Here is a 113270-nt window from a genome sequence, read left to right as displayed (position 1 = left end):
TCGTCGCAGAGGCGGCCACCGAACACCGCCTTGACCTGCACCTCGGCGGCATCGCCGATCCGCCGCTCCAGCGGCTCCGGCACCAACGGTGCAAGCCGGTCGGCCGCGAGCGGCACACCGAACAGGATGACCGTGACGATGGACACCGCCGCAGCCAGCGACCAGCCGACGATCTTTGCGACGCCGCGGCGGCTCGCCCGGTGCTCGTCGAGCCGCAGGCAACGCGCGGTGATCGCGCGGCTAAGGGCCGCGTCGCGCAACTCGAGCCGCGCCAGAGGCGGCGCCGTGGTGCAGGACAGGCGCAAAACGCCGGGCGGACTGTCGGCGCGGCGGATGTCGGCATAGGCCCAGCGCGTCGGCGCTTCGCCCTGTTCACGGATTTCGAGCTGGTCGTCGAGCCCGAGCGTAACCTTGCGGCGGCGGCTCGAGATGCCGTCGAAATAGACGGCCGGCGAACCGGCTTCGTGCGCAACCTCGAGCTGTCCGGACAATTCGCTCACGACCTAGAAGCCCGCAACGTCCAGCCCGTCGGCAAAGCCCTCGCCCAGCGCGCTGGCGAGTTCGCCACTGGCCTTGACGTTCGCAGCCGCCTCGATGTCATGCACATGCGTCGTCTCGAGCACTTTCACCCAGAGGTCCCGCTGGAGATAGACGCGCATCACGACGTTGAATGCAAGCGCCGTGGCAAGATAGCCGACCGCCATCAACACGAGCAGCGGAATGCTCGTGCCTGCCTTGGGCCCGAACAGCTGCTCGATCGACTTGTCCGTGAGCCTCATGACGAGCGCGGTGCATCCGGCGATCCAGGATCCAAGCAGCGTGAACAGCAGCAGGGACCAGCCGACCACTTTCCAGTAGAGGCCGTAGAACGCGTCATGCGGCAGCTTCGAGGAGAGGCTCACGCCACCGATGCGGATGCCCGCCAGCCACCAGCGCCATTCACGCGCCTTGAACTCGGCATAGAAGAAAGGTGCGAGCAGCGGGACGACAATCGCCAGTGGCGTCAGCAGCCACAGCCACCAACCGCGCTTGAAGAACTCCCAGCCGGTCGCTTCGAAATCGCCGGAAAGGTCGCCGTAATGGGAATGCCGCATCTTGTAGCGTTCGAGCGAGGCCTCGCGCCACGGCAAGGCAAGGCCGAGCGTCAGGAACACGAGCAGGCCCCAGAGCATGGCGCGGAGCGAATAAGCCCAGCCCGATCCGTCCATCCAGAAGCGCACGCCGCGCCACACCGTGCGCGTGAGGCGATAGCGCCGTGCGCGAAAGATCGCGAACTGACCGAAGGCGTAGAAGGCGATGAACAGCGGCGTCGAGGCAAATCCCTGCCAGCGTTCGGCCTCGATGCCGACGAGGAAATAGCCGAGATAGATCGGCACCAGGATCGCCAGCGCAAACAGGAAGCCGATCAGGAGCTCCTTGCCCCGCCCGGTATATTCGGCGGCATCGCCGTCGACCGAGGTATTCGACCAGAGATGCCGGCGAATGTCGGTAACGAGCCAGAAGCGGTAGAAGCCGAAGGTGACGAGCTCGAGCGCTGCGCCCCTGGTGACCATCCGGCGAAACTCGCCGCGGTCGCCGGTGAAGTCGATCTGCGCCGGCGGCAATGGCGGCGGCGAAACCGGGCTGGGCGGGCCGATCGGAGCCCACTGCAAGTCATTCATAAATCAACCTTTGAGTGCGAACCCGATTAGAGCAAACTATCGACGGTTGGTCGATCCCGGGCACGAGCCGGTTCGACTCGGGGCCCCCGTTGCGGCGATTTCTCCAGCAATTTCCGTTTCCTCAGCGTGCTCCAGATCAACTCGCGCGAGCAGACTTGCGCGCTCACAAATTCGGATGTGGCAAAACTCGCCCTTGCCCCGACGCACGCAACGGGTTGTAATTGCGGGACAAATACCGCAGCGCAGAATTCAACAAAAACGCGCGTTGCCGCAAGGGAGAGCTGGTCATGCATGGGACCATCGAGAGCACAGTCACGCGCGAAAGCTTGCATGAGCGGGCCGCGTCGCTGCCGCTGGAGCAGTTCGATCCTGGCCATCCCGAACTGTTCAGGACCGATACGTTCTGGCCCTATTTCGACCGCCTGCGCCGCGAAGACCCCGTACACTATTGCAAGGATTCGATGTTCGGCCCGTACTGGTCGGTGACCCGGTACAACGACATCATGGAGATCGAGACCAACCATTCGGTGTTCTCCTCCGCCGCTTCGCTCGGCGGCATCACCATCCGCGACATCGATCCCGACCTCCGCCGCGAGAGCTTCATTGCCATGGACCCGCCGCGTCATGCAGCCCAGCGCAAGACCGTGGCGCCGATGTTCACGCCGACCCATCTGGACGAGCTCGCGCTCAACATCCGCAAGCGCTCGGCCGAATGCCTGGACGATCTGCCACGCGGTGAGCAGTTCGACTGGGTCGACCGCGTCTCGATCGAGCTCACCACGCAGATGCTCGCGGTGCTCTTCGACTTCCCGTGGGAAGACCGCCGCAAGCTGACGCGCTGGTCGGATGTCGCGACCACCATTCCCGGCTCCGGCGGTCTCGTCGCCACCGAGGACCAGCGGCAGGCCGAGCTCCTGGAATGCGCGACTTACTTTTCGCGGCTGTGGAAGGAGCGCATCGCGCAGCCGCCGAAGAGCGATCTGCTCTCGATGCTGGCGCATGGCGCGGCCACGCGCGACATGGACGCCAAGAATTTTCTTGGCAACCTGATCCTGCTGATCGTCGGCGGCAACGACACCACTCGCAACACCATGTCGGGCTCGATCTACGCGCTCAGCCAGCATCCGGAGCAGTACCGCAAGCTGCGCGAAAATCCCGCGCTGCTCGACAGTTTCGTCCCTGAAGTGATCCGCTGGCAGACGCCGCTCGCCCATATGCGCCGCACGGCGCTTGCCGATTTCGAGTTTCGCGGCAAGCAAATCAAGAAGGGTGACAAGGTCGTGATGTGGTACGTCTCGGGCAACCGTGACGAGGAGGCGATCGAGAAGCCCTACGAATTCATCATTGACCGCGCCCGGCCGCGCACGCATCTCTCCTTCGGCTTCGGGATCCACCGCTGCGTGGGCCTCAGGCTCGCGGAGCTGCAATTGAAGATCATCTGGGAAGAGATTTTGAAGCGCTTCGATCATATCGACGTGGTCGGCGAACCCAAGCGGGTATATTCGAGTTTCGTCAAGGGTTACGAGACGTTGCCGGTCAGGATTGCGGCGTGAAGCGCGAAAACTGGAGTAAGCCCCCATGAACATCCAAACTCCGGTCAGGACCGACAAGGCCGAACGCATGCGCCGGGCGCGCGAGGAGGCCTATGCGACGCCGTTGAAGGATTACCATCCGGGTGCGCCACGGCTGTTCCAGGACGATACGCTGTGGCCCTGGTTCGAACGGCTGCGCAAGGAAGAGCCGGTGCATTATTGCACCAACGCGCCGATCGAGCCCTACTGGTCGGTCGTGAAATACAACGACATCATGCATGTAGACACCAATCACGGCATCTTCTCTTCCGACTCGACGCTCGGCGGCATCTCGATCCGCGACGTGCCGGCCGGTTACGACTGGCCGAGCTTCATCGCGATGGACCAGCCCACGCACTCGGCGCAGCGCAAGACGGTGTCGCCGATGTTCACGCCGACGCATCTCGACGAGCTGGCAAAGCTGATCCGCCAGCGCTCGCAGACGGTGCTGGACAACATGCCGCGCAACGAGACCTTCAATTTCGTCGAGCGCGTCTCGATCGAGCTGACGACACAGATGCTGGCGACGCTGTTCGATTTCCCCTGGGAGGAGCGGCGCAAGCTGACGCGCTGGTCGGACGTCTCAACCGCTCTGCCCAAGAGCGGGATCGTCGCATCCGCCGAGGAGCGGAGAAAGGAGATGGACGAGTGCTACGCCTACATGTCGAAGCTCTGGAACGAGCGCGTCAATTCCGCGCCGCGCAACGACCTGCTGTCGCTGATGGCCCATAACGACGCCACGCGCTACATGGACCCCGACAACCTCATGGGCAACATCATCCTGCTCATCGTCGGCGGCAACGACACCACGCGCAACACCATGACCGGCTCGGTGCTGGCGCTGAACGAGAACCCCGAGCAGTACGACAAGGTGCGGAACAATCCGGCGCTGATCGATTCCATGGTGCCGGAGGTGATCCGCTGGCAGACCCCGCTCGCGCACATGCGGCGCACCGCGCTTCAGGATACCGAGATCGGCGGCAAGCACATCAAGAAGGGCGACCGCATCGTCATGTGGTACGTCTCCGGCAACCGCGACGAGGAGATGTTCGAGAAGCCGAACGACTTCATCATCGACCGGCCTCGGCCGCGCACGCATCTGTCCTTCGGCTTCGGCATCCACCGCTGCGTGGGCATGCGGCTTGCAGAGCTCCAGCTCAGGATCGTCTGGGAGGAGATGCTGAAGCGTTTCGACCGCATCGAGGTGGTCGGCGAGCCCCGACGGATCTACTCCAGCTTCATCAAGGGCTACGAGACGCTGCCGGTGCGGATTCCGGGGTAGCGTGCGCGAGGAGTGGCAAGCGCTTAGCAGAATCCCCGCTGCCATGCCCCGCGAAGGCGGGGCATCCAGTACGCTGCGGCCTTTCCGTATTCTTCACCGCCTCTGGAATACTGGATCACCCGCCTTCGCGGGTGATGACGGCGGATGATGAGGCGGCAAAGCGCGTCGCCCCTAGCGCTCGGCACGCGCGACGCTGGCCCAGCTATAAAATCTCGGCATGACAGGTCGCAAAAGATGCGAAGTGAGGACCACGCGCTTCCGTTCTAAATCCTCATGAGATTTCGGACGGAGCGATCGGCGTGCTCCCCACCCGCGGGGAGCGCGAACGGTCAGCTCAACTTGATGTCCCACACGCCGTCCTTGCGGCAGGCTGCCACTTCCTCGCGCAGGAGCGCGGTGACGGCAACGGTGGCCGTCGACGGCGGACGGTCGATCGGAGAGGCAACAATGAGCTCGCGCGTCATCGGCTTCGAGACGACAGCGGTTTCCAGCCGCCCTTCGGCGACCTCACCGTGTACCGACGAGAGCGGCAGCAGGGCGAAGCCGAGGCCCTCCTCGACGAGGCTCGTCAGCACGCGGAACGAATCCGCCTCGAGCTGGACGTTGAGCTTGATCTTGCGCTGTGCGGCCGCATGCTCGATCAGCGCCCTGAGCCCGTGCGAATGACTGGGCAGCACCAGGCGCTGCCGCAACAGCCAGCCGATCTCGACGCTCTTCTTGCGGGCGAGCCCGCAGCCGCGCGGCCCGACCGCGACGATGTTGTCGCGCCCCAGGCTCTGCACGGTGAGGTGCAGATCAGCCGAGCGGCCGTAGAGGATCGCAAGGTCCATCTCGCCGCGATGCAGCCATTCGACAAGATGGCCGCTATAGCTCTCGACGATACGCAGCGTGATGCCCGGATAGGTCTCGACGCAGCGGCGGGCGAAGCGCGCCGACAGCACGCAGCTCACGGTCGGAACCAGGCCCAACACGACGTGGCCCGAGAGCGGGCCCTGCGCCGACTGGATGTCGTCGCGGATCTGGTCGATCTGGCGGACGATACCGGAGGTGCGCGCGAGCAGCACGCGGCCGGCCTCGGTCAGCACCATGCCGCGACCATTGCGCGTGAACAAATCGGTACGCAGTTCGTGCTCCAGAAGCTTGATCTGTCGGCTCAGCGCCGGCTGCGCGACCCGCAGCGTGTCGCTCGCCTTGGAGAGGCTGCCGAGCTCGGCCACGCAACTGAAGGTCCTGAGCTGACGGAAATCCATACTTGCCAATCTTTGAACGCTACTCCATACGCTATAGCAAATGAGCATAGGGGGTTGGCGTTGTCCAGACAACGCCGGAGGATCGTCCTGCGTTATCCTCTCGAACGAACCCAACGGGAAACGCCATGACCCAACAAGACCAACACACCGACGATAACGCTGATATTCGCGAAGCCGTCGCAAAACTCTGCGCGCAGTTTCCCGGCGAATACTGGCGCAAGCTCGATCGCGAGATGGCCTATCCAAAAGCCTTCGTCGATGCGCTCACCGAGGCCGGCTACCTCTCGGTGCTGATCCCCGAGGAATATGGCGGCGCAGGGCTGAAGCTGTCGGCGGCGGCGGCGATCCTCGAGGAGATCCAGCGCGCCGGCTGCAACGGCGGCGGCTGCCACGCCCAGATGTACACCATGGGCACGGTGCTCCGGCACGGCAATGACGCGCAGAAGGCGAAATACCTGCCTAAGGTCGCGACCGGCGAGTTGCGGCTGCAAGCCTTCGGCGTCACCGAGCCGACCAGCGGCACCGATACCTCATCGCTCAAGACGTTTGCGCGTCGCGAGGGCGACCATTATGTCGTCAACGGCCAGAAGATCTGGACCAGCCGCGCCGAGCATTCCGACCTGATGATCCTGCTTGCGCGCACCACGCCGAAGGAGAAGGCCAAGAAGCGCACCGACGGACTCTCGGTCTTCATCGTCGACATGCGCGAGGCCAGGGGCAACGGCCTGGAGATCCGCCCGATCCGCACCATGATGAACCACGCCACCACCGAAGTGTTTTTTACGGACATGAAGGTGCCCGCGGAAAACCTGATCGGCGAGGAAGGCAAGGGTTTCCGCTACATCCTGTCCGGCATGAATGCCGAGCGCATCCTGATCGCCGCGGAGTGCGTGGGCGATGCGAAGTGGTTCATCGCCAAGGCCTCCACTTACGCCAAGGACCGCGCCGTGTTCGGCCGGCCGATCGGCCAGAACCAGGGCATCCAGTTCCCGATCGCAAAGGCCTACGCCTCGATGCGCGCGGCGGAATTGATGGTGAAGGAGGCAACGCGCAAATACGAGGCCGGGCTCGACTGCGGCGCGGAGGCCAACATGGCGAAAATGCTGGCGGCGGATGCGTCCTGGGAAGCGGCGAACGCCTGCATCCAGACCCATGGCGGCTTCGGCTTCGCCGAGGAATACGACGTCGAGCGAAAATTCCGCGAGACGCGGCTCTATCAGGTGGCGCCGATCTCGACCAATCTGGTGCTGTCCTTCATCGCCGAGCACGTGCTCGGCATGCCCCGCTCATACTGAGGTCGCGCCATGGGAGCACTTGACGGGATCAGGGTAATTGCAGTCGAGCAGGCGGTCGCGGCGCCGTTCTGCTCGTCGCGCCTGGCGGACGCCGGCGCCGAAGTGATCAAGATCGAGCGGCCGGAGGGCGATTTCGCCCGCGGCTATGACGCGGCGGCCAGGGGCCAGAGCAGCTACTTCGTCTGGCTCAACCGCGGCAAGCAATCGGCGGTGGTCGATCTCGCGACCAAGGAGGGCCGCGCCGAGCTTGAAGAGCTGATCGCGAGCGCCGACGTGCTCATTCAAAACCTCAAGCCCGGCTCGATGGACAAGCTCGGCTTTTCCCGTGAGCGTCTGCTGAAAGATTATCCGAAGCTGATCTGCTGCACCATCACCGGCTACGGCGACGAGGGCCCCTACGCGCATCGCAAGGCCTATGATCTCCTGATCCAGGCCGAGAGCGGGCTCGCCTCGATCACCGGCAATCCCGACGGCGCCTCGCGCGTCGGCATGTCCATCGTCGACGTCGCGACCGGCGCGACCGCGCATGCGGCAATCCTGGAAGCGTTGATTGCGCGGGGACGTACGGGCAGAGGAGCCGACATCCGCATCTCCATGTTCGACGTCATGGCGGACTGGTGCACCGTGCCGCTGCTCAACTCCGAGGCCGGCAATCCGCCCAAGCGCATGGGCCTGCGCCATCCCTCGATCGCGCCCTATGGCGTCTTCACCTCCCGGGACGGCAAGGACATCCTGATCTCGATTCAGAGCGAGCGCGAATGGAAAACGCTGTGCGCGGAGGTGCTGGACCAGCCGAACCTGCCCGCCGATCCGCGCGTCGCCAACATGGTCGAGCGCGTCCGCAACCGCGACTTCACCGACAAGACGGTTGCAGACAGCTTCGCGAGGATGACGCGCGATGAGCTGTTGAAGCGGCTGTCGGATGCCGACATCGCCTTCGCCGAGGTCAACACCATGGCTGATCTGGCGACCCATCCGCATCTGCGCCGCATCGAGGTCGATACGCCGAACGGCCGTGTCAGCTATCCGGCACCGGCGCCGATCATCGTCGGCGAGACGCGCACTTACGGCGCCGTGCCCGCCATCGGCGAACGGCCCGGCCAGACGAAGTAACAAGAGCGAGGCGTCATGACCGAGAAGCTCGACATCGATCACTTAAGGCAGTGGATCGGCCGCACCCAGGAAGCGACCGACGTCGTCACCGCGCAACTCGTCAAGGGCCTGCGCGCGACGCTGTTCCAGGAGGTCGGCGAGCCCAAAACGGGCGACGCGGCGCCGTTCACGGTGCATTGGTGCCTCGCCCAGCCGGTGTTTCCGATGTCGATGCTCGGCGCCGACGGCCACCCGACCCGCGGCGGCTTCCTGCCGCCGGTGCCGCTGCCGCGCCGAATGTGGGCCGGCGGCGAGATCGAGTTCATCCAGTCCTTGCGTGTCGGCGATGAAACGACGCGGACCTCGGGTATTGCCGACGTCACGGTGAAGACCGGCTCGACCGGCACGCTGTGCTTCGTCGCGGTCGAACACACGATCACCTCGCCCCGCGGCGCCGCCATCCGCGAACGGCAGGACATCGTCTATCGCGAGATGACGAGCAGCCAACCCGCGACGGCGAAGGCGCCTGCGCCGCCAAAAGCGCAGCACCGCGAGACGCACATCTCTGATCCCGTACTGCTGTTCCGCTACTCCGCACTGACCTTCAACGGCCACCGCATCCACTACGACCGCGATTACGTCACCAAGGTCGAGGGCTATCCGGGCCTGGTCTTCCACGGCCCGTTGCAGGCGGCGCTGATGATCGAAATGGCGGCGAAGCTGCGGGGCGGCAAGGCGCCGAAGAAGTTCAGCTATCGGGGCGTGCAGCCGCTGTTCGAGGGAACGGAGTTTTCCGTCAACGCGAACGAGACCGACGCCGGCCTTGAGCTGTGGACGGCGAACGCGGAAGGGCAGCCGACCATGAAGGGTACGGCGGTGTGGCGATAGATTGTAGACCCTCACCCTGAGGAGCGCGCCCTTCGCGCGCGTCTCGAAGGGCGAGGCTACCAGCCGGGCCTTCATCCTTCGAGACGCGCGTTCCGCGCTCCTCAGGATGAGGAACGAGAAGGGGACGGAAACAGTGGCAAAGAACGGAAAAGCCGGCAGCAAGTCCGTCTCCGTCAAGCAGGCAACGCTCGACCTGCTGCGTGGCTTCGGCATCAAGCGTGTGTTCGGCAATCCCGGATCGACGGAGCTGCCGTTCCTGAGCGACTGGCCCGACGACATCGACTATGTGCTGGCGCTTCAGGAAGCTTCCGCCGTCGGCATGGCGGACGGCTATGCGCAGGCAACGCGCAACGCCGGCTTCGTCAATCTGCATTCGGCGGCCGGCGTCGGCAACGCGCTCGGCAACATCTATACCGCGCATCGCAACCAGACGCCGCTCGTCATCACCGCGGGCCAGCAAGCGCGTTCGATCCTGCCGTTGCAGGCGTTCCTCTATGCCGAGCGTGCGTCCGAATTCCCGCGGCCCTACGTCAAATACAGCGTCGAGCCGGCGCGCGCCGAGGATGTGCCGGCCGCGATCGCGCGCGCCTATCACACGGCGATGCAGCCGCCCTGCGGGCCGACCTTCGTCTCGATCCCGATCGACGACTGGACCCATGCGACCGCGCCCGTCGAGGCCCGCAAGATCAGCCGCGAGCTCGGGCCCGAGCCCGAGGCGATGAAGACGTTGGTCGCTGCGCTCAATGCGAGCAAGCACCCTGTCCTCGTCGTCGGCCCCGGCGTCGACCGCGCCGGCGCGGTCGATCTCATGGTGCGCGTCGCGGAGAAGGCGAAGGCGAGTGTCTGGGTCAGCCCATTCTCGGCACGCTGCTCCTTTCCGGAGCGCCATCCGCAATTCGCAGGCTTCCTGCACGCCTCACCCGGCCAACTCTCGGATGCGCTCTGCACGCACGATCTCGTCGTCGTAATCGGCGCGCCGGTGTTCACCTTCCACGTCGAAGGTCATGCATCGATCTTCGACGGCGGCACGGCCATCTTCCAGATCACCGACGATCCGGATGCCGCCGCAGTGACGCCGGTCGGCGCCAGCATCGTCGCGACCATGAAGCCGGCATTGAGTGCGCTGCTCGACATGCTGCCGGCGAGCAAGCGCGCGACGCCAAAGGGTCGCACGCTGCCGCCCGCGCCGAAAGCGGTCGATCCGCTGCCGGTCGAATTCCTGCTGCATTCGCTGTCCGAGGCGATGCCGGAGGGTGCTTCGCTGGTTGAGGAAGTGCCTTCGCACCGGCCGGCGATGCAAAAGTTCATGCCGATGCGCGGCCAGGACAGTTTTTATACGATGTCGAGCGGCGGCCTCGGCTACTCGCTGCCAGCCGCGGTCGGCATGGCGCTGGGCAAGCCGAACAGCCGCACGGTGTGCCTGATCGGCGACGGATCGGCGATGTATTCGTTCCAGGCGCTGTGGACCGCCGCGCAGCGCAAGCTGCCGCTCACCGTCGTCGTCATCAACAATTCAGGCTACGGGGCGATGCGCTCCTTCAGCCAGGTCATGCAGGTGCGCAACGTGCCGGGGCTGGAATTGCCGGGCATCGATTTCGTCAAGCTCGCCGAAGGCATGGGCTGCGAAGCGGTGCGGGTGACGAAGGCGGCGGAGCTCAGTGAAGCGTTGAAGCGAGGACTGAGCGCAAGGGGCGCGAGCCTGATCGAGGTCGTCGTAGATTCCGCGGTGCCGCTGCTCTACGCGCAGAAGAATTAGGGAAGCCCGTCGTTGCGAGGAGCGAAGCGACGAAGCAACCCACAATGCCGCCGCGGAGGCAATCTGGATTGCTTCGCTGCGCTCGCAATGACGAGATTGCTAAAGCCGCCAGCTACACTCTCGGTGTCATCGCCCGCGGAAAGCGGGCGATCCAGTATTCCAGAGACAGCGCGGGGATACGGAGAAGCCGCGGCGTACTGGATGCCCCGGTCAGGCCGGGGCATGACGACTTCAAATGTGGCGGCGGCTACGCCTACTTCCCGAATTCCTCGCGCATCTTGGCCTGGATCTTGGCCATGCCGCCGATCCAGCGGTCGTAGTTCTCGGTCTTCTTGCGCATGTAGCCGAGCACCTGCGCGTGGGGCAGGATCAGGAACGTCTCCTGCTCGATGCCGGCGAGCGCGTCCTTTGCCACCTGCTCGGGCGACAAATCGCCGTCGCCGCTTTGCGGACCCTTGGGGATCGAGCGCAGCATGTTGGTGTCGACGCCCTGCGGGCAGAGGATAGAGACGCGGATGTTGTGGGCCTTGTGCGAGATCGCGAGGTTTTCTGCAAAGCCGACCGCGGCGTGCTTCGTCGTCGAATAAGCGGGGCTGCCGACCTGGGAGAGCAGGCCCGCAGCGGAGATCGTGTTGAGGAAATAGCCGCCGCCGCGCGCCTTCATGCGCGGCACAAGGTGCCGCGCCGCATAGACATGGGCCATGACGTGGATCGCCCAGCTCCGCTGCCAGGGCTCGTCCGACGAGCCGCCGGCGTTCGCCGACATGGGATCGAAGCCGCCGCCGATGCCGGCATTGGAGCAGAACAGTTCGATCGGGCCGAACTGTCGCTCCGTTTCCTCGATGACGTGCGCGATGTCTTTTTCCTGGGCGACGTCGCATTTGAAGGCGGCGCCGTTCACGGTCGCCGCCACCGCTCTCGCGCCAGCGGCCTCCATATCCGCGACCACGACCTTGGCCGCGCCCGCCTGATGAAACACCTCGCACAGCGCCTTGCCGATGCCGTTGGCGCCGCCGGTGACGACCACAACTTTGCCGGTCACCTGCATCCGACGTCTCCTCTTATGCCGCGTTTGTTAGTGCTCAGCTCAGGACGAGATCGAGCACCGCGGTATAATGGCACGCCGCGCCGGCCAAGACAAAGCCGTGCCAGATTGCATTCTGGAAACGCAGGCGCCGCCAGGCATGGAAGATCACCCCGAAGGAGTAGAGTGCGCCACCCGCGATCACGAACCACAGCGCCATGGTCGGCAGCGCCTTGACCACGGCGTCGTAGAGCATCAGGCCGCTCCAGCCCATGGCGAGGTAAATACCGACGGCGACGCGATCGAAGCGCCCGGGCCAGCCGAGCTTCAGCACGATGCCGAAGATCGCCACGCACCAGACACCGACGAGGAGCGCCAGCGCGAAGGTGCTGTCCTTCAGTTCCAGGATGAACGGCGTGTAGGTCGCAGCGATCAGGAGATAGATCGCGGCGTGGTCGAAACGCCGCAATATCCATTTGGCCGGCGATACCGGCCAGAGATTATAGGTCGCCGACAGCACCAGCATCGAGAGCAGGCCGGCGGCGTAGATCGAGACGCCGACGATGTCGACGGCGCTGGCATAGAGCACGGTCAGCACCACCAGAACGGTCGCCGCGACGATGCCCAAGAGCACGCCGATGGCGTGGATGACGGCGTCGGCGATCAGCTCGGCGCGGTCATAGTCCCAGCCGATGGCATCGGCAGCGGCTTGGACGGAGGTGGAAGCAAGTTGTTTCAATCTGAAAACTGTCATGGCAGTTCGAAGGCGACGCTGTGGCACTCTGATGTGGGTCTTACGGGGTCGGCGAGACGTTCAAGGGCTGGTTCGCCCGAAAACGCGGTGGAAGTATGAAGCTTGATTTTCGTCAGGCAGTTGCCACCTTTGTGACTAGTCCAATTTGCGTATTCCGCCGGCAAGAAAGCCAGCACGAGATCCCTCGCCCTCCCCCATGGCATTCAGCTTCCAGGATATGGTCGAAGAGGCGCGCCTATCGGCCCGGGCGCTCCTCGACTATGGCGAGCATTTCTTCAATCCCACCGTCCGACTCGGCGTCACAGGCCTGTCGCGGGCCGGTAAAACCGTGTTCATCACCGCGCTGATCCATGGACTGACGCGCGGCGGCCGCTTTCCGGTGTTCGAGGCCTTTGCCTCCGGCCGCATCGCACGTGCAAAACTCGCGCCGCAGCCCGACGATGCCGTGCCGCGCTTCGACTATGAGAACCATCTGCGCGCGCTGACCGCGGACCGGCGCTGGCCGAACTCCACCGTCGACATCAGCGAGCTTCGCCTCGTCATCGACTACCAGCGCCAGAGCGGTGCCGACCGCACGCTGACGCTCGACATCGTCGACTATCCCGGCGAATGGTTGCTCGACCTGCCGCTGCTGCTAAAGAGCTACGAGCAATGGTCGGCGGAAAGTTTGGCGCTGTCGCGCGCAGCGCCCCGGGCGCATCTGGCGGCCGACTGGCACGCGCATCTGGCAACGCTCAAGCCCGAGGCGGCCGAGGACGAGCAGGCGACGCTGACCTCGGCAAGGCTGTTCACCGAATACCTGCGCGCCTGTCGCGACGAGCGCTTTGCCATGAGCCTGCTGCCGCCCGGCCGCTTCCTGATGCCCGGCGGTCTCGCCGGCTCGCCGGCACTGACCTTTGCGCCGCTCGATGTGCCCATCGATGGACAGGCGCCGGAGGGATCGCTCTGGGCGATGATGGTGCGCCGTTACGACGCCTACAAGGACGTCGTGGTGCGCCCCTTCTTCCGCGACCACTTTGCCCGGCTCGACCGGCAGATCGTGCTGGCCGATGCGCTCGCCGCGTTCAACTCCGGCCCCGAGGCGCTGCATGACCTCGAAGCCGCCCTCGCCGGCATTCTGGATTGTTTCCGGATCGGACGTAGCACCTTCATCTCCAGCCTGTTCCGCCCGCGCATCGACCGCATCCTGTTCGCGGCGACCAAGGCCGATCATTTGCATCATTCCAGCCACGACCGGCTCGAGGCCGTGTTGCGGCGCGCGGTCGCGCGGGCCGTGGCGCGTGCTGAAAGCACTGGCGCTGAGATCGACGTGGTGGCGCTCGCCGCCGTCCGCGCGACGCGCGAGGCGCAGGTCGCGCGCGGCCGCGACAGACTGCCGTCGATCCTTGGCACGCCCGCGGCCGGCGAGAGCGCCGGCGGCGAGTTTTTTGACGGCAATACGGAAGTGGCGACCTTTCCCGGCGATCTGCCTGCCGACCCTGAAGCGCTTTTCAACGGCGCCGATACCTTCCGCGGGCTTTCGACCGCCGCCGAGACGAGCGACTTCCGCTTCCTGCGCTTCCGTCCGCCAAAACTCGAGCGGGAGGGATCCGAGGAGCCGGCGCTGCCTCACATCCGCCTTGACCGTGCCTTGCAGTTCCTGATCGGAGACAGGTTGGAATGAACGAGCGACACCAGCAGCGGCGGCCCGCGACGTTCCGGCTGGATGACCCCGGCGTCGTCGTGACGGAAGCCGATGAGCACGCACGGCTCAGTCGTGGCGCGATCCAGATCACGCCCGAGCCCGATCCTTTGGCGCTGCCCGTGCCGGTCGAGACGCCGGTCGTGGTGCGGCGCGGCTTCCCCTGGGGCACGCTGTTCTGGTCCGGCCTCGCCGGCCTGACACTGCTCGGGGTCGGGCTGGGCGTCGTCCATCTGATCGAGGATCTCTTCGCGCGCAGCGAGAGCCTCGGCATCGTCGGTCTCGCGCTGGCATTCGTGACTACACTCGCGCTCGCGGTCGTGGTCGGACGCGAGGCCTTCGGCCTCGCCCGGCTCGCGACCATCGAGAAGCTGCACCAGCGCGCAGCCAGCGTGCTGGCCAGCGACAACCGCGCCGAGAGCCGCGTCATCGTACAGGATCTCCTGCGTATCGCGCATCAAAACCCGCAGCTCGCACGCGCCCGCGCGACGCTGCAAAACCACGCCGGCGAGATCATCGACGGTGCCGACATGATCCGCCTCGCCGAGCGCGAATTGATGACGCCGCTGGATGCGGAAGCGCGGCGGCTGGTGTCATCTGCAGCGCAGCGGGTCTCGATCGTCACCGCGGTGAGCCCTCGGGCGCTGATCGACGTGCTGTTCGTGTTCGTGGCCTCGCTGCGCCTGATCCGCCAGCTCGCGCGGCTCTATGGCGGCCGCCCCGGTGCGCTCGGCATGATCCGACTCTTGCGCCACGTCATCGCCCATCTCGCGATCACCGGCGGCATGGCCGCGAGCGACAGCCTGGTGCAGCAGATGCTCGGCCACGGGATTGCAGCAAAACTGTCGCAGCGGCTGGGCGAAGGCGTGCTCAATGGATTGCTGACGGCGCGGCTCGGGCTCGCCGCCATCGACGTCACGCGTCCGCTGCCGTTCGCAGCATTGCCGCGGCCGAAGCTGTCAGATCTCGCGACTGATCTGCTGCGTAAGAAGGACGACGAGGAGTAGCCGTTCGCGCCACTCGGACACTGCACCCTCTCCCCTTGTGGTGGCTTTGCGAAGCAAAGCCGGGTGAGGGGTTCTCTCCGCGAGTGAACCTCTTGCATTGGTATTCGCGGAGACAACCCCTCATCCGGCGCTTCGCGCCACCTTTTCCCACAAGGGGAGAAGGGAAGAGGCAGGAATCCGCGGCCGCTACGCGACAGCGCGCATCTCGCGATCTCCCGCAAGCACACGCCACTGGAACAGCGGCGAGTCCTTTGGCGGCGAGAGCTCCGGGGTCCAGCCGGTGAGCTTTTCCAGCGCATAGGTATCCATCACGAGGCCGCGCCAGCTTCGGTCGACCTGTTCGAGCAGCTCGCGCGTGACCGGCAATGAATTCCACAGCGGCAGACGATTGTCGGGCTCGCGTCCGACATAGAGGCCGGCATGGCCGGCGATCCGGTCGATGCCGGGATCGCGAAAGTCCTGGAAGCGGCCGCGCTCGTTGATCTCGATGACCGGCACGCGGCCGCGAAGCAGCCAGCGCAGCATGGCGTAGGTGCGATAGTCCGTCGTCGCGATCCAGGTCGCACCGGTCTCGGCGAGCTGCGCTTGCGCGCGCGCCGCGACCTCGTCATAGCCGGCTTCGGCGCCGATCGGATCGATCTTGCCGAGGAAATTCCAGGGCGCGACCATGTAGTAGAGAAACACCGCGACGACGAAAGCGATGCCGGTCGTGACGGCCGTGTTGGCCCAGAAGTTCGCCGACCTCGTCATCCGCTCGGACCAGCCCTCGCGCGGCAGCGTCACGAGGTTGATGGCCGCGGCGGCAAACCCGACCGGCCACATGAACATCGGCCAGGTATCGCCGACCCGCAAGGTGAGCGATTTCCAGAGGAAGTAGAGGAGCGGCACCAGCACCGCGGTCGAAAGCAGAATCGCGACCGGCTCACGCGTGCGGTAACCGCGCCACGCCGTCAGCGTCAGGCCCGACAGCACCACCGGCAGCATGACGAAGCCGACAAGGCCGAATTGCAGGCCGACGTAGTCGCCGACGGTGCGCCAGGAGACGCCGTAATTCGCGGTCGCGCGCACGCCCTGGAAGCGGAACGAGGCCCAATCGTGCTGCGCGTTCCAGATCAGCACCGGCGAGAACACGGCAATTGCGATCAGCACGGCGAGATAGGGATAGGGGCTGCGCAGCCAGCGCCAGCGCCAATCCGGCACCAGCGCGAAGGCGATCACGGCGGGCAGGAACATGATCGCGGTGAACTTGGATAGCAGCGAGAGCCCCGCGAACAGACCGGCCGCAAGCCACCAGCGGCCATCGCCGCTCTCCGTCAGCCGCACCAACGACCAGAACATCGCGACCGCGACGGGGATCATCGCGACGTCGGGCGCGACCTTGGACATCAGCAGCCCGTAATAGAGCGCCGCCTCCGGCATCAACAGCGCGAACACGATTGCACGCCCGTCGCGGGTGACGCGGCGCACGATATCGGCAAGCAGGCACTGCGTGACCAGCATCGCCACGATGCCGCCGAAGCGGACGCCGAGAGGCGTGTCGCCGAAGATCGCGGTGCCGAAGCGGATCAGCCAGGCGATGCCCGGGGGATGATCGAGGAAGCTCAGCGCAGCTTCCTTCGACCAGGTCCAGTAATAGGCCTCGTCGGTGCGCAGCTCGAGCGTCGAGGCATAGACGATGCGCAAAAGCGTCATCGCCGCGATCACGAGCGCGGCGATGATGATGTGCCGGCGCGCGGCGCCGTCGGGCTTGGCTGTCATGTCGGGGGCTGTCGTCACGGGCGCGCTTTTCCCCGACTTGGGAGGGGGAGTCAATGCGGGGATGTTGCCGGATGTGTCTGATGCCAGCCGGAATTGCCGGGTGCGCAAAGGCGCGTCAGCGCCGTGCCCACCACTCTGGACACGGCTCTTGATGGTGGGCACGCGGAGCCTGTCATCGGGCGCGCGCGCGACCCGGTGGCTTTGCCCCCTACGATTCGGAGTATCCGGCACCATGCCGCGCAAGTGATCGGCAAGCTGTTCTCGGCTGGAATTAAACTCTACGATAGCTGATCTACATGATGGACTGATACAAACCGAATCATGGCAACCGCTCTCGCGCGATTTTCCGAACTGTTCCGCGGCACCGGCATTCGCCAGGTGCGGCTGGTCTGCGGCGTCATCCTGTTTGCCTATGTTGTCAGCCATTTCCTCAACCATGCGCTCGGCAATATCTCGGTCGAGGCCATGCAGGCGGGCGTCTATTACCACGTCCTGTTCTGGCGGTTCCTGCCCGTCGCGATCCTGTTCTACACGGCGGCACTGGTGCATGCCGGGCTCGGCGTGTTTGCGCTCTATCAGCGCCGCCAGTTCCGCTGGAAGACGGTCGAACCGCTCCAGCTCGTGCTGGGCCTCAGCATTCCTGCACTGGCGATGGCGCATCTGATCGGAGTGCGGCTCGCCGGGACGCTGTATGGACATGAGAAGCTCTATCCGCAGGAGCTCTATCTGTTCTTCGTCGCGTCCTCCACCCGGCTGTGGCAGATGACGATCCTGCTCGTCGTCGCCTGGGTCCATGGCTGCATCGGGCTCTATTTCTGGCTGCGCATGAAGCCGTTCTTCCAGCGCGCCGCGCCCTGGCTGCTTTCCGCGGCCGTGCTGATCCCGACGCTGGCGATGCTCGGCATCTACCAGGGCGGACGCAGCGTCGCCGCCGACAGCGACGATGCGGACTGGCGCGCGGCCAATCTGACCCAGCGCCAGGTCGGCACCGTCGCGCAAGCCAACACGCTCGACCGTATCACCGGCGGGCTCGTGATCGGGTATCTCGGCCTGCTCGGCATCGTGCTGCTCGCACGTGGCGTGCGGGGTTTGCATGAGCGGCGCGGCGGCATGATCACGCTGTCCTACGGCAACGGCAAGACGGTGCGCGTGCCGAAGGGCCTCAGCGTGCTGGAGGCGAGCCTGCGTCACAACGTGCCGCATGCCAGCGTCTGCGGCGGCCGCGCGCGCTGCTCGACCTGCCGCATCCGCGTGATCGGCGATCATGGCATCCTCCCCGAGCCCTCGCAGCGCGAAGCCTTCGTGCTTGCGCGCGTCGGCACCACCGATCCGTCGATCCGCCTCGCCTGTCAGCTGCGGCCGACCTGCGATCTCTCCTTCTTCCAATTGTTCACGCCGCACACCGCGGCGAGCACGGAAGGCTCAAGGCCCACTCGAATCGGCCAGGAGCGCTATCTCGTCAGCCTGTTCGTGGACATGCGCGGCTCGACCCAGCTCGCCGAGAAGCGGCTGCCGTTCGATACCGTCTTCATCGTCAACCGCTTCTTGGGAGCGGTCTCGCAGGCGGTGATCGAGAATGGCGGCCAGCCTAACCAGTTCGTCGGCGACGGCATGCTGGCGCTGTTCGGCCTGTCGGCCAATCCGCAAACCGCCTGCCGCCAGGCACTGCGCGCGGCGGGCAGCATCGCCAGCCATGTCGACGAACTCAACGAGCTCCTGAGCCATGACCTGCGCCAACCGATCCGCTTCGGCATCGGCATTCACGGCGGCGAGGTGATCATCGGCGACATCGGCTATCGCGACCACATCGTGTTCACCGCGCTCGGCGATGCCGTCAATGTCGCGGCGCGCTTGCAGGACATGACCAAGACGCTCGCCTGCGAAGCCATCGCCTCCGACGAAGTCCGACGCACCGCGGGTCTTGCCGAGGACGCGCTGCCGCAGCAGGAGGTCGCGATCCGCGGCCGCGACGAGCCGCTGACCGTACGCGTGATCGCGGATACGAGAAAATTGTCACCCCTCATCGCAGGCGGTGAGCGCGTCGCGGCATAAGGCGCGAGGTGCGCTCCCTCTCCCGCTTGCGGGGAGGGTTGGGGTGAGGGCGCTTCCCAAGCGAGACCCTCCAAGAGGAGGAAACCCTCACCCGGCGCTTCGCGCCGACCTCTCCCGCAAGCGGGAGAGGTGCAGCGAGCCCGGCTGGATCGATTTGGCAAACGCGCGTCGCAGCGTAACACCGCCTTTTTTGCAGCGCAGCGTCGTGTCACGCTGCGAAAGCACGAATTGACTTCGCACCCGCCGATGCGACAGATGATCGCGAGATCAGCGGTGATGACCGCGACTCGACCGAAATACTCCGGGAGGAGACAATGATCGACAGACGCGACCTGCTCAAAGGAGCGGGACTTGCCGCAATCGCAGCCACACTGAGCTCGACCAAGACGCTGGCCCTGGACACCGTGACCCTGCCTTTCGCCAACGGCGAGCGGCCGCTGGTGAAATATCCGCAGAAGCGGCCGATGATCGTCCTGACCAGCCGGCCGCCGCAGCTCGAGACGCCATTCGCGATCTTCAACGACGGCCCGCTCACGCCGAACAACGCGTTCTTCGTCCGCTATCACCTCTCCGACCTCCCCTACAATCTCGATCCCGACAAGTTCACGCTCGAGGTCAAGGGCAAAGTCGACAAGCCGCTCAAGTTGTCGCTGAAGGACATCCACAAGATGAAGGCGACCGAGATCGTCGCCGTCAACCAGTGCTCCGGCAACAGCCGCGGCTTCTCCGATCCGCGCGTCGCCGGCGGTCAGCTCGCCAACGGCGCGATGGGCAACGCGCGCTGGCGCGGCGTGCCGCTCAAGGCCGTGCTCGAGTTGGCGGGCGTGCAGGCTGGCGCCAAGCAGGTCACCTTCAATGGCATGGACGGCCCGGTCAGCGACAAGACCCCGGATTTCGTCAAGGCGCTCGACCTCGACCATGCGACCGACGGCGAGGTCATGCTGGCCTATGGCATGAACGGCGAGGACCTGCCGTTCCTCAACGGCTTCCCGCTGCGCCTTATCGTGCCCGGCTATTACGGCACCTACTGGGTCAAGCACCTCAACGAGATCACCGTCATCGACAATGTCTACGACGGCTTCTGGATGAAGTCGGCCTATCGCATCCCCGACACACCCTGCAATTGCGTCGAGCCAGGAACCGTGCCGAAGGCGACGATCCCGATCAACCGCTTCACCATCCGCTCCTTCATCACCAGCGTCGCCGATGGCGCCAAGCTGAAGGCCGGCCGCGCCACGCTGCGCGGCATCGCCTTCGACGGCGGCACGGGCATCAAGGAGGTGTCGGTCTCGATTGACGGCGGGAAAAGCTGGACACCAGCCAAGCTCGGCAAGGATCTCGGCAAATACTCCTTCCGCGAATGGAGGCTGCCGGTGAAGCTCGCAGCCGGCCCGGCCGAGTTGAAGGTGCGCGCGACCAGCAATGGCGGCGAAACCCAGCCGGACACGCCACGCTGGAACCCGGCCGGCTACTTGCGCAACGTCGTCGAAACCGTCCGGGTCACGGTCGCCTGAAGGAGAACGACGATGAAGCGCACCATTCTCGTTACCCTCGCTCTCGCGGCCAGCCTGCTCGGCTCGGTTACCGCCGCCCCCATCGGCTACCAGAATCCGGACGAGGTCGCCGTCTTCAAGCCCGGACCCAATCTCGACGTGGTCAAGAACAACTGCACGGCCTGCCACTCGGCCGACTACGTCAACACCCAGCCACCGATGAAGGACAGGCAAGCCTTCTGGCAGGCGGAGGTGACAAAGATGATCAAGGTCTATGGCGCGCCGATCGACGATGCCGATGTCGGCAAGATCGTCGAGTATCTCGCGGCGACCTATTGAGGGGCAGCCGGCCGCTCAAATGACCGCAAAACGGGCAAAACTGGCAGAAGCGCCGCGAAGTTGAGCGAATTTCCGCAGGCTAACGGCGTGGTTTGAGCTACCAAGCCCGTAACATTCCGCGTATCCTGCTCCGACCGAGCCGGCCGGTTTGCGGGGACTGGCGGCTCGTGCTTGTGGAGGAAAGTCCCGCGGAGAAGACGTGATGCCCAAAGGTACGGTCAAGTGGTTCAACCCGACGAAGGGTTATGGATTCATCCAGCCTGCGTCGGGAGGCAAGGATGTGTTCGTGCATATCTCGGCAGTTCAGAAAGCCGGTCTGTCCACCCTGAACGAGGGTCAGACGGTGGAGTATGAAGAGATCGCAAACCGGGGCAAGACGTCCGCCGAAAACCTCAAGGTATAAGCCCTCCGGCATTTCGCCGCCTCCCGGATCGGATCCGGGAGCACGGGCCAAAAAATTTAGAAGACGATCAAGTGCATTCGACGACAGGCGTTGCGATTGCGCGAGGGGTAGGTTTTTTTGCGCGAAAAGACCCCTGATCGACACAACCTCTCAGACAATCGCGACGGCACGTTTTCAGCCGACCGGCAAAGGTGCGTCGCGCTTGATCTCCTCCATCACCGCATAGGTGCGCGTCTCGCGCACGCCCGGCATCGACAGCAAGGTCTCGCCGAGAAAGCGCCGATACGCGGCCATGTCGGGAAGGCGCGCCTTCACAAGATAGTCGAAGCCGCCGGCAACCATGTGACACTCGAGCACCTCGGGCGCGAGCTTCACCGCGCGCGCGAACCGCTCGAAATTGTCCGGCGTGGTCTTGTCGAGCAGCACCTCGACGAACACCAGCAGGCCGAGCCCGAGGCGGTGCGGATTGAGCCGGGCGCCATAACCTTCGACAAAACCCTCGCGCTGGAGCCGCTTCAGCCGCTCGCCGATCGAGGTCGGCGACAGGCCGATGCGCTCGGCGAGCTCGACATTGGCTATACGCCCATCCTCCTGGAGAATTGAGAGGATTCTCCGGTCGATTTTATCGAGATCCATATTATTCGCTTAGTTTTTGCCATTCTGCTTTATTATCTAAGGCAAAATCGTTATCTTGTCTATCGAACTACGGCGATGTGCGGATTAGCTTGGAGGTAACACAGGACACGCCATGCCGAACAATCCCTCCCCTTTCAGTGCGGCTTACGCGCCCGACGATGCCGAGATTGCCGCCACGCTGTTGCGGACGGCCCACCTCACCCCTCCCCAGGAGACGCGGATCGACCGCACCGCCACGCGGCTGATCGAGGCGGTCCGCAAGCGTGACGACCGGCTCGGCGGGGTCGAGGACATGCTGCGCGAATTCGCGCTCTCGACCAAGGAGGGCCTGGCGCTGATGGTGCTGGCCGAGGCCCTGCTCCGCGTGCCGGATGCCCGCACCGCCGACCAGTTCATCGAGGACAAGCTCGGCGAGGGCGATTTCGTCCACCACGAAACGAAGTCGACCGCCTTCCTGGTCAACGCCTCGGCCTGGGCGCTCGGTCTGTCGGCGCGCGTGATCCAGCCCGGCGAGACGCCGGACGGCACCATCGGCCGGCTGGTGAAGCGGCTGGGCGCGCCCGCCGTGCGCGCCGCGACGCGGCAGGCGATGCGGCTGATGGGCAACCATTTCGTGCTGGGCGAGACGATCGAGCAGGCGCTGGAGCGCGCCCGGCCGCGCTCGGGCCAGCAGCCGCGCTACTCCTTCGACATGCTCGGCGAAGGCGCGCGCACCGCGTCCGACGCCAAGCGCTATTTCGACGCCTATGCGAGTGCGATCGAGACCATCGGCAAGGCGGCCGACGAACGCCCCCTGCCCGACCGTCCCGGCATTTCCGTCAAACTCTCGGCGCTGCATCCGCGCTTCGAGGCAATCAGCCGCGACCGGGTGATGAAGGAGCTGGTGCCGCAGCTCCTGGAACTCGCCCAGCGCGCCAAGGCCTATGACCTCAACTTCACCGTCGATGCCGAGGAAGCCGACCGGCTGGAGCTGTCGCTCGACGTGATCGCCGCGACGCTCGCCGATGCCTCGCTCGCCGGCTGGGACGGCTTTGGCCTGGCGATCCAGGCCTATCAGAAGCGCGCGGTCACCGTGATCGACTATGTCGACGGCCTCGCCCGCGCGCATCATCGCAAACTGATGGTGCGGCTGGTCAAGGGCGCTTATTGGGACACCGAGATCAAGCGCGCGCAGGAGCGCGGGCTCGACGGCTATCCGGTCTTCACCCGCAAGGCGATGACGGATCTCAACTACGTCGCCTGCGCCTCGAGGCTGCTCGCGTTGCGGCCGCGCATCTTCCCGCAATTCGCGACCCACAACGCGTTGACCGTTGCGACCGTGCTGGAGCTTGCCGGCGATAGCGGCGGCTTCGAGTTCCAGCGCCTGCACGGCATGGGTGAGGCGCTCTACGAGCAGCTCGCGCATGATCACCCGAAACTCGCCTGCCGCACCTATGCGCCGGTTGGCAGCCATCGCGACCTGCTTGCCTACCTGGTGCGGCGCCTCCTGGAGAACGGCGCCAACTCGTCCTTCGTGGCGCTGGCCGCCGACTATCGCGTGGCGATGACCGCCCTGCTGCAACGCCCCGCTGACATCATTGCCAAGCCGCAAGCTGCTCATCACCCAAGAATCCCGCTGCCGCGCGACCTCTTCGCGACCGAGCGGCGCAATTCGCGGGGCGTCGAGTTCGGCGAGCGCGCTGCGCTCGATCGCCTGCTGACCGACGTCGCGGGCGATCCAACCGACCTCAAGCCCGTCGCCGATGCCACGCCCGAGCAGGCGAACGCAGCGGTCGCCGCGGCGCGGGCGGGCTTTGCGACATGGAGCCGAACGTCTGCGGGCACCCGCGCGGCGGCGCTGGAGCAGGCCGCGCATCTCCTGGAGCAGCGGGCTCCCCACTTCATCGCGCTGCTCCAGCGCGAGGGCGGCAAGACGCTCGACGACGCGCTCTCTGAGCTACGCGAAGCCGCCGATTTCTGCCGCTACTACGCCGCGCAGGGCCGAAAGCTGTTCGGCACGGCTGAGGCGATGCCGGGCCCCACCGGCGAGAGCAACGCGCTGGCCTTGCGCGGCCGCGGCGTATTCGTCGCGATCTCGCCGTGGAATTTTCCGCTCGCGATCTTCCTCGGCCAGGTGACGGCGGCGCTGATGGCCGGCAACAGCGTGGCGGCAAAGCCCGCCGAACAGACGCCGCGGATTGCACGCGAGGCCGTGCGGCTGCTGCACGAAGCGGGCGTTCCGGCAAACGCGCTGCACCTCGTCACCGGTGACGGCCGGATCGGTGCCGCGCTGACTGCGCATCCCGACATCGCCGGCGTCGTGTTCACCGGTTCGACCGAGGTCGCCCGATCGATCAACCGCACGCTCGCCGCCAAGGACGGACCGATCGCGCCGTTGATCGCGGAGACCGGCGGCATCAATGCCATGATCGCGGATGCGACCGCGCTGCCCGAACAGGTCGCCGATGACGTCGTCACCTCCGCCTTTCGTTCGGCCGGCCAGCGTTGCTCGGCACTGCGGCTCCTATTCGTGCAGGAGGACGTCGCCGACCGCATGATCGAGATGATCGCTGGCGCCGCGCGCCAGTTGAAGATCGGAAATCCCAGTGACGTCGCGACCCATATCGGCCCGGTGATCGACCGCGAGGCCAAGCAGCGGCTCGACGCGCACATTGCCCGAATGAAGACGGAGGCGCGGTTGCATTTTGCAGGTAGTGCGCCCGAGGGCTGCTTCGTGGCACCGCATATCTTCGAGCTCGCCGATGCCGGCAAGCTCACCGAGGAGGTGTTCGGCCCCGTCCTGCATGTCGTGCGCTACCGTGCCGAAAATCTCGAGCGCGTGCTGGCCGCGATCGAGCGCACCGGCTATGGGCTCACGCTCGGTATCCACTCGCGCATCGACGACACGGTCGATGCCATCGTCGAACGGCTGTCGGTCGGCAATGTCTACGTCAACCGCAACATGATCGGTGCCGTGGTCGGCGTGCAGCCGTTCGGCGGCAACGGCCTGTCCGGAACCGGCCCCAAGGCCGGCGGCCCGCATTACCTCACGCGCTTTGCGACGGAGCAGACCGTCACCGTCAACACCGCCGCCGCCGGCGGCAACGCTGCCCTGCTCGCGGGGGAGGAGTAGGCGCAGCCTGCAGCGTTGCATCCCGCCAGAACATCGGTCAAATGGCTGGCAGATGAGCGCGCGCGAATTCCAGCGCGCGGGAAACAAGCGGGAGCGGCGGCACCATGCAGAAGGGCATTTTCGACGGCCTGAAGGTTTTGGATTGCGCAAGCTTCATCGCGGCGCCCGCTGCCGCGACCGTGCTGTCGGATTTCGGTGCCGATGTCATCAAGATCGAGCCGCCCGGCATGGGCGACCCTTACCGTAATTTGCCGAACCTGCCGGGCTATCCCGCGAGCGAGCACAATTTCGCCTGGCTGCTCGAAGCGCGCAACAAGAAGAGCCTCGCGCTCGACCTCACCAAGCCGGACGCGCAGGCCGTGCTCTACAGGCTGGTCGCCGAGAGCGACGTGTTCATCACCAACATGCCGCCGCAGGTGCGCTCAAAGCTCGGCATCACCTACGATCATCTAGCGCACCTGAACGAGCGGCTGATCTACGCCTCCTTCACCGGCTATGGCGAGAGGGGCGAGGAGGCCAACAAGCCCGGCTTCGACAGCAATGCCTATTGGGCGCGCTCCGGCCTGATGGACCTCGTGCGTGCCGACACCAACACGACGCCGGCGCGCTCGGTCGCCGGCATGGGCGATCATCCTTGCGCCATGGCGCTCTATAGCGCGATCGTCACCGCGCTCTATCAGCGCGAGAAGACGGGCAAGGGCGCCCATGTCGCCTCCAATCTGATGGCGAACGGCGTGTGGGCCGCAAGCGTGCTGGCGCAGGCAAAACTCTGCGGCGCCAAGTTCGGCGAGCGGCGGCCGCGCGAGCGCGCGCTGAACGCGGTGACCAATCACTACCAATGCAAGGACGGCCGCTGGATCATCCTTTCGCTGCTGAACGAGGAGCGGCAATGGCCGACGCTCGCCCGCTGCATGGGGCGGGAAGATCTGATCACCGACCCGCGTTTTGCGACCAGGCCGGACCGCCATGCGCGCTCGGTCGAACTGATCAAGATCTTCGACGAGGCGTTCGCCACCAAGGATCTCGCCGAATGGCGCAAGATCCTCGACGGCAACGGGCTGGTGTTCGGCGTCGTCGGTATTCTCGACGACATCCGGAACGACCAGCAGATGCTCGACAACGAGGTGCTGGTGCCATTCGAGAACGACACCATGCTGACCATCAACAGCCCGATCTGGGTCGACGGTACGAGAAAGGTCCAGCCGCGCAAGCCGCCCGCGATCGGCGAGCACAGTAACGAGATTTTGCGCGATGCCGGATACGACGAGGCGACGATCGAGACGCTGCGCGCGTCGGGGGCGGTGGCGTAAGGGACGCCGCGCTAGCGCAGCACGTGCCGCTATCGTCCCGGACAAGCGTAGCGAAGCGGAGCGCCGATCCGGAACCCATAACCAGGGAGAGTGCTCACTCCAACCATCACCGTCATTGCGAGCGTAGCGAAGCAATCCAGAATCTTTCCGCCGCGATAGTCTGGATTGCTTCGCTACGCTCGCAATGACAATGTGGCGGCATCTCGCAATCAGTCGTTTGTTCTCGCGAGGAAAGTGAATCCCATGCCCAGCTACCGACTGCACTACTTTCCCGAATCCGGCAACAGCTACAAACTGGCGCTGATGCTCACACTGTGCGGTGAGACCTTCGAGCCCGTTTGGACCGACTTTGCCGGCGGCGTCACGCGCACGGCGGAGTGGCGACAGAGGGTCAACGAGATGGGCGAGATCCCGGTGCTCGAGATCGACCGCGTGAAGATGACGCAGACCGCGCCGATCCTGCTGAAACTATCCGAGCAATATGACCGCTTCGGCGGCGCGACGGCCGATGAGAAGTTCGAGCTGCTGCGCTGGCTGTTCTGGGACAACCACAAGCTCACCGGCTACATGGCGACCTACCGCTTCATGCGCACGTTCACGCCAAACGGCGACCCTCAGGTGCTAAGACATTTCCGCCGGCGGCTCGACGACTTCCTCGGCATTCTCGAGCAGCATCTCGCCCGCAACGTGTTCGCGATCGGCGAGAAGCCGACGGTCGCCGACATCTCGATGATGGCCTACCTGCATTATCCGAGCGACGAGCACGGCTACGATTTCGGAGAAAGCCATCCCGCCATCCACGCCTGGCTCGGCCGCATGGCCGCGCTGCCGGGCTGGCGGTCGGCGTATGACTTGCTGCCGGGACAGCGGCTGACGCATTACACGAAGTGAAGCCATGCTCTACGGCCGCGCCGCGATCCAGATCAGTGCCAACACCACTGCGCCGACCATGATGGCGACCGCGACAGCCCAGGTGCTGACCCAATGCTGCCGGTGATCTGCCTGGCTTCCTCGTTGCGCGCGATCTGGCGATTGCGCTCCTTGTTGGCTTCACTGCCGTCCGTCATTGACGATCCAAATCGGTCTGGCCGCGCTAACGCGTCTTCACAAAACACATGCCTATATGGCTTGATGCGCTCGCCGACTGGCAGGCGAGACCCTTCGCGCAGGTCCATGACGTAAAACTCTTGTCAGCGCCGGCCGATCCCGGTGCTTGCAAATAACAATGCGCCCCCAACCGTCCTGATATTCGGTTCCCGCAAGCTCGGTGCTGCCGCGGAGCTGCGGCCGGCTGGCGAAGCCGCGCGAGAAGTCGGGACGCCGGCCTTCCGCAAACGCGGTCAGGATGTCGCGGCGACGGACCTGGTCGCCGAAGAAATGCGGTGACGCCGGCACGATGGCGGATGGCTTGTCCGCGAGCCAGTCGACGCCCGGGAAATGGAAGCCGCCGATGCCGCGGGTCTGGTGGCAGCCGGAGCAGGTGACGTCGTTCAGCCGGCGCTGGAAGCCCGCAACCGAGCGGATGTTCTGCAAGATGACGCCACGTTCGGCGGCCGTCTTCAGCGCGCCGACCACGTCGCTGTCGGTGAAAACGCCATCGCCTTTGCCCTCGCCCTGCATCAGGCCGAATTCGGGCTGGAGCTGTGATGCATCAAGGCCGGCCGGCGTCGGCGCGAGCGCGGCTCTCGCAAGGAATTTTTCCGGGATCAGGACCGTACCACGATCGAACTCGGCAAAATGGTCGGGGGCAAGCAGCCAGTCCTTGAAGTCGCGCCTGAGCGCGTCATCGCCAAGAATGCGATCATGGTCGATCTGGTTCTCCAGCGTCGATTCCTCGAACAGCTTGGTGCCGGGACTGTATTTGAACACCTTCAGCAGGTAGTCGGTGCGGAAATCGTGACTCGGCGATTTCGGCATGACTGCGATCTGGATGTTGGTCTCGATGCGGTCGAGCATCGCATCGTGGGGAAAGGGAGGTTGCTCGACGAGATCGAGCGGATTGTCGTTGGCGAGCCAGCGCCGCGCGATCTCCGCGCAGGTGACCGGCCTGCCGTCGCGGTCGATCTGGCCATCATGCCGCGCCTTGAGGATGAGATTGAGCGTCATCGGCAGGCGCGATGCCACCTTGTCGCCCTCCTGCTTCGTCTCGAAACGGGCAAGACGATAGATCAGCCGGATCTCGCCGCAGGAGGTCTCCGACACGTAGGCGCGGTCCATGCGGTTGACGATGCCCGCCAGCACGAAGCTTGTGTCGGGGGAGTTGAGGACGGACCGGTCGAACAGTTGAACGTCGAAGCCCTCGCCGACGCCGATGGTCTCGTTCGGCGCATCCGCCTTGTGGCGCGCGATATAGCGATCGAACTCCGCGTCGATCGCGGGACGGATCTGCGCGAGCTGCGGCAGCCATGCGAACAGCATGTCCGATGTGAGTGGGAAATTCGCGTTCCGCTCGCTCCATAGCAGCCGCGAGATCGTCAGCACGTCATTCTGATCGAGCTTGCGCAGCTGCTCCGGATCGGTAATGGCCGTGCCGCGATCCAGGACTGCGTTCTCCGCGGCCGACAGCGACGGCACGCCGCCGCATAGCGCGACGAGGGCAACGAGAATTCGCAGACAGCGCAGACGGCGACGGCTCATGCCTCCACTAACACCGCGGAAAGAGGCCTATTCAAGCAAAAAGGCGCTTCACATCACGGTGAAGCGCCTTTCCGCGAGCTCGGAGTCGCTCGGCTTAGCGCGCGACGATCAGGCCCTTGCTGGTGACGACGACCCAGCGGCCGTCCTGGCGGCGGATCGCATCGATCCGGCCGAGACCCGGCACCGGATCGCCGGCATAAACCTCGTACAGTCCGCCGCGTCCCTCGATCAGCGCGCCGCCATTGGCGACGTCACGCAGGCGCCAGCCCTCGAGCGTCGGCAGCCGGCCGATCTCGGGCTTCGGCACCGGGAGCGGGACCGCGGCCTGCGCGGGAGCTGCGGCCGGCACTGCGACGGGCGTCGCGGCGGCGACCTGGGCAGCGGCCTGGGCAGGGGCGATCGAGCCCGTGGTCTCCTTCGCCGCTGTTGTCTGCGCGGGCGCAGCCGCCTGCGCCGAACGCAGCTTGTCGACGGCATCGGACAGTTTTGCGAGCTTGGCCGCCGGTTCAGCCTGCGCCTTCTCGAGCTTGTCGAGGCGGTCGCTGGTCTTGTTGAACTGGCCGGTCGCGGACTTCGAGGTATGATCGAGGCCGGCCTTCAGCGCGACAACGTCGGCATCGATTCGCGCGACGGAGGCCTCCAGCGCGCTGGTGTCGGCAACCGGTGCCGGCGCAGCGGCCTGGTTGGCGGCGAAGTGCATGACGCCTGCGGTCGCAAGCGCGCCGCTGATCGCGCCGACGACGGCCGCAAGCGCGACGACAGCGGCCATCGCCGAGAGCCGGCGCTTGCCGCCCGTGTCCTTCGGCTCAGCCTTGACCTGCGGATCCGGGTGATCCCAGGCGCGGTCTGATGACCCCATGACGATCAGCTTCCCCGGCTTCAGCTCGGGCTTGGGTTCGTGCAGCTTGGGCTCTTCCGGTTTGGGCTCTTCAGCTTTGGGCATATCGAGCTTGGGCACCACCAGCCTGGGTGGCTCGACCTTCGGCGCTTCCGCTTTGGGGGCATCCGGCATCGGTGCATCCGGCTTGGGCGCCTCATGGTCGGGCGCAATCGAGGGGGCGTCGGCGCGTGTCTCCACGCCAGGCTCCGACGAAACCTCGGCGGGCTGCGGTTCAGCGGCCTGTTCGGGCATTGCTTCGCTCACGGCTCAAATACTCCAGTCAGGATTGACCTTTTGGTAACTTTCATTGCTTGCGAAATCCTTACCCGTGGACCCGCTTACCGAAATTTTAGGAACTCATCCGGGGCTGAATTGGGCCGGGATCATGGAACCGGCGTGGCAGGCCGGGCGCAAAATTGCGTTCGGCGCGGGCGGGCCAGCCCCCGATATCGGGCGAAGGCGTTGTTCGCGAGGTGCGGCATGTTGGGCTCGGGCAGCTCGCCGACCGCATCCCGAGCCGATCATGCGGTCGGTGCGGGATTTGAACGAGCTGGACGATTTGGGGCGAATGACCGCGCTTCGTCATTCCGGGGCGTCGCGAAGCGACGAGACCGGAATGCATCTATCCCGAAGCATTCGTGGTGAAATGGATTCCCGGTTCGCGCTCACGCGCCCCGGAATGGCGGTTACAACACGACCGGCTCGTCCGGCAGCTCGTTCGGATGCGGGCCGCGCGGTGGGAAGTGGCGCGCGAGCTCGCGCGAGACGGCTTCGATGCCCTTGATTATGCCGTGCTCGAACCGGCCGGCGCGAAAGTCGGCTTCCATGTCGCGGCAGATTTTTTCCCAGCCCGCAGCGCCGACCTTTGCATCGATGCCGCGGTCGGCGACGATCTCGACGTCGCGGTCGGCGAGCAGGAGATAGATCAGGACGCCGTTGTTGTGCGCGGTGTCCCAGATCCTCAAATGCGAGAAGACGTCGAGCGCACGCTCGCGCGCCGGCTGGTTGCGGAAGAGCGGGCGGCCGTCGAGCGCGCCTTCGACCACGAAACGAACCTGGCCGGAATGCGTGGTCTCGCTTTGCCTGATCGCCTGCTCGATCCGGTCGAGCACGCCGGGCGTGAAGATCACCTTCGCCCGCCAATGGTGCTGGACCAGATGCCTGGTAATGCGCCTGATGCTCATGACCTACCAGCTCCCCGAGGCGCCGCCGCCGCCGAAACTGCCGCCACCGCCGCTGAAGCTGCCGCTGTCGCTCGACGACGAGCCGCTGCTCCAGCCGCCTCCCGAGGAACCGCTCGACCATGAACCACCGCGCGAGTAGCCCCTCCCCGGACCGGATGTCGGAGCAAGGTCAGCAATGAACGCCAGGATGAAGGCGATGGCACCGACGCCGATCGCGAGGGCCAGTGAGCCGACCATGAACCAGGCCACCACCGCAAGCACCCCGCCAGTCGCAATCGAGCCAAGCAATCGCCCGAACATCGTGCGCAGGATGCCGCCGACGAACAGCGAGGCGAACAGTGCGAAGGGAGCGACAGGCCCGAAATCGTTCAAGTCGCTGGCAAAGCTCGTGCTGCGCTGAGGCGCCGGCAACGGCTCGCCGTCGATCACGCGCATCATGCGGTCAACGCCATCGGAGATGCCGCCGCCAAAGTCGCCCGTGCGGAATTTCGGCGTGATAACCTCGTCGATGATCCGCCTCGACGTCACGTCCGTCAGTGCGCCCTCGAGGCCGTAGCCGACCTCGATGCGCAGGTGGCGATCGTTCTTGGCGACCACGAGGATCGCGCCGTCATCGACCTTCTTGCGGCCGATCTTCCAGGCGTCAGCAACGCGGATCGAGTACTGCTCGATCGTCTCCGGCTGTGTGGTCGGCACGATCAGGACCGCGATCTGGCTGCCCTTGCGGTTCTCGAAGTCCCGCAGCCGCGAGGTCAGCGACGCAACGTCGCCGCTCGACAGCGTCCCGGTCTGGTCGACGACGCGCCCCGTGAGCTGCGGCACGGCGACGTCGGCCGCGGCAGCTAGGGCAAAAGCGAAAAAGAGTGCAAGGACGAGGAACGCACGCGAGGAGAAGGCAGAACGGGCGCGCACCAAACTCGCTGTCATCGCCCAGCTTGACCGGGCGATCCAGTATTCCAGAGACGCCGGCGGAATACGGAGAAGCCGCGGCGTACTGGATCCCCCGCTTTCGCGGGGAATGACGACGGAGGACGTGGTGCGCATCGGGGTCGAAGGCGCTTACTTCGACGGCGCGGGCGCCGGGTTGAAATCGACCTTCGGCGCGGTCGAGATTTCCTTCTCGTTCTCCACGCTGAAGTTCGGCTTCTCCTTGTAGCTGAACATCATCGCAGTGAGGTTGGTCGGGAAGGAGCGGATGGTGACGTTGTAATCCTGCACCGACTTGATGTAGCGGTTGCGCGCCACGGTGATGCGGTTCTCGGTGCCCTCGAGCTGGGACATCAGGTCCTTGAACAGCGCATCCGATTTGAGCTGCGGGTAGTTTTCGGTGACGACGAGAAGCCGCGACAGCGCGCTGGAGAGCTCGCTTTGGGCTGCCTGGAATTTCTGGAACGCGGCGGGATCATTGAGCACCTCGGGCGTTGCCTGGATGCTGCCGACCTTGGCGCGCGCATTCGTGACCCCGAGCAGCACGTCCTTCTCCTGCTGGGCGAAGCCCTTCACCGAGTTGACGAGGTTGGGCACGAGATCGGCGCGGCGCTGATACTGGTTCACCACCTCGGACCAGTTGGCCTTGATCTGCTCATCCTGGCCTTGGATCGCGTTGTAGCCGCAATTGGTCAGGCTGAGGCAGGCGAACGCCGCCAGCACGGTCAGTATCTTGCGCATGAAATCTCTCCCGGTGGAATCGGGAGCCTAGATATCAGATTGCGCCCGCGGAGGACATGCTGACGGAGGTGGCGGAGTATCTCGACGGCACACATCCGGTGTCGTCCCGGCGAGGGGGCGGGGACGACGAGTTGAGTTTGCGGCGACATTCGACGCAACAATGCAGGCTACGCTCCCGCCTTCGCCTCCCGGATCGCCTGCCAGATCTTCTGGGGCGTCAAAGGCGTGTTGAGCTGGGTGATGCCGAGTTCGGCGAGTGCGTCCATCACGCCGTTGGTGACGCAGGGTGGCCCGCCGATGGCGCCGGACTCGCCGCAGCCCTTGGCGCCGAGCGGGTTGGTGCGGCAGGGCGCGGAGTGGTCGAGCGTCACTTCGATCGGCGGCACGTCGTCGGCACGCGGGATGCAATAGTCCTGGTAGCTCGCGGTGAGGAGCTGGCCTTCAGCGTCATAGGCCACGCCCTCGTAGAGCGCCTGTCCGATACCCTGCGCGACGCCGCCATGGATCTGGCCGGTGACCAGCATCGGGTTGACCGCAACGCCGACGTCATCGACCGTGGTGTAGCGCACCACGCGGGACACACCGGTCTCCGGATCGATCTCGATCTCGCAGACATGCGTGCCGTTCGGCCAGCTCGGACCGTCCACCTCGCCTTCGGAATCGACGCTGAGCTTGGCGCCCTGCTCCTTCTCGGCGATCTCGAACAGGCTGATGCGGCGGTCGGTGCCGACCACGGTGAGCATGCCGTCCTGATACTCGATGTCCTCGACCGAGGTCTCCAGCAGGTTCGATGCCTTCTCGCGCGCCTTCTGGATCAGGTCGTTGGAGGAGACCGCGACCGCCGTGCCGCCGACGAACAGCGAGCGCGAACCGACGCTGCCGAAGCCGGTCGCAAGGTCGGTGTCGCCCTGCACCACGTCGATCTTGTCGAGGGAAATGCCGAGCGTATCGGAGATCATCTGGGTGTAGGTGGTCTGTAGCCCCTGCCCCATCGCCATGGTGCCTGAATGCAGGATGACGCGGCCCTGCGAAGTCGCGTGCAGGCTGACCTTCTCAGTATGCGCGCGTCCGCCGGTCCATTCGATGTAGGAGGTGAGCCCGCGGCCATAAAGCAAGCCCTTCTTCTTCGCGGCGCGTTTGCGTGCGGCAAAGCCGTCCCAATCGGCAAGTTTCGCGGCGCGGTCGAGCATATGCGCGAAGGCGCCGGAATCGTAGACCTGTCCGGCAGCGTTCGTGTAGGGGAGCTGCGCCGGCTTGATGTAGTTCGCTTTGCGGATCGCGCGCGGATCCATGCCGATTTTTCGCGCGGCAGCGTCGAACAGACGCTCGACGATGAACACGGCTTCAGGCCGGCCCGCGCCGCGATAGGCGCCGACGGGTGCGGTGTGGGTCATCACCGTCTTGATCTCGAAATGCACCAGCGGCAGGTCGTAGACACCGGTTTGCACGAAGGGACCGAGCACCAGCGGGATGATGTTGGCGGCGCCCGAGGAATAGGCACCGGTGCAGCCGATCGACTCGACGCGATAGGCCAGCACCTTGCCCTTCTCGTCGAGCGCGAAGGATGCGGTCGAGGTGAGGTCGCGGCCATGGGTGCCGCCGACGAACTCGTCGGTGCGGTCGCCGCGCCAACGGATCTTCCTGTTCAGCTTGGTCGCGGCATAGGCGACGATGCCGTCCTCCGGATAGAGGTTGGTCTTCTGGCCAAAGCCGCCACCGATGTCGCCGACCAGAACGCGCACGCTCTCGATCGGCCGCTTCAGCACCGCACAGAGCACGTCGCGGGTCGAGGCCGGCGTCTGCGACTGCACGTGCAGGAGAAGCCGGCCGGACTTCTTCTCGATCTCGGCAATGGTCGAGCGCGGCTCCATCGCAGACGGTACGAGCCGCTGGCTGACGAGATCGAGCTCGACCACATGCGCGGCCCTGGCGAAGGCTTCATCGACCTTGGCCGCCTCGCCGTAGGCCATCGCGCCGACGATGTTGTCGGGCGCCTCCGGCCACACCACGGGCGCCCCAGGCTTCAGCGCCTCGACGGGATCGACCACCGCAGGCTGCACGTCGTAGTCGACCACGATCGCTTCGGCCGCGCCCTGCGCCAGAGCGCGCGAGGTGGCGACCACGGCCGCGACAGCCTCGCCGGCATAGCGCACGACCTCATGGGCGAGCAGCCGTCGCGGCGGCACCGTCATCGGCTTGCCGTCGGGACGCTTGAAGATGTTCAGCGTGGGGATCTCGCCGATATTGTCCTTGATCAGATCGGCTCCGGTATAGACCGCGGTCACACCTGGCATCGTGGCCGCCGCGCTGATGTCGATCGACACGATTTTTGCGTGGGCATGCGGCGAGCGCAGCACGTGCAGCCACAGCGCGCCGTCCTCCGGCTTGTCGTCGATGAACTGTCCCTTCCCGGTGAGCAGCCGCTGGTCTTCCAAACGCTTGACGGGCAGGCCCGCACCGAAACGCAAATTGCCGGGAAGAATGTTCATTCCAATGGGTCCTCTAAGCCTCAAAGCGCGGCCGCCTTTTAGCGGATCGATGCCGATGAGGCCAGCCGACGTTTTGTGCGGGCACGACCTGCAAATTCGTCATGCCCGGGTCTGCCGTCTTCCCGAGGCTTCGCCGGCCCAACATCGAAAGCCCGGCGAAGCCTTTGCGGAGCCTGGTGCTGGGCATGACCGCGGAGGAGACTTAGGCCACCTCTCGCAACGCCGCCTCGACGATCTTGCGCTGCTCGGCCGTCAGCGCGGCCTGAGGCGGAACGGGATCGCCGACATCGTAGCCCTGGATCGTCAGCCCTGCCTTGATGCAGGCGGCGAGGTTGAAGCGGGCGAAGGCTTCGTTGATGCGCCACAGCTTGCGCTGGAGCGTCATGGCTGCATCCCAGCGTCCCTCCTTGCAGAGATCATAGAGCGCGACGCTCTGGCGCGGGATGATGCAGGCTGGTCCCGCCATCCAGCCGAGGCCGCCGATCAGCATCACCGCGGCCGGAATATGTGCGGACGCCGAGAACACGCGGATCTTGTCGCCGCAGCGATTCATGATCGACAGCAGCCGGCCGGTGTTGGTCGAGGCGTCCTTGATGTAGTCGATGCGCGGGTGCTCGGCGAGGCGCGCGATGACGTCGAGCGTGAGATCGGAGCGCTGGAATTGCGGGTTGGTGTAGATGACGACGGGAATGTCGACCGCGTCTGCGATGCCGCGGAAATAGGATTCGACCTGCGCTTCAGCGAGCGGGAAGTACGCTTCCAGGATCGCCAGAATGCCGTCGGCGCCGAGCTTCTGGTACGCCTTCGCCTGCGCGACCGCATCGACGGTCGAGGTCGAGGCAACACCGGCCACCACGGGCACCTGGCCCTTCGCGGTCTCGATCGTGGTCTGCACGATCCTCGCGCGCTGTGTGGCATTGAGATAGGCGAACTCGCCGGTCGAGCCGAGCGGCGTCAACCCATGCACGCCGGCGCCGATCAGGTCGTCGCAGAGCCGGGCGAGCACGCCGGCGCGCACCGCGCCATCCGCATCGAGGGGCGAAACGAGATAGGGGAAGACGCCGTGAAAATCGGGCATGTCGGGCAACCCTGCGGCAGATCGGGCGTTGCAGATCCGCCCGTATGGTTTCGCGGGTGCTAACACGCCCCCGTGAGGCCGACAAGCAAGCCGGCGAAATGAACCCGCCTGCTGCATTGCCGGACTAATGGGACGTTGCAGCGAACCAACCAGGAAGGCCCTATGCTGATCGTGACGACGGAGAACGTAGCGAACCACCGCGTCGTCAGGACGCTCGGCCAGTGCTTTGGCATCGTCGTCCGCAGCCGTGGGCTCGGCGGCAATATCGTCGCCGGATTGCGGTCGATCGTCGGCGGCGAGATCCCCGAATATACGCGACTGCTTGAGGATGCACGCCGCCATGCCATCGACCGCCTGGTCGAGAACGCCACCGCGATGGGTGCCAACGCGATCGTGATGATGCGGTTCGATTCCGCGGAGATCGGCCAGACCATGAGCGAGATCGTGGCTTACGGGACGGCCGTCGTGGTCGAACCGGCCTCGCGCTAGGAGTTCGCGGAGAGGAGCATGTCCTTGGGCATCGGGATCGCCGCGCTCATGATTGCCGCCGTGCTCCTGATCGCGGGCCACTATTTTCCGTTCGGCGTGCCCCTCACCTTCGTCGGTATCGGCCTGATCCTGAGCCTGATCTACGACACGCGCTACAAGCCGGCGTCCAGACGGCCGGCAGGTCCCGGCTGGGTCGACACCGGCGAGCGCTTCATCGATCCCGAAACCAACCGGCGGGTGGCCGTGTTCACGCGGCCCGAGACCGGCGAGCGGGAATATATCGAGCTCTAGCTCTCGCGCTCACCCTTTGATGAGCCGCACCCGTGTGCCCCAGGGATCGACGGCCTCGACACCATCGGCGAGCGCCGTGACCTGCGCACCCGCCTTGCGCAGGCGTTCGTCCTGCGCGGCGAGGATGTCCTGCCTCTCCGTCACCAGTGAGAACCAGGCGAGCCCGGTGGTGGTGTCGTCGCGGCGGCCGGCGCCCTGGCTCTGCCAGACGTTCATGCCGAGGTGATGATGATAGCGCCCGGAGGAGAGGAACGCGGCGCCATTGCGGCGGCGGGTCGGATCGAGGCCGACGGTGCCGTGGTAAAAGCCTTCGGCCTGCGCGAGGTTGCCGACGCGCAAGTGCATGTGACCGACACGCAGGCCCTCCGGCGCCTCGGCGTAGTCGCTGACGCGGGTGTTCGTGAGCGACAGCAGGTCCGGAATGTTCAGCTCGTCGGTTGCCATCTTCACCGAGCCCTCGCTCCACTGCCATTGCGAGGGATCGCGGTCGGCATAGACCTCGATGCCATTGCCTTCGGGATCGTCGAGATAGACGGACTCGCTGACGAGATGATCGGCGAAGCCCGACAACGGCACACGATGCGAGGCGGCATGCACCAGCCAGCGCGCAAGATCCTTGCGGGTCGGCATCAGGAAGGCGGTGTGATAGAGGCCGGCCGCGCTGCGCGGCTCGATCGCGGCGCCGGGATGCGCCTCCAGCATGAGCAGCGTCACACCGCCGGCGCCGAGCCGCGCTGAACTCGTCGAGCGTTCCATCACCGTGAGGCCGAGCACGTCACGATAGTAATCGGCAACGGTAGCGAGATTCTTGACCCGCAGCGTCACCATGCCGACGCGCATCGGCGTGCGGCTCGCATAGGTCGGCCCGACGCTGACCGGATGACCTTCGGCGCGCGCCGCGGCGGCGGCGGCCGCCGCAAGCGTGGTGGCGCCGGCGAGATGCAGCAGCGCGCGGCGGGTCAGGTCGATGGTCATCCGGGGTCTTCCGAAAATGCGTGAGGCCGTGGGGCACGATGGCTTTCTGATTGCTACACGTTCCCGTGACCGCCTCCAAATCACATGTTCGTCGGCCGGGACATTGCGGAGCCTCCTGCCCATCAGGCCAGTTTCCGGATCGCCCGCGGCATACCAGATTTGGGACAACCGACAGGAGTTCGCCATGACCGACCCTACCCCCCTCGTTGCGCTCTCGTCAGCGCTTTCGGATGTCGCTGCACGTGCCGCGCCGTCGCTCGTCTCCGTCCACTCGCATCGGTTGCGCGCTTCCGGCTTTGCCTGGAAGGCAGGCCTCATCATCACCGCCGACGAGGCGCTGGCCGACGAGGGCGAGGTCGAGATCAGGCTCGCCGATGGCAGCACGCGGACGGCAACGATTGCCGGCCGCGACCACACCACCGACATCGCGCTGCTGCGCGCCGATGCCGACATCCCACCGGTGAAACTGACGTCGGCCGCCCCTGCGCTCGGCTCGCTCGCAATCGTCGTCGCGGCCGACCGTGGCGCACCCACCGCATCTCTCGGCATAGTGTCGCTTGCGGGTCCGCGCTGGCGCAGCCTGCGCGGTGGCGACATCGAGGCACGGATCGAGCTCGACGTGCGGCTACGCCACAGCCATGAGGGCGGCCTTGCGCTGAATGCGCAGGGTGAACCCTTCGGCATGGCCGTCCAGGGACCGCGGCGTGTCCTGGTGATCCCGGGCGCGACCATCGAGCGGATCGCGGCGCAGCTCGAAACGCGTGGCCGGATCGCGCGCGGCTATCTCGGGCTCGGCCTGCAACCGGTGCGGCTCGATGACGGCGTCGGCGCAATGGTGATGAATGTCGACAAGTCCGGCCCATCCGCCGCGGCCGGCATCCGGCAGGGCGACGTCATCGTGGCCGTCAATGACGAGAAGCTCGCCGGCGTCCGCGCACTGTCACGGTCTCTCGGACCTGAGAGCGTGGGCTCGGTCGTCGACGTCGCGGTGCGGCGTGGCGGTGAGCCGGTGAACTTCAAGGTCACGATCGGCGAGAGGCCGGAGGCGTGAGCGAGGACACGACGCAGGACATCGCGATCGCGCTGGAGGTCGGCGATCCCGCGCTCGCCGACCGGCTGGCGTCGCTGCTCGGCAGCGTCGCCGGCTTGCGGCTCGTCGCGCCTGGAGATCCGGCCGCGGTGGTCGTACGCGACCGGCAGCCCTCGCCGGCAGATATCGAACTGACGGCTCGCGAGTTCGACGTGCTCGCGCTGATGGCAGAGGGCGCCTCGAACAAGATGATCGCGCGCCAGCTCGGCATCTCCGTGCACACCGTCAAGTTCCACGTCGGCTCGCTGCTCGACAAGCTCGATGCCACCGGCCGCACCGACGCGGTCGCGCATGCCGCGCGGCGGGGCGTGATCAACCTGTAGGATCAGAGCGCGGACGGTGCCGGGAATCTGAGCGCGACGGCCAGTCCCGGCGCATTGTCGCGCAGAGAGACCTCAGCGCCGTGCAGGCGCGCAACGGCTGCGACGAGGCTCAAGCCGAGGCCGTTGCCGGGCGTATATCGGCTCTGCTCGAGACGGTAGAAGCGCTTGAACACCTGGTCGTGCCGGTCGCTCGGGATGCCTGGGCCGTCGTCGGCAATTGCGATCACCGCGGCACCGTCCTTGGCGGTGCAGGTCACGCTCACCTGCCCGCTTGCGCGGCCATGCTTGATCGCGTTGTCGACGAGGTTGGCGATAGCATCGAACAGCAGGTCGCGATCGCCGGTGATTCTGACCTCGCGGTCGCCGGACAAGCTGAGACGGGTCGCAACTTGCTCGGCCGCGGCATCGTAGAGCTCGACGACCTCGCCGGCGATCTCCACGAGGTTCAGCTCACGGAACGCGCCCTTCCGCGCGCGGGTCTCGATCTCGGAGATCCGCGTGATGGAGGCGAACATGCCGAGCACGGCATCGAGATCGGCGATCGTATCGCCGATCAGCGCCGCATCGGTCTCGCTGTTGCGCGGGGCGTGATAGGCCTTCTCGAGCCGGCCGCGCATGCGCGTCAGCGGCGTGCGCAGATCGTGCGCGACGTTGTCACTGACCTGCTTGACCTCTCCCATCAGCGTCTCGATGCGGTCGAGCATCTGGTTGAGGTTTTCCGCAACCCGGTCCCATTCGTCGCGGCTGCCGCGCAAGGGGATGCGTTGATCGAGGCCCGAGAGCATGATGGCGCGGCTGGTGGCATTGATCTGCTCGATCCGCCCCACGGTGCGCCGCGTCACCAGCACGGCCGCCACCGCGGCGAGCACCAGCAATAGCAGGGCGACCGCGATCATCGCGAGCTCAATCATCCCGGTGAAGCCGTCGTGATCGCCGACCTCGCCAACCCGACTGCGCACATAGGCAAGGGTTCCGAAATAGACATAGGCGATGATCGCCGCGACAATCAGGCCAAAGACGCCGATCGCGATCAGCGCCAGGCGGAATGTCGACGACTTGAGCGTATCAGCCAGGAGCACGGAGGCAATATCCGATGCCGCGGATGGTGTGGATCAGCGGATAGGCTTGGGCATCGTCGACCTTGCGGCGGACGCGGCCGACATAGACGTCGATGATGTTGGTGGAGGGATCGAAATGCAGATCCCAGACGTGCTGAAGCAGCATCGCGCGGGAGACGACGCGGCCCTCGTTGCGGACGAGATATTCGAGCAGCTGGAATTCGCGCGGCAGCAGCGGGATCTTCTTGCCGCGGCGACTGGCGCTGCGGGAGATCAAATCGACGGCGAGATCGCCGACGCGCAAGATCGTCTCCTTTGCAATCGTCTCGCTACGGCGGCCGAGAGCCTCGAGGCGCGCGAGCAGCTCGACGAAGGAGAACGGCTTGACGAGATAGTCGTCGCCGCCGGCGCGCAGGCCCCGCACGCGGTCGTCGACCTCGCCGAGCGCGGAGATGATCAGGAAGGGCGAAGCGATGCCGTCGTCGCGCAGCTGGCGCATCACCGTGATGCCATCGATGTCAGGCAGCATGCGGTCGATGGTGATCACGGCATAGTCGCGCTTGCTGCCGCGGCTGAGCGCCTCGCGCCCGGTCGCGGCGAGATCGACCTCGTAGCCGCTTGTCGTCAGCTCTTCGGCGAGCTGGCCTGCGGTCTCCAGGTCGTCCTCGACGACGAGAATGCGGCGGTGACCTCCGGTCATTGCTCAGCTCTTGGCTCAACTCTCCGCGACGATCGCCACCAGACTATCCCGTTCCGGGGCAGGGCGGAACTGCCTGGCGGCGATCGCGACAACGGTGCGGTCACGCGATGCTAGTACCAGTAGTCCCCGCACACATTGACCCATTGCCAGCCCCAAGGCGTCCAGCTCCGGCGCCAGCAGCCGTCGTAATAGCCGGCGTAGATGAACGGGGCGCCGAAGAAGGCGAAGCGATTGAAGCGATGATGCCGGAAGAAGAAGGCGTGGCGGCCGATGAAGGGCCTGCCGCGGAAGCCGGTACCGGCGAAGCGTGGCCCGACGAAGGCTGCCCGGGCGGCCATCGGGCTGCCCGCAAAGCGCGGCGCGAAGGCCGCGCGGCCTGCCATCGGTGCGCCGGCGAAGCGCGCGCCACCAAAGCTCGCTCCGCCAAAACGAGCACCGCCCATGCCACCGAAGTGGGCGCCGCCCATTCCGCCAGTACGCATGCCGCCCCCCATGCCCATGCCGCCACCACCCATATGCCCGCCGCCGCCGAAGCCGCCATGCCCGCCGCCGCCACGCTGCGCGAGGACGGGCGACGCGACCGCCAGCGTCGCGGCGACTGCCGCTGCGACGAGGCCTGTGAGAAGCCTGTTGTTCATCGGAAGATCCTCCTTGCAGTGCGGCTGTAGCCTCGCCGCACTCGGAGGATCAGATGAGGCGACGGCAGGCTCGCCTTCAACTTACAAATGCGCCAGATTCTGACGCGGAAGTTAGTTTGCCGGACGCCTTACGCCGGCTTGCCGCGGCCGCTCTTTTCGGCGGCGCGGCGGAGGGCTTCGGCGAGCGCGCCGCCGCCGGAGGATTCCTGCTTGCGCGGGGCCGATGAGGTCATGCGGCCGGCGTTTCGCGAATTGTCGCGCTGCATTCCGGGCGCGTCCTTCGTGGCGCCGACCTCGTCGTCGAGGCGCAGCGTCAGCGAGATGCGCTTGCGGGCGACCTCGAAGTCCAGCACCTTCACCTTGACGATGTCGCCGGGCTTCACCACCTCGCGCGGATCCTTGATGAAATTCTTGGACATTGCCGAGATGTGCACGAGGCCGTCCTGATGCACGCCGATATCGACGAACGCGCCGAAGGCGGCCACGTTGGTCACCGTGCCCTCGAGGATCATGCCCTTCTTGAGATCCTTGATCTCCTCGACGCCTTCCTTGAACACCGCCGCCTTGAACGCGGGACGCGGGTCGCGGCCGGGCTTTTCAAGTTCGCGCAGGATGTCGGTCACGGTCGGCAGGCCGAAGGTCTCGTCGACATAGTCCTTCGGCTTCAATGTCCGCACGACGTCGCTGTTGCCGATCAGCGCCTTGATATCGCTCTTGGTGGCGCTGAGGATTCTGCGTACCACCGGGTAGGCTTCCGGATGCACGCCGGAGGCATCGAGCGGATCCTCGCCGCCGAGGATGCGCAAGAAGCCCGCACACTGCTCGAACGCCTTCGGCCCGAGCCGCGGCACGTCCTTGAGCGCCTTGCGCGACTTGAAGGGGCCGTTGGCGTCGCGATGCTGTACGATGCTCTGCGCAAGGCCCGCACCGACGCCCGAGACGCGGGCAAGCAGCGGCGCGGAGGCGGTGTTGACGTCGACACCGACTGCGTTCACGCAATCCTCGACCACGGCATCGAGCGAGCGCGCGAGCTTGGCCTCGCCGAGATCGTGCTGGTACTGGCCGACGCCGATCGCCTTGGGCTCGATCTTGACGAGCTCGGCGAGCGGATCCTGAAGGCGCCGGGCGATCGAGACCGCGCCGCGCAGGGTGACGTCCAGGCCCGGCAATTCCTGCGACGCGAAGGCGGAGGCCGAATAGACCGACGCGCCCGCTTCCGACACCACGATCTTGGTCATCTTCAGCTCAGCCAGGCCCTTCACGAGCTCCGTCGCGAGCTTGTCGGTCTCGCGCGAGGCGGTGCCGTTGCCGATCGCGATCAGCTCGACGCGATGTTTCAGCGCGAGCCTGCCGAGGATCGCGAGCGACTCGTTCCACTGCCGCTGCGGCTCGTGCGGATAGATTGCGGTGGTGTCGACCACCTTGCCGGTCGCATCGATCACGGCGACCTTGACGCCGGTGCGGTAACCGGGATCGAGCCCCATGGTGACGCGGGTGCCGGCGGGTGCCGCCAGCAGCAGATCGCGCAGGTTCGAGGCGAACACGCGCACGGCCTCGGTCTCGGCCGCGTTCCACAACCGCATGCGCAGGTCAATGTTGAGGTGCACCTGGATCTTGGTGCGCCAGGCCCAGCGCACGGTGTCGATCAGCCAGCGGTCGCCCGCGCGCTTGAGGTCGGCGATGCCGAACCGTTTCATGATCTTCAATTCATAGGCGCTCGGCACGCCCGCGGGCGGCGCTTCGGCCTCGGCCTGGATCTGGAGATCGAGGATCTCCTCCTTTTCACCGCGGAACATCGCGAGGATGCGATGCGACGGGAGTTTGGTCAGTGGCTCGGAGAACTCGAAATAGTCGGCGAATTTCTCACCCTCGGTCTTCTTGCCGTCGCGCACCTTGGAGGCCATGCGCGCATTGGTCCACATCTCCTCGCGCAGGCTGCCGATCAGATCAGCATCCTCGTCGAAGCGCTCGACCAGGATGGCGCGGGCGCCGTCGAGGGCGGCGGCGGCATCGGCCACGCCCTTCTCGGCGTTGACGAATGTTTCCGCCACCGCCTTCGGATCGTTCGCGGGCTCTGCCATCAACTTGTTGGCGAGCGGCTCGAGGCCGGCTTCCTTGGCGATCTCCGCCTTGGTGCGGCGCTTCGGCTTGAACGGCAGATAGATGTCTTCCAGGCGCGCCTTGCTGTCGGCGGCCATGATGGTGGCCTCCAGCGTCGCGTCGAGCTTGCCCTGCTCGCGGATCGATTCGAGGATCGCCTTGCGCCGGTCTTCGAGCTCGCGCAGGTAGACCAGGCGCTCTTCCAGCGTGCGCAGCTGCGCGTCGTCGAGCGCACCGGTGGCCTCCTTGCGGTAGCGGGCGATGAAGGGAACCGTGGCGCCGCCGTCGAGCAGCGTCACCGCCGCCTCGACCTGCTCCTCCCGGGCCCCGAGCTCCTGCGCAATCTTCTGGTTGATGTTTGCCACGCCAGTTTCCTCTAATCCAAGCACGCGACGCGAACCGAACCACCGGTCGCGGGACGCCGCTTATGGACCAACCCGACTTGATTCATCAAGGTACGACACGGAGCCGTCGACAGGGGATTTTTGTTGCGCCGATGCGATCTCGCCACATTCGTTCGGTTGCAGCACCGCCTCGGAACATGGTCGGGCTCGACGGCTGAACCCGGAACACACCCATGCCTTCCATCGTCATCGCAAGCGCAGGAAATCGGCTGCGCGATCTGGAAATCATGTGAACACGCTCACATTCACCGTGACCGATATGGAATAGCATCGTCCCCAGTGTTTGATTGCGTGAATCTTACTTCGCATTGGATATTGCCATGACGAGCACATTTTCGAATGCCGCTTCGGCTGCCGCGGATCAGTTGGGACGCTAGCCGGAGGACAACATGCTCACAGCTCTGGTCCTGATTTGCTCGGTTGCCGTGACACCCGACCTGCAGGACTGCACGCGCAACAGTGCGGTCACGGTCATGCGGGTTCCGACCGAGTTCGGTAACCCGGTGACTTGCCTGATGCACGGCCAGGCCTATCTGGCGGAAAGCTCCATTGGCCGGGACATTCAGCCCGACGAGCGCGTCAAGGTGATCTGCCGGCCGGCGAGCGAGATTCTGGCCAAATCCGCCCAACACTAGCCAGTGACTGCGGGCGCGCTCCGGAGTTTCATCAGCCCATCCTCGCAAGCACGCCTCGGTCGTGGCAGGAGGCCCCCGCGCAGTCCTTGGTTGCGCGTCAAAGGTAGTTCAGCGCCCGGCTAATCCGCCGGCGGAATTGCAGTCTGCCGAATTCAGCGCAGCAGCCCTGCAGGGCCGGTTTGTTGACAGGGTCCCCGGCGGAATTATGGTGCCGCCTCACGAAAGGGACCGATATGACTTTGCCGATGAGCTGGAATGAATGGGCGCAGCATGATGGCGTGGCGCTGGCTGGGTGCGTCAAGAAGGGCGAGCTCACGCCTGCCGAATTAGCGCGCCAGGCTGCGGCAGCGGTGGCGAAGGTCGATTCCACATTGTCGGGCGTGGTCGAGCTGTTCGACGACGTGATCGCGGATCCCGCCAGGGACGGCATCAATCTCGCCGGCCCGTTCGCCGGCCTGCCCTTCCTGATGAAGGATCTCGGACCCACCATGAAGGGCCGCTTGCAGGAAATGGGCTCGCTGTTGATGCGCGGCAATCGCGCAGGCGCCGACACCTTCCTCACGACGAAATTCCGCCAGGCCGGATTGAACCTGATCGGACGGACCACGACGCCGGAGTTCGGCGTGTGCAGCTCCGCCGACAACCCGGCCGTCTATGTCACGCGCAATCCCTGGAATACCGACTACACCACATGCGGCTCGTCGGCGGGCAGCGCCGCATCGGTGGCGGCTGGCATCGTGCCGATTGCGCATGCGACCGACGGCGGCGGCTCGATCCGCATTCCCGCAGGGGTCAACGGCAATATCGGGCTGAAGGTGTCGCGCGGCGTGTTCTCGCTTGCGCCGCATATGTCCGATCTCACCGGCCTCGTCTCGATCCAGGGCTGCCAGTCGCGCAGCGTGCGCGATACCGCCGCCTTCATCGATCATGCCCGGGGACCGGCGCCCGGCGAGTTCATGCCGTTCTGGACCACGGCGCAGCCCTATACCGAGATGATCAAGCGCGATCCCGGCAAGCTCCGCATCGCGTTGTCGCATCAATGGGGCGATTATCGCGCGACGCCGCACATCGCCGCCGAGCTGGAAAAGATCGGCCGTTTCCTCGAAGGCCTCGGCCATCACGTCGACTTTGCCCTGCCCGAGCTCGATTTCCGCGCTGCCTTCGACGCGCAGACCACCTGCTACATCTCGAACTTCGCCGTCGTGATCTCGAACATGCTCGCCGCGCGCGGGCTGGAGCGGCCGCCCGAGGATCTGATCGAGCCGATGAACATCCGCATCTGGGAGGCAGGCCGCCACGCGAGCTTTGCCGAGCGGGCCAAGATGCAGGCGGTGTTCAACACCACCTCGCGCGGCTTCGGGGGCTTCTTCGAGCAGTGGGACGTCATCCTGACGCCGATCACCGCGCTGCCGACACCGAAGGTTGGCACGAAGGAGTTTCTCACGATCTCCGACAATCCGGATGTGCTGGACTGGTTCGGCAATCTCTGGCGCAATTTCGCCTTCACGCCGCTGGCGAATCTGTGCGGCATGCCGGCGGTTTCGCTGCCGCTCGCCGAGAACGAGCACGGCCTGCCGCTTGGCATCCAGGCCATCGCCAGGCAGGCCAATGACGGGCTGCTCTTGCAACTCGCCGCCCAGATCGAGCGCGCCATCGATGGCAAATGGAATGCCGGCAAGAAGCCGAAGGTGCACGTGACGAAGGGGTGAGCGGCGAGCGGCGCTTGAACTGCGTAGGGTACAGGGTGGGTTAGCCGAAGGCGTAACCCACCATGCCGCGGGCGAGAGAAGTGGTGGGTTACGCTTCGCTAACCCACCCGACGATCCACGATCAGAGCGGCCTCAATTCTTCATTGCCGGAATGACCTCCGTCGGCTGCTGCTGGCCCTGCTGCATCATGGCGAGCGCCTTGTCGAGCGCTTCACGCAGGGCGATGGCGGCGGCCGGGCTACAGCGGATGTGTCCGGTCTGGATCACGTCGACGCGCACGCCCGGACCGACCGGCATCAAAAGGTTCGCGGCGAGCTCGATCTGGATTGCGCCGTTGTGGTGGCCGAAGCAGGAGACGCCGTCGAAATAGATGAACGGCGCACGCTCGGCGCTACCCGTCGAAATGGTCACGCCCCCTGAATTGGTCGCCGGCGCGTCGGGGTCTGCCATGGGGTTCCTCGTCTTTCTCAAACAGCTGGTCGCGCAGCATCGTTGCTTCGCACGCGCCTGTCGAGCCCCGAATGAGGCTTGAGATTTTTGCGGAAGCCACGAGAACGGTCTAACATGTGACCATGTCAAAATCGCAAGATACGACGCTCCCGTTCGACGCGCTCGCCGAGGCCATCAAGGGCCGCCGCTCCGATTATGGCTATATCAGCGGGCTCAGGCTCGACCGCGCGGCACCTGGCGAAGCCTGGTCGAGCCTGCCCTACCGCCCCGTCTTCGTCGGCGACACCGAGACCGGCGTGCTGCATGGCGGCGTCGTCACCGCGATGCTCGACGAGAGCTGCGGCATGGCGGTGCAGCTCGCGCTCGACGGCACGCGCGCGATCGCAACGCTGGATTTGCGCATCGACTACCAGAAGCCGGCGACTCCCGGCCTCGACATCAGAGCGCATTCGATTTGCTATCGCACCACGCGCTCGATCGCCTTCGTGCGTTCGACCGCCTACCAGGAGTCCGAGGACGCTCCGGTTGCAACCGCGACCGCCTGCTTCATGATCGGCGCCAACCGCACCAACATGCTCGCCGACCGCGCGAGGGACCAGCGCAGCATCCCGGCGCTGGAGGCACCGGAGGATCCGGCCGGTACGTTCGCCAACAGCCCGTTCGCGCGCTGCCTCGGCATCCGCATCCAGCACGACGGCACACTGATGATGCCGTTCTCGCCAAAGATCATCGGCAACCCGATCCTGCCCGCGATCCATGGCGGCATGACCGGCGCATTCCTGGAGACCACGGCCATTGTCGGCGTGACGCGCGAGCTCGGCATCTCGGCGCCGCCCAAGCCGGTCGGACTGACGATCAACTATTTGCGCTCCGGCCGCGCGCTCGACAGCTTTGCCAACGTCTCGATCGTCAAGCAGGGTCGGCGCATCGTCGCGTTCGAGGCAAGGGCCTGGCAGGACGCCCCGGACAAGCCAATCGCGTCGGCTTTCGGCCATTTCATGCTGCGGCCGACGCCGGGGAGTAATGAGGAATAGCCGCATTGGGGCTTGACGGCCGGCGCGCGCGCCACAACGATAACGCGTCTCCCAGGAGGGGTATCCGATTGCGGCACCCGATCGACATCATCGCCATGTTCGCCGCCATATGGCTGTTGGCGTCGATGGTGCTGGACGCGCTGACGCCGAAAGAGCTAACGGCGGTCATGATCGGCATTGCGATCGGACCCGCGGTGATCATCACCGCCATCTTCTACTATCTGCACTTTCCGCGGACCGATTTCGCGGTGCTGTTTGCCGCGCTGTGGCTGATCTCCGACATCGCCATCGCGTTCATCTCGCCAAAGCCACTGCCGACTTTCCTGATCGTGCTTGGCTTCGTTCCGCCACTGCTGGTCGGCGCGATCCTGCACTGGCAGCGCTTTGCGCGCCGGCACGAGCGGCTGGTGTGGCCCTCGGCGAGGCGAAGCTGAGGGGCCCGGCTCTCACGCGCCCCCAATCGCTTGATCGTAGGCCGCAATCGTCGCCCTGGCGCGCGCGGCGACATCGGCTGCTGTCATGCCCGGCTTGTAGAGGCTGCTGCCAAGGCCAAAGGCACGAACGCCGCTTTTGACGTATTCGGCGAAGTTCTGGTCGGAGACCCCGCCGACGGCGGCGATCATCGCGCTTGCCGGCAGCACGGCGCGGATCGCGGCAATGCCCGCGGGGCCCAGCACGCTGGCCGGAAAGAACTTCAGGCTCGATGCGCCGGCGCGTGCCGCAAGCAACGCTTCGGTCGGCGAGAACACGCCGGGCATGGTCACCATGCCGTGCTCATGCGCACGCGCAATCACCTGCGTGTCGACATTCGGGGCCACCAGCAGTTTGCCGCCGGCCTCATTCAGCCGGTCGACATCGGCGGTCGTGAGCACCGTGCCGGCGCCAACCAGCACGCCGGCCGGCGCGCGCCTGACCGCGATCTCGATCGAGCGGAACGGATCAGGCGAGTTCAGGGGAATTTCGATCGCGGTCATGCCTGCCTCGATCAGCACGCTGACGATACCGTCGGCCTCGTCGGGCTTCACCCCGCGCAGGATTGCGACCAGCGGGCGCTTCATGGTCGGAAATGGCACGCTCATGCGGAGGATCCTTCTATCTCGTCCAGATGGCGCGCGCCGCCATCGCAAGGCCGCGGCGCACCGTCTCGTCGGCGTCGATCGGCTCGACCGCAACGCCAAGTGTTTCAAACGCCAGCCGATACAGCACCTCCAGCCGCCCCGATGCAACCAGCCTGATGCCGCTCTGCGGCCGGCCGCGCGCGAGTCCCGCCGCAAGCTCGATCCCGATCAGGGTGCCCGAGATGGTTTCGCGCGCAGCGGCCGGCGTGCCGCCGAACAAGAGCTGCCGCGACCTCACCTGGAACAGGAGGTTGGCTGCGGATGCCGGGGTCTTGAACCCAGCCGCCACCGCTGACCTGAATGCCTCGCGGTCTTCCGCGTCATCGGCGCCGGCGATCGCGTGCGAGAGGATCGTCTCGCGCGAGATGACGCTGAAGAGTTCGCCGGTCATGAAGGTGGCGAAACGCGCGACCGTTCCACCGCTGACACTGACCCATTTCGAATGCGTGCCGGGCATGCAGACCAGCGCCTCGCCGGCCGCATCGAGACCGAGTGCGCCGAGCAGCTGGGTCTCCTCGCCCCGCATCACATCCGGTGCGGTGGCGTCACGCTGCGCAATTCCCGGCAGAATGCGAATGTCGCGCGACTGTCCGGGGACAGGGACGGCGCGCGCGAGGATCGCGGCAAGCGGCGCCGGGGTATCGACATAGCCGGCTTCGACCCAGCCCTGGCGGGCGCCGGCCATGCCGCAGATCAGCACAGGCAGCTCGCCTCCCGCACCGACCGCATCCAGATGCGATTGCAGCACGGCGGCAAAACCGGTCTTGGCCGCCGCCATCATGCCTTCGCTGCTGCGGCGCTCAGCCAGAACCCGGCCGTCACGGTCGATCAACCAAAGCCGGAAGCTCGTGGTGCCCCAATCCACCGCGACATAGGCAGCTTCCGTCATGATACCCCACGTCCCCTGATCTGATCGTCTGGTCCTTTCACCATCGCCCGCCTTGTCTCGCTGCCAAGACATGTCTCGCGACAATGAGACTATCACTCGTGCATCCATCCCTCAGATATCGACTATTGCACGCGCAAACCAGCACTTTCTCGGCCGGCCGCGGCCTCGCATCGCTGGCACACCGCTTGCTCATTTACCGGAACCGCGCAGCCAAGACGCGTCAACAACGGAACGAGGAAACACCATGGAGATCGGCTATTTCACGATGCCTTCGCATCCGCCGGAGTGCGGCTTGAAGGAAGGAAACGACTGGGACCTCCAGACGATGCGCTGGCTCGACGAGCTCGGCTATCAGGAGGCCTGGATCGGCGAGCATCACACCGCGCCCTGGGAGCCCAATCCCACGCCCGACCTTCTGATCGCGCAGGCGCTGTTGCAGACCAAGAACATCCGCATCGGACCGGGCGGCTTCCTGTTGCCCTATCACCACCCGGCCGAACTCGCCAATCGCGTCGCGATGCTCGATCACCTCTCGGAAGGGCGTCTGAATTTCGGCGTCGCGGCCTCGGGCCTGCCGAGCGACTGGGCGATGTTCAACGTCGACGGCATGAGCGGGCAGAACCGCGAGATGACGCGCGAGGCGCTGGAGATCATCTTGAAGCTCTGGACCGAGCCTGCGCCCTTCACCCACAAGGGCAAATACTGGACGGTAACCAAGCCGGACACGATGTTCGATTTCCTGAAACCTCACATCAAGCCGGTGCAGGCGCCGCATCCGCCGATTGGCGTCGCCGGCCTCTCGAAGAACTCGGACACGCTCAAGCTTGCCGGCGAGCGCGGTTTCATCCCGATGAGCCTCAACCTCAATCCGGCCTATGTCGGCAGCCATTGGGACTCCGTGGAGATCGGTGCCGCCAAGACCGGCCGCAAGCCGAACCGCAGCGATTGGCGACTGGTGCGAGAGGTGTTCGTCGCCGACACCGACGAGGAGGCCTGGAAACTCTCGACCGGCGACATGATGGGCCGGATGATGAGCGAATATTTTCTGCCGCTGCTCGGTCATTTCGGCTTCAAGGACTACCTGAAGCACGCGCCCGACGTACCCGACAGCGACGTCACCGTCGAATACTGCGCCAAGCGCAACTGGATCGTCGGCTCGCCGTCGACCGTGGCCGAGAAGATCGAGAAGATCTACGAGGAGGTCGGCGGCTTCGGCGTGCTCCTGGTGTTCGGCTTCGACTACAAGCACAAGCCGGAAGCCTGGCAGCATTCGCTGGCGCTGCTCAAGAACGAGGTGATGCCGCGGCTGAAACATCTCGGCAGCGCGCGCAAGGCGGCGTGACGAAGCGCGGGTGCGGGACGGACGTGCCGCACCCGCCGGCATTGGAAGGAAATGCGCATGACGATCGACGCAAAGGACTTCAAGCAGGCGATGCGGCAATGTGCCGGCGCAGTGGCGCTGGTGACGGTCGGCGCCGAGCACGGAAGGCGCACCGGGCTGACGGTGACCTCGGCCTGCTCGCTGTCGGACAATCCTCCGTCGCTGATCGTCTGCGTCAACCGCAACGCCAGCGCGCATGCGCGTATCCGCGAGGAAGGCGCCTTCGCGATCAACTTCCTGCATGAGGACCACGCGCTGCTGGCGCTGACCTTCAGCGGCCAGAAGGGCGTCAATGGCGACGACCGCTTCGCCCTCGGGCAGTGGACCAAAGGTGCGACCGGCGCGCCGGTGCTGGACGATGCGGTCGCTGCGTTCGACTGCGTGCTGGCAAAGGAGTTCGAGACGGCGACGCATTCGATCTTCGTTGGTGAGGTGCGTGACGTCTCACACGCCGCACAAGCCGTTCCGCTCGTCTATCTCCGCAGCAGTTTTCATACGCCGCAGGAGATCCGCGATGCCGTGACGCTCGGCGATCTCGATGCACGGCATCTGAGCTGGAGCGATTTTTCTTAACGATCGGTCTCGAGGATTGGCGCTGCCCTCCCTCTCCCCTTACAAGGCGAGAGGCGGCCTTCGTTCACGTTACTTCGCGGTGTCGATCTTCAACTGCTTGATCTTGCGATAGAGCGTGGCGCGGCTCAGGCGGAGCGCTTTTGCCGCCTCAGTGACGCGGCCGCCGTGCCTGCGCAGCGCCTCCACGATGGTCGCGCGTTCGGCTGCGGCAAGATCCGGCTCGCCGGCGCGGCCGCCGAACGGCGGTAGATCGAGATCGGTATCGCTGATGACGCTGTCCTCGGTGGTGCAGCCGGCGAGCCGCAGCACATGACGGAGCTGACGCATGTTGCCGGGGAAGGGATAAGCGAGCAGCGCCGACCAGGCCGCAGGCGACAGCCGGCAGCCCGGCGCCTCCTCGGCCGCGATGCTGGCGATCACATCCGCCCTGTCGGCGCGCTCGCGCAAGGCCGGCAGCCGAATCTCCATGCCGCGCAGGCGGAAATACAGATCGGTGCGGAAGGCGCCCCCCTCCGCCATGCGGCCGAGATCGCGATGGGTAGCGCTGATCAGGCGGATGTCGACGGCGGTGGGCTTGAGCGCGCCGAGCGGCAAGACCTCGCGGTTCTCCAGGACGCGCAGCAGGCGGGTCTGGAGCGCGATCGGCATGTCGCCGATCTCGTCCAGGAACAGCGTGCCGCCGTCGGCCTGCACGATCAGCCCCTTCGAGCCGTCGCGCCGCGCGCCGGTGAAGGCACCGGCCTCATAGCCGAACAGCTCGGCATCGATCAGGCTTTCCGGCATCGCCGCGCAATTCAGCGCGACGTAGTTGCTGCGCGCGCGGTTGCTGCCGGCATGAATGGCGCGCGCAAAAGCATCCTTGCCGACGCCAGTCTCGCCATGCAGCAGGATCGGCAGATTATGATCGCCGATGCTCCTCAGGCGCTTCACGCTTCTGAGCAGGCCGGGATCGCTGCCGGCAAGCTTGTTCAAGCCTTCGAACCGGCCTGCGGGGGCCTCGCGGCGCGCGACCGGTTGACGGCCGGGCAGTCTTGCGCGCAGCGGCGGCGCCACATGCCCCGGCCCGAGCGGACGGCCATCGGCGCGACGCAGTTCGACGATCTCGTCTGCCGCACGCGCCGCGTCGAATTTGACGTAACGCGACAGGTCGATGCCGGATGCGATCAGGCCATCGGTCAGCCCCAGCATCGCGCGCGCCGCGCGGCAGGCGCCGACGATGCGGCGGTCGCGGTCATAGGCGATCAATCCGCTGCCGCCATCGCCGGGCACCGTCGCGATCCAGGCGTTGCGGAAATGATTGCGGAAGATCGTATCCTCGACGCGGCGCGTCGCCTCCGCGGTGACCGCGAGCGCAAGCTGATGAGCCGTCCGGCTCAAATCATCGCGGCAGGAGGTGATGTTCACCGCACCTGCAAGCCGGCCGGTCTCGTCGAAGAGCGGCGTGACCGCACAGGAGAAAATGCTCCATTGCGCGCGGAAATGCTCGTCACGATGCACCAGGATCGGCTTTTCTTCCGCAAGCGCGGTGCCGAGACCGTTGGTGCCCTCAAAGGCCTCTGAAAAGTTCGAGCCGGTATAGACTTTCCAGCGCAAAAATATCTCGGTGTCGGCTTCGCCCGGCAGCCGGCTCCACAGCATGGTGGCATTGGGATCGGCGAGGTTGACGCAATAGCCGGCCTCGCGCAGCACGCGGGCGAGATCCTCGAGCTCCGGCGTCGCGAGCCGGATCAGCCGTTCCATCGGCTCGGCGACGTGCCGGACCTCGGCTTCGGTGAGCGTCTGTGGCGGACCCTGGCGGGCGGGATCGAGCTTGTGATTGATCAGGCAACGCCGCCAGGAATTTGCGATCCGCGACTCCGCGTCGATGTCGGCCGCGTGCGTGGCGACGGACAGCACACGGGCGACATGGTTCGAGGCCGACAGGCTGGGCATCGCGGACGTCTCCACCCTGAATTATCGTGCAAAGTCTGGCACCGCAGGCCGGGATGTCAATCGGGAACCGGCCGGGCCGAGACACGCGATCCGCGGCGCTTCTCAAAATATCGAAAACAACCCCATGCAAAGGAGTCGATGACTGCCGCCGCGGCGCCTTACGGATTTTACGAAATGATTTGACACGTCGGGCAAATCACTGGCAGAATGTCATTATCGAGACCTGCAGGGCGGAGCGCCGCCATCTATCGCTGCGCCTGCTCACCACGCGTCGATGCAGGGCCGTTTCTTCCCCGTACGCGCCGGCGGCTTCGGCACGGAGCGTAGGCCCGCCATGATCCAGCGCCGCGTCTCGGCGGGATCGATGACATTATCAATCTCGAACACCGAGGCGATCGAGACCGCTTTGCCGTTGGCGTAGAGCTCGGCGACCTTGTTGCGGTAGTACGTCTCGCGCTCGACCGGGTCGGCGATCGCCTCCATCTCTTTGCGGAAGCCGAGCCGCACATAGCCTTCGAGACCCATGCCACCGAACTCGCCGGTCGGCCAGGCCGCGGTGAAGAACGAGGCATGGAAGCCGCCGCCGATCATCGACTGCGCGCCGAGACCATAACCCTTGCGCAGAACGATGCCGAACAGCGGCACGGTGAGGCTCGCACCGGTGACGAACATGCGCGAGACATGGCGCACGATCGCGGTCTTCTCCGCCTCGGGGCCAACCATGAAACCGGGCGTGTCACAGAGCGAGACGATCGGAATGTCGAAGGCGTCGCAGAGCTGGAGGAAGCGCGCCGCCTTGTCGCCGGCATTCGCATCGATCGCGCCGCCGAGATGACGGGGATTGTTGGCGATCAGGCCGAACGGCCTGCCTTCGATGCGGATGAAGGCGGTGACCATCCCGACGCCGTAGTCGCGGCGGAGCTCGAGCACGGAATCCGTGTCCGCGATGAGATCGATCACGGTGCGGATGTCATAGACACGCAGGCGGTTCTCGGGGACCGCGCGGCGCAGGAGGCGCGATCGGCCGCCTGCCACTCGCTGACCGCGCCCTGGAAATAGGACAGGTATTTCTGCGCGATCCGGGTCGCCTCCTCCTCGTCCTCGACGAGGATGTCGATGACGCCATTCGGCGACTGGAACGAGACCGGACCGACCTCGGCGGGATGATAGACGCCGAGACCACCGCCTTCGATCATGGCCGGTCCGCCCATGCCGATCGAGGCGTTCTTGGTGGCGATAATGACGTCGCAGCAGCCGAGCATCGCTGCATTGCCCGCAAAGCAATAGCCGGAGACGACACCGACCATCGGCACGAGGCCGGAGAGTTTTGCGAATTGCAGGAACGACGGGCCATCGAGACCGGTCATGCCGAGACGGTCGGTGTCACCGGGCCGGCCGCCGCCGCCTTCGGCGTAAAATACCAACGGCATGCTCCATTGCTCGGCGAGCGTCAGCATGCGGTCGATCTTCTTGTGGTTCATGTGGCCCTGCGTGCCCGCGAGCACGGTGTAGTCGTAGGCCACCACCATGCAGCGCGCGCCGTCGGGGCCGAACTTGTCCGCATTCACGGTTGCAACGCCGGTGATCAGACCGTCCGCCGGGGTGTTCTTGATGAGGTCGTCGAGCTTGCGGCGGCGGCGCTGCGCAGCGATCGCGAGGCTGCCATATTCCATGAAGGAGCCGTCATCGACGAGCTGCGCGACGTTTTCTCGCGCCGTGCGCTGGTTGGTGTTGCGGCGACGCTCGACCGACGCCGGGCGATTTTCGTCAAACGCGTTGGCCTGGCGCGAAAACATCTCGGCGAGATCGGGACGGATGTGATCGAGATCGATCTCGGCTTCCTTGGCCGCGCTGTCGGCTGCGACGTCGAGTGGCTTGAGATAGAGGATCGGCTCGCCATGCAGCAGCGTGACGCCGTCGCCGGCCACGAGTTTTGTGACCCGGCCGCCCTGCTCGGCCATCACCAGGTGCTCCATCTTCATGGACTCGATCACCGCGAGCTGCTGTCCGGGGCGCACGATCTCGCCTTCCCTGACCTGGATCGTGACCACGGTGCCCTGCAGGGGAGCTGCGACCATCACCGTTCCCTCCGGCACCTCCTGCGCGGCATGGGTTTGCGCCGCGTGATCGCCGGACGTGTCAGTCGCGGCAAAGAACATTGGCCGTGCCGCGCCATCGGCGGCCTCCACGAGCTTGGCGACGTTTCGATCGATGAAGTCGGTCGCGATGCGATTGGTTTTGAAGTCCGGATGGGCGAGCACCGCCTGGAGGAAGGCAATGTTGGTGATGACACCATCGATGCGGAACTCGCGCAAGGCGCGCGAGGCCTTCGCGACCACGTCGTGCCAAGCCTCACCCGGCGCATGGACGATGACCTTGGCAAGCAGCGAGTCGAAGGCGGCGCTGGTCTTGTAGCCGGCATAGCCAAAACTGTCGACGCGCACGCCGGGACCCGATGGCGGCTCGAACACCGCGAGCACGCCCCCGGTCGGATGCGTGGCCCCTAGCTCGTCCAGCGTTTCCATGTTGACGCGGAGCTGCATGGCATGGCCGCGTGGCTTGGGGATCGACGGTTGATCCAGACCAAGCGAGGCGAGCGAGCTGCCCGAGGCGACCGCGAGCTGGGCGCGGACGAGATCGACACCCAGCACCTCCTCCGTCACGGTGTGCTCGACCTGGAGCCGCGGATTGGCCTCGATGAAGGCGAAGCTGTCTTCAGTGGCGCCGTCGACCAAAAACTCGAACGTACCAAGATTGTCGTAGGCCGCATGCGCGGCAAGCTGCTTCGCCGCCTCGATGATGCGGCCGCGCAAGCCGTCACCGAGCGAGGGGCTGGGCGCCACTTCGATCAGCTTCTGGTGCCGGCGCTGGACGGTGCATTCGCGCTCCCAGAAATGGCTGATCGCGCCATGCCTGTCGCCGATGATCTGCACCTCGATGTGGCGCGCCTTGCGGATCAGGCGCTCGGCATAGACCCCGTCGAAGCCGAAGGCGGCTTTCGCTTCGGACTGGCAGCGCGCATAGGCCTCGCCGAGATCCGCAGCCTTCTCCACAATGCGCATGCCGCGGCCGCCGCCGCCGGCCATCGCCTTGATCACGATTGCGGCGGACTTGCCGAGAGAATCGAAGAACGCCCTGATCTCCTCCAGCGAAGACGGCCCGCTGGTGCCCGCGACGATCGGTACGCCGCAGCGCTTGGCCAACTGACGCGCGGCCACCTTGTCGCCGAACAGCTCGAGCGCGGTGACCTTCGGCCCGACGAACACGATGCCCTCCATCGCGCTGGCCTTGGCGAAGTCCGCGTTCTCGCTGAGAAAGCCATAGCCGGGATGCACCGCGTCGCAGCCTGCTCCCTTCGCCGTCTTCACCACGCTCTCGATGTCGAGATAGGCCCGCGCACCGCGGCCGGGAATTTCGATCGCCTCGTCGGCGGCGCGGACATGCAGCGACAGCGCATCATCGGCAGGAAAGATCGCCATCGTCGCAATGCCGGCATCCGCAGCGGCCCGTGCGATACGGATGGCGATCTCGCCGCGATTGGCGATCAGGAGCTTTCGGAACGACATTGAGCGAGCCTCCTTGCACCGCCTATTTGCAGCGGGCATCGAAGGACGTCAACGACAAGCGGGGATGGAGTCAATAGAACCGCAGCAAGGTTGCCGCGGCACGGAATTCTCCACCTCTCCCCGCTTGCGGGGAGAGGGAGAGGAATTCACCTAAGCCGCCCTTACGCCGGCGACGAAGGCGGTCACCCCGTGCTGCAGCGCGTGCAACTTCTGCGTCAGGCGGCCGCTCGATTGCAGCACCTGGCCTGCGACATGGCCGGTTTCGGAGGTCGCCTCCGTCACGCCGGAGATGTTTTGCGAGACCTGGTTGGTGCCGGACGCCGCGTCCTGCACGCTGCGGGCGATCGCTTGAGTCGCAGAGCCCTGCTCCTCCACGGCCGCTGCGATCGAGGAGGAGATCTCGTTGACCTCCATGGCGGTGGTGCGGATGCTCTGGATATTGCCGACCACCTGATCGGTCTCCGCCTGGATCGCCGAGATCTGCGCACCGATCTCGTCGGTCGCTTTTCGCGGTCTGGCTCGCCAGCGACTTCACCTCGCTTGCGACGACGGCAAAGCCTTTGCCGGCTTCGCCGGCGCGCGCCGCCTCGATGGTGGCGTTGAGCGCCAGCAGGTTGGTTTGCGAGGCGATCTGGTTGATGAGGTCGATGACCTCACCGATCTTGTGAGCCGCCCAGTGGCGTCAGGTTGCCGCAACGCCCTGCAACAGACGATTGCGATATTCCCCCGGCGAGGCTTTGAACCAGCGCCGGCAGGCCCGGAAGAAGCTGCTCTGATCGGCGAAACCGAGCAGATAGGCCGCCTGCCCGAGCGACAGATGCAGCCGGCCGAGATACTGGTCCGCCAGTTCCCGCCGCGTGTCGTCCAGAAGCTGCACGAACGAGGTCGCTTCCTCCTCCAGCCGCCGCTGCAACGTACGCTCGCTCATGCAGAGCTCGACGGCGACCTCGTCCCGCCGCGGCTCGCCGTCGGGAAGGCGCCGCACGATCGACTCGCGCACCCGAAAGCTCGTCTGCGCGTGGTCGAAGTGACGCAGATATTCGCCGGCATAGCGCTCGTGCAGCTCGGCGAGCTGCGGATTGAAAGTCGGCAGCGCCAGGTCCAGGTCTTTGCGCGCGAGCACGACACTGTTGCGCTCGGCGTTGAACGTGACCGGGCAGCGGAACGCGGCCCGGTAGGGCGAGATATCCGCGGGCGGGGGATAGGTAAGCGCGATGGCGCGCGGATTGATGTCGCTGCGCGCGATCCAGCGGCAGAAGCCGATCACGGTGACGAAGATGAACTCGATGCGCTGACGCGGGATCGGCCGGCTGCCGCCGAACAGCACGAAATCGATGCGACAGCAATCGTTCTCCTCCGTCATGCTCATGGTCAGCGCGTCGCTGAGGATGAGCAAGTACCGGTTCAGCCGCTCGAAGGCACCGCGCAGATCGGCGCAGGACATCATGGTGTAGCCAACCACGTCGAACGCCGCCGGTCGCACGACCTCATGTTGCGCAAGCGAGAGTGCCGGATTCTTCGACCGTTCGACGGCAAGCTCCCAAAGATGACTGATCTTCTCGGTGGCGAGCCGTGCGCCTGGGGCTTCCAGCTCCTGCGGATCGATGCCAGCGGCCGCAAACAGCCTCGCGACATCGAGCCCCTCGGCGGCGAGCATTTCAGCGATGCTCCGCACCCAGACCGCGGCCGTCGCCCGCTTCGACATCCCCAACGCTCCTCCAGCGCTTGTTGGTTGATTGGCGCCGCAATTGCCGACACGCACCGGCCGCCCGGCTCGGAATATGACACGAAACGACGCGCCGTGCCACCGATGCACCGGGCTCGCGCGATCGAACTGATGCGATCGGTGCGCCGTTGCCCAGCTGTCTCGACATTGTCATCGCGGTGCGATCTTATCTCCGCCAGACGCCATCTTGATGTGAGCATGGAGCCCGCCGCTGGCGGGCGTATGGGAGATCGTCATGGCGGATCTGGAAGGCATGCCCTGGCCGCTCGGCCGTTGTCGTCAGCTACACCGATGTCGACCAGCGCAGCTGGCGCTGCGGCTACGAGGGCACGAGCAACGTGCCCGCCGAGATCGCCGCGCTCAGGAAGCGGCAGGTCAAGAATTTCTGCTGCCTGTTGATGCTGTCGAACGGGGTGCCGATGTTCGTGGCGGGCGACGAGTTCATGCACACCCAGAACGGCAACCCGAATGTCTACGACCAGGACAACGAGTCCACTTGGCTCGACTGGAGCCTCACTGAAACCAATGCCGACGTGTCACGCTTCTTCCGCATGATGATCGCCTTCCGCAAGGCCCATTCTTTGATCGCGAGGAGCACCGGATGGGGCGCCGACTGCACGTGGCACGGCACCGACGGCGATCCCGATCTCGGCAGCGGCTCGCACTCGCTTGCGTTGCACTTACGCGGCGCATCGACTGATGGCGCCGACATTTTTGCGATGTTCAATGTGTATTGGGATGCGTTGAGCTTCACGCTGCCGGCGGCATCGATCTGGAAGCGCGTGGTGGATACGTCGCTGGACAGTCCGAACGATATCGTCGAGGAGGCGACGGCGCAGCCGTATGTCTCCACCTCCTACAGCGTCGGACCGCGATCGGTCGCGGTGCTCATTTCGAGCGGAACGGCATAGCCGCGTCCTCGCGGAACCCAGCGGCGTCCGGCGAGGAGACAAGCCCACTAAAGCGCGATGAGATTAAGTACGATCAGTCGCATGGGGACGCCTCTCCCCAGCGGGGAGAAGTGAATCCTCGGCATCGCACCGATTCAACCAGAATTCATCCCGCCTTAGCTGGCGAAGCAGGCGCGTTTACGCGAACTCCAGGTGTAGCCGGATGGACAGGGCGGCCGGGGCTGCGCCCCTGCGGGGCATTCGTTCCAGACGCGCGCGCCGCTTCCCCATCCATCGACGACGCAGGCCCCCGAGATGGTGGTATGGCAGCCGGGGCCACATCCGTCGGCGGCGGTGGCAAGACCAACGCCGGCAACGGTCACGGTCAGCAAAGCGGTGACGAAGAGCGCTTTCATGATATCCACCCCTCTGGTTGTCTCCGGCCTCCGGTCGTCGGCAGGCCAGGGGAACCCGGAATGACGCGCAGACAGCGGCTTTGGTTCCCGCGGTCAGTGGTCAATCGGGTGCGCCGTGGCTGCGGTGATAGGCACTCGGCGACGGCCAGTTCCAGGTGCCGAGTGTCGCCCGGTCCGGCTCGAAGATTTCGATTTTGAGCGGATAACAGGCCGCGACATCGCTGGAATGCGTCGCGCTGCAATCGCCGCCGGGGCACGCCGACAGCGCGCCGAGCAGATCGATCTCCGCGAAGAACTCGATGAAGTCGCCCGGACGAACGGGACTGGCCTTCATGAAATACTGGTGCGTATCCCCCGTAAAGCCGGTGCACATGAAGACATTGAGCACGTCGTGAACGTGATGCTCGACGGCGCGCGCGTCTGTCTTCAGTTCGGCGGCAAGCGCGCGCGTCAGGTTGGAGTGGCAGCAGAAGTCGTAAGCCGTGCCATTGAGCAGCAGGTTCGTATAGGGATCGCAGCGCGTGCCGATGACGTCGTGTATGCCGGCACCATCCGCGTCGAAACCGTACCAGCCGAGCGTGTCATGGCTGATGGTCGCCATCGGCCTCAGATGCGGCATGGTGCTCCAGAGCCGGTCGCCGGCGCCGACATGGGTCGCATGCAGCGCGCGCGTCTTGCCGCTGAAGAAGCGCTCGGAGAGATCGTGAGCGTTCCAGAGATTGAGGTCGCCGACCTGCGGGCCCTCGATGCTGACGATGCGGAAGAACTGGCCGCGAGAGACGCGAAACGCACGGGCATCGCGCGGCGGCACCACGATCTCCTCCGTCTTGATCATCGTCTGCCGCGCGGATTCCAGCACGGCCATATCGGGCCCAGGCATTGAAGCGGCGGGATAGACGACGGTCGGCTTGGCCGCCCGGCGTGAGGTTGCGTCGGCGGGTGCAGGTGGGATCTTGGGAGACATGACTGACCTCGAGATGAGCGCAAGGCACTATCGCACTTGCGGACGATGCCGCAAGCTCGCGCGCCGTAAAAGATCAGGGCTGCCGCAACGCGCGGTAAATCCCGTGCTCGAATTGGCGATAGACATTCAGCGCTTGGCGGTCCGCGAACGGCACGGCAGGATTTGCATCATGATGACGCCCGCGAGGCGCTTCGCCGGATCGATCCAGTAGTAGGTGTTGAACAGGCCGGCCCAGGTCAAGCTGCCGGCGCTGCGGCCGTCCGGGACGGGATCGAGGTTGATCATATTGCCTAGCCCCCATCGCAGATGGGTGCCCGGGAAGAAGTCCACGTCGTTCGAGAGCGCCGGATTGGTCGTCTTGAGGATTCCGGCCTCGAGATTGCCGATCTGGTTTTCGGACATCAGCGCAACCGTGCCAGGCTGAAGAATGCGGTTGCCGCGCAGGCTTCCGCCATTGAGCAGCGCCTGGAGCAAAGTCAGATAATCGGACGCGGTGGAATAGATCCCGCCTCCCCCCAGAAACACCTTGCTCCCGCCTGGCTTTTCCAGCGGCTGCGCCAGAAGCCTGTCCTGAGCGTCCCGCACGAACAGGCTGGCCTCTCGCGCGCGTTGCTTGTCATCGAGCGCGACGACGGTATCGTTCATGCCGAGCGGACCTGTGATGTGGTCGCGGAAATGGCGCTCGAGCGGCTTGCCGCTCGCGATCTCCACCATCCGGCCGACGCGGTCGAGACTGCCGCCATAGGCCCATCTTGCACCGGGCTCGAACATCAACGGCATGCGCGGCAGGTTCGGCCTGCCGCGCGCGACCTTGAGATAGCGGGCGAGCTTCGGATCCCAGAGCAGATAGCTGAAGCCGGAGGTGTGCGACAACAGATGGCGCAGTGTCAGCGGCCTCTCGGGGGGATGTAGTTGCGGGGCACCCTTCGCATCGAAACCAGCGAGCACCTGAATCGCAGCAAGCGCCGGATCGATATTGGCGGCCGGCTCGTCCAGATGCAGCCTGCCCTGCTCCACGAGTTGCAACGCCGCGACCGACGTCAGCAATTTGACCATCGAGGCGATGCGGAAGATCGTATCAGTCGACATGCGCGAGGCCGCATCGCCGTTGCGCAAGCCGAAGGCGCCCTCGTAGAGCACCGACTGCTCGTTCGCGGCCATTGCCACCACGCCGGGAATCCTTTGCGCGCTGACGCCGGCCAACAATTCGCCGTCGATCTCGCGGCTGCGCGCCAGCGACGATGCCGTCCGGCCGGGCACGGGAACGGCCGCGGCCATGCCCGCGGCCGCAAGCCCCACGGTTTGCAACAACGCAGCACGCCGGCTGAGCGAACCCCACATGAGGTTTCCTCGAAGCTGATCCGGATTCTGCTCTAGTATAACCTCAACAACCCGGGGTCGCATGCCCCGAGATGACCCATCGCGCAGGAGCCGGCGGGCGTGAAGGCCTCCGCACTGCGATGGCTGCGCGGCGAATCCTCGCTCGCACGTTACGATCTGCCGACGGCGCGAAGCTTTGCGACCGCCTTCTGCAAGATCTGCGGCAGCCCCATGCCGCACCTCACCCGCAGCGGCCGCGAGGCGATCATCCACGCTGGCGCATTCGACGGGCCGCTCGGCGCGACGCCAGACCGGAATGTGCAGTGGGCCTCGCGGGCGGAGTGGTACGTGCATGGGGATGGGTTGGAGGTGGAGGACTAGACTGGCTCTCCTCCCGCAACACGTCGGGCAATTGCGCGCTACTTATCCCGCAAGCTACGGCGACAATCTCTGCTCGGAAACGATCCGCACCGGTGGAAAAGCGACGCAGTCCGCGACATCGAACAGCACTTCGATTCTTCGGTCGAACGACCGTGCAAAGGCAATGGCGCCATCGCGGCGTTGGTCGGCGATGCGCATGCCGAGCGTGCAGTGCGGGGTCCACACTCCCGGCCGGTAATGAGGACGGCAGTGTGCGGGATCAATGACGGCGCTGATCGAGCCGTGCAACGGCGCGAGGACGTCATTCGGCGTTGGCTCCGCCCAGAGCACGAGTGGGCTGCCTTCGAACCACCGAATGCGTCTGAACTCGATAAGCAACGGCGCCTGACCGGCGACGGCCTTGAGCATCGCATCCCATGGATCGGTGCGTCGATCGCGGGCTCGTCGTAAATCGCGAACATAAAATGCGGCCGGTAGCCAAGCGCGCGCATTGACGGCTCGACCTCGAACGCGCCGACCTGGTCCCACAGGCGTTCGATCTCGTCTGCCGAGCCGATATCAGCCCGGATATTGATCGCCAGTGTCACAGACTTAACCTCTGCGGGCAGAACAATCGATCAATACGAGTCTGGGGCGGCGACAAAGAGGCGATATTCGCTGGACGGGAAGATGCGGCCCCCTCGGTGCCGCAGCTGGCAGGCGTGCGTTCCGCCGAATGCTAAGACCCGCGTCGCGCGCCTCCCTTCACGGTGCTGGCAGAGCTTGCCTTGCGTCCTGACTTTTTCCGGGCCGCAGGAGATGGTTTACTTTTCTTCGCCGCAGATACGTTTGTCACGACAGGCCCCTCGTTCCCTCTCGATGTCCCTGACCCCCGGGGCCGCTTTGGCGCTGGGGAAGCGTGGGCATCGAAAGCCGTGGATTCGGCCATCTCCAGTCCGAACAGCGCAGCGACATCGCCGTCATCAAGCAGCTTGGCGGTGTCGGGCACTGCTTTGGTTCGCACCAGGTCTTGTCCGGCACTCGCGAGCAACTCCTTCTCGTCCACGCCTCGCAGAACGAAAAGAAGTTCGGGCCTCTCGTCGAGTCTGGCGCCAACGCCATAGAGAGCCGCCGCAACGTGCTTGCACATGTCTGCCCCGTCCGGACAGCTACAGAACAGCTTGATCTCTTTGGGCGACGGAAACAGGCCGTCGCCCTCCCGGCAGACCCGGTCCATGATCCCCTTGGCCAGACGGCCCTGCAGCAATTCGACTAGGGAGTCGATCGCGCCCCCGCAGTCCCGACAGATGGCCTTCCAGCACGTCGCCTTCACCGGCGCAATCGCGATCCTGACTTTGTAGAGCGAAGAGCCCGCAACCATCGCCGCGACCTCCCCCCTTGCAATCTTCAGGTCCAGAACAGAACCATTGCGGACATAGGTTCGGCCACGCGGCACACGGCTCGCATAGTCGCTATAGCGTTCAAGGTTGATGCACCACGACTTGCCCCAGAAGGTCTTTGCAATCGTGCGGCCCTCGATTGTCACGGGAGCAATCGATTGCCCTCGTTTCCGAAGCTTGGCCAGCTCTCGTTCTGCCAGACGCCGCTTTTCGGCCACAGGTACATAGGCGGGCCAATCAAAATCGCTCATCCGGGCGCTTCCCTTGTTGCTGCGTTCAGATCGAGGGCCATGAGTTTCAGCAGTTCATCATCCTTCATCTCGGTCAACACAACGTCCGGTGCGGAGCCGAGCAAATCCCCGGCAAGCTGCTTCTTGGATTCGATCAACTTATCGATCTTGTCCTCCACGGTGCCCCTGCAGATGAATTTATGCACAAGGACATTCTTGGTCTGCCCGATTCGGAAGGCCCTATCTGTCGCCTGGTTTTCGACGGCCGGGTTCCACCACCTGTCGAAATGAACGACATGCGAGGCGGCGGTGAGATTAAGCCCTGCACCGCCCGCCTTGAGAGAGAGCACGAAGAACGGGACATTTTCGTCGTCCTGGAACTGGCGCACGAGGTCCTTGCGCTTCTTGACCTCGGTTTCGCCATGCAGGACGAGACCTGCCCGCCCGAAAATGGAACCCAGGAACGCCGCCAGTGGGGCTGTCGTCTCCTTGAACTGGGTGAAGATCAATGCTTTCTCCTGCCGGGCGGCCATGACCTCCGCGATGTCACGCAGCCGCTCGAATTTGCCGCTGTCCTGCTCAGTCCACGCCCCATCGCCTAGCCATTGCGACGGATGGTTACAGATCTGTTTCAGCCGCATCAGAATGGCGAGCACCAGGCCTTTTCGCTGCATCCCGTCAACGTCCTCAAGGCGCCGCGCCAACTCCTCCACCGCTTGCTGGTAGAGCGCTGCCTGCTTGCGGCTCAGGGAGCAAAAGGCATTCACCTCGGTCTTGTCGGGCAAATCGGCAATGACGCTCTTGTCGGTTTTCAGACGTCTCAAGATATAGGGTCGCACCAGGTCGCGGAGTGGGCCATAGGGGTTATGCGGCCGATCGGCGAGGCCTTTGACGAAGGACGAAAACTGCCTTGAAGATCCCAACAGCCCGGGATTGATGAAGTCGAAGATCGACCAGAGGTCGCCGAGGTGATTCTCGATGGGGGTGCCCGTCAGTGCAATGCGCGTATCGGCCTGGAGTTGCTTGACCATCTTGGCCTGCTTGGCGGCCGAATTCTTGATAGCCTGCGCCTCGTCAAGCACGACCAATCGCCACGGCACGGTCGTCAGCCAAGGCGAGCGCGCCAGAAATCCGTAGCTGGTGATCACCAGGTCTGCGTCTGGATTCCCCGCATCGTTCGCGCTCAACTGCTCGGCTGGTGCAGCCGATGGGTGGGCCACGCGCGCCTTGAAGTCCGGCGCAAACCGGGCAATTTCCGAAAGCCAATTGGCGAGCAGCGAAGCCGGGGCCACCAGAAGACATGGCCGTCGGCTGCCTTTGGTCTCACTCTTCAGCACGAGCAGAAGCGATAGAACCTGGATTGTCTTGCCGAGACCCATGTCGTCGGCAAGGCAGGCGCCAAGCCTGAGCTGAGTGAGCAAGTAAAGCCATTGGACGCCCGCCAGCTGATACGAGCGCAGGGAGCCTTGAAGAGATTTACCAGGATCGATCCGAGCAAGCCCATCGGGGCGGCGTAAGGCCGCCAATGTCTCTGCCAGCCAGGGACCCGCCACGGTCTGGCTCCAGTCGACATCCGATTGTCCACTGGAATCCTTCTCGGCGATGTTGGCGCCAGCCAGCATGCGCATTGCCTCGCCGAACGACAGGCCGTCGTTGGCGGCACGCCGTTCGGCCGCTTCGAATTCATCGAGAGTCCGGCGCAGACGCTCATGGTCAACCTCGACCCATTTGCCGCGGACCAAGACCAGCCCGTCGGACTGGGCAAGCAGCCGCTTGATTTCGGCCGCCGAAAGCTTTTCACCGTCGAGCGTCACTTCCATTCGGAAATCGAGCAACGCATCCATCCCCATCTGGGATGGCGCTCGCCCCCCGATCGTCGCCTTGACTTGCGCATGCGCAGGACGGTTCAGACGCCAACTCGCCGGCATCCGCACCGCAACCCCGGCACTTTCTAGCGTGGGCACGTCTTTCAGGAATTGCAGCGCCTGCTGCGGGCTCCAGCGCAACGGATGAAAGATCTCGCCCGCGTCGACCATAACCTTCAGCCAGGCGCAATGCTCGGCGGCGCGCTGGATGGGCTGCAATAGCGACAGCAAGCGCTCGCGATTTCTCGCACCGGCATATTCCTGCAAGGCCTTGCCGAGAGGCACATGTTGGGCCTTGGCTTCGGCCGAAAGCCGGGTCGTGTAGGTTACCAGGAACGCAAACGGGGCAACTTCGTCCTGCCTGTTCTCGGCGAGATTGAAATGGACGCGGCCGATCAGGTTCCAGGCGGGATGTCGGCCGCTGAGGAACTCCTGCACGGAGAGCCTGGCGTCAGCCAGTTCGGCATCAAACGCTGCATCCATGTCTCGCCAAAGATTGGACAGCAAATCCGCCGTCAGGTATTCGCCGCCCATCATGGGCGGAACGGCCGCTACCATGTGGTCCAGTTCGCTATCGACCGGAACTGCAACTGGCGGCTTGGTAGACCGATCTGCGATACCGGAAACGGCACATAGCGCAGTTACGTAGCGAGCTCCGAACTCACGCCAATACGACAACACCGGAGGTAGAGGCGTCTCGACTTCATCGGCGCCCAGGCGCAACAGCCCATGTCCGGGTCCCCGCAGAAATGCTTCTGCCAGCCGAGGATGCGCTTCGGACTCCACCCCAGGCGCGGCCCCCGTCTCCCTGAGAACCAGCAAACCACGCGGGGTGAGAACAGGCGCCAGCATCATGATCGGAGCATTCTTACGATTCGCATTGAATGGAAGGGCGGATTGCCCGTTGAACGGGGCTGGTTGGGATCACGGATCATATCCGGGATCTGGATCCGTATGACACCTAATCGGGCTGCAGCCAAAAGCCATGCCACTAAGTATCCAAGACATTGTCGAGGCCTTCGAGTTCGCCAACACCGGCAGCAACTTGGGAGAATTTACCGTTTTTCGTCTGCAAGCGGACCGGAAAAAATCTACTATTAAACCGATTTTCCGGACGCAGCCGAGATGAACGACGAACTGCCGGACGACATCAACGACGAGGAGAAATATGTCGCGCTTCCGGACAAACGTAAGCTCGGCCTGGGCAAGCCGCTCGTACTGGATTTTGCTCGCCAGTTCCTACCAGCCGATTTCGACGACGTCCGCTATTTCTTCGGCAGGCGGGGTACCTACCCGAAATTCAGAGCCCTGCTCGCAGACGAGGCGCGATCGATCGCTGGCACGCCTTCGAAGCGAAAGCCACGGAGCATGCATTGCGCGACCGGTGCGCGCTGCATTCGATCGAAATGGTCGGCTGATCTTGGCGCGCCATTCAGAATAAAACTGCGAACTCGTTTGTCATTTGAAATATCGTTATAATTTCTGTAACGCGACCAAGACCTACTGGTCAGCGCGCCGGCTGACTGGGACGCTTGCAAAGAATTCCGCGGAGATCGGGGGCATTTGCAGCATGCGCTCAGCCGAGAGCCTCGAAAAGCGCGGATGCCGACAAAAACACGCCGCCCCTAGTTAGGCAATGCTCCCGCTAGCGCTATCTCAACTGAATGTCAGTTGCGTATGCAGCCGCTATCACTCGGCGTGCATCGTCCGATGCAGCATCAGCGAAAAATGGCCATGCGAAGGCCGAGACAGATCAACGCTATCCCAAGGATGGTATTGATCTTGGCTTTGAATCGTTCATACGCGCGGCGCACTGGCACAAGCGAAAACAGGGCTGCCACCGAAATCCACCACACTGCTGAGACCGTCACCGCAGTGCTCACTGCGGCCCAGAACAACCAAGTTGGCGGATCGGCAGGAAATACTGCTACGAATATGCTTGAGTAGTACGCGATTGACTTTGGATTTGCCATGTTTGTCAAGAAGCCCGCACGAACCACCTGCCAATCCGTGTCGATTGTTTCAAGTTTGGACGCGCCGCTTCGGGATCGGCTAGTACCAAATAGCATCTTTACCCCAACCCAGATCAGGTAAGCTGCGCCTGCAATTCGAAGGGCGGCATAAAGCGAAGGCATCGCGGTCACCAGCACACCCAGGCCGGCTGCGGCCAACAGGGCCCAACACAGAGAACCGGCCAGAATGCCGGCTACAGCCAATAGGCCGCGTCTCAGCGATCCGGCTAACGAATAGCTCGTAACAATGAAAAAGTTGGGCCCTGGACTTGCTGCGCCTAGCAGCTGCATCAGAGCAATGCTAGCCAAAGTCCCTAGGTACATTGTCATCCCAAACCTCACATCCTCAACTGCGCCTTGGCCGCGGCATCTCATTAATCTTGGCTGTTTGCGTTGAGGCAACGGCCATCGCTCGGGCAATCGGCTTGACGGTCGATGTTTTGAAAGATCTTCCGTGCAAGGGCTACGCTCGCCGAGCCTCAAGCTCCTTCTCGGCTAGGCGTACAAAGAGCGCTGCCGCGGGCACAATTAAGCGATCATCAAAATCATAGCGTGGGCTATGGAGACTCTCTGGCTGCTCTCCGTTGCCCTGTCCGAGCCAAATGTAGGCGCCGGGCACCGCCTGCAGCATGAACGCAAAGTCTTCGCCAGCTGTGCTAGGTGGCAAATCCGTGTGAGTCCTTTGACTTCCAAAGAGGCTCTCGGCTACTCCCAATACGATTTGGGCCTTTTCCCGAGCGTTGACGGTCGCTGGATAACGGCGCGTAAATTTCACGCTCGCCTTTGCGCCGAATGCGGACGCAGTGTTCGCGGCGGTACGGTGGAGTAGATCCTCGATCAGATCTTGGATCTCTGGCCGGAATGTCCTCACGGTACCAATGATTCGAACACATCCGGGAAGGACGTTATACTGTTCCATGCTCCCGGCCGAAATTCCCCCAAAACTGATAACCGCAGCATCGAGCGGATCGATATTGCGGGAAACAATGCTCTGCACAGACTGGATAACTGCTGCCGCGGCGAGGATCGCGTCGGTGCCCTTGTGCGGTATCCCGCCATGGCCGCCGGCCCCCTCAACGAGAATTTCCAATCGGTCGGCCGCCGCCATCATTGGTCCAGCATTCGCGACAACTTCGCCAAACGGAACCCATGGTGCATTGTGAATGGAATAAACGCTCGAGAGTGCGAACCGCTCTAGCAGCCCCTCATCTATCATGGCTTTGGCTCCCGCGCCCCCCTCTTCTGCCGGCTGAAATATCGCGCAGATCTTGCCCGAGAACTGTCGGTGTTTGGCTAGGTAATCCATCGCTCCCACCAGAGCAGCCATATGTCCATCGTGACCACAAGCATGCATTACGCCCGGCCTCTTCGACCGCCACGAGAACTCGTTCGCTTCTTCCATGGCTAGAGCATCTAGTTCGGCTCTCAATCCGACGACAGGCCCATCGCCCTCTTCACCGCGTAGGACCCCGACAATACCCGTTCCGGCGATGCCCTGGTGAATTTCGTCTACCCCGATCGCCCGCAGCTGTTCCGCGATCGTTGAGGCCGTCTGAACCTCCTTGTACCCCAACTCCGGACAGGCGTGCAGTGCCCGACGAAGGTCCGTAAGCGAAGCTTGGCGACCGCTGAGATGGTCGGCGAGTCTAGAAGCGGCACAAATGTCATTAGTGGGCAGACTTGCCATAGCTCTGGCCGGATTTGCATGAGTGGAACGAGCGACTTCCATATCTCGTCAGCTAATCGCCATTTGCGTCGGCAAGTTCTTTTCCATAAACAAACTGAGCGGATCTATTTTGTAATCTCCGAATGGCGCAATCTCGTGAAAGCCATGCGTCCGATAAAGTGAGATCGCCTCCGGTTGCCGAACCCCAGTCTCAAGGCGCAACACCGGCAGCCCTAGCGCCACAGCGCGGCGCTCTATTTCCTCCAAAAGGCGCCGTCCCACTCCTTCTCCACGAGCCTTCGGGTCGACGAACATTCGCTTTATTTCGCCGTATCCATCCATCGCGACGACCGCGCCGAAACCAACTATGTCCTCCCCCCTACGGGCCGCGTAGAATGAGATGTTAGGTGCACAGAGGGAAACCGGATCGAAAAGGTGATTGCTCTCCGCCGGATATAGGTCAGAGTAGTACTCGTCGCTTTCGGCAATCATCTGCCTCACCTGTGGGTCGAGCGGATTGTCCGTGACGATCCTAATGGGAAGCTGCATGTATTTCCCTCTCGATCTTGATGGCCCCCGTGAGACACAATGACTGAACCGCTGCCAAGAACGGAATCGCGAGTGCGCGGGGGCGGACGTACGGGCCGCTCAGAGAATGGGGATAGACTAGTGCTAACGCTTCGCGGGGAGATTCTGCTCCGACGATTGATTGGCAAACTGTTTCGAACTCCCGAATCATTTTCGTAAGTTCGGTCCAATCAGCCAGTCGCCAATAAATTCCCGGCATGTTTCCGATTGCCACAATGAATTTCTGAAGCGTAGAATCGATGTCAGACCGTGTAAGGACGGATCGCCGATTACGGATTCGCGCATCCAGTGACAAGCCCGTGTGGCAAGCCTGGCTCGTCACTTGGCCACTCCCTCCCAACCGAACGCGCAACGACGATGAACTATACGTTGTTGCACCCAGGTGCTTCATTTCTTGGTCAAGGCGCCCAAGAAGCGTGTCCTTTGGAATTTCGGGATTGAGCGACTGCGCATTGCGAACCGTCAGCGCGGTTCGAACTTCTATCGGCACCAAAATGTCGGTGAAGAACTCGACGTCCCAACGCCTCGCTCGCGCTAGATCGGCGATTGTTCGTATAGCAAAGATTTCACGATCGTTTCCAACCGATTGGAAGCGCATCGCGAGCATGCCATCTCCTCGGCAAAACTCCGCTCCAGCCTCAAGAAAGCGCAGGACGTTCACTGTACCATCCTTGCCGCCGTTTCCGGCCGGACTATAGGTGATACCAGCGGGCACGGGGACTCCGGGCGGATTTGCAGCCACTATGTCGAATCTGGTTTGTGGCGTAAATTCCTCCACTGCGCTTGCCAAGAAGGAGCAACGCGAACTCACCCCATTAAGGCCCGCTGTAAGATACCCGGCGTCTGAGCATTCTGCGACGACATCAATGCCGACCACGTCCCTGCAATTTTGAGCTAGGGCGACTGTGGAAAGTCCGCTGCCGGAACCAATATCCAGGCCGCGATCCATTCGCGGCTGCGAAAGGAGAAAGCGGGAAAATAGCAAAGAGTCGTCCCCGACATAGACTTGCGAAGCTCGGCTTGGAGCAACATCTGACGCGCAGAATAGATTTCTGAAATGCGACAGACGCCATCGTCCGGGCAGCATCTCGCCATCGCTGAACTGAGCGAGATTGCATTCGCTTAGCGCGTTCAGCTGAGGGGGCGGAATGTAGGCGGAACGAGAGGCGCGCCCGCAGTGCAGTGTTTCATAGAGCGATGCGGCGGCCCCTTCCTGCGTCGATGCTCCACACATCCAGGGCTCGAAGCGATCGAATTGCATTCTCCGCTCAAAATCGATCGCGTCGCCCAGCCCCGCGGCACGCAAATACCTGCCAACGCCCTCAATGACGGACGCATCCAAATGACGGGCAAGCGTGCATTGCATATCCGCGTTTTCGATCGACGTTTGTAGCCTCGTCATTGTCTAGGAGATCTCTTATACGGCATGTTGTGTGGTCGAGATGCAATTGAGCCGGCCAAGCCCTGCAATTCAATTCTCGACTGCGGAGTCGATGCACGGCGCAACATGTCGCCGCGCCCGGCTCAGATCGCCCTCGTTGTCAATCTCGATCCAAGCCAGATCGTCGATATCGACAGCCCTAAATTCGAACTGGTCCACCAACTCGAAGACGTAGGTCGTGTAGTATTGGAACTCCTCCTCCACCATCGCCTCGGTTTCTCTAAGGCGCCGCCTCAAGAAGGATGCAGCGTTCCCCGAGAGCTTTGTTAACCCGACCCAATCCCCGCTCGCTGGTGTAGATTGGTCCCCCCATTCCATCCGCGTAATGATCCCCTCCTTCGCTGTGATCTTGCCCTCTCGACCACCCTGCTGGAAGCGCCCCATTGCAAGACCATTCTCCACCTGAAGCATCCGCCCGATGGCGCGACGATCGAGAAGAAGATCTGCCTCCATCAGCAAAACATCTTCGTCAAGATGGTCGGCCGCGCACCGCAACGATGATCCACTCCCCCTTGAGTAGTCGGGGTTTCGGACAATCCGGCAGAATTCTTCGTCAAAGCGCTCGCGAATGGCTCGGCTCATTTGCTCATGAAGATAGCCGACGATCACGACCACCTCCGAAACGGAGCTGCGCTTCAGGGCCTCCAGAGTTCGCAAAAGGAGGGGCGTGCCTCCCACGTCCACAAGGCTTTTCGGACAAGCATCCGTAATGGAATTCAATCGACTACCCCGACCGGCTGCAAGCATCACCGCCTTCATGACTTGCTTCCCCCCGGAGAGGAAATCGATCGAATATCAACGTAGGGCGCCACCTCGTTTAGCACTGAGATTGGTGAACACGATCGAACGGCGACCCCGACTGTTTGGAGGCTTCTGACGAAGTCTACAACTGCCTTCCCCATGCTGTCGGCCACGGTATGCGTCAACGGCCGACGTGATTCGTCATGAAAGTGCATTCGCCCTTCGTGGATGCGATCTCCAAGTCCAATAACGTAGATAGGATTAAGGCCAAGCAGGTACGCGATCTGGAGCGCAACGAGACCCGTATCTTCGGCCAACGCCAGGTCATTGAACGTCTCCGGCACAGTCGGCCTCGGCCCCGAGTGTTCGCCTGCCAGCTCGATCAATCCTGGAACACGCTGGGCGCCGACCCGGCCCGCCCCCACGGGGGCAAACTTGACAAACGGACTGCTTGCAATCGCAACATGTTCTCGCTCGAAGAACGGCAAGTCCATGGACAGCCAATAAGTCAGCGGAACTCTTCGATGTACTTGCTTGCAACCTACGACCACTTCCTGTCTCAGATTGTTTGCGTCGTATCCGAACTGGTCGAGAAGAATCGAGACCGACATTCCGGTGCCGATCACAAAGCCCCTTCTACCTTCATGCCGACTGAGCAGCGAATTCAAAGGCACACTGCTCATAGTCCGGCCACCTCCGAGCCGCTCGGCGCTTCGATTGTTGTGTCAACGGGCAGCAGCGCCGCGATGGCGTTCGCAGTAGCGGCTAGTCGCGCCGGCAAGGTCTGGGCAAGCGCCGGGCAGGTCTCGCATCGACTTGCGGCCCAAAGCGTAGTCGCCAGATGACGTGCAACGATGAATGCATCCAGCAACTCGATACCTATCGGGAGTTCGCACACAGATTCGTACCCTCGGCAGTAGACAGACTTGAGTGTTGGCCAATCAATGTCGAAGCGCCAAGGGCGTAGCGAGGATGCAATGTCGTAGACCAAGAAGCCGGTGCCGCAGTCATCGAAATCGATGATGGCGAGGGAGTCTTCCATGTCAATGGCGTTTCCGAAATGCATGTCCCCATGGATTAGTCCCATCGCATCAGGGCTACCACGCAGGCCCTCAAGCAACTGAGTCAAATATCTGACAGTCCATCGAAATTGCCGATCGCAATGCGAGGGAATGGCCTTCCATCCCGCACTATCGATACAACCAAATCCATTTACTCCGAGGAACAAACCGGCCGCGTCCCAAGTAGGCCGACCAGCCAGCTTGGCTGAGGGCCAGCTTCGAGCTGCCACATGTAGGCGCGCCGTGAGTTCTCCCAACCGCCGAAATTCTGCGCCATTCGGCCTACTGCCATCCATTGCCGTCCCTGGCACCCAGCGAAGCAGGGAGAAAGCGCGCCCAGCACGAGGGCCGGCGACGCCTACCACTCCGGCCCAGCCATCACTAAACAATCGGTATGGCTCCGGTACCCGCACAGGGGTAACAGCCCTAACGTACTCCAACCACTCACATTCCTCGTCGACAGACTCGGCGGTTTGATAGCCATGGATGCGCAACAGAAATCCGCTGTCGTCTGCAATATTGCGGTCGGACGATCGCAGCATGACTCTGAAAGTATCATTTTCGGCGCTCTGCAACAGTTCACATTCCGAAAGCGCGAAACCAAAGGGCTCTAAGAGGGCTCGACCGAAGTGTGCGGCCGCACCAGCTTGGCTACCCCTAACGCCATCATCAGGTTGCGGAGAAGGTGACATATGGAGGATCCGACAAACAACATTGCGCCGCCGCCAGTACGACGGCGGCTCAACACCAGATTCTACGCTAGAGCCGCGCTCGCCTCGGGATACAAGGCTTCCATTGAAGTGTGCGTGATGCTGTCAGAGACCATGTCTGACGCGGAGGCATAAGTGAACACTACAACCGAGCGCGTGGTGGACCCCGCCAACGGCGCCACACGGTGCAGAGTTGTATTGGATTTCATGAAGTATGTCTGGCCCGCTCCGACATGAATGGATTCGATCTGACGTCGCGACAACACGTCCCTAAGGTAGGCCTCCGTGTTATCTCGCTGCCATTCTACATTCGGCAGATATTCAATTCGGCCACCAAGAAGCGGATCCGGCGCATCAATCACCATGATCAGCGCATAAGTATAGTCATCCCAATGCCAGCCGTGCGTGTCGCCGGTAGTTGATTGGCTATTGAGAATATACTCTTCCGGTTGATACGGAACTCGTTCAAGCGCCTCTCCTGCGACGTTGGAGAGGAATTCGCGCAACGTTTCGTTAGCAAAGATCTTAGGGATTATGCGCGACGACTTTGCGAGCACATCCCGGCCAACACTCAGGTAAGCCCGGGGTGTATTTCCACTCTCTTTGATCGTCGTTTCACGCCGTCTCGCTTCCGTCCGCAGCAAGGCTCTCGCCTCGTCTCGCAATTCCTCGAACAACTGCGGTGGGATAATATTGTCAATGACAGCGACATGCTTGCTGGCAAACGAGTCTACTGCCTTCATCGTATTCGCCAGCTTCATGCTATTGATGTGGCCGGTTATCTGCTCATCGATGGTCATGTGATCCTCAAGCGAACGCCACACTCGGTGACGGCAACAGTTTAACAACCGCTCCTCAGCCGCTAGCGGCTTCGCAAGCGTCACGCATCTGTCATAAACAATTTAAGGTTGTCAATTATGATAAGCTAATTTTCCTCTACTTTAGATTGTGGCGCTATTAAGCCCGTTTTTCCAAGTGATTGCTCGGTCCAACATCCGATAACCACGTTGGGCGGCTCTGTAACTACAGAGGCGGCACGGCGTCACAGGCAGCACCCCCGCGACGCAGAAGACAGCATGCCGCCCTTCGCGAGTCGTGTTGCGATTTCTCCCCAACCGACCGAAGACTGATTATTTGCGCATGGCCCGCTCGAAGAAGTGGGCAGCGGAGGCTAATTGGCGCAAAATCTCGCGCATCCTCTTATCGATCCTGATCGAGAGCCAGAACATGACCAACTTTTTTTGCATACTCGGTAAAAGAGACGCACGAACTTTGCGGCATCAGCCGTTTGTCGATTTATCGGGAGATCAGCGAAGGGCGATTCCGAACGATAAAGCTCGGAAGCGATCATGGTGCTCGCGGCGGATCTCTCGATAATCCGCGGACCTTGGTTGGCGTAGCCGATGACATTGTAGCTGTAGCTGACGGCAAAGCCGGAGGGACAACTGACTTGCGACAGCCGGCTGTTGGCATCGTAAGTCGCGCCCATCATGTAGATCGCCCATCGATCGTGGTGGCAACCTGCACGGGACGACTCAGCGCGTCGTAGCAGCTCAAAGCACGAGCAAAGCTATTGCCGGCGCCGGTCGTGATGGCGGATGACCCAAGCCCTGTCGATGCCGTCGAAGAAGTTCTTGCCATGTGGGTGTCATCTGCACAGGTGTGCGTTCTGCAAACCTCAGCATTTGTCTGCGCCGCCCGGCAACCGGCTGCAGGGCTTCGAACGATCGCGCAAACGCAATGGCGCCATCGCGGCGTTGGTCGGCGATGCGCATGCCGAGCGTGCAGTGCGGGGTCCACACTCCCGGCCGGTAATGAGGACGGCAGTGTACGGGATCAATGATGGCGCTGATCGAGCCGTGCAACCGCGCGAGGACGTCATTCGGCGTTGGCTCCGCCCAGAGCACGAGTGGGCTGCCTTCGAACCACCGAATGCGTCTGAACTCGATAAGCAACGGCGCCTGACCGGCGACGGCCTTGAGCATCGCATCCCATGCGATCGGTGCGTCGATCGCGGGCTCGTCGTAAATCTGAACGTAAAATGCGGCCGGTAGCCAAGCGCACGCATTGACGGCTCGACCTCGAACGCGCCGACCTGGTCCCACAGGCGTTCGATCTCGTCTGCCGAGCCGTTATCGGCCCCGATGTTGATCGCCAATGCCACAGACTTACCCCTGCGGGCGAAATAATCGATCGAAGGAAGGAAAAAAGGCGCGCGTAGCCCAAAAAGACATGGCGCTCCCTAGGGGAATCGAACCCCTGTTTCAGCCTTGAGAGGGCCGCGTCCTAACCGCTAGACGAAGGGAGCGTGAGGGACAGGACATAGCCGCGAATTCCGCCGGCGGCAAGCGGGGATCGCCGGGTTTCGGGGACGGAAATGGCGCTCCTTTCGAGGAGCGTCCTGGCGAAAGCCAGGAGCCATTACCCCGAATGGTGATTGTTGCGGCAAATCCGGGGCGTCGATCTTGCTTGGCCAACCAAATCCAGTGGTCATACATCCCGCGCTCGCGCTTCGCGCCCGGGGATGACGACTGGGATTGCTTTGGACCCCACCAGCCATTCAGAGCGCGGAAACGCCGAGGTTGCCTTACGGCTCGTTGGCAAATTTCAGCTTTCCGGCCGGTTTCAAGGTGTGGACGTCGAAGGTGCGGATCTCGGTGACGCCGCCGACGTCGAGCGTTATGACCAGCCGATCGCCCGCGACCCCGGTTGCGACGATCTTGGCGCCCCTCGGCAGGGTTGCGGTCACTTCGCTGGCCACCTCGGCTGCCCTTCCCTCGGACTTGAAAAGGCGGTAGCCCACCGCGATCAGGACGGCGCAGATCGCCAGCGCCGTGGTCAACCCCGCGATCAGCATCATCCGCCGCACCCGCGCGAACAGCGCGGCCTGCTCGGGGGTCGGTTCGGGAACAGCGGTTTCGGTCGTCATGCAAAACTCGAGTTCAGCACAGAGGTTGGAGGTCATCGTCGCGGGCGACGAGGGCTCGGCCCGGCTCGACCGCGTGCTGGCCGCGCGCCTGCCGGACATATCGCGATCAAGGCTGAAAACCCTGATTCTGGCGGGCGCGGTGAGCCTCAAGGCCACCGCGATCCGCGACCCCGCTTATCACGTCGCCCCCGGCGATACGATCACAATCGACGTGCCGGAAGCCGCTCCCGCCGAGCCCAAGGCCGAGGATATCGCGCTCGATATCGTGTTCGAGGACGACGACATCGTCGTCATCAACAAACCGGCCGGCCTGGTCGTGCATCCGGCGGCCGGGCATGAGACCGGCACGCTGGTAAACGCGCTGATCGCCCATTGCGGCACCTCGCTGTCCGGTGTCGGCGGGGTGCGCCGGCCCGGCATCGTGCACCGGCTGGACAAGGACACGACCGGGCTGATGGTGGTCGCCAAGAACGACCTCGCCCATCAGTCCCTGTCGGCGCAATTCGCCGACCATGGCCGCACGGGTGAGATGCGGCGTGGCTATCTCGCCTTTGCCTGGGGTGTGCCGAACCGGCAGCGCGGTACGGTCGACGCGCCGATCGACCGTCACCCGCACGCGCGAGAGAAGATGGCGGTCCGGCAAAACGGCCGCCAAGCGCTGACGCATTGGGAGATTCTCGAGAGCTTTTCGGGGCGCGACGGCAAGCCGGTGGCCTCGCTGCTCGCCTGCGAGCTCGAGACCGGCCGGACCCACCAGATCCGCGTCCATCTTGCCCATATCGGCCACCCCCTGCTGGGGGATGCCGTCTATGGCCCTCACTTCAAGACCAAGGCGAACCAACTCGGGCCGGAATCGCAGGGCGCCCTCGCCGCCCTTGGCCGGCAGGCCTTGCACGCCTATCTGCTGGTAATTGAGCACCCGCGGAGCGGAGAACTCCTGCACTGGGAACAGCCGCTGCCGGAGGATTTGCTTCTCCTGGAGGGGAGGCTGAAAGCGGCGCTATGACGCAGGCTGCTTCAGAAAGGCTTTACATTACAAAAAGTTATGGCAGCCACACGGGGACGTGACGTCAGTAATCCTTCCCTAAATGACCCCCGATGGGGTATATTGCGCCTGCGTTGAAAGATCGACGCGGAACATCGCAGTCCGGCCGGCTTTAACCAAGCGGTCGTCTGCCTGGCCCGCCGCTATCGGGGGCCTGAACCTTTGGAGGGCGCAAGTATGGCCCGTGCAGCTACATTGCCGGTTCTGAATGGAGAATCCGGCCTTTCCCGTTATCTCGCCGAGATCCGTAAGTTCCCCATGCTGGAACCCCAGCAGGAGTACATGCTCGCCAAGCGTTGGCGCGAGCATGACGATCGGGACGCGGCGCATCAACTCGTCACCAGCCACCTGCGGCTCGTGGCCAAGATCGCCATGGGCTATCGCGGCTACGGCCTGCCGATCTCCGAGGTCGTCTCGGAAGGCAATGTCGGCCTGATGCAGGCGGTGAAGCGATTCGAGCCCGAGAAGGGTTTTCGTCTCGCCACGTACGCCATGTGGTGGATCAAGGCGTCGATTCAAGAGTACATCCTGCGTTCCTGGTCGCTCGTGAAGATGGGCACCACCGCGAACCAGAAGAAGCTGTTCTTCAATCTGCGCAAGGCGAAGAGCAAGATCTCGGCGCTGGACGAGGGTGATCTGCACCCCGACCAGGTGAAGCTGATCGCGAACCGCCTCGGCGTCACGGCTCAGGACGTCATCGACATGAACCGCCGCCTTGGTGGCGACGCGTCGCTGAACGCGCCGATCCGCGACGACGGCGAGGCCGGCGAATGGCAGGACTGGCTGGTCGACACCTCGCCCAACCAGGAAGCCTTGATGGCCGAACACGAGGAATACGATCATCGCCGTGACGCCCTGAACGGTGCCATGGGCGTGCTCAATCCGCGCGAACGCCGCATCTTCGAGGCGCGGCGCCTTGCGGACGAGCCGATGACGCTGGAAGACCTCGCCGCCGAGTTCGGCGTGTCGCGCGAGCGCGTCCGCCAGATCGAGGTCCGTGCCTTCGAGAAGGTGCAGGCCGCGGTCAAGGGCACGATCGCGAAGCAGGAACAAGCAGCGCTGGAAGCCGCGCACTAAGCGCGAACTTTTTCAGCGCCAGACATTGGCGGATCCATAAGACAGAAAGGCCGGCGGTAACGCCGGCTTTTTTGTTTTGCTAGAACGCGACCACCATCTTGGTGTCATGCCCCGGCTTGCCGTCTTCGCTAACGCTTCGCCGCCCCAACACCGAAAGCCCGGCGAAGCCTTGGCGGAGCGGGGACCGGGGCATCCAGTACGCCGCAGCTTATCGATTCAATCACGACCGTCTCGGAGTACTGGATCGCCCGGTCAAGCCGGGCGATGACAGCGGCGGTGGCAGTCATTCTCCCCACACCCGTGCGAGCGTCGCGAGCCAGCAGCCTTCGCAGTAGCGTCCGTCCTTGAAGTCGATCCAGTTGTGCGCATAGACGTGGTCGAGCGGGATCGCGTAGCGCGTCCGCAGGACGCGAACGAGGATGCGCCACGCCGCAACCTGCGCCTCGGTCGGCCCGGTCGTCACATCCGGAAAATTGCCGGCGAACTCGACACCGATCGAGTTGTCCCGCACGACCTGATGGTAGGTTGCGGAGTTGTCGATGAAGGCGTTGTCGTTGCGGTTGGCGCCATCGCCATGGGTCGGCACGAGGCTCTCAGGGACGGCCCAATAGACCGTGCCGTCGGTCTCGACCCATATCGTGACGCCGCGCCGCGTCGGGTTCTTAGATTGCGCCAGCGCCCCCATGCGGGCCGATCCCGCCGGCCCTTCGGTCTGGTGCACGATGATGTTGCGCCAGGCATGGGCAGCGGTGACATCGCCCCAGGGCGCGAGCCAAACCATGTTCAGGCCGGGAATCGTCGGCGCGCCCGACGCCCGCGCTATTCTCGCGAGGTCGGGATCGGTTGCGGCGGCCGGAGCGAGCAGTGCAAACGCGGCGAGCAGCGCCGCGAGAGGGCGGGACAACATGAGGCGAGGCGGTCCGTTACGTCGCCACCCTAGCATGCGTTACGCGAACCTGGGTGCCGCTTCGGTTGGCAGTTGCGGCGCGTCCGGCTGGAGCGGCGGCGCCGGATCGTAGACCGCGAAATTGTTCTTGCCGCTTTTCTTGGCGGCATAGAGCGCATGGTCGGCGTTCGCTATCAGCCGGTCGGGAAATTGACCGATGCCGCGCTCCCACTGCGCGACCCCGATCGAGACCGCGATCGGAATCTCGCCTGTCGAGCAGGTTTCGGCGTCCCTGCGGCAGACCTCGAGCACGCGGCGGGCAATGAGCGCCCCCTCGGTCATGGTCGAGGACGGCAGCACGATGCAGAACTCGTCGCCGCCAGTGCGGGCGAGCATGTCGCCGGGCCTGAGGCGCGTCTGCGCCATCAGGGTGAAATGCTGCAGACAGGCATCGCCTGCGGCGTGTCCATGGGTGTCGTTGATGGTCTTGAAGCCGTCGAGATCGATGACCAGCAGCGAGAACGGCTCGCCGCGGCGCTCCGAGCGCGCGCATTCCTCGGTGAGGCGCTGCAGCAGGTGCCGCCGGTTGGCGACGCCGGTGAGGTCGTCGAGCAGCGCGAGATCGGCGACCTCGTTGCGCAGGCGGTCCATCGCCATCAACAGGAAGCCGAAATTGAGCGTCATCGACAGGAACAACGAGGCCAGCACCAGCATCGAATGGGCCTGGCCGCCGGCCAGCACGGAGAAGTCTCCGCCGAGCGCGTTGCCGATGACCCGCACGGCGAAGATCCCAATGATCGTGATGATGACGAGGCCGGCAAGCCGCGCTCCCGGATTGACCCGATCGTCCTGCTGCGACCACAGCAATTTCAAAGTCAGTGCAAGCGGCACCGACGCTCCCAGCGAGAAGCACAGCACGCGCAACTGCATGCTCGGATAGACAAACGCGAAAAGGGCGATCGCGGTGAGGCTGAGCCCCGCGATCAGGGCCGTTCCGCGCCAGGAGACCGGCCGATCATAGAAGCGGTGGATGCCCATGGCCGCGAGGCACGCGGCAAGGATCACGCCGAGCCCACCGGCCAGAAGCGGCAGGAGCGAGTCGACGAACAGTCGGAAGATTGCGGTCGAGGCGCCGCCCGCACCAACGAGGGCAGATGCAGTCCAGAACCGCGCCGCCTCGAGCTTGGGATAGGCGCGCACCACGTAGGCCCAGATCAGACCCAGCGCGAGGAAGTTGGTGACGAACACCGTCCAGATTGTCGGTACGTTCAGCATGGCGACCGCGCGACGCGCCTTGCCCCGCCCCCTTGGTTTGGCTTCTGCCGTTCGTCCATGACCATCCCCGTATTCTTGCGTGGAACAATGCGCCGATCGCGCTTAACGGAATCTCACTGCGACCTCCGAAAGCTGGCGTTTGGTTTTGGATTCATGAATGCGCCGCGCGGATTGCGACCTCGTTAAGGATGGCTCGGCGCAAGCGAGAGGCCGGCAGACGAGCGTGCGGCTGGCGGATTCGCGCGCAGAAAGCACCCGAAAATACGTAACAGCTGTGGATAACGTAATGACAGCGGCGTGACAGCGCGGGGCAGGCGCCCGCGAATCTGCTGAGTTTAGCGTCGAGGATGTTGCGAGGCTGGCCCTCCGCCGAGCATCCCTCGTGTCGCGTTCCACCATTAACCCTTGAGAGGATACTATGGCTAAGAAAGCGAAGAAGGCGAAGAAGGCGAAGAAGGCCAAGAAGGCCAAGAAGAAGTAACGCTGCTTCTTGTTCTTTGCCCGGGTGGAGCCTCGCTCCGCCCGGGCGTCGGTGGGGCGAGTTTAAGGACGGCGGGCGCAAGGCCCGCTTTTTTATTGGCCAGACTTCGGCTGCCTCAATCCCTCTCCCCGCATCCGCCTTCGCTGAAGCTTCGGCGGGACGCGGGCGAGGTGAAAAGCCTATCGCTCCGCAAACGCCAGCTTCGCGCCGAGCGCGGCAAAACCGGCGGCGAAGCTGCGGCGCAGCCAGGCCATGACACGGGGGCGGGACATGACGCGCTCGCGCAACGAGGCGGCAAACAGGCCGTAGACCACGAATACGGCAAAGGTCATCGCCATGAAGGCGCCGCTCAATTCGAGCATCCGCGCCAGCACGTGGGCCTCGTCTGTCGCGATGAATTGCGGGAGAAAGGCGAGGAAGAAGATCGAGAGCTTTGGATTGAGGATGTTGATCAAAAAGCCGGTGACGATCACCCGCCAGCTCGAACGCTCCGCGATCCGGTCCTCCACCGCCAGCGCCCCGGTCTCGCGCAGCGCCTGCCAGGACATGTAGAGCAGGTACACCACCCCGCACCATTTCAGCGCTGAAAAGGCGAGCGCGCTGGTGTGGAGCACCGCGGCGAGCCCAAGCATCGCCGCCGTCATATGCGGCACGATGCCGAGCGTGCAGCCGAAGGCGGCGGCGACGCTCGCCCGCGAGCCGCGCGTCAAAGCCGCCGCCAGCGTGTAGAGCACGCCGGTGCCGGGCGAAGCGATCACGATCAGGGAGGTGAGCAGGAATGACCAGGTCATGATCCGACCTTACCATTGCCGCTCACCGCGAAAAGCGTGCTCAGCAACGGGTCGTCAGGATAGCTGGGCCGCCTCCGCCTCGCGCAGCACGTCCAGTGGCGCCCAGGGCTTGGCCCAGAACTTGGCGCCATCAGGCAAGGGCTGGGTCAGTGGACGCCCGGAGGTGACGACGACGTCCAGTCTTGGGTTGCGCTCCTTGGCGATGCGGGCGAGTTCGACCCCATCGGTGCGGCCTGCGAGCTGCACGTCTGTCATGAGGAAACACAGCGTGCCCGCAGCCACGTCGAGAACGTGCCGGGCATCCTCGCCGCTTGCGCACTGGATGACGTGATAGCCGCTCTCCTCCAGGAGAAGGCTCAGCATCTCACGCTGCATGTCGTCGTCTTCAACGATCAGTGCGACCGAACGAAAGGGCGTTGCTTGTCCCATAGGCCTGCTCCTGGACTTGCTGCGAACCAGATCGTCAAAATCGGTTGTGAGCTAAGCCGAAAAGGTACTGGATGGTTCGGTTCCAAATTGAGAAAGTCGTGGGGAACTCGATGCAATAGGCGCAGCCGCGCATTCGCCCGTGTCATTTCTCATCGACGGAAGGATCATGACAGCGATCCGCGGCGCCGCCGCCATCACGGGAGCTGCGAGCGGCATCGGCCGCGCGCTGGCAATCGAGTTCTGCCGGCGCGGCTGCGACGTTGCGCTCGCCGACCGCGACGAGGCCGGGCTGAAGACGCTGGCCGCCGAGATCGGCGGCAGCCGGAAGGTCAGCGTGCACCGTATCGATGTCGGCGAGGCCGAGGACGTCGCGCGGTTCGCGACCGAGGCGGTCGCGGCGCATCCCGCGCTCAACATCCTCGTCAACAATGCCGGCGTCGCGCTGCTCGGCTCGTTCGAGGAGATCGATCAGGCGCAGAGGGAGTGGCTGTTCGACATCAATTTCTGGGGCGTGGTGCACGGCACGCGCGGTCGCACGCCCAGTGCGCAATTGCGCACAAGGCGGGCGATGACATCGAGAGTATGGGACGCACGCGCCACAAGCTCGTCATTGCGAGCGCAGCGAAGCAATCCAGAAATGCATCCGCGGAAAGACTCGGTCGGCCCTCGGCCGGTGCTCAACTCGCAATGACGATGGTTGAGGCCTTCGCCGCCCCTCACTGCCCCATCAGCCGATCGGCAAAATATCCGATGGTCTTGCGATAGATCAGCGCCCTGTTCCACTCGCGCATCGCTTCGAAATTGGCGGAGCCTTCGCCGTAGGGCTGGCCCATCTTGAAGCCGTTGGTGTGCAAGAGGTTCGCGGTCGAGGCGAGCACGTCGGCGACGCTGTGGCGGAGGTCCACGCGCCCGTCGCCGTCGAAATCGACGCCGTACTTGATGTAGGACGACGGCAGGAACTGCGTCTGCCCGATCTCGCCGGCGTAGGCGCCAATCAGGTCGCGCAGCGGCAGGTCGCCGCGCTGCACGATCTTGAGCGCTGCGAGCAGTTCGCCCTGGAACAGCTCGGTGCGGCGGCAATCATGTGCGAGGGTTGCGAGCGTGCGGATCACCGGCAGCTTGCCCATATCGCCCTTGCCGAAATCGCTCTCCAGACCCCAGATCGCGACCAGGATCTGCCGGGGCACGCCGAACTGCTGCTCGATACGCGAGAGCAACGCGGCGTGGCGCTGCAAGAGCGCGCGGCCACCATTGATGCGGCCAGCGCCGACGCGGGTCGAGACATACTGCTCAAAACTCTTGTTGAAGGTGTAGCGCTGGCGCCGGTCGAAGGCGAGCACCGCGCCGTCCTCGGTCACCCCGCTGAACGCCGCGCCGGTCACGCTCGCCGACACGCCCGCGGCCTGCGCTTCCGAAGCCATGCCGGCGAGAAAGCTATTGAAGTCGCCGCCGCAGCGAGCGGCCTGCGCCGGGCCGCTCGCCAAAAGACCGACGAACGCGACGGCCAGACCTAATCTCAGCATGTCAGAAATCCCTCAAGACCTTGCGCGAAGCGCGCGGGCGATCATGCCCGGGAACATTGCGACCGTCAAAGCAGTGCGGTTGATCCGCGTCAATATCTGCCCGCGCCAGCCTTTCTAGACTGGCCCGAAAAGGGAGAGGCGCATGATCGGAATCACATTGACCGCGGACCAGATCCGCAACGCGCCGGCGCCGGTGCGGCAATGGATCGAGCAGCAGGTGAGCGCTTCGCTGGGGCCAGTGCCGCAAGCCCCTCGCGCCACGCCGCCGCAGGCCGCCCATCTCGTCGCTTGCAGCGTCGAGGACATCGCCGGCATCCTCGACCACATCCGCGGTGTCTTCCCGGCGGTCAACGTGCTGTTCGAATTCGGCCGGCCCGGCATCACCTATGGTCCCTCCACGGTGATGGCGTTCCGCCTGATCGACATCCTGCATCACACGCGGCTCGAGGACGTCGGCCAGGTCATGACGTGCCTGGAGATGATCAACGAGGCGCTGACGGTGGTGAAGAGCGACGCATCCGTGCGGTTCTGCGGCTTCGACAATGAGGGCCACTGCTTCATCGCGCCGCCGACGCAAGCGAGCATCGCCACGCTGTGGCAGACCATGCTCGCGCGGCAGCCGGCGGCGCGAGAGAACGAGGAGGCCAACCGCGTCGCGCCGGCGGCGTGAGGCAGCGCGCCTCTTCCTCGTCATTCCGGGGGCGGCCCGAAGGTCCGAGCGCGAAATGACAGTGGAGATATCTGTACGCCAGCGGGTTGAGGCTTTGCGCGGCGGTGCTAGGTTCGATCCGCCCAAGCGAGCTTGAATTGATCGGCCATGCCCAACGACATCGAACCAAGGCGCCTTGCGCTCCTGCGCACTCCCCTGTTCCGCCTGCTCGCGATCAACCTCGCGATCGGCGCCTGCGCCGCGACGCTGCTGGTCGGCGGGCTGCTGCTCATCAATCCCGCGCACTTGCGTGATCTCATCTTCGCCGACAGTTCGCCGGTCGTCGCGATTTTCCTCCTGCTCGGCTCCTTCGTCGTCACTTTCGGCTCGGCCGCGATGGGCAGCGCTATCATGGCGCAGGAACGCAAGGAGGATGACGGCGGAGGCGGCGGTGGAAAGTTGCACCTGGCACCGCAGAAACTGAGCGACGAGGCGCGTTAGCGCGCATGCGTGGTCGAATGGGCCATTGACGGATGATGGAATCGATGCAGCTTGCTGCCGCTGCATACAAATGCGGTGGGTTCCAATCGCGGCGCCGTGATCGAGACAGCACGGCAGGCCAAGCAAATTGCTCGAATTCGCCCGCGCCAAGTTGCAGATGCGATCAACAGATGTTTATCGCGTTCGCTGCGTCACTGTTCCGTCACGATTTACCTTGCCACCACATCGATCCGGCGGTACACTTCTATCTTAAGTTGTCGTCCCTGCCAGCCCCGGGCGATGCTGAAGACCAAGAAATAAACGGCGGGCTTTCGGCCCGCCGTTTATTGAGTCTGAGGCCAAGCCTGAACCCGGCGGCCAATTCATCTCGCATCAGTTATCCAAGAAACTCCGCAGCTTCCGGCTCCTTGACGGATGCTTCAGCTTGCGCAGCGCCTTGGCTTCGATCTGGCGGATACGTTCGCGGGTGACCGAGAACTGCTGGCCGACTTCTTCCAGCGTGTGATCGGTGTTCATGCCGATGCCGAAGCGCATGCGCAGCACGCGCTCTTCGCGCGGCGTGAGCGAGGCGAGCACGCGCGTGGTGGTCTCGCGCAGGTTCGACTGGATCGCGGCGTCGATCGGCAGGATCGCGTTCTTGTCCTCGATGAAATCGCCGAGGTGCGAATCCTCTTCGTCACCGACGGGGGTTTCGAGCGACAACGGCTCCTTGGCGATCTTGAGGACCTTGCGCACCTTCTCGAGGGGCATGCCGAGCTTCTCGGCGAGCTCTTCCGGGGTCGGCTCGCGGCCGATCTCGTTGAGCATCTGGCGCGAGGTGCGCACGATCTTGTTGATCGTCTCGATCATGTGCACGGGGATACGGATGGTGCGCGCCTGGTCCGCAATCGAGCGGGTGATCGCCTGCCGGATCCACCACGTCGCATAGGTCGAGAACTTGTAGCCGCGGCGGTACTCGAACTTGTCGACCGCCTTCATCAGGCCGATGTTGCCTTCCTGGATCAGGTCGAGGAACTGAAGGCCGCGGTTGGTGTACTTCTTGGCGATCGAGATCACGAGGCGGAGATTGGCTTCCACCATCTCCTTCTTGGCCTGGCGGGCTTCGCGCTCGCCCTTCTGCACGGAGTGCACGATCTTGCGGAACTCGCCGATCTCGAGACCCGTGAGCGCCGCAAGCTGATGAACCTCGTGGCGCAGGTCCTTGATGCGGTCCTTCTCGTGCTGGACGAAATTCTTCCAGCCCTTGGCCGAAAGCTTCGAGACGCGGTTGAGCCAGCGCGGATCGAGCTCCGAGCCGGTGTAGTTGCGCAGGAAGTCGTCGCGCGCGACGCCATGGCTGTCGGCAAGACGCATCAGGCGCCCCTCGTGCGAGACGAGGCGCTTGTTGATGTCGTAGAGCTGCTCGACGAGTGAATCGATGCGCGCCTGGTTGAGGCGCAGCGACTTCACCTCGACGATGATCTCGTCCTTCAGCTTCCTGTACTTGCGCTCCTGATGCGGCGAGAGCGACGGGCCATGCGATGTGCTCTCGAGCTGGTTCTGGATGTCCTGCTCCTGGAGCTTGCGCAGCTTCTTGTAGTTGTCAGCGATCTTGTCGAAGATCTCGACGACCTTCGGCTTGAGCTCGGCCTCGATCGCCGCGAGCGACATCTGGTTCTCGAACTCGTCGTCCTCGTCCATGTCGGCTTCGGCGGCGGCTTCCCCCGGATCCTTCTCGACCTCGGTGCCATTGCCGACGCCGGGCGCGGGACGGAACGGGGTCGGCGACGGCGGCGCGGCGGGCGGGGCAACATGGGCCGGCGCTGCGGCAGTCGCTGCAACGGCTTCACCGCCTTCGGCCGGCACTTCGCCGTTCTCGCCTGCGGGGCCGCCGATCATCGCGGTGTTCATGCCGCCCTTGGCATCCGGGCCGGCATAGGTCGCTTCGAGATCGATGATGTCGCGGAGGAAGATCTTGCCTTCGTTGAGCTCGTCGCGCCAGATGATGATGGCTTGGAAGGTCAGCGGGCTTTCGCAGAGGCCCGCGATCATCGCCTCACGGCCGGCCTCGATGCGCTTGGCGATCGCGATTTCGCCTTCGCGAGACAAGAGCTCGACCGTGCCCATCTCGCGCAGATACATGCGCACGGGATCGTCGGTGCGCTCGCCCGGCTCGCTCTTCTTGACCTCGGTAACGGCCTTCTGGGTGACCTCGACGAGCTCGTTGTCGGTCTCGTCCTCGCCGCCCTCGTCCTTGTCGTCCTCGCCTTCACTGTCGTCGGCTTCGGTGACGTTGATGCCCATGTCCGAGAGCATGGACATGATGTCCTCGATCTGCTCGGGCGAGGTCTGGTCGGACGGCAAGACTTCGTTGAGTTGATCAAAGGTCACGAAGCCGCGTTTCTTGGCCTGCTTGATCATCTTCTTCACTGCAGCGTCGGACAGGTCGAGCAACGGCGAGGGCGCGTCCTGGGAGTCCTTCTCGGGAGCGTCCGCTGCCTTGTCGTCTTTTTCCTTGTCCTTCGCCTGCAGCGTCTTTGCCTTGGTGGCCATCCATTGCTCCTAAACGCGCTTCATACAGGCGGCCCGCACGGCGCCTGCCTGAATTCACTTGAACCTGTTTTCGACGCTCTCGCTTCGTCAGCTCTCGACACGGAAAGGGCGGCGCAAACCTTTTTTCGCCACCCCAGAACTTCTCTCGCCGGATTTGCCTAACGCTTCGTGAGCCCCTTTTGTCGCCGGCGAATGCAGGTAGAGTGCCAAACAGCGAATGCGCGGATTTATTCCTGACGCGTCTGTTATGCCTGCGGCCGCCTGTTGGCCAAAGTGCTACAAGACCGTTAAGCCTCGATTAACCCTGTTTCTGCCGCCAAACCTTGGATTTGGCGAGTCTTTTCGCGGTTCCGGCCCCGGCTGTCCGCATGATTGTTGTGTCATACGCTCTTCTGAAACCGGCCCGACAGCTCGCCAAAACCCTCGATCAGGGCTTCGGTGCCGTCGACCTCGGCCATCCGGGCCTTGACGTCACGCAGCCACGCCAAATTGGCCTCGCTGGGGTCTTCCCCCAAGGCCAGCTCGGCGTCTTTCAGCTCCCTAAGTAGTGAATGCCACTGCCGATGCAAGGCGACGAGCTGATTCCAAGTCGCAAGAACGTCATCCCGCGCTGCGCCCTCGCGCGCCCCGAACACCGCCTGGGTCGTGATGACACGCTCAACCCTTTGAAGTAGTGGGGAAAATCCGCTCCGATCGAGGTCTGCGCGCATTTTCTCGGCCTGCTCGCTCGGGTCCGGGCTGTGGTGGTGGTCGTTGGCAAAGGCCGCGATGATGCCGGCGCGGAGCTTGTGGGCCTCCGGGTGCGCCAGTTCCAGAGCCGCCACCTCCTCCAGATGGTCATGCAGCAGCCAGGGGTGATTGATCAGGCTTTGCAGGATCAAGGCCTCCCGGCGGGAGATGGCGCTGCGCTGTCCGCGCATGATCGGGCTTGCGGCAAGCTGCGGGCTCGCCGCCTGGTAAGGCCCTGAGGGGAGCGAGGTGGGAATCGGGCCGCCGCGGCGCCCCTGGCCGGCGAATCGATTCGCGCCGCCCCCGCCGCGGGGCTGAAAGGAGCGGCCGGGCTGCGAGTGGAAATTGCCGCGCCCGGCGAATCCGCTGCGCCCGCCACTTTCAGGCGCAAAGGTGCGCTGGAGGCGCTCGGCGAGATCCTGGCGATAGTAACGCCGCACGACCTCGTCGCGGATACCGTTGCTGAGCTCGTTGATGCGCGCTTCCAGCGCCGCACGGCGCTCGGGCGTGACGAAGCTGCCGCCTTCGAGTTCGCGCGACCAGATCACGTCTGCAAGCGGGCGCGCCGCCGCGATCACCTCCTCGACCGCGCCGCGGCCACTGGTGCGCACGAGGTCGTCGGGGTCCTGTCCCTCCGGCAGCAGCGCAAAGCGCAGGCTCTTCCCGGGCGCGAGGAAAGGCAGCGCGAGATCGGCGGCGCGGTAGGCGGCCTTCTGGCCAGCCTTGTCGCCGTCGAAGCAGAGGATCGGCTCGTCAGCCATCTTCCAGAGCAGCGCGAGCTGGCTTTCGGTCAATGCAGTGCCGAGCGGCGCCACCGCACCGGCAAAGCCCGCCGTGACCATCGCAATCACGTCGACGTAGCCTTCAACCACGATCAGCGCGGCACCGTCATGCGTGGCTTTCCGCGCGGTGGCGTGGTTGTAGAGATTGTCGCCCTTGTGGAAGAGCGGCGTCTCCGGCGAGTTCAGGTATTTTGCCGGAACGTCCTTCTCGAGCGCCCGCCCGCCAAAGGCGATGACACGCCCACGCAAGTCGGTAATCGGAAACATCACGCGATCGCGGAAGCGATCGTAGGGCACCGGGATGTCGTTGCCGGCCACGAGCAGCCCGGTCTCGATCATGTCCTCGACCGAGACGCCCTGCTTGCCGAGATGCTCCTTCAGCGCGAAGCGTTCCGGCGGCGGCGGCGCGTAGCCGAGGCGAAACTGCAATTGCGTCGCCGGCGAGATCGCGCGGTCGGCGAGATAGCCGCGCGCCTTTGCGCCCAACCGCGAGGCCAGCGTCTCCGCGAAGAATTTTGCCGCAAGATCCATCACCTCGTGCAGCGTCCGGCGCCGCTGCTCGTGCCGCGCGGCATCCGGGGTCGCCGCCGGCAGCGGCAGGCCGGCCATGTTCGCGAGCCGCTCGACCGCCTCGCCGAACGGCAGGCCCTCGGTCTCCATCACGAAGTTGATGATGTCGCCGTGCTTGCCCGAGGAGAAGTCGTGGTAAAAACCCTTCTGGTCGTTGACGTAGAAGGACGGCGTCTTCTCCTGCTGGAACGGCGAGAGCCCCTTCCACTCCCGCCCTGCCTTCTTCAGCTTCACGCGCTTGCCCACGACTTCGGAGACCGAAAGCCGGGCACGCAGCTCGTCGAGGAATTGGGGTGTGAAGCGCATACCGTGATTCTAGCGCCAACTATCTGAGTCGGGCGAAGGGTTACGGATATAGGGACGCACGGCCTGAAAGTCAGGTTTGTCCGGCTTATCCGACTTATTCGACCTATTCACAGGCCTTATCCCATCGTCACTTCGGGGCGCGCGAACCCGGAATGGCGATGGTTGGAAAAGCGGCTTGAACCGCGCCGGGTTCCGCGCTTCCATGCCCCCATGTTCACGACGTTTCGCGGCGGCCATAGCGGGGGTTGGCGCGTCACCTCGATCTCGCCCGTGAAAGGGGATCCCCTGCCATTCATGCCGGCGCTGTCGGTGGTCGACAGCGAGTCCGTGGCGTTGCCGCTGGTGCCCTCACGCAATTCGTGGCGGCTGGTCGGCGTTGCGAGCTATCTGCGCTACACCGAGCGCGGCGAGAAAGAGCAGCTCGTCGCGGTTGAGGCCGGCCTCGGCCGCGCCGAGGCGACCAGCGCGGCGCTGATCCCGATCCGCAAATCACAGGCCTGGTGGGAGCTGACGGCGGAGGAGCGGCGGAAGATATTTGAGGACAAGTCGCACCATATCGCCAGCAGCCTGCGCTTTCTGCCGGCAATCGCGCGGCAGCTTTATCATTGCCGCGATCTCGGCGAGCCCTTCGACTTCCTGACCTGGTTCGAATTCGCGCCCGCCGATGCCTCGATCTTCGAGGAGTTGGTCGCAATGCTGCGCGCGACGGAGGAGTGGTCCTATGTCGAGCGCGAAGTCGACGTGCGCGTGGTGCGCGAGGTGCTCGCGGGCTAAAGCATGATGCGGAAAAGCGTAAAGCGGTTCCCTCTCGCGACAAACGCGGAACGCTTTTGCGCGGAGATCATGCGCAAACAACAACCTAGAGCGCGATGACGATTCATCCGATCTCATCGCGCTCTAGTGCTCGAGGAAGCGGCCGGACGCTATGCGCGGCAGGTCCGTGACCGGCCAGTTGTAGACGTAGGTCCAGGCCTTCCCGGTCGCACCATCCGCAAGCGTGACGTCGATCAGCGCGCGCAGATATTCGGTCGGCTCGGGAAAGCCCTCGCCGCAGGCCTCGTACATGTCGAGCTCGCGCAGGAGCTCGTCGGGCGCGCGCAGGCGGAAGAGTTCGCCGTGCACGAGGTCGGACGCTGCCTCCGACTGCAGCAGCCCCGGATAATGCTTCACGAGAACGAGCCGGCCGCGGCAGGTCGCATCCCCAAGGAAATCCGCATGCGCCGCCAGGAGCCGCGCCATCGGATGGTCGAAGCCGCGCATCAATGTGCCGTAGACGAAAAGACGATCAGTGGTCATGAGGTGTCTATAGCCGTCAATTGTACGGAACAACAGCGCCTCACACTCCACGTCGTCCTGGCGAAAGCCAGGCCCCATAGCCACCGAATATTGGAATAGGCACACTGACGGACCCAGCTCAGCGTCACACGGGCAGTCGGGGTAATGGGTCCTAGCGTTCGCCAGGACGACGCTGGGGAGGCGCAATGCCTCAACGGGTACCGTCATTGCGAGCGAAGCGAAGCAATCCAGGATCTTTCCGCGGAAACAGTCTGGATTGCTTCGTCGCTTCGCTCCTCGCAATGACGATCGTGGAGACGGCTCACGCCGCCTTCACCACTTCGTCGCTGACGACCTCGAACTTCTTCAACTCCATCCGGCCAAAGCTCGTCGACAGCGCGACGTCGGCGGCATCGCGGCCCGTGGCCATCAGGATGCGGCCGATGCGCGGGACATTGTGGCGGGCATCGAAGGTGAGCCATTTGCCGGAGAGGTAGACCTGAAACCAGCCGGAAAAATCCATCGGGAACGGCTCGGGCGGAATGCCGATGTCGCCCATATAGCCGGTGCAGTAGCGCGCCGGAATGCCCATGCAGCGGCAGAGGGCGACCGCCAGATGCGCGAAGTCGCGGCAGACGCCGGAACGGCCTTCATAGACGTCATGCGCGGACTTCATGTGATGGGCGTGCTCGTAGCCGAAGGCGACGTGCTCGTGCACGAACCCGGTGATGGCGCAGACGCGCCGCCAGCCAGGCTCGGTCTTGCCAAACAACGACCAGGCGATGTCGGTGAGCTTGTCGGTCTCGCAATAGCGGCTCGGCATCAGGTAGAGCAGAAGCTCGTTCGGCAGCTGCTCGATCGGCAATTGCTGCGCTGATGGCATCACCTCGTCCGGCAGGCCGGTGTCGCGCACCAGCGCGCTGCCCTTCAGCGTGACGCCGCCCGCGGGCGCGACGAGGCGCCCACAGATATTGCCGAAGCTGTCGTGATAGAACCGGATCGGCACGTCCGGCTCGGCCACCACCGTCTCCTTGCCGATGATGTCGGCCTGGCGAGAAGGATGGATGTTGAGCATGATGACCATCGGCGTCGGCTGTGGCGCAGCGTAAGCGATTTCGAAGCCGACCTTGATATCCATCTACAAAACCTCCGTCTCCAGCTCTTCGTCGTTCTCTTGGTCGTCCGAGACCACCTTGATGTTCACCTCCATGGCCTCGAACGCCTCGGCCGAACCGAGATAAACGCCATGCAGCGGGATCGCCTGGCGCGGATCGCGGGCCACCGCGACGCGGATCAGGTCGCGCGTGCCGACGATGCCGTTGGTCGGATCGAACTCGATCCAGCCCGCACTCGGCAAATAGACCTGCACCCAGGCATGGGTCGAGCCGCCGCCGACGTGGCGCGTCTCGAGATCCTCCGGCACGAAGATGTAGCCGGAAACGAATCGTGCGGCGATGCCGAGCCGGCGCAGCGCCTCGATCATGAACAGCGCATAATCGCGGCAGGTGCCGCCTCCGGTCTGCAACGTGTCGAGCGGATGTTGCGTGCCCTGCTCGTGGCGCTTGCGATATTTGAAAGCCTTGCGGATTCCGTGCGTCATGCCGCTCAGGATCTTGAACGTCGGCGTCGGCGCTTCCTCGTCGAGGAAGCTGCGCGCCCATTCCGACAGCTCGCCGTCGGGATCAGCGTATTGCGGCGTGATGTAGTGCACGAGGTCGGGGAATTCCTCGTCGTCATAGACGAAGGGATAGAAATAGGCCGGATCGTCCGGCGTCAGCGCGAACTCCTCGACCGGATTGTGCTCGACGGTGACGTGCCAGTCGAACGTCAAGACGTCGGCGCGCTCGTCGAAATTCGCGATCGCGACCGAGTTGCCGAACACATCGTGGATCCAGTGCAGCGACATCGGCTGCGGCGCAATGTCGAGCCGGCTGTCGAGCACGCGCAGATCATGGCTATCGCGCGGACGCAGCATGATGCGATGCTCGCCGAACGCCACCGGGCGGTTATAGCGATATTCGGTCTTGTGATGAATCGTGAGCAACGGCATCGTCAGGCAATCATGGTGATTTTGGACCGGCTAATCTATAGCGTTGGCTGCCCAATTTTAAGAGCAGAGTGCATTTTCCATAGGCAATCAGGATGACTTTAGAGGCGGCCGGTACGACGAATCAACTTCTCGGCAAAGGCGACATTCCGCCGGTGCATGAGACGAATGCGGCAGGAGGCGCGCCCTTTCTGCTCACTTGCGATCACTACGGTCGAGCGCTGCCGCGCGCGCTCGGCAATCTCGGCGTCGCCGAGAGCGAGCTGTCACGGCACATCGCCTGGGACATCGGGATTGCCGGCGTCGCCGAGCGGCTCGCCGGGATGCTGGATGCGCATCTGATTGCGCAGCGCTATTCGCGGCTCGTGATCGACTGCAACCGCCCGCCGGGCGCAGCAAGCTCGATCCCCGTGATCTCGGAGGCGACAATGATCCCGCGCAATGAGGGGATTTCCACCGGTGAGCGCGACGCCCGCCGCCGCGAGATTTTTGATCCCTATCACCGCCGCATCAATGCGGTGATCGACGCGCGCGTCCACGCCAGGCGGCCAACGGTGCTGGTCGCGCTGCACAGCTTCACGCCGGTCTATGCCGGCGTCGCGCGGCCCTGGCATATCGGCACGCTCTATCACCGCGACACGGTGCTGCCGCATCTCTTGCTGAAACATCTGCGCGGCGAAAGCGATCTCGTCGTCGGCGACAACGAGCCCTATGCGGTGAGCGACCTCACCGACTACACCATCCCCGTCCACGGCGAAGCCCGCGGCCTGATCAACACCGGCATCGAGATCCGCCAGGATTTGATCACGGACCAATCCGGCCAGCAGCAATGGGCGGAACGGCTGGCGCGGATTTTTGGCGAGATCGAAACGGAGTTGAAGGCGGAGGGGCTCGCGTAGTCCTCACTTTGCCCTTGTCAGCGCCAGCCAGATACCGCCGCCGATCATGAATCCGCCGGACACGCGCGACATCATCCGCGTGCGGCGCGCCGAGAAGAATTTTCGCGCGCGGCCGGCGGCCGTGGCGTAGAGCGCGTCCGTCATCGCCGCGGTGACCATGAAGGTTGCGCCAAGCAGCGCGACCTGCGGGAAGTGATCGCGGTTCATGTCCATGAACTGCGGAATGAAGGCGCCGAAGAACACCAGCACCTTCGGGTTGGACAGCAGCACCAGAAAACCTTGCAGGAAGAAACCGCCGCGCGGCGGTGCCGGCGGCTCGTCGACATTGACGCCCTCGACCGGCGACCAGATCAGCTTGATGCCGAGCCAGATCAGATAGGCGGCGCCGGCAAAGCGCACCCAGTCGAACCAGTAGCCCATGGTCGCCATCAGCGAGGTCAGTCCGATCGCGACGACGCCGATCACGATCGCAAGGCCGGCCTGCGCGCCCGCGACGTTGGTCAACGCCGCACGGGTTCCATGCCTGAGGCCATTGGCGATGACGAGCGTGACGATCGGACCAGGCAACAGCGCCAGCGCAATGCAGGCGGCGACGAAGGCGAGATAGGCTTGCAAGGACATCATGGCGGACACTCGCTGAGGGAGTTGCGGTGCAATTAATGCATGTTCGGGGCGGAAGCGAAAGCAGGACTTGCATCGCGCGCACGCGCCACAAACACCCCGCGACCCGGCTACGCCAAGGCTTCGCCGAGGCTTGAGGTCTTGGCTCGCCGAAGCTGCAGCGTAGGCGGCAAGCGAGGTATCCAGTACGCCGCGGCTTCTCCGTGCACGACCAGTCTCCGGAATTCTGGATCACCCGCTTTTTCGCGGGTGATGACGGCGGAAAATGTGGCGCCGCCGTCGCGCCTCCCTCACCGTCCATCCAGCGCTGCGACCATCCATCGCCTCACCTCCTGCGTTTCCAGGAACTCGAGCGCCGCGCGCTGCATCGCGTGCACCTCGCCCGCACCCTGGGTGACTGCGACCAGAAGATCGCAGCGGCGCGACACGGCAATGCCGGTGGCTGCGCGATGCGCACCGTCGGGCATGTCGAGATCATAGTGCCGGGCGCGGCCGTCGAGCCCGCCGACGCGCAGCCGATCGCCCGCCGCAGTTGCAGCAAAGCGCGGGCTGATCAAATCGAGGTCCGTGACGCGATCGACCTCGTCGTCATCGGCAACGCGGCGGTCGCAATTGCAGAAGCCGCGCTTTGCGCGAACGTAGAGCTCGGCGCCGGCGCAGCCCTCATCGCAGTGGAACGCACGGCCCGCGGGCCAGCCGTCGCGCGGGAACGGCCAGGCGATCTCGCGCCAATGTGCAGACGTCTCCGCCGGCACCGGCGCAAGTTGATAGGCGCCGATGCCGGACGCGCCGAGCGCAATCGCCGCAGCCACTATGGTTACCGCGCGCCGCATCGTCAGTCCTTCGGCAAGCCGGCAACGGCGCGCGCGGGTCCGGTCAACTCCAGAATGTGCAACCCGGTATTGGCGCGGTCGACGATGTAGATGTAGCCGCGGTCATCGGTCTCGACATTGTTGGTCTGGATCGCGACCTTGCAGCGCTCGCCGCCTTCGACGGGGATACAGCGCTTGTCGGTGGCGGCCGTGATGGCCGGGATGAAATAACCGACCTCCTTGGGGTGATAGGGATCGCGGATATCGAGCGCACGCACACCGGCATTGAAGAAGGCGATGAAGGCCATCTTCTTGTAATAGACCGGCGCCATGCTCTCGTTCGACGAATGCGAGCCGAAGCGGCCGCCGCGCTGGCAGAACTGCCCGCTCGCCTCCGGCACCGTGTAGCTCGAGATCATCATCGGCCGCACCTCGGTGGTGACGTCGGCAAACCACACCATCTGCCGCGCTTCGCCGCATTCGTTCAAAACCGTCTCGTCGACGATCATCACGATGTCGCGGGTCTTGCCGTCCTTGTCCTCGGCGAACTCGGCGATGGGCATGTCGAGCATGGGGAACGTCGTATGCGCGCCGTTGAAGGCTGACATCGGCAGGCGCGCGATTTCGGGATAGCGCAGGTTCTCCGGCGTCGGCTCCTTGCCGCCGTTCAAGAGCTTCTCGCGATCGACGATCTGCAAGATGCCGCTCTTGTTGGTGCCGTAGCCGAAATAGACGCGGTTGCCCGTGGGCCCCGTCGAAATCGGCCCGTGCAACTCTGTCGGCACGGCGCCGGTTGCACCTGGCTCCTGGCCGGGCAGGCCGAAATCCCTGATCTTCTGCGGATGCGCGGGATCACTGAGATCATAGACTTGCGTCATGCGGCGCGTGCGCCAGTCCGGCGCGCCAGAGACGAGATAGGCAATGCCGGTGTCGCATTCCCACCAGCTCTTGTGCGTGTCCTTCAAGCCGCCAATGCGCGTGATGAGCACGGGATTGGCCGGATCGGCGACGTTCCAGATCTCATGCGCCTCGCTGCCGAAGGTGCGGAGCATATAGACGGCGTTGGCATCGCCCTTCGGCAGCGACTTGCCGTCGCAGACCCGCACCATCTGCGCGCCGCCGGATTCATACTTGCCCTCCTGCCCCGGCAGGTGGCGCAGATATCTGGGATGCGCGGGATCCGTAACGTCGACGATCGAGGTACCATTCGGCTCGGCCTGCCCCGTCAAGGGATTGACAGGATTGGGCGCGTCGTCGGTGCCGCCGTGATGGCCGATATAGGCGATCCAGCGATCGCCTTGATGATGAATGGTCGGCTGATAGGCGCTGCGCGCCTGCAGGTCGTTATATCCGACCAGCTTCATGTTGGAGGCTTCGGGCGGCGCGCCGATCACCTGCTGCTTCTGAGCGTGGACGCCGTTGCAGACAAAAAGGACGAGGCAGGCAGCAAGTTGGACGCGACGAAACATGTTTCCTCCCGGAACCAATCTTCGTTGGCTGAGGTAAGACGCTAACACGGCAATTCGGGCGCACCAAAGACATCATCTTGACATGCAACCATTTGGTTGCCTATTATCGCCACCATGGATGAAGTCTTCAAAGCGCTCGCCGATGCGTCACGACGGTCGCTCCTGGACAGGCTTCACGCCCGCAACGGGCAGACATTGAACCAGCTCTGCGAGGGCCTAGAGATGACGCGCCAGGCCGTGACAAAGCACCTTGCCGTTCTCGAAGAGGCCAACCTGGTCACCACATTCAGGCATGGCCGCGAGAAGCTGCACTATCTCAATCCGGTGCCGATCCATCAGATCGGCGAACGCTGGATCAGGAAGTTCGAGCGCGGGAAACTTGCCGCACTCAGCGAGTTGAAACGTCAGTTGGAGAAGCGCGATGAGTAAGCCGCAATTCGTCTACGTGACCTATATCGAGACCACGCCGGAAAAGCTGTGGCAGGCGCTCACCTCGAGCGAGTTCACCCGGCAATACTGGTTCGGCGCCGAGGTCAGGTCTGACTGGAAGGTCGGCTCGCCGTTCGCCCTCCTGCTGGACGGCGCGATCACCGATTCCGGCGAGATCCTGGAAGCCGATCCGCCGCGGCGCCTGTCCTACAGCTTCAAGCACCAGAAGTATGAAGAGCTTCGAAATGAGCCGATATCGAGGGTGGTCTTCACCATCGAGCCCTTCGGTGCACTCGTGAGGCTGACGGTCCTGCATGACGGCTTCGTCGAGGGTGGCAAGTACCTTGGCGCCGTCTCCAATGGCTGGCCGGCGATCCTGTCAGGGCTCAAAAGTCTGCTGGAGACCGGCAAGGTGCTCGTCATTCCGCGCACGGCACTCAACAAGGGCTTCGACGCACAATGAACATCGATCAGTTCAAGCCGCTTACGGTCTACACCATCTACATCGCATCCACGCCCGAGAAGGTGTGGGAAGCGCTGACCTCGGCCGAGTTCAGCCGAAAGTACTTCTCGGGCTTCGCGGTGGAGATGGAGCCGAAGCTCGGCGGCAGATTCATCGTGCGGGCGCCGGACGGTTCGGAGCACATCCGTGGCGAAGTGTTCGAACATGATCCGCCAAACAGACTGACCGTGACGTGGAACGTCAACTGGCCGGACCTCGTCGAAAAGCTCGGGACCACGCTCGTCACCTACGAGATCGAGCAGGCCGGCGAGGCCGTCCGGCTGACCATGAGCGAACGCCACGACCGACCCTTGAACGATGACATCCTCTCCGGCGGTCGTGCGGGCTGGCCCGCGATCCTCTCCGGCCTGAAGAGCCTGCTGGAGACAGGCAAAGCGCCGCAGATCAAGATGGCCCCGCCGGCACAGATGCTCGCGGCGCTCAAGGCAATGGGCATCAAGACGCCGTAAGACGACGCCGAAATTATGGTACCGGCACCACCAGGCGCCGATACAGATGCCACGTCGCGTGGCCGAGCACCGGCAGCGTCACGATCAGCCCGAGAAAATACGGCAACGCCGAGACGATGAGCAGCATCACGATGACGGCAGCCCAGCCGATCATCGGCAACGGACTGGTGACGACGGCGCGCACGCTCGTCACCATCGCGGTGACGAAATCGACCTCGCGGTCGAGCAAGAGCGGAAACGACACCACCGTCAGCGAGAACAGGATCAGCGACAGCGCGGCACCGACCGCATTGCCGATCGCGAGGAACAACAGGCCCTCATTGGTGGTGAGCACCACCGTCATGAACTCCTGCAGGCTCGAGAACGAGGCATGCAGACCGAGCAGCAGTGCGATCAGCAGCCGCACCTGGTACATCCAGACAACGAACACGAACAGCGTGACGAAGGCCATCCAGCCGATCTCGCTGCGCGAGCGTATCGTCGACCAGATCGCGCCAAAGGAGACGGGCTCATTTCGCTCGCGGCGCCGGCTGACTTCGTAAAGGCCGATCGCGACGAACGGCCCGATCAGCGCAAAGCCCGCCGCCAGCGGATAGACGAGATAGATCAGTCCGAAGGCGGTGAGGCAGAGCATGATGGCGATGCCGCCGGCGGCATAGAGACCGCCGAAGCAGAGGCCATAAAGCGGCAGCGCCTGAAAATCCCGCAGGCCTTCGACCAGCGCTTCGGCGATGTCGGTGGCCGCCACGGCGCGCACCACAGGATCGACTTTACCCGAGATGGACATTGGCTTCCTCCTCGTTTGCCGGCGCGATCTTCGTCGCGCGACACTCTTGGCGCCAATGTTACCCCGCTCTCGCAACGCTTGCACGGAAGAGTTGAACGGTCAGTAGATACCGCAATTGCCTTCGGGCAATATGCCGCGCAATCCTCCAGCGCGTCAGGAGTGCGACGCGAGCAGGAGCGCCACACCAAGGTTGGCCGCAAACAGGGCAGCGTCGATGACGAAGATCCTGAGCATCGGCCCCTTCAACACGGGCCAGTAGGCCACCCCGACGCGTCCTCGATGGTGCGGGCGCGATAGGCCCTGTTTCGCAAGATACGCGTCGGCCTGGAGCGTCATCCCGCGCCAGCCATAATACATGAGCTCCAAAGCCGCATCCAGATCGTGCAGCTTCTTCAGCGAGGCGCGGTGAAGCCCCGCGGCGTGAGACGTCTTCGGCATCATCTGACCGTGTCGAATTGAAAAGAACCTATCCCCGCGCCCGCAGTTCGCGCCGCAGGACCTTGCCCGTGGCCGTCATCGGCAGCGTTTCCGCGAACTCCACGAAGCGCGGATATTCGTGGGCGGCGAGTTGGACCTTGACGAACTCCTGAATCTCGCGCGCGAGCGTGTCGCTCGGCGCAAAGCCCGGACGCAGCACGATCCAGGCCTTGATCGATTCGGTGCGGATCGGATCCGGAATGCCGACGACCGCGGCCATCGCGACCGACGGGTGCTTCATCAGCGTGTGCTCGATTTCGGAGGGGCCGACGCGATAGCCGGCGGTGGTGATGACGTCGTCTTCGCGGCTGACGTACCAGAAGTAGCCGTCCTCATCCTGCACGCCGAGGTCGCCGGTGAGCAGGAACTCGCCGGCATATTTTTTCGCCGTCGCATCCGGATTGCGCCAGTATTCGAGCATGGTCACGGGGCACGGCTGGCGCACGCCGATGATGCCGCGCTGGCCACGCGGCAACTCCTCGCCCTGATCGTTGACGATGCGGACGTCGAAGCCGGGCGTTGCCTTGCCCATTGAGCCCGGTCGGATCGGAAACAGGTTGGAGTTGCTGCCTATCACGAGATTGCATTCGGTCTGACCGAACACTTCATGCGCGTCGATGCCAAAAGTCTCGCGCACCCAGCCGAGCAGCTCACCGCCCAGCGATTCACCGCCGGTGAAGATGCTGCGCAGCCTCACGCCCGGATGTTTTACGCCTGCCTGCCGCATCAGCTTCAGCGCGGTCGGCGGCAGGAAGACGTTGCGGACCGAAAGATCGGCCATCATCAGCATCGCCGCCTGCGGCTCAAACTTTCGCGCGCGATGTCCGACCAGCGGAATGCCATGGTACCAGAACGCGAACAGCGCGTTCATCAACCCGCCGATCCAGGCCCAGTCCGCCGGCGTCCACATAAGATCGCCGGAACGCGGCAGGAAGTTGTGACACATCTCGACGTTCGGCAGATGCCCGAGCACGACGCGATGTGCATGCAGCGCGCCCTTCGGGTTGCCGGTCGTGCCGGAAGTGTAGATGATCAGCGCGGGATCATCGGCCGACGTATCGACGGTCGCAAATTCCTCGGACGCGTTTTCGATCGCCGGCCAGAACGGTTTGGCGCCGGCGTGAACGGCACTGCTCGTGACGTAGATGTCTTGCAAATAGGGCAGCCGATCGCGGATTTTTGTGAGCTTCTCCCAGCCAGCTTCGTCAGTGACGATCGCCCTTGCTTCTGAATTCGACAGACGGAATTCCAGCGCATCTTCGCCGAACAACGCGAACAGCGGGATGGAGATCAACCCGGCGCGGAACGCGGCGAGATGCGCGATCGGCAATTCCAGCGATTGCGACAGGAACACCGCGACGCGGTCGCCGCGCGACAGCCCGTCCACTTTCAGCACATTGGCGAAGCGGCGCGACATCTCGGCGACCTCATCGAAGGAGGTGCGCGTGATGGCGCCGTTCTCGTCGACATAGATTAGGGCTAGACGGCCCGTGCCGTCGGCATGGCGGTCGCAGCAGGCCGTCGCGATGTTGAAGTGCGCCGGGATATCCCAGCGGAAGCTGCGATAGAGCTCGTCATAGGTGGATGCTTCGGTCAGCATTGGCTTGCTCCTATCGCACCGTCGCGAAGAACTTTCGCACCTCGCGCACGAACAGCTCGGGCTGCTCGAAGGCGGCGAAATGGCCGCCCTTCTCCATCTCGCTCCAATGGGTGATGTTGTGAAAATTGGGCTCCATCCAGCGCCGCACTGGCGTGATGATCTCCTTGGGGAATACCGCAACGCCCGTCGGCACCTTGACGATCGGCGTCGTGCGGCGCTTGCCAAAGCTCTCCCAATAGAGCCGCGCCGAAGAGGTCGCTGTCTGCGTCGCCCAATAGAGCATGACGTTGTCGAGCAGCTCGTCCCTGGTGAAGACGTTTTCGGGATGGCCGTTGCAATCGGTCCAGGCCCAGAACTTTTCCAAGATCCAGGCCGCCTGCCCGCTCGGCGAATCCGTGAGGCCATAGCCGAGCGTCTGCGGCCGCGTGGATTGTTGCTTTGCGTAGCCGGAGTCGAGATCGACATAGTGCTTCAGCCCTGCGAGCGCCCGCTTCTCTTCCGCCGTCGGCTCGCCTTCGACCTTCGGTGCCGCGTTGGCGAGCGTGATGTGGATGCCGGCGCAGTGCGCAGGATCCTGCGCACCGAGCGAGGTCGTCACCGCCGAGCCCCAGTCGCCGCCTTGGCCGCCGTATCTGATATAGCCGAGGCGTTCCATCAGCTTCGCCCAGGTGGCGGCGATGCGGTCGACGCCCCAGCTGGTCGTCTTGGGCTTCGCCGAGAAGCCGAAGCCCGGCAGTGAAGGACAGATCACATGAAAGGCATCGGCTGGTTTGCCGCCATGCGCGGCGGGATCAACCAGCGGCGCGATCACCTTCTGAAATTCGACGATCGAGCCGGGCCAGCCATGGGTGATGATCAGCGGCAGCGCGGCAGGCTCTTTCGAGCGCGCATGGATGAAGTGGATATCGAGCCCGTCGATCTCGGTGGTGAACTGATCGAAGCGATTGAGCTTCGCCTCGCGCGCCCGCCAGTCATATTCGTTGGCCCAATAGCCGCAGATCTCCTTGATCCATGTCAGCGGCGCACCCTGACTCCAGTCGTCGACAAGCTCCGCCTCCGGCCAGCGCGTGCGCACAAGGCGCGATTTGAGGTCTGCGAGGATATCGTCACCGACATCGATGCGGAACGGCCTGATCGCGCTGGTCATCGGTTGCCCCCGATTGTTTCTGTCGGGAGAGTAGACCGAACTGGTGCGGCACCGGAAGTGCCATCCTCCTCTGGAGGGGGAGGGTCGGCTCACATGGAGTGCAGCGAAATGTGAGACGGGGTGGGGTGACAGTCTCTCCAAAGAAGCGGTGCCCGAATGGAGAGATCACCCCGCCCGCTCGCGCTTCGCGCGATCGACCCTCCCCGTCGAAAGGAGGGTAGGAACGCCCTAAGCCGTCAACGCCGCTTTCACCAAACCACTCGCCTTGGCGAAATCCATCTGCCCGGTGTACTTGGCCTTCAGCGCGGCGATCACCTTGCCCATGTCCTTCATGCCGGCGGCGCCGGTCTCGGCGATCGCATCGGAAATCGCCTTCTTCACGTCGTCATCGGACATCTGCCTGGGCAGATAGGCCGAGATGACGGCGATCTCCTCGCGCTCCTGCGCGGCGAGCTCGGCGCGGCCGCCCTTTTCGTAAAGCTCGACCGCCTCCTGGCGCTGCTTGATCATCTTCTGAAGCACGCCGAGCAGCTCGGCATCGCTCAGCGGCGGCTTGCCGTTGCCGCGTGCCTCGATGTCGGCGTTCTTGATGGTCGAATTGACCATGCGCAGTGTGCCGAGCTTGCGCTCGTCCTTGGCCTTCATGGCCTCTTTCACCGCAGCGTTGATGTCGTCGCGCATCATGGTCCTGGTTCCTTCAATTGTGTCGCGCCTGATTTAGGCCGTCCGCGCCGGGGAGGCCAGACCGGAAGATGTGAAGTCTCGGTCCATTATTTCCCGAGTCGGCGCCAATTTGGCGCAAAATTGCGCTTCGCCAGCCCCCTACCCCGAGGCTACCCGAGGGGACCTGTCAAATATGCAAAAACGCATGTGAATCCGCCCTCTCCCGCTTTGACGGCGGCGCCGCTCCGGACTATGTAGCGGGCTCATGACACAATCCGAAAACGATCCCGCCTGGCCGGACCATAAACCGACCGCGCTCCTCGTGCTTGCCGATGGCACGGTGCTCGAAGGCTTCGGCCTCGGCGCCGAAGGCCACGCCGTCGGCGAGGTCTGCTTCAACACCGCGATGACCGGCTATGAGGAGATCTTGACCGATCCCTCCTATGCCGGACAGCTCATCACCTTCACCTTCCCGCACATCGGAAACGTCGGCACCAACGAGGAAGACATCGAGACGGTGAACATGGCCGCGACGCCCGGCGCGCGCGGCGTGATCCTGCGCACCGCCATCACCGATCCTTCGAACTACCGCGCCACCCGCCATCTCGACCAGTGGCTGAAGGCACGCGGCGTCATCGGTCTTTCCGGCATCGACACGCGCGCGCTGACCGCGCTGATCCGCACCAAGGGCATGCCGAACGCCGTGATCGCTCATGCGAAGAACGGCGAGTTCGACCTGCACGGCCTGAAGGAAGAGGCGCGCGAATGGCCCGGCCTCGAGGGCATGGATCTCGTGCCGATGGTCACCTCCGGCCAGCGCTTCACCTGGGACGAGACGTCCTGGGAATGGAATAAGGGTTTCGGTCGCCAGGACGATCCTGCATTCAACGTCGTCGCCATCGACTACGGCATCAAGCGCAACATCCTGCGCCTGCTCGCCGGCGTAGGCTGCAAGGTGACGGTGGTGCCGGCGACGACGTCCGCCGAGGACATTTTGGCGATGAAGCCGGACGGCGTGTTCCTGTCGAATGGCCCGGGCGATCCGGCCGCGACCGGCAAATATGCCGTGCCCGTCATCCAGCAGGTCATCAAATCCGGCACGCCGACGTTCGGCATCTGCCTCGGCCACCAGATGCTCGGCCTTGCCGTCGGCGCCAAGACCAAGAAAATGCATCAGGGCCATCACGGCGCCAACCATCCCGTAAAGGACGAGACCACCGGCAAGGTCGAGATCACCTCGATGAACCACGGCTTTGCCGTGGACGAGAAGACGCTGCCGAAGGGTGCGACGCAGACCCACGTGTCGCTGTTCGACGGCTCCAATTGCGGGATCGCACTCGACGGCAGGCCGGTGTTCTCGGTGCAGTATCACCCCGAGGCCTCGCCCGGCCCGCGCGACTCGCACTATCTGTTCCGGCGCTTTGCCGAACTGATGCGGGAGAGGAAACGGGCGTAAGCCCTTTGCGCAATCGCTGCCACGACGTCATGCCCGGGCTCCTCCCGGGCATTTTCGTTGTCGTTCCGGGGCGCGCCAACGGGTCCGCGCGAGGCCGGAATCCACTGAGCAGCGCGCGCCGGGGCGCGATGGATTTCCGGGCTCGATGCTGCCGCGTCGCCCCGGAATGACTGGGAACGTCGGCTGACCTGCCTCGTTGATCCCTGCTAGTTTTCACGCAGGAGCCTGCCATGTCCGTCGTTCACGACAATGCCGAGCCACTCGCCATCGTGTTCGAGGATGACGGCCTCGTGCCGAACAATATCCTGCCGTTCCTGGTCTATCAGGACGCTGTGAAGCTCGATTCCAGGCGTCCCGAAGAAACCATCGAAGGCCTGTTCGCGGAGAACGGCTGGGGCGGCACATGGCGCAACGGCGTCTACGATTATCTCCACTATCATTCCACCGTGCATGAAGTGCTCGGCGTCGCGCGCGGCCGTGCCCGCGTGCGCTTCGGCGGTGATCACGGCCAGGAGTTCGACATCAAGGCGGGCGATGTCGCGATCCTCCCTGCTGGCACCGGACACCAACGCATCAGCGCAAGCGACGATTTCTGCGTGATCGGCGCCTATCCGCCCGGATCGAAGATGGAGGTCACGCGCCCAACGCCGGAGAATCACGCCAAGGCGCTGAAGACGATTCCGGCCGTGAAGCTGCCGCCGGCCGATCCTGTGATGGGCAAGAATGGGCCGCTGATGCGGCTGTGGCGAGGCCCCTAGCGCTATTTCGGCACCGTGCTCAGGCGCAGTACAGCCGATAGAGCGTCTGCAGCACTTCGCGAACTTCCAGGCTGGCGAGCCGGTAATAGATCGTCTGTCCGTCCCGCCGGGTCGTGACGAGGTCGAGCGCACGCATCTTGCCGAGATGCTGCGACAATGCGGCCGAGGACAACCCGACAAGGTCGGCGAGATCGCCGACCGACCGCTCCCCATCGAGAAGGTTGCAGAGCACCATCAACCGCTTGGCGTTCGCCATCGCGGTCAACAGGCGCGAGGCCTCCTCGGCCTTCTCTTCGAGGGCCACGGCAGCGGTTTCGGCAATCTTGCGCTTGGTCTGATTCTTCATGCTTGATAATTTAGAATATGCGAATATACTAATCAACTATAATCTCTTGAGGAGCACCCAATGCCGACGACGTTCACACCGCTGGCCTCGCTTGCGGGCGGGGTCCTGATCGGGCTTTCCGCGGTGATGCTGATGGCTGTCAGCGGCCGGATCGCCGGCGTCAGCGGCATCGCCGCGCGCCTGCTGCCGCCCTTCGGCGATAACGCAACCGCGGGCCGCTTCGCCTTCATCGCCGGGCTCGTCGCCGCCCCCGCGCTTGCGCGCCTGGTCACCGGCGCGTTTCCACCCCAAGCGATCGAGACCGGCGGCGTGCTGCTTGCCGTTGCCGGCCTGCTGGTCGGCTTCGGCTCTGTGTGGGGCAATGGCTGCACCTCAGGGCACGGCGTCTGCGGCATATCGCGCCTGTCGACCCGCTCGATTGTCGCCACCCTCGTCTTCATGACCACCGGCTTCGTGACGACCTTCGTCGTCCGGCATCTCGCGTGAGGCCTGCCATGTCTGTCCTGATTCAGTTCGCCGTCGGCCTGATATTCGGAGCCGGGCTCTTGATCTCCGGCATGTCGAATCCCGCGAAGGTCCTCAATTTCCTCGATCTCGCCGCCATTCGCGCGGGATCGTGGGACCCGAGCCTGATGTTCGTGATGCTGGGCGCCGTCGCCACCGCTTTCATCGGCTTCCGCCTAGTCCTGAAGCGGCAACGGCCGCTGCTCGGCGACACGTTCCATCTGCCGGCCACGAACGACCTCGATCCGCGCGTCATTGTCGGGCCGGCGATTTTCGGCGTCGGCTGGGGTCTCGCCGGCTTCTGTCCGGGCCCTGCCTTTGTGGCGCTCGGCTACGGTACTTTGGCTTCGGTCCTGTTCGTGTTCGCCATGATGATCGGCATGGCCGCTGCCCGCGCCCTCGCGGAGCGGCAACCGACGCTCGCGACGCCATCCTACGAGTAGCGGTTTCCCAATGTCAGATCTTCCCGCTGCGGTCGATCTATCGGTGAAGCCGGTGATCACCGCGTTCATCGAAGCTGGATGGCCCTTGGACAACCTGCCTAGCGCCCTGCCGACGCGTGCCCACCATTTTCCGTAGCCGCGGAAATGTGGTGGGCGCGGCGTTGACGCGCATTTTCACCCTGTGACGGGGTGCCCTAGGCAGCGTTGCTGCCTTCCTGACGCGAGGCCTCGAACAGGAACCAGGTCCGCCGCTCGGTCTCGTCGATGAAGACTTCGAGCAGGCTCGCGCTGGCGACATCACCGGCTTCGTCGCACACCTCGTGCGCTTTGCGCATCGCAGCCGCGACATGCTTGTTATCGTCCATCAATTCGCGCAGCATTTCGCGCGGCGGGACATAATCCTCGTCATTGTCCTTGATGGTCTTGAGCTTTGCGATCTGGCCGATCGACTTCAGCGTGGCGCCGCCGATCTTGCGGACCCGCTCGGCGAGCTGGTCGGTGGTGGCGAAGATCGCGTCCGACTGCTCGTCCAGCAGCAGATGATAATCGCGAAAGTGCCGGCCGCTGATGTGCCAGTGGAAATTCTTGGTCTTCAGGTAAAGCGCAAAGGCATCGGCGAGCAGAACGTTGAGCGCTTTCGAAATCTTGTCGACCGCGCCGGGTGCCAGATCGGTCGGGGTATCGAGATCGGACGAGATCCTGTGGTTATCAGGTTTTTTGCTCACGGGAGACCTTCCTGTTAGACGCGGACATTGACGGCATGCCGTCGCACCCCTAACGCAGGCGAGCAGCGCCGGTTCCTCCCCCGGGAACCGACTTTGCCGGGACCTCTGAAGACCATGGATGATTGGATCGACTATTACGACTCCACGCACACAATCTATGTCAGCAAGCTGCATCGCGATTTGCACTTCCAGATCATCGCGCGGGACATCATCGGCTACATCTCCTCGCCCGACGCGACGGTGCTGGATTATGCCTGCGGCGAGGCGCTGTCGGCGAACGAGGTGGCGAATGCCTGCGGCAAGCTGATCCTGGCGGAGCCCGCGCCGGGCGTACGTGGCCGGCTGATCGCGCGCTTTGCGCCGAACACCAAGATCCGCGTCCGCTCGCTCGAGGACGTGCGGAAGATGGCCGAGCAGTCCATCGACCTCGTGGTGATGAACTCGGTCGTCCAATACATGACGCCGGCGGAGCTCGACTCCGCGTTCATTGTGATCCGCCGGCTCCTGAAACCTTCGGGCAAGCTCGTGCTCGGCGATATCCTCCAGCCCGAGGTCGGCATGTTCAGGGACGTGCTGGCGCTGCTCAGTTTTGGCGCGCGTCACGGCTTTCTGAAGGATGCGCTGGTCGGACTGGTCTCGACGGCGCTGTCCGATTATCGGCACCTGCGCTCGCGCATCGGGCTTCAGCGTTACAGCGAGGAAGAGATCACCGCGAAGCTCGCGGTAGCCGGATTTTCGGTGCAGCGTGCCCACACCAATATCGGCCACAACCGCTGGCGCATGACCTTCATCGCGCGCCCGCGCTTTGCGCGCGGTTAGGGTTAACGAGGAGTGGGGGTGGCCTGACGGACTGCGATCGGCAATGATCCAGTCGGCCCGGTGGCGGAAGCGTCAACGCGAGGGCGGTGCATCGCTCTTTATCCTGGTTCAAATCCAGGCCGGGTCTCCACGCTTCGCCCTGACGGGCTACGCGTGGCGCTGCCACGCTGGACCGGCGGGGCAAAACATGTCCAGGTGGCCTACTGCCCTTCCACCACTTCACATTCTGGCAAGAGTCGGCATCCTTGGCTCGCGGATTTGACCACGGAATAGCGCCGCTTGTTCCTGCTACGTTCTTGGCAGCGTCTGCAGTTCGGGCGAGCCCCAAGCCTCCATGATCGCCCTCTCGCTCAACGCCTCGGCCATGCGTCTCGGCTTCGCCATCGACGGAGCGCTGGGGGGTGCGTTGTTCGCAGCGCTCCCGCCAAGCGACCTCGGCTGGATCGGCGGGTCGAGCGTTGCGGCATCGCTTCTGGTGCACCTCGCCCGCGGCTGGCAGGGCCGGCCAAACCCGTCAAAATTGCCGGTTGACAGGCATTTTTCGGGGTTTCGCCGCCCCGAAAACTGGTCTAAGACCCACCCGCGCGCGAGGGAAACCCGCGCTCTCGGCTCAAGGGGACGCGCGGCAAGCGCGCCCTTTTTTTGTGCCCAAATTCCAGTTCGCGAGTCTTATGCCCAAACGAACAGACATCTCGACCATCCTGATCATCGGCGCCGGTCCCATCGTGATCGGCCAGGCCTGCGAGTTCGACTACTCCGGCACGCAGGCCTGCAAGACGCTGAAGGAAGAGGGCTATCGCATCGTCCTCGTCAATTCCAACCCGGCCACCATCATGACCGACCCGGAATTGGCCGATGCGACCTATATCGAGCCGATCACGCCGGAAATCGTCGCCAAGATCATCGAGAACGAACGGCACGTCATCCCGGGCGGCTTCGCGCTGCTGCCGACCATGGGCGGCCAGACCGCGCTGAACTGCGCGCTGTCGCTGCGCCGCCAGGGCACGCTGGAAAAATTCGACGTCGAGATGATCGGCGCGACTGCCGACGCGATCGACAAGGCCGAGGATCGCCAGCTGTTCCGCAACGCCATGGAGAAGATCGGGCTGCAGACGCCGAAGTCGCGGCTTGCCAACGCATCACAGCTCAAGAAATCCTTCCGCGACAAATACCTTGCCGAACGCGAGAAGCTATCCGGCGCGGCGCAGGTAGAACTCGACCGGCAATGGTCGCTCGGCGAGAACGAGCGCCGCAAGCGCTATCAGGAGTATGCGCTGGGCCAGGCGATGATGGCGCTGTCCGAGATCGGACTGCCCGCGATCATCCGGCCCTCGTTCACGCTGGGCGGCACCGGCGGCGGCATCGCCTACAACAAGGAAGAGTTCCTCGACATCATCGAGCGCGGCCTCGATGCCTCCCCCACCAACGAAGTCCTGATCGAGGAATCCGTTCTCGGCTGGAAAGAGTTCGAGATGGAGGTGGTGCGAGACAAGAAGGACAATTGCATCATCGTCTGCTCGATCGAGAATTTCGATCCGATGGGCGTGCATACCGGCGACTCCATCACTGTGGCGCCCGCGCTGACGCTGACCGACAAGGAATACCAGATCATGCGCGACGCCTCGCTGGCGGTGCTGCGCGAGATCGGGGTCGAGACCGGCGGCTCGAACGTGCAGTTCGGCATCAATCCCGCCGATGGCCGCATGGTCGTGATCGAGATGAACCCGCGTGTTTCTCGTTCATCGGCATTGGCGTCGAAGGCGACGGGCTTCCCGATCGCCAAGGTCGCAGCCAAGCTCGCCATCGGCTACACGCTGGACGAGATCGCCAACGACATCACCGGCGGCGCGACGCCGGCCTCGTTCGAGCCGACCATCGACTACGTGGTGACCAAAATCCCGCGTTTCGCCTTCGAGAAATTCCCCGGCGCCTCTCACACGCTGACGACCTCGATGAAGTCCGTCGGCGAGGTGATGGCGATCGGCCGCACCTTCCAGGAAAGCCTGCAAAAGGCACTGCGGGGGCTCGAGACCGGGCTGACCGGCCTCGACGAGATCGAGATCGAGGGGCTTGGCCACGGCGACGACAAGAATGCGATCCGCGCCGCGCTCGGCACCCCGACGCCGAACCGTCTGCTCCAGGTGGCGCAGGCGATGCGGCTCGGCTGGTCCAACGAGGACATCTTCAACTCCTGCAAGATCGACCCCTGGTTCCTCGCCGAAATGCGTTGCATCGTCGACATGGAGGAGAAGGTCCGCAAGAACGGCCTGCCGCGAAATGCCTTCGGCATGCGCTCACTGAAGGCCATGGGCTTTTCGGACGCGCGGCTCGCGGTGCTCTCGGAGAGCACGGAAGCCGATGTGACGGCCAAACGCCACGCGCTCGGCGTCCGCCCGGTGTTCAAGCGCATCGACACCTGCGCCGCCGAGTTCGCCTCGCCCACCGCCTATATGTATTCGACCTATGAGGCGCCATTCGCGGGCGCGGTTGCGGACGAAAGCGAGCCGTCGGACCGGAAGAAGGTCATCATCCTCGGCGGCGGCCCGAACCGCATCGGCCAGGGCATCGAGTTCGACTATTGCTGCTGTCACGCCTGCTTCGCGCTGCATGACGCCGGCTACGAATCCATCATGGTCAACTGCAACCCGGAGACGGTGTCGACCGACTACGATACCGCCGACCGGCTGTATTTCGAGCCGCTCACGGCCGAGGACGTGCTGGAGATCATTACGACCGAGCGCAGCAAAGGTACGCTGCATGGCGTGATCGTGCAGTTCGGCGGCCAGACCCCGCTGAAGCTCGCGCGTGCGCTGGAGGCCGCCGAAGTGCCGATCCTCGGCACCTCGCCCGACGCCATTGATCTCGCCGAAGACCGCGACCGCTTCAAGCGCGTGCTCGACAAGCTTCGTCTCAAGCAGCCGAAGAACGGCATCGCCTATTCGGTCGAGCAGGCCCGGCTCGTCTCCGCCGATCTCGGGCTGCCGCTGGTGGTGCGTCCGTCCTACGTGCTCGGCGGCCGCGCGATGCAGATCATCCGCGAGGAGAACCAGCTCAACGATTATCTGCTCGGCACGCTGCCGGAACTCGTGCCCGCCGACGTCAAGGCGCGCTACCCCAACGACAAGACCGGGCAGATCAACACCGTGCTCGGCAAGAACCCGCTGCTGTTCGACCGCTATCTCTCTGACGCGACCGAGGTCGACGTCGACTGCCTGTGCGACGGCAAGGACGTCTTCATCGTCGGCATCATGGAGCACATCGAGGAAGCCGGCATCCACTCCGGCGACTCCGCGTGCTCGCTGCCGCCTTACTCGCTCGATGCCAAGATGATCGACGAATTGGAGCGGCAGACCCGCGAGCTCGCGCTCGGCCTCGACGTCGTCGGCCTGATGAACGTGCAGTACGCGATCAAGGACGGCGAGATCTACGTGCTCGAGGTCAATCCGCGTGCTTCGCGCACGGTGCCGTTCG

The 113270-nt window shown here is 64.1% G+C and carries 100 protein-coding genes, 1 tRNA gene and 6 pseudogenes (2 of these 107 running past the window's edge); 44 read left to right on the top strand and 63 right to left on the bottom strand.

Annotation, left to right across the window (positions count from 1 at the left end; translation table 11 throughout):
- Both QA640_RS06240 and QA640_RS06235 read right to left on the bottom strand, forming a co-directional pair.
- On the bottom strand, nt 1-500 hold the beginning of the coding sequence (locus QA640_RS06240) for a M48 family metallopeptidase (protein WP_283039869.1). The gene continues 613 nt to the left of window position 1, outside the view; only the first 500 of its 1113 coding nucleotides appear in the window; its start codon is at nt 498-500; its stop codon lies off the left edge, out of view.
- 3 nt (nt 501-503) lie between these two features.
- The gene (locus QA640_RS06235; RefSeq protein WP_283039868.1) at nt 504-1661 is read right to left on the bottom strand and encodes a YjgN family protein; all 1158 of its coding nucleotides are present in this window, start codon (nt 1659-1661) and stop codon (nt 504-506) included.
- Nucleotides 1662-1948: 287 nt separating this feature from the next.
- Between QA640_RS06235 and QA640_RS06230 the strand changes: the two genes are divergently transcribed.
- A complete protein-coding gene (locus QA640_RS06230) occupies nt 1949-3214 on the top strand; it encodes a cytochrome P450 (protein WP_283039867.1) in 1266 nt (421 codons plus the stop codon).
- Between the two features lie 25 nt (nt 3215-3239).
- Nucleotides 3240-4514 carry a cytochrome P450 gene (locus QA640_RS06225; protein ID WP_283039866.1) on the top strand — a complete coding sequence of 425 codons (1275 nt, stop codon included), beginning with the start codon at nt 3240-3242 and terminating at the stop codon, nt 4512-4514.
- Between the two features lie 329 nt (nt 4515-4843).
- Here the strand turns inward: QA640_RS06225 and QA640_RS06220 are convergent, their stop codons facing one another.
- Nucleotides 4844-5764: a LysR substrate-binding domain-containing protein gene (locus QA640_RS06220; protein WP_283039865.1), complete on the bottom strand. Its 921-nt coding sequence runs from the start codon at nt 5762-5764 to the stop codon at nt 4844-4846.
- Nucleotides 5765-5889: 125 nt separating this feature from the next.
- Here QA640_RS06220 and QA640_RS06215 point away from each other — a divergent pair, with 125 nt between their 5' ends.
- From QA640_RS06215 to mdlC, 4 genes are all read left to right on the top strand, one after another.
- Entirely contained in the window at nt 5890-7059 is a 1170-nt protein-coding gene (locus QA640_RS06215; protein WP_283039864.1) for an acyl-CoA dehydrogenase family protein, read from the top strand.
- A gap of 9 nt (nt 7060-7068) precedes the next feature.
- Complete coding sequence (locus QA640_RS06210; protein ID WP_283039863.1) at nt 7069-8172, top strand: CaiB/BaiF CoA-transferase family protein; 1104 nt, start codon at nt 7069-7071, stop codon at nt 8170-8172.
- A 15-nt stretch (nt 8173-8187) separates the two neighbouring features.
- Nucleotides 8188-9039, top strand: a complete 852-nt coding sequence (locus QA640_RS06205; protein ID WP_283039862.1) for a MaoC family dehydratase N-terminal domain-containing protein — start codon at nt 8188-8190, stop codon at nt 9037-9039.
- A gap of 133 nt (nt 9040-9172) precedes the next feature.
- Nucleotides 9173-10795, top strand: coding sequence for a benzoylformate decarboxylase (gene mdlC, locus QA640_RS06200; RefSeq protein ID WP_283039861.1), 1623 nt, complete (start codon nt 9173-9175; stop codon nt 10793-10795).
- Nucleotides 10796-11048: 253 nt separating this feature from the next.
- Here the strand turns inward: mdlC and QA640_RS06195 are convergent, their stop codons facing one another.
- Nucleotides 11049-11843, bottom strand: a complete 795-nt coding sequence (locus QA640_RS06195) for an SDR family oxidoreductase (protein WP_283039860.1) — start codon at nt 11841-11843, stop codon at nt 11049-11051.
- A 34-nt stretch (nt 11844-11877) separates the two neighbouring features.
- Nucleotides 11878-12573, bottom strand: a complete 696-nt coding sequence (locus QA640_RS06190; protein ID WP_283039859.1) for a hemolysin III family protein — start codon at nt 12571-12573, stop codon at nt 11878-11880.
- A gap of 196 nt (nt 12574-12769) precedes the next feature.
- Here QA640_RS06190 and QA640_RS06185 point away from each other — a divergent pair, with 196 nt between their 5' ends.
- Nucleotides 12770-14236 (top strand): YcjX family protein, encoded by a 1467-nt coding sequence (locus QA640_RS06185; RefSeq protein ID WP_283039858.1) that lies wholly within the window; start codon nt 12770-12772, stop codon nt 14234-14236.
- A complete protein-coding gene (locus tag QA640_RS06180) occupies nt 14233-15261 on the top strand; it encodes a TIGR01620 family protein (protein ID WP_283039857.1) in 1029 nt (342 codons plus the stop codon). The genes QA640_RS06185 and QA640_RS06180 overlap by 4 nt, the downstream gene beginning before the upstream one ends.
- Nucleotides 15262-15447: 186 nt before the next feature.
- On the opposite strand, the gene QA640_RS06175 is transcribed toward QA640_RS06180, so the two are convergent.
- A complete protein-coding gene (locus tag QA640_RS06175; RefSeq protein ID WP_283042732.1) occupies nt 15448-17019 on the bottom strand; it encodes a glycosyltransferase family 39 protein in 1572 nt (523 codons plus the stop codon).
- Between the two features lie 321 nt (nt 17020-17340).
- Between QA640_RS06175 and QA640_RS06170 the strand changes: the two genes are divergently transcribed.
- The 4 genes from QA640_RS06170 (at nt 17341) to QA640_RS06155 (ending at nt 21306) form a co-directional block, all read left to right on the top strand.
- Nucleotides 17341-19071, top strand: coding sequence for an adenylate/guanylate cyclase domain-containing protein (locus QA640_RS06170; RefSeq protein WP_283039856.1), 1731 nt, complete (start codon nt 17341-17343; stop codon nt 19069-19071).
- A gap of 314 nt (nt 19072-19385) precedes the next feature.
- The gene (locus QA640_RS06165) at nt 19386-20585 is read left to right on the top strand and encodes a molybdopterin-dependent oxidoreductase (RefSeq protein WP_283039855.1); all 1200 of its coding nucleotides are present in this window, start codon (nt 19386-19388) and stop codon (nt 20583-20585) included.
- Nucleotides 20586-20597: 12 nt separating this feature from the next.
- On the top strand, nt 20598-20903 hold the full coding sequence (locus tag QA640_RS06160) for a cytochrome c (protein WP_283039854.1): 306 nt from the start codon (nt 20598-20600) through the stop codon (nt 20901-20903).
- A 202-nt stretch (nt 20904-21105) separates the two neighbouring features.
- Nucleotides 21106-21306 carry a cold-shock protein gene (locus QA640_RS06155; protein WP_027527932.1) on the top strand — a complete coding sequence of 67 codons (201 nt, stop codon included), beginning with the start codon at nt 21106-21108 and terminating at the stop codon, nt 21304-21306.
- Between the two features lie 174 nt (nt 21307-21480).
- On the opposite strand, the gene QA640_RS06150 is transcribed toward QA640_RS06155, so the two are convergent.
- Nucleotides 21481-21942 carry an Lrp/AsnC ligand binding domain-containing protein gene (locus tag QA640_RS06150; protein ID WP_283039853.1) on the bottom strand — a complete coding sequence of 154 codons (462 nt, stop codon included), beginning with the start codon at nt 21940-21942 and terminating at the stop codon, nt 21481-21483.
- A 112-nt stretch (nt 21943-22054) separates the two neighbouring features.
- On the opposite strand from QA640_RS06150, the gene putA reads away from it, so the two are divergent.
- From putA to QA640_RS06135, 3 genes are all read left to right on the top strand, one after another.
- The gene (putA, locus tag QA640_RS06145; RefSeq protein WP_283039852.1) at nt 22055-25054 is read left to right on the top strand and encodes a bifunctional proline dehydrogenase/L-glutamate gamma-semialdehyde dehydrogenase PutA; all 3000 of its coding nucleotides are present in this window, start codon (nt 22055-22057) and stop codon (nt 25052-25054) included.
- A 104-nt stretch (nt 25055-25158) separates the two neighbouring features.
- Nucleotides 25159-26364, top strand: a complete 1206-nt coding sequence (locus tag QA640_RS06140; RefSeq protein ID WP_283039851.1) for a CoA transferase — start codon at nt 25159-25161, stop codon at nt 26362-26364.
- A gap of 243 nt (nt 26365-26607) precedes the next feature.
- A complete protein-coding gene (locus tag QA640_RS06135; protein WP_283039850.1) occupies nt 26608-27255 on the top strand; it encodes a glutathione S-transferase family protein in 648 nt (215 codons plus the stop codon).
- Between the two features lie 202 nt (nt 27256-27457).
- On the opposite strand, the pseudogene QA640_RS06130 reads toward QA640_RS06135, so the two are convergent.
- From QA640_RS06130 to QA640_RS06100, 7 genes and pseudogenes are all read right to left on the bottom strand, one after another.
- Nucleotides 27458-29001, bottom strand: a pseudogene (locus QA640_RS06130) (hypothetical protein).
- Between the two features lie 94 nt (nt 29002-29095).
- The gene (locus QA640_RS06125) at nt 29096-30133 is read right to left on the bottom strand and encodes a hypothetical protein (protein WP_283042731.1); all 1038 of its coding nucleotides are present in this window, start codon (nt 30131-30133) and stop codon (nt 29096-29098) included.
- 434 nt (nt 30134-30567) lie between these two features.
- Nucleotides 30568-31065 (bottom strand): TPM domain-containing protein, encoded by a 498-nt coding sequence (locus QA640_RS06120; RefSeq protein WP_283039849.1) that lies wholly within the window; start codon nt 31063-31065, stop codon nt 30568-30570.
- A 3-nt stretch (nt 31066-31068) separates the two neighbouring features.
- The gene (locus tag QA640_RS06115; RefSeq protein ID WP_283039848.1) at nt 31069-31992 is read right to left on the bottom strand and encodes a YgcG family protein; all 924 of its coding nucleotides are present in this window, start codon (nt 31990-31992) and stop codon (nt 31069-31071) included.
- 132 nt (nt 31993-32124) lie between these two features.
- A complete protein-coding gene (locus tag QA640_RS06110) occupies nt 32125-32733 on the bottom strand; it encodes a LemA family protein (protein WP_283039847.1) in 609 nt (202 codons plus the stop codon).
- Between the two features lie 167 nt (nt 32734-32900).
- On the bottom strand, nt 32901-35222 hold the full coding sequence (locus QA640_RS06105) for a xanthine dehydrogenase family protein molybdopterin-binding subunit (RefSeq protein ID WP_283039846.1): 2322 nt from the start codon (nt 35220-35222) through the stop codon (nt 32901-32903).
- A gap of 202 nt (nt 35223-35424) precedes the next feature.
- The gene (locus tag QA640_RS06100; protein ID WP_283039845.1) at nt 35425-36300 is read right to left on the bottom strand and encodes a dihydrodipicolinate synthase family protein; all 876 of its coding nucleotides are present in this window, start codon (nt 36298-36300) and stop codon (nt 35425-35427) included.
- 162 nt (nt 36301-36462) lie between these two features.
- On the opposite strand from QA640_RS06100, the gene QA640_RS06095 reads away from it, so the two are divergent.
- The gene (locus QA640_RS06095) at nt 36463-36789 is read left to right on the top strand and encodes a heavy metal-binding domain-containing protein (protein ID WP_283039844.1); all 327 of its coding nucleotides are present in this window, start codon (nt 36463-36465) and stop codon (nt 36787-36789) included.
- A gap of 18 nt (nt 36790-36807) precedes the next feature.
- The gene (locus QA640_RS06090; protein ID WP_283039843.1) at nt 36808-37080 is read left to right on the top strand and encodes a hypothetical protein; all 273 of its coding nucleotides are present in this window, start codon (nt 36808-36810) and stop codon (nt 37078-37080) included.
- A 9-nt stretch (nt 37081-37089) separates the two neighbouring features.
- Here the strand turns inward: QA640_RS06090 and QA640_RS06085 are convergent, their stop codons facing one another.
- Nucleotides 37090-38055, bottom strand: coding sequence for a VOC family protein (locus QA640_RS06085; RefSeq protein ID WP_283039842.1), 966 nt, complete (start codon nt 38053-38055; stop codon nt 37090-37092).
- A 184-nt stretch (nt 38056-38239) separates the two neighbouring features.
- On the opposite strand from QA640_RS06085, the gene QA640_RS06080 reads away from it, so the two are divergent.
- On the top strand, nt 38240-39106 hold the full coding sequence (locus QA640_RS06080; protein ID WP_283039841.1) for a S1C family serine protease: 867 nt from the start codon (nt 38240-38242) through the stop codon (nt 39104-39106).
- Nucleotides 39103-39468: a helix-turn-helix transcriptional regulator gene (locus tag QA640_RS06075; RefSeq protein ID WP_283039840.1), complete on the top strand. Its 366-nt coding sequence runs from the start codon at nt 39103-39105 to the stop codon at nt 39466-39468. Before QA640_RS06080 ends, QA640_RS06075 begins: the two co-directional genes overlap by 4 nt.
- Before the next feature lie 2 nt (nt 39469-39470).
- Here QA640_RS06075 and QA640_RS06070 read toward each other — a convergent pair whose 3' ends face one another.
- From QA640_RS06070 to QA640_RS06055, 4 genes are all read right to left on the bottom strand, one after another.
- Nucleotides 39471-40547: a HAMP domain-containing sensor histidine kinase gene (locus QA640_RS06070; protein ID WP_283039839.1), complete on the bottom strand. Its 1077-nt coding sequence runs from the start codon at nt 40545-40547 to the stop codon at nt 39471-39473.
- On the bottom strand, nt 40534-41226 hold the full coding sequence (locus QA640_RS06065; RefSeq protein ID WP_283039838.1) for a response regulator transcription factor: 693 nt from the start codon (nt 41224-41226) through the stop codon (nt 40534-40536). The genes QA640_RS06070 and QA640_RS06065 overlap by 14 nt, the downstream gene beginning before the upstream one ends.
- Nucleotides 41227-41336: 110 nt before the next feature.
- On the bottom strand, nt 41337-41864 hold the full coding sequence (locus QA640_RS06060; protein ID WP_283039837.1) for a hypothetical protein: 528 nt from the start codon (nt 41862-41864) through the stop codon (nt 41337-41339).
- A gap of 128 nt (nt 41865-41992) precedes the next feature.
- Nucleotides 41993-44329: a Tex family protein gene (locus tag QA640_RS06055; protein WP_283039836.1), complete on the bottom strand. Its 2337-nt coding sequence runs from the start codon at nt 44327-44329 to the stop codon at nt 41993-41995.
- Nucleotides 44330-44757: 428 nt separating this feature from the next.
- Between QA640_RS06055 and QA640_RS06050 the strand changes: the two genes are divergently transcribed.
- Complete coding sequence (locus tag QA640_RS06050; protein ID WP_283039835.1) at nt 44758-45003, top strand: hypothetical protein; 246 nt, start codon at nt 44758-44760, stop codon at nt 45001-45003.
- Between the two features lie 233 nt (nt 45004-45236).
- Nucleotides 45237-46712, top strand: a complete 1476-nt coding sequence (locus tag QA640_RS06045) for an amidase (protein WP_283039834.1) — start codon at nt 45237-45239, stop codon at nt 46710-46712.
- Between the two features lie 132 nt (nt 46713-46844).
- On the opposite strand, the gene QA640_RS06040 is transcribed toward QA640_RS06045, so the two are convergent.
- Nucleotides 46845-47162 (bottom strand): hypothetical protein, encoded by a 318-nt coding sequence (locus tag QA640_RS06040; protein WP_283039833.1) that lies wholly within the window; start codon nt 47160-47162, stop codon nt 46845-46847.
- A gap of 122 nt (nt 47163-47284) precedes the next feature.
- Between QA640_RS06040 and QA640_RS06035 the strand changes: the two genes are divergently transcribed.
- Both QA640_RS06035 and QA640_RS06030 read left to right on the top strand, forming a co-directional pair.
- Nucleotides 47285-48196 carry a PaaI family thioesterase gene (locus tag QA640_RS06035; RefSeq protein WP_283039832.1) on the top strand — a complete coding sequence of 304 codons (912 nt, stop codon included), beginning with the start codon at nt 47285-47287 and terminating at the stop codon, nt 48194-48196.
- Between the two features lie 68 nt (nt 48197-48264).
- Nucleotides 48265-48630 (top strand): hypothetical protein, encoded by a 366-nt coding sequence (locus tag QA640_RS06030; RefSeq protein WP_283039831.1) that lies wholly within the window; start codon nt 48265-48267, stop codon nt 48628-48630.
- A 12-nt stretch (nt 48631-48642) separates the two neighbouring features.
- On the opposite strand, the gene QA640_RS06025 is transcribed toward QA640_RS06030, so the two are convergent.
- Together QA640_RS06025 and QA640_RS06020 are read right to left on the bottom strand one after the other, a co-directional pair.
- Nucleotides 48643-49275 carry a 2-dehydro-3-deoxy-6-phosphogalactonate aldolase gene (locus tag QA640_RS06025; protein ID WP_283039830.1) on the bottom strand — a complete coding sequence of 211 codons (633 nt, stop codon included), beginning with the start codon at nt 49273-49275 and terminating at the stop codon, nt 48643-48645.
- A 13-nt stretch (nt 49276-49288) separates the two neighbouring features.
- A complete protein-coding gene (locus QA640_RS06020) occupies nt 49289-50203 on the bottom strand; it encodes a 2-dehydro-3-deoxygalactonokinase (RefSeq protein ID WP_283039829.1) in 915 nt (304 codons plus the stop codon).
- 244 nt (nt 50204-50447) lie between these two features.
- Between QA640_RS06020 and QA640_RS06015 the strand changes: the two genes are divergently transcribed.
- Both QA640_RS06015 and QA640_RS06010 read left to right on the top strand, forming a co-directional pair.
- Nucleotides 50448-51545 (top strand): LLM class flavin-dependent oxidoreductase, encoded by a 1098-nt coding sequence (locus tag QA640_RS06015; RefSeq protein WP_283039828.1) that lies wholly within the window; start codon nt 50448-50450, stop codon nt 51543-51545.
- A gap of 57 nt (nt 51546-51602) precedes the next feature.
- Complete coding sequence (locus tag QA640_RS06010; RefSeq protein ID WP_283039826.1) at nt 51603-52157, top strand: flavin reductase family protein; 555 nt, start codon at nt 51603-51605, stop codon at nt 52155-52157.
- A gap of 69 nt (nt 52158-52226) precedes the next feature.
- Here the strand turns inward: QA640_RS06010 and QA640_RS06005 are convergent, their stop codons facing one another.
- The 4 genes and pseudogenes from QA640_RS06005 to QA640_RS48250 all read right to left on the bottom strand — a co-directional run.
- Nucleotides 52227-54089, bottom strand: a complete 1863-nt coding sequence (locus QA640_RS06005) for a sigma-54-dependent Fis family transcriptional regulator (protein WP_283039825.1) — start codon at nt 54087-54089, stop codon at nt 52227-52229.
- A 261-nt stretch (nt 54090-54350) separates the two neighbouring features.
- Nucleotides 54351-57655 (bottom strand): annotated as a pseudogene (locus QA640_RS06000) (carboxyl transferase domain-containing protein).
- Between the two features lie 150 nt (nt 57656-57805).
- Nucleotides 57806-58583 (bottom strand): annotated as a pseudogene (locus tag QA640_RS05995) (methyl-accepting chemotaxis protein).
- 225 nt (nt 58584-58808) lie between these two features.
- A pseudogene (locus tag QA640_RS48250) lies at nt 58809-59312 on the bottom strand (AraC family transcriptional regulator); the annotation flags it as partial.
- A 407-nt stretch (nt 59313-59719) separates the two neighbouring features.
- Between QA640_RS48250 and QA640_RS05985 the strand changes: the two are divergent.
- The gene (locus QA640_RS05985) at nt 59720-60292 is read left to right on the top strand and encodes a hypothetical protein (RefSeq protein ID WP_283039822.1); all 573 of its coding nucleotides are present in this window, start codon (nt 59720-59722) and stop codon (nt 60290-60292) included.
- Between the two features lie 155 nt (nt 60293-60447).
- On the opposite strand, the gene QA640_RS05980 is transcribed toward QA640_RS05985, so the two are convergent.
- The 3 genes from QA640_RS05980 to QA640_RS05970 all read right to left on the bottom strand — a co-directional run bounded on the left by QA640_RS05980 (nt 60448) and on the right by QA640_RS05970 (nt 62992).
- Complete coding sequence (locus QA640_RS05980) at nt 60448-60687, bottom strand: hypothetical protein (RefSeq protein ID WP_283039821.1); 240 nt, start codon at nt 60685-60687, stop codon at nt 60448-60450.
- 100 nt (nt 60688-60787) lie between these two features.
- A complete protein-coding gene (locus tag QA640_RS05975; protein ID WP_283039820.1) occupies nt 60788-61651 on the bottom strand; it encodes a DUF1989 domain-containing protein in 864 nt (287 codons plus the stop codon).
- 126 nt (nt 61652-61777) lie between these two features.
- Entirely contained in the window at nt 61778-62992 is a 1215-nt protein-coding gene (locus tag QA640_RS05970) for a serine hydrolase domain-containing protein (RefSeq protein WP_283039819.1), read from the bottom strand.
- A gap of 99 nt (nt 62993-63091) precedes the next feature.
- Here QA640_RS05970 and QA640_RS05965 point away from each other — a divergent pair, with 99 nt between their 5' ends.
- Nucleotides 63092-63352 carry a GFA family protein gene (locus QA640_RS05965; RefSeq protein WP_283039818.1) on the top strand — a complete coding sequence of 87 codons (261 nt, stop codon included), beginning with the start codon at nt 63092-63094 and terminating at the stop codon, nt 63350-63352.
- A gap of 54 nt (nt 63353-63406) precedes the next feature.
- On the opposite strand, the gene QA640_RS05960 is transcribed toward QA640_RS05965, so the two are convergent.
- The 3 genes from QA640_RS05960 to QA640_RS05950 form a co-directional block, all read right to left on the bottom strand.
- A complete protein-coding gene (locus QA640_RS05960) occupies nt 63407-63760 on the bottom strand; it encodes a 2'-5' RNA ligase family protein (protein ID WP_283039817.1) in 354 nt (117 codons plus the stop codon).
- A gap of 310 nt (nt 63761-64070) precedes the next feature.
- Complete coding sequence (locus tag QA640_RS05955) at nt 64071-64949, bottom strand: SWIM zinc finger family protein (protein WP_283039816.1); 879 nt, start codon at nt 64947-64949, stop codon at nt 64071-64073.
- Nucleotides 64950-64978: 29 nt separating this feature from the next.
- Nucleotides 64979-67681: a DEAD/DEAH box helicase gene (locus QA640_RS05950; protein ID WP_283039815.1), complete on the bottom strand. Its 2703-nt coding sequence runs from the start codon at nt 67679-67681 to the stop codon at nt 64979-64981.
- Between the two features lie 270 nt (nt 67682-67951).
- Here QA640_RS05950 and QA640_RS05945 point away from each other — a divergent pair, with 270 nt between their 5' ends.
- On the top strand, nt 67952-68305 hold the full coding sequence (locus QA640_RS05945; RefSeq protein ID WP_283039814.1) for a hypothetical protein: 354 nt from the start codon (nt 67952-67954) through the stop codon (nt 68303-68305).
- Between the two features lie 239 nt (nt 68306-68544).
- Here the strand turns inward: QA640_RS05945 and QA640_RS05940 are convergent, their stop codons facing one another.
- The 11 genes from QA640_RS05940 to QA640_RS05890 form a co-directional block, all read right to left on the bottom strand.
- On the bottom strand, nt 68545-69168 hold the full coding sequence (locus QA640_RS05940) for a LysE family transporter (protein ID WP_283039813.1): 624 nt from the start codon (nt 69166-69168) through the stop codon (nt 68545-68547).
- A gap of 133 nt (nt 69169-69301) precedes the next feature.
- On the bottom strand, nt 69302-70525 hold the full coding sequence (locus tag QA640_RS05935; RefSeq protein WP_283039812.1) for an amidohydrolase: 1224 nt from the start codon (nt 70523-70525) through the stop codon (nt 69302-69304).
- A 48-nt stretch (nt 70526-70573) separates the two neighbouring features.
- A complete protein-coding gene (locus QA640_RS05930; RefSeq protein ID WP_283039811.1) occupies nt 70574-71053 on the bottom strand; it encodes a GNAT family N-acetyltransferase in 480 nt (159 codons plus the stop codon).
- Complete coding sequence (locus QA640_RS05925; RefSeq protein WP_283039810.1) at nt 71037-72494, bottom strand: methyltransferase; 1458 nt, start codon at nt 72492-72494, stop codon at nt 71037-71039. The genes QA640_RS05930 and QA640_RS05925 overlap by 17 nt, the downstream gene beginning before the upstream one ends.
- Nucleotides 72495-72563: 69 nt before the next feature.
- A complete protein-coding gene (locus tag QA640_RS05920; protein ID WP_283039809.1) occupies nt 72564-73292 on the bottom strand; it encodes a phosphocholine cytidylyltransferase family protein in 729 nt (242 codons plus the stop codon).
- Nucleotides 73289-73957 (bottom strand): hypothetical protein, encoded by a 669-nt coding sequence (locus QA640_RS05915; RefSeq protein WP_283039808.1) that lies wholly within the window; start codon nt 73955-73957, stop codon nt 73289-73291. The genes QA640_RS05920 and QA640_RS05915 overlap by 4 nt, the downstream gene beginning before the upstream one ends.
- A complete protein-coding gene (locus tag QA640_RS05910) occupies nt 73954-75027 on the bottom strand; it encodes a phosphotransferase (RefSeq protein ID WP_283039807.1) in 1074 nt (357 codons plus the stop codon). The genes QA640_RS05915 and QA640_RS05910 overlap by 4 nt, the downstream gene beginning before the upstream one ends.
- 62 nt (nt 75028-75089) lie before the next feature.
- Nucleotides 75090-75845, bottom strand: a complete 756-nt coding sequence (locus QA640_RS05905) for a hypothetical protein (protein ID WP_283039806.1) — start codon at nt 75843-75845, stop codon at nt 75090-75092.
- Between the two features lie 753 nt (nt 75846-76598).
- Nucleotides 76599-77030: a 2'-5' RNA ligase family protein gene (locus QA640_RS05900; protein ID WP_283039805.1), complete on the bottom strand. Its 432-nt coding sequence runs from the start codon at nt 77028-77030 to the stop codon at nt 76599-76601.
- Between the two features lie 248 nt (nt 77031-77278).
- Nucleotides 77279-77353: transfer RNA gene (locus tag QA640_RS05895), tRNA-Glu, on the bottom strand.
- A gap of 279 nt (nt 77354-77632) precedes the next feature.
- On the bottom strand, nt 77633-77974 hold the full coding sequence (locus QA640_RS05890; protein ID WP_283039804.1) for a hypothetical protein: 342 nt from the start codon (nt 77972-77974) through the stop codon (nt 77633-77635).
- Between QA640_RS05890 and QA640_RS05885 the strand changes: the two genes are divergently transcribed.
- Nucleotides 77973-78980, top strand: coding sequence for an RluA family pseudouridine synthase (locus QA640_RS05885; RefSeq protein ID WP_283039803.1), 1008 nt, complete (start codon nt 77973-77975; stop codon nt 78978-78980). The genes QA640_RS05890 and QA640_RS05885 overlap by 2 nt on opposite strands.
- A gap of 216 nt (nt 78981-79196) precedes the next feature.
- Nucleotides 79197-80096: an RNA polymerase sigma factor RpoH gene (gene rpoH / locus QA640_RS05880; protein WP_283039802.1), complete on the top strand. Its 900-nt coding sequence runs from the start codon at nt 79197-79199 to the stop codon at nt 80094-80096.
- Nucleotides 80097-80379: 283 nt separating this feature from the next.
- Here rpoH and QA640_RS05875 read toward each other — a convergent pair whose 3' ends face one another.
- The 4 genes from QA640_RS05875 to QA640_RS05860 form a co-directional block, all read right to left on the bottom strand.
- On the bottom strand, nt 80380-81003 hold the full coding sequence (locus QA640_RS05875) for a peptidoglycan recognition family protein (RefSeq protein ID WP_283039801.1): 624 nt from the start codon (nt 81001-81003) through the stop codon (nt 80380-80382).
- A gap of 39 nt (nt 81004-81042) precedes the next feature.
- The gene (locus QA640_RS05870) at nt 81043-82257 is read right to left on the bottom strand and encodes a GGDEF domain-containing protein (RefSeq protein WP_283039800.1); all 1215 of its coding nucleotides are present in this window, start codon (nt 82255-82257) and stop codon (nt 81043-81045) included.
- A 660-nt stretch (nt 82258-82917) separates the two neighbouring features.
- Entirely contained in the window at nt 82918-83529 is a 612-nt protein-coding gene (locus tag QA640_RS05865; RefSeq protein WP_283039799.1) for a LysE family translocator, read from the bottom strand.
- Nucleotides 83530-83583: 54 nt separating this feature from the next.
- Nucleotides 83584-83958: a response regulator gene (locus QA640_RS05860; RefSeq protein ID WP_283039798.1), complete on the bottom strand. Its 375-nt coding sequence runs from the start codon at nt 83956-83958 to the stop codon at nt 83584-83586.
- Between the two features lie 166 nt (nt 83959-84124).
- On the opposite strand from QA640_RS05860, the pseudogene QA640_RS05855 reads away from it, so the two are divergent.
- Nucleotides 84125-84487 (top strand): annotated as a pseudogene (locus QA640_RS05855) (SDR family NAD(P)-dependent oxidoreductase); the annotation flags it as partial.
- 187 nt (nt 84488-84674) lie between these two features.
- Here the strand turns inward: QA640_RS05855 and QA640_RS05850 are convergent.
- On the bottom strand, nt 84675-85481 hold the full coding sequence (locus QA640_RS05850) for a lytic murein transglycosylase (RefSeq protein WP_283039797.1): 807 nt from the start codon (nt 85479-85481) through the stop codon (nt 84675-84677).
- 142 nt (nt 85482-85623) lie between these two features.
- Here QA640_RS05850 and QA640_RS05845 point away from each other — a divergent pair, with 142 nt between their 5' ends.
- Nucleotides 85624-86151, top strand: coding sequence for a hypothetical protein (locus QA640_RS05845; protein ID WP_283039796.1), 528 nt, complete (start codon nt 85624-85626; stop codon nt 86149-86151).
- A 147-nt stretch (nt 86152-86298) separates the two neighbouring features.
- Nucleotides 86299-86631, top strand: coding sequence for a hypothetical protein (locus tag QA640_RS05840; protein ID WP_283039795.1), 333 nt, complete (start codon nt 86299-86301; stop codon nt 86629-86631).
- A gap of 372 nt (nt 86632-87003) precedes the next feature.
- Here QA640_RS05840 and rpoD read toward each other — a convergent pair whose 3' ends face one another.
- Together rpoD and dnaG are read right to left on the bottom strand one after the other, a co-directional pair.
- Nucleotides 87004-89163, bottom strand: a complete 2160-nt coding sequence (gene rpoD / locus QA640_RS05835; protein ID WP_283039794.1) for an RNA polymerase sigma factor RpoD — start codon at nt 89161-89163, stop codon at nt 87004-87006.
- Nucleotides 89164-89543: 380 nt separating this feature from the next.
- Complete coding sequence (gene dnaG, locus QA640_RS05830) at nt 89544-91550, bottom strand: DNA primase (protein WP_283039793.1); 2007 nt, start codon at nt 91548-91550, stop codon at nt 89544-89546.
- A gap of 210 nt (nt 91551-91760) precedes the next feature.
- Between dnaG and QA640_RS05825 the strand changes: the two genes are divergently transcribed.
- Nucleotides 91761-92324: a chlorite dismutase family protein gene (locus tag QA640_RS05825; protein WP_283039792.1), complete on the top strand. Its 564-nt coding sequence runs from the start codon at nt 91761-91763 to the stop codon at nt 92322-92324.
- A 123-nt stretch (nt 92325-92447) separates the two neighbouring features.
- On the opposite strand, the gene QA640_RS05820 is transcribed toward QA640_RS05825, so the two are convergent.
- The 3 genes from QA640_RS05820 to QA640_RS05810 form a co-directional block, all read right to left on the bottom strand.
- Nucleotides 92448-92846, bottom strand: a complete 399-nt coding sequence (locus QA640_RS05820; RefSeq protein ID WP_283039790.1) for a gamma-glutamylcyclotransferase family protein — start codon at nt 92844-92846, stop codon at nt 92448-92450.
- Nucleotides 92847-93147: 301 nt separating this feature from the next.
- Nucleotides 93148-93963 carry a transglutaminase family protein gene (locus QA640_RS05815; RefSeq protein WP_283039789.1) on the bottom strand — a complete coding sequence of 272 codons (816 nt, stop codon included), beginning with the start codon at nt 93961-93963 and terminating at the stop codon, nt 93148-93150.
- A complete protein-coding gene (locus tag QA640_RS05810; RefSeq protein ID WP_283039788.1) occupies nt 93964-94875 on the bottom strand; it encodes a transglutaminase family protein in 912 nt (303 codons plus the stop codon).
- Nucleotides 94876-94967: 92 nt separating this feature from the next.
- Between QA640_RS05810 and QA640_RS05805 the strand changes: the two genes are divergently transcribed.
- Nucleotides 94968-95771 carry an N-formylglutamate amidohydrolase gene (locus tag QA640_RS05805; RefSeq protein WP_283039787.1) on the top strand — a complete coding sequence of 268 codons (804 nt, stop codon included), beginning with the start codon at nt 94968-94970 and terminating at the stop codon, nt 95769-95771.
- A 3-nt stretch (nt 95772-95774) separates the two neighbouring features.
- On the opposite strand, the gene QA640_RS05800 is transcribed toward QA640_RS05805, so the two are convergent.
- From QA640_RS05800 to QA640_RS05790, 3 genes are all read right to left on the bottom strand, one after another.
- On the bottom strand, nt 95775-96395 hold the full coding sequence (locus QA640_RS05800; RefSeq protein WP_283039786.1) for a LysE family translocator: 621 nt from the start codon (nt 96393-96395) through the stop codon (nt 95775-95777).
- Nucleotides 96396-96682: 287 nt separating this feature from the next.
- Complete coding sequence (locus tag QA640_RS05795; protein WP_283039785.1) at nt 96683-97225, bottom strand: hypothetical protein; 543 nt, start codon at nt 97223-97225, stop codon at nt 96683-96685.
- Between the two features lie 2 nt (nt 97226-97227).
- Nucleotides 97228-98673, bottom strand: a complete 1446-nt coding sequence (locus QA640_RS05790; RefSeq protein ID WP_283039784.1) for a hypothetical protein — start codon at nt 98671-98673, stop codon at nt 97228-97230.
- Nucleotides 98674-98787: 114 nt separating this feature from the next.
- On the opposite strand from QA640_RS05790, the gene QA640_RS05785 reads away from it, so the two are divergent.
- Genes QA640_RS05785 through QA640_RS05775 form a run of 3 tightly spaced genes read left to right on the top strand, consistent with a single transcriptional unit; the run spans nt 98788 to nt 100074 of the window.
- Entirely contained in the window at nt 98788-99102 is a 315-nt protein-coding gene (locus QA640_RS05785; protein ID WP_283042730.1) for a metalloregulator ArsR/SmtB family transcription factor, read from the top strand.
- A complete protein-coding gene (locus QA640_RS05780; RefSeq protein WP_283039783.1) occupies nt 99095-99565 on the top strand; it encodes an SRPBCC family protein in 471 nt (156 codons plus the stop codon). The genes QA640_RS05785 and QA640_RS05780 overlap by 8 nt, the downstream gene beginning before the upstream one ends.
- Nucleotides 99562-100074 (top strand): SRPBCC family protein, encoded by a 513-nt coding sequence (locus tag QA640_RS05775; RefSeq protein WP_283039782.1) that lies wholly within the window; start codon nt 99562-99564, stop codon nt 100072-100074. The genes QA640_RS05780 and QA640_RS05775 overlap by 4 nt, the downstream gene beginning before the upstream one ends.
- 13 nt (nt 100075-100087) lie before the next feature.
- On the opposite strand, the gene QA640_RS05770 is transcribed toward QA640_RS05775, so the two are convergent.
- From QA640_RS05770 to QA640_RS05750, 5 genes and pseudogenes are all read right to left on the bottom strand, one after another.
- Nucleotides 100088-100861: a DUF2189 domain-containing protein gene (locus QA640_RS05770; RefSeq protein WP_283039781.1), complete on the bottom strand. Its 774-nt coding sequence runs from the start codon at nt 100859-100861 to the stop codon at nt 100088-100090.
- A 276-nt stretch (nt 100862-101137) separates the two neighbouring features.
- Nucleotides 101138-101299: pseudogene (locus QA640_RS48245) on the bottom strand (MarR family transcriptional regulator); the annotation flags it as partial.
- A 28-nt stretch (nt 101300-101327) separates the two neighbouring features.
- On the bottom strand, nt 101328-102938 hold the full coding sequence (locus tag QA640_RS05760) for an acyl-CoA synthetase (protein WP_283039779.1): 1611 nt from the start codon (nt 102936-102938) through the stop codon (nt 101328-101330).
- A gap of 10 nt (nt 102939-102948) precedes the next feature.
- On the bottom strand, nt 102949-104085 hold the full coding sequence (locus QA640_RS05755; protein ID WP_283039778.1) for an epoxide hydrolase family protein: 1137 nt from the start codon (nt 104083-104085) through the stop codon (nt 102949-102951).
- Nucleotides 104086-104313: 228 nt separating this feature from the next.
- Entirely contained in the window at nt 104314-104769 is a 456-nt protein-coding gene (locus QA640_RS05750; RefSeq protein ID WP_283039777.1) for a GatB/YqeY domain-containing protein, read from the bottom strand.
- A 244-nt stretch (nt 104770-105013) separates the two neighbouring features.
- Here QA640_RS05750 and carA point away from each other — a divergent pair, with 244 nt between their 5' ends.
- Both carA and QA640_RS05740 read left to right on the top strand, forming a co-directional pair.
- On the top strand, nt 105014-106204 hold the full coding sequence (gene carA, locus QA640_RS05745) for a glutamine-hydrolyzing carbamoyl-phosphate synthase small subunit (RefSeq protein WP_283039776.1): 1191 nt from the start codon (nt 105014-105016) through the stop codon (nt 106202-106204).
- Nucleotides 106205-106434: 230 nt separating this feature from the next.
- Complete coding sequence (locus QA640_RS05740) at nt 106435-106962, top strand: cupin domain-containing protein (protein ID WP_283039775.1); 528 nt, start codon at nt 106435-106437, stop codon at nt 106960-106962.
- Between the two features lie 19 nt (nt 106963-106981).
- Here the strand turns inward: QA640_RS05740 and QA640_RS05735 are convergent, their stop codons facing one another.
- Complete coding sequence (locus tag QA640_RS05735; RefSeq protein ID WP_283039774.1) at nt 106982-107308, bottom strand: metalloregulator ArsR/SmtB family transcription factor; 327 nt, start codon at nt 107306-107308, stop codon at nt 106982-106984.
- A 60-nt stretch (nt 107309-107368) separates the two neighbouring features.
- On the opposite strand from QA640_RS05735, the gene QA640_RS05730 reads away from it, so the two are divergent.
- On the top strand, nt 107369-107794 hold the full coding sequence (locus QA640_RS05730; RefSeq protein WP_283039773.1) for a YeeE/YedE thiosulfate transporter family protein: 426 nt from the start codon (nt 107369-107371) through the stop codon (nt 107792-107794).
- 8 nt (nt 107795-107802) lie between these two features.
- Nucleotides 107803-108255, top strand: a complete 453-nt coding sequence (locus tag QA640_RS05725) for a DUF6691 family protein (protein ID WP_283039772.1) — start codon at nt 107803-107805, stop codon at nt 108253-108255.
- Nucleotides 108256-108449: 194 nt separating this feature from the next.
- Here the strand turns inward: QA640_RS05725 and QA640_RS05720 are convergent, their stop codons facing one another.
- Entirely contained in the window at nt 108450-108980 is a 531-nt protein-coding gene (locus tag QA640_RS05720) for a DNA starvation/stationary phase protection protein (RefSeq protein ID WP_283039771.1), read from the bottom strand.
- A gap of 114 nt (nt 108981-109094) precedes the next feature.
- On the opposite strand from QA640_RS05720, the gene QA640_RS05715 reads away from it, so the two are divergent.
- Together QA640_RS05715 and carB are read left to right on the top strand one after the other, a co-directional pair.
- On the top strand, nt 109095-109799 hold the full coding sequence (locus tag QA640_RS05715) for a class I SAM-dependent methyltransferase (RefSeq protein WP_283039770.1): 705 nt from the start codon (nt 109095-109097) through the stop codon (nt 109797-109799).
- A 671-nt stretch (nt 109800-110470) separates the two neighbouring features.
- Nucleotides 110471-113270, top strand: partial view of a carbamoyl-phosphate synthase large subunit gene (carB, locus tag QA640_RS05710; protein WP_283039769.1) — the 5' portion only. 665 nt of this gene lie beyond the right edge of the window; only the first 2800 of its 3465 coding nucleotides appear in the window; it begins with the start codon at nt 110471-110473; the stop codon falls past the right edge of the window.

This window comes from Bradyrhizobium sp. CB82 (assembly GCF_029714405.1).
In the GTDB taxonomy this organism is placed as follows: Bacteria; Pseudomonadota; Alphaproteobacteria; order Rhizobiales; family Xanthobacteraceae; genus Bradyrhizobium.
The sequence above is the reverse complement of the archived record's forward strand: the minus strand, read 5'-3'. Positions and strand labels throughout refer to the sequence as shown.

Bases quoted from the DNA above. Each gene is read 5' to 3' on its own strand.
- QA640_RS06235 (WP_283039868.1), bottom strand. From the start codon at position 1,661: ATGAATGACTTGCAGTGGGCTCCGATCGGCCCGCCCAGCCCGGTTTCG.
- QA640_RS06230 (WP_283039867.1), top strand. From the start codon at position 1,949: ATGCATGGGACCATCGAGAGCACAGTCACGCGCGAAAGCTTGCATGAG.
- QA640_RS06225 (WP_283039866.1), top strand. From the start codon at position 3,240: ATGAACATCCAAACTCCGGTCAGGACCGACAAGGCCGAACGCATGCGC.
- QA640_RS06220 (WP_283039865.1), bottom strand. From the start codon at position 5,764: ATGGATTTCCGTCAGCTCAGGACCTTCAGTTGCGTGGCCGAGCTCGGC.
- QA640_RS06215 (WP_283039864.1), top strand. From the start codon at position 5,890: ATGACCCAACAAGACCAACACACCGACGATAACGCTGATATTCGCGAA.
- QA640_RS06210 (WP_283039863.1), top strand. From the start codon at position 7,069: ATGGGAGCACTTGACGGGATCAGGGTAATTGCAGTCGAGCAGGCGGTC.
- QA640_RS06205 (WP_283039862.1), top strand. From the start codon at position 8,188: ATGACCGAGAAGCTCGACATCGATCACTTAAGGCAGTGGATCGGCCGC.
- QA640_RS06195 (WP_283039860.1), bottom strand. From the start codon at position 11,843: ATGCAGGTGACCGGCAAAGTTGTGGTCGTCACCGGCGGCGCCAACGGC.
- QA640_RS06190 (WP_283039859.1), bottom strand. From the start codon at position 12,573: ATGACAGTTTTCAGATTGAAACAACTTGCTTCCACCTCCGTCCAAGCC.
- QA640_RS06185 (WP_283039858.1), top strand. From the start codon at position 12,770: ATGGCATTCAGCTTCCAGGATATGGTCGAAGAGGCGCGCCTATCGGCC.
- QA640_RS06180 (WP_283039857.1), top strand. From the start codon at position 14,233: ATGAACGAGCGACACCAGCAGCGGCGGCCCGCGACGTTCCGGCTGGAT.
- QA640_RS06175 (WP_283042732.1), bottom strand. From the start codon at position 17,019: ATGACAGCCAAGCCCGACGGCGCCGCGCGCCGGCACATCATCATCGCC.
- QA640_RS06170 (WP_283039856.1), top strand. From the start codon at position 17,341: ATGGCAACCGCTCTCGCGCGATTTTCCGAACTGTTCCGCGGCACCGGC.
- QA640_RS06165 (WP_283039855.1), top strand. From the start codon at position 19,386: ATGATCGACAGACGCGACCTGCTCAAAGGAGCGGGACTTGCCGCAATC.
- QA640_RS06160 (WP_283039854.1), top strand. From the start codon at position 20,598: ATGAAGCGCACCATTCTCGTTACCCTCGCTCTCGCGGCCAGCCTGCTC.
- QA640_RS06155 (WP_027527932.1), top strand. From the start codon at position 21,106: ATGCCCAAAGGTACGGTCAAGTGGTTCAACCCGACGAAGGGTTATGGA.
- QA640_RS06150 (WP_283039853.1), bottom strand. From the start codon at position 21,942: ATGGATCTCGATAAAATCGACCGGAGAATCCTCTCAATTCTCCAGGAG.
- putA (WP_283039852.1), top strand. From the start codon at position 22,055: ATGCCGAACAATCCCTCCCCTTTCAGTGCGGCTTACGCGCCCGACGAT.
- QA640_RS06140 (WP_283039851.1), top strand. From the start codon at position 25,159: ATGCAGAAGGGCATTTTCGACGGCCTGAAGGTTTTGGATTGCGCAAGC.
- QA640_RS06135 (WP_283039850.1), top strand. From the start codon at position 26,608: ATGCCCAGCTACCGACTGCACTACTTTCCCGAATCCGGCAACAGCTAC.
- QA640_RS06125 (WP_283042731.1), bottom strand. From the start codon at position 30,133: ATGCCCGAACAGGCCGCTGAACCGCAGCCCGCCGAGGTTTCGTCGGAG.
- QA640_RS06120 (WP_283039849.1), bottom strand. From the start codon at position 31,065: ATGAGCATCAGGCGCATTACCAGGCATCTGGTCCAGCACCATTGGCGG.
- QA640_RS06115 (WP_283039848.1), bottom strand. From the start codon at position 31,992: ATGACAGCGAGTTTGGTGCGCGCCCGTTCTGCCTTCTCCTCGCGTGCG.
- QA640_RS06110 (WP_283039847.1), bottom strand. From the start codon at position 32,733: ATGCGCAAGATACTGACCGTGCTGGCGGCGTTCGCCTGCCTCAGCCTG.
- QA640_RS06105 (WP_283039846.1), bottom strand. From the start codon at position 35,222: ATGAACATTCTTCCCGGCAATTTGCGTTTCGGTGCGGGCCTGCCCGTC.
- QA640_RS06100 (WP_283039845.1), bottom strand. From the start codon at position 36,300: ATGCCCGATTTTCACGGCGTCTTCCCCTATCTCGTTTCGCCCCTCGAT.
- QA640_RS06095 (WP_283039844.1), top strand. From the start codon at position 36,463: ATGCTGATCGTGACGACGGAGAACGTAGCGAACCACCGCGTCGTCAGG.
- QA640_RS06090 (WP_283039843.1), top strand. From the start codon at position 36,808: ATGTCCTTGGGCATCGGGATCGCCGCGCTCATGATTGCCGCCGTGCTC.
- QA640_RS06085 (WP_283039842.1), bottom strand. From the start codon at position 38,055: ATGACCATCGACCTGACCCGCCGCGCGCTGCTGCATCTCGCCGGCGCC.
- QA640_RS06080 (WP_283039841.1), top strand. From the start codon at position 38,240: ATGACCGACCCTACCCCCCTCGTTGCGCTCTCGTCAGCGCTTTCGGAT.
- QA640_RS06065 (WP_283039838.1), bottom strand. From the start codon at position 41,226: ATGACCGGAGGTCACCGCCGCATTCTCGTCGTCGAGGACGACCTGGAG.
- QA640_RS06060 (WP_283039837.1), bottom strand. From the start codon at position 41,864: ATGAACAACAGGCTTCTCACAGGCCTCGTCGCAGCGGCAGTCGCCGCG.
- QA640_RS06050 (WP_283039835.1), top strand. From the start codon at position 44,758: ATGCTCACAGCTCTGGTCCTGATTTGCTCGGTTGCCGTGACACCCGAC.
- QA640_RS06045 (WP_283039834.1), top strand. From the start codon at position 45,237: ATGACTTTGCCGATGAGCTGGAATGAATGGGCGCAGCATGATGGCGTG.
- QA640_RS06040 (WP_283039833.1), bottom strand. From the start codon at position 47,162: ATGGCAGACCCCGACGCGCCGGCGACCAATTCAGGGGGCGTGACCATT.
- QA640_RS06035 (WP_283039832.1), top strand. From the start codon at position 47,285: ATGTCAAAATCGCAAGATACGACGCTCCCGTTCGACGCGCTCGCCGAG.
- QA640_RS06025 (WP_283039830.1), bottom strand. From the start codon at position 49,275: ATGAGCGTGCCATTTCCGACCATGAAGCGCCCGCTGGTCGCAATCCTG.
- QA640_RS06020 (WP_283039829.1), bottom strand. From the start codon at position 50,203: ATGACGGAAGCTGCCTATGTCGCGGTGGATTGGGGCACCACGAGCTTC.
- QA640_RS06015 (WP_283039828.1), top strand. From the start codon at position 50,448: ATGGAGATCGGCTATTTCACGATGCCTTCGCATCCGCCGGAGTGCGGC.
- QA640_RS06010 (WP_283039826.1), top strand. From the start codon at position 51,603: ATGACGATCGACGCAAAGGACTTCAAGCAGGCGATGCGGCAATGTGCC.
- QA640_RS06005 (WP_283039825.1), bottom strand. From the start codon at position 54,089: ATGCCCAGCCTGTCGGCCTCGAACCATGTCGCCCGTGTGCTGTCCGTC.
- QA640_RS05980 (WP_283039821.1), bottom strand. From the start codon at position 60,687: ATGAAAGCGCTCTTCGTCACCGCTTTGCTGACCGTGACCGTTGCCGGC.
- QA640_RS05975 (WP_283039820.1), bottom strand. From the start codon at position 61,651: ATGTCTCCCAAGATCCCACCTGCACCCGCCGACGCAACCTCACGCCGG.
- QA640_RS05970 (WP_283039819.1), bottom strand. From the start codon at position 62,992: ATGTGGGGTTCGCTCAGCCGGCGTGCTGCGTTGTTGCAAACCGTGGGG.
- QA640_RS05960 (WP_283039817.1), bottom strand. From the start codon at position 63,760: ATGCTCAAGGCCGTCGCCGGTCAGGCGCCGTTGCTTATCGAGTTCAGA.
- QA640_RS05950 (WP_283039815.1), bottom strand. From the start codon at position 67,681: ATGATGCTGGCGCCTGTTCTCACCCCGCGTGGTTTGCTGGTTCTCAGG.
- QA640_RS05945 (WP_283039814.1), top strand. From the start codon at position 67,952: ATGAACGACGAACTGCCGGACGACATCAACGACGAGGAGAAATATGTC.
- QA640_RS05940 (WP_283039813.1), bottom strand. From the start codon at position 69,168: ATGACAATGTACCTAGGGACTTTGGCTAGCATTGCTCTGATGCAGCTG.
- QA640_RS05935 (WP_283039812.1), bottom strand. From the start codon at position 70,525: ATGGCAAGTCTGCCCACTAATGACATTTGTGCCGCTTCTAGACTCGCC.
- QA640_RS05930 (WP_283039811.1), bottom strand. From the start codon at position 71,053: ATGCAGCTTCCCATTAGGATCGTCACGGACAATCCGCTCGACCCACAG.
- QA640_RS05925 (WP_283039810.1), bottom strand. From the start codon at position 72,494: ATGACGAGGCTACAAACGTCGATCGAAAACGCGGATATGCAATGCACG.
- QA640_RS05920 (WP_283039809.1), bottom strand. From the start codon at position 73,292: ATGAAGGCGGTGATGCTTGCAGCCGGTCGGGGTAGTCGATTGAATTCC.
- QA640_RS05915 (WP_283039808.1), bottom strand. From the start codon at position 73,957: ATGAGCAGTGTGCCTTTGAATTCGCTGCTCAGTCGGCATGAAGGTAGA.
- QA640_RS05910 (WP_283039807.1), bottom strand. From the start codon at position 75,027: ATGTCACCTTCTCCGCAACCTGATGATGGCGTTAGGGGTAGCCAAGCT.
- QA640_RS05905 (WP_283039806.1), bottom strand. From the start codon at position 75,845: ATGACCATCGATGAGCAGATAACCGGCCACATCAATAGCATGAAGCTG.
- QA640_RS05900 (WP_283039805.1), bottom strand. From the start codon at position 77,030: ATGCTCAAGGCCGTCGCCGGTCAGGCGCCGTTGCTTATCGAGTTCAGA.
- QA640_RS05885 (WP_283039803.1), top strand. From the start codon at position 77,973: ATGCAAAACTCGAGTTCAGCACAGAGGTTGGAGGTCATCGTCGCGGGC.
- QA640_RS05890 (WP_283039804.1), bottom strand. From the start codon at position 77,974: ATGACGACCGAAACCGCTGTTCCCGAACCGACCCCCGAGCAGGCCGCG.
- rpoH (WP_283039802.1), top strand. From the start codon at position 79,197: ATGGCCCGTGCAGCTACATTGCCGGTTCTGAATGGAGAATCCGGCCTT.
- QA640_RS05875 (WP_283039801.1), bottom strand. From the start codon at position 81,003: ATGTTGTCCCGCCCTCTCGCGGCGCTGCTCGCCGCGTTTGCACTGCTC.
- QA640_RS05870 (WP_283039800.1), bottom strand. From the start codon at position 82,257: ATGCTGAACGTACCGACAATCTGGACGGTGTTCGTCACCAACTTCCTC.
- QA640_RS05865 (WP_283039799.1), bottom strand. From the start codon at position 83,529: ATGACCTGGTCATTCCTGCTCACCTCCCTGATCGTGATCGCTTCGCCC.
- QA640_RS05860 (WP_283039798.1), bottom strand. From the start codon at position 83,958: ATGGGACAAGCAACGCCCTTTCGTTCGGTCGCACTGATCGTTGAAGAC.
- QA640_RS05850 (WP_283039797.1), bottom strand. From the start codon at position 85,481: ATGCTGAGATTAGGTCTGGCCGTCGCGTTCGTCGGTCTTTTGGCGAGC.
- QA640_RS05845 (WP_283039796.1), top strand. From the start codon at position 85,624: ATGATCGGAATCACATTGACCGCGGACCAGATCCGCAACGCGCCGGCG.
- QA640_RS05840 (WP_283039795.1), top strand. From the start codon at position 86,299: ATGCCCAACGACATCGAACCAAGGCGCCTTGCGCTCCTGCGCACTCCC.
- rpoD (WP_283039794.1), bottom strand. From the start codon at position 89,163: ATGGCCACCAAGGCAAAGACGCTGCAGGCGAAGGACAAGGAAAAAGAC.
- dnaG (WP_283039793.1), bottom strand. From the start codon at position 91,550: ATGCGCTTCACACCCCAATTCCTCGACGAGCTGCGTGCCCGGCTTTCG.
- QA640_RS05825 (WP_283039792.1), top strand. From the start codon at position 91,761: ATGTTCACGACGTTTCGCGGCGGCCATAGCGGGGGTTGGCGCGTCACC.
- QA640_RS05820 (WP_283039790.1), bottom strand. From the start codon at position 92,846: ATGACCACTGATCGTCTTTTCGTCTACGGCACATTGATGCGCGGCTTC.
- QA640_RS05815 (WP_283039789.1), bottom strand. From the start codon at position 93,963: ATGGATATCAAGGTCGGCTTCGAAATCGCTTACGCTGCGCCACAGCCG.
- QA640_RS05810 (WP_283039788.1), bottom strand. From the start codon at position 94,875: ATGCCGTTGCTCACGATTCATCACAAGACCGAATATCGCTATAACCGC.
- QA640_RS05805 (WP_283039787.1), top strand. From the start codon at position 94,968: ATGACTTTAGAGGCGGCCGGTACGACGAATCAACTTCTCGGCAAAGGC.
- QA640_RS05800 (WP_283039786.1), bottom strand. From the start codon at position 96,395: ATGATGTCCTTGCAAGCCTATCTCGCCTTCGTCGCCGCCTGCATTGCG.
- QA640_RS05795 (WP_283039785.1), bottom strand. From the start codon at position 97,225: ATGCGGCGCGCGGTAACCATAGTGGCTGCGGCGATTGCGCTCGGCGCG.
- QA640_RS05790 (WP_283039784.1), bottom strand. From the start codon at position 98,673: ATGTTTCGTCGCGTCCAACTTGCTGCCTGCCTCGTCCTTTTTGTCTGC.
- QA640_RS05785 (WP_283042730.1), top strand. From the start codon at position 98,788: ATGGATGAAGTCTTCAAAGCGCTCGCCGATGCGTCACGACGGTCGCTC.
- QA640_RS05780 (WP_283039783.1), top strand. From the start codon at position 99,095: ATGAGTAAGCCGCAATTCGTCTACGTGACCTATATCGAGACCACGCCG.
- QA640_RS05775 (WP_283039782.1), top strand. From the start codon at position 99,562: ATGAACATCGATCAGTTCAAGCCGCTTACGGTCTACACCATCTACATC.
- QA640_RS05770 (WP_283039781.1), bottom strand. From the start codon at position 100,861: ATGTCCATCTCGGGTAAAGTCGATCCTGTGGTGCGCGCCGTGGCGGCC.
- QA640_RS05760 (WP_283039779.1), bottom strand. From the start codon at position 102,938: ATGCTGACCGAAGCATCCACCTATGACGAGCTCTATCGCAGCTTCCGC.
- QA640_RS05755 (WP_283039778.1), bottom strand. From the start codon at position 104,085: ATGACCAGCGCGATCAGGCCGTTCCGCATCGATGTCGGTGACGATATC.
- QA640_RS05750 (WP_283039777.1), bottom strand. From the start codon at position 104,769: ATGATGCGCGACGACATCAACGCTGCGGTGAAAGAGGCCATGAAGGCC.
- carA (WP_283039776.1), top strand. From the start codon at position 105,014: ATGACACAATCCGAAAACGATCCCGCCTGGCCGGACCATAAACCGACC.
- QA640_RS05740 (WP_283039775.1), top strand. From the start codon at position 106,435: ATGTCCGTCGTTCACGACAATGCCGAGCCACTCGCCATCGTGTTCGAG.
- QA640_RS05735 (WP_283039774.1), bottom strand. From the start codon at position 107,308: ATGAAGAATCAGACCAAGCGCAAGATTGCCGAAACCGCTGCCGTGGCC.
- QA640_RS05730 (WP_283039773.1), top strand. From the start codon at position 107,369: ATGCCGACGACGTTCACACCGCTGGCCTCGCTTGCGGGCGGGGTCCTG.
- QA640_RS05725 (WP_283039772.1), top strand. From the start codon at position 107,803: ATGTCTGTCCTGATTCAGTTCGCCGTCGGCCTGATATTCGGAGCCGGG.
- QA640_RS05715 (WP_283039770.1), top strand. From the start codon at position 109,095: ATGGATGATTGGATCGACTATTACGACTCCACGCACACAATCTATGTC.